The sequence below is a fragment of the Bacillus sp. 3a genome, from assembly GCF_017161885.1.
In the GTDB taxonomy this organism is placed as follows: Bacteria; Bacillota; Bacilli; order Bacillales; family Bacillaceae; genus Bacillus; species Bacillus safensis.
Map to the genome: position 1 here is coordinate 3,452,896 of NZ_CP067376.1, position 115,343 is coordinate 3,568,238.

General features: G+C 41.6%; 82 protein-coding genes, 2 pseudogenes, 2 riboswitches and 1 other annotated feature (2 of these 87 only partly in view). Of the genes and pseudogenes, 20 read left to right on the forward strand and 64 right to left on the reverse strand.

What is annotated here, in order from left to right; all coding sequences use genetic code 11:
- The 5 genes from JJ692_RS17620 to JJ692_RS17640 all read right to left on the reverse strand — a co-directional run.
- A protein-coding gene (locus tag JJ692_RS17620) for a DNA-processing protein DprA (protein WP_206534012.1) crosses the window boundary here: on the reverse strand, positions 1-945 show its 5' portion. It extends 81 nt beyond the left edge of the window; only the first 945 of its 1,026 coding nucleotides appear in the window; it begins with the start codon at positions 943-945; its stop codon lies beyond the left edge, outside the window.
- A gap of 15 nt (positions 946-960) precedes the next feature.
- Positions 961-2,049: a ComF family protein gene (locus JJ692_RS17625; protein ID WP_206534013.1), complete on the reverse strand. Its 1,089-nt coding sequence runs from the start codon at positions 2,047-2,049 to the stop codon at positions 961-963.
- Positions 2,050-2,259: 210 nt separating this feature from the next.
- Complete coding sequence (locus JJ692_RS17630) at positions 2,260-2,691, reverse strand: HAD family hydrolase (protein WP_206534014.1); 432 nt, start codon at positions 2,689-2,691, stop codon at positions 2,260-2,262.
- Positions 2,692-3,393: 702 nt separating this feature from the next.
- On the reverse strand, positions 3,394-4,809 hold the full coding sequence (gene rlmD / locus JJ692_RS17635; RefSeq protein ID WP_206534015.1) for a 23S rRNA (uracil(1939)-C(5))-methyltransferase RlmD: 1,416 nt from the start codon (positions 4,807-4,809) through the stop codon (positions 3,394-3,396).
- A gap of 61 nt (positions 4,810-4,870) precedes the next feature.
- The gene (locus JJ692_RS17640) at positions 4,871-5,779 is read right to left on the reverse strand and encodes a diacylglycerol kinase (RefSeq protein WP_024424554.1); all 909 of its coding nucleotides are present in this window, start codon (positions 5,777-5,779) and stop codon (positions 4,871-4,873) included.
- A 182-nt stretch (positions 5,780-5,961) separates the two neighbouring features.
- Between JJ692_RS17640 and JJ692_RS17645 the strand changes: the two genes are divergently transcribed.
- Positions 5,962-6,915 carry a nucleoside hydrolase gene (locus JJ692_RS17645; RefSeq protein ID WP_206534016.1) on the forward strand — a complete coding sequence of 318 codons (954 nt, stop codon included), beginning with the start codon at positions 5,962-5,964 and terminating at the stop codon, positions 6,913-6,915.
- A 31-nt stretch (positions 6,916-6,946) separates the two neighbouring features.
- On the opposite strand, the gene JJ692_RS17650 is transcribed toward JJ692_RS17645, so the two are convergent.
- Positions 6,947-10,144 (reverse strand): efflux RND transporter permease subunit, encoded by a 3,198-nt coding sequence (locus JJ692_RS17650; RefSeq protein ID WP_206534017.1) that lies wholly within the window; start codon positions 10,142-10,144, stop codon positions 6,947-6,949.
- A 131-nt stretch (positions 10,145-10,275) separates the two neighbouring features.
- Between JJ692_RS17650 and JJ692_RS17655 the strand changes: the two genes are divergently transcribed.
- The gene (locus JJ692_RS17655; protein WP_024424552.1) at positions 10,276-11,121 is read left to right on the forward strand and encodes a TetR/AcrR family transcriptional regulator; all 846 of its coding nucleotides are present in this window, start codon (positions 10,276-10,278) and stop codon (positions 11,119-11,121) included.
- Between the two features lie 179 nt (positions 11,122-11,300).
- Here JJ692_RS17655 and gatB read toward each other — a convergent pair whose 3' ends face one another.
- The 3 genes from gatB to gatC are packed head-to-tail and all read right to left on the reverse strand — an operon-like array spanning position 11,301 to position 14,507.
- Complete coding sequence (gene gatB, locus JJ692_RS17660) at positions 11,301-12,731, reverse strand: Asp-tRNA(Asn)/Glu-tRNA(Gln) amidotransferase subunit GatB (RefSeq protein ID WP_024424551.1); 1,431 nt, start codon at positions 12,729-12,731, stop codon at positions 11,301-11,303.
- Positions 12,732-12,744: 13 nt separating this feature from the next.
- Positions 12,745-14,202 (reverse strand): Asp-tRNA(Asn)/Glu-tRNA(Gln) amidotransferase subunit GatA, encoded by a 1,458-nt coding sequence (gene gatA / locus JJ692_RS17665; RefSeq protein WP_073979902.1) that lies wholly within the window; start codon positions 14,200-14,202, stop codon positions 12,745-12,747.
- Positions 14,203-14,216: 14 nt separating this feature from the next.
- The gene (gatC, locus tag JJ692_RS17670; protein WP_024424549.1) at positions 14,217-14,507 is read right to left on the reverse strand and encodes an Asp-tRNA(Asn)/Glu-tRNA(Gln) amidotransferase subunit GatC; all 291 of its coding nucleotides are present in this window, start codon (positions 14,505-14,507) and stop codon (positions 14,217-14,219) included.
- Positions 14,508-14,930: 423 nt separating this feature from the next.
- Here gatC and putP point away from each other — a divergent pair, with 423 nt between their 5' ends.
- The 3 genes from putP to JJ692_RS17685 all read left to right on the forward strand — a co-directional run bounded on the left by putP (position 14,931) and on the right by JJ692_RS17685 (position 18,791).
- On the forward strand, positions 14,931-16,412 hold the full coding sequence (gene putP / locus JJ692_RS17675) for a sodium/proline symporter PutP (protein ID WP_206534018.1): 1,482 nt from the start codon (positions 14,931-14,933) through the stop codon (positions 16,410-16,412).
- Positions 16,413-16,579: 167 nt separating this feature from the next.
- Positions 16,580-17,272, forward strand: a complete 693-nt coding sequence (locus JJ692_RS17680) for an MgtC/SapB family protein (RefSeq protein WP_024424547.1) — start codon at positions 16,580-16,582, stop codon at positions 17,270-17,272.
- A gap of 112 nt (positions 17,273-17,384) precedes the next feature.
- Positions 17,385-18,791, forward strand: a complete 1,407-nt coding sequence (locus tag JJ692_RS17685) for an alkaline phosphatase (protein ID WP_024424546.1) — start codon at positions 17,385-17,387, stop codon at positions 18,789-18,791.
- 40 nt (positions 18,792-18,831) lie between these two features.
- On the opposite strand, the gene JJ692_RS17690 is transcribed toward JJ692_RS17685, so the two are convergent.
- The 19 genes from JJ692_RS17690 to pcrB all read right to left on the reverse strand — a co-directional run bounded on the left by JJ692_RS17690 (position 18,832) and on the right by pcrB (position 68,439).
- Positions 18,832-19,839: a phosphotransferase enzyme family protein gene (locus JJ692_RS17690; protein ID WP_024424545.1), complete on the reverse strand. Its 1,008-nt coding sequence runs from the start codon at positions 19,837-19,839 to the stop codon at positions 18,832-18,834.
- Positions 19,832-26,242 (reverse strand): type I polyketide synthase, encoded by a 6,411-nt coding sequence (locus tag JJ692_RS17695; protein WP_206534019.1) that lies wholly within the window; start codon positions 26,240-26,242, stop codon positions 19,832-19,834. Before JJ692_RS17695 ends, JJ692_RS17690 begins: the two co-directional genes overlap by 8 nt.
- A complete protein-coding gene (locus JJ692_RS17700; protein WP_206534020.1) occupies positions 26,235-33,467 on the reverse strand; it encodes a type I polyketide synthase in 7,233 nt (2,410 codons plus the stop codon). Before JJ692_RS17700 ends, JJ692_RS17695 begins: the two co-directional genes overlap by 8 nt.
- Before the next feature lie 18 nt (positions 33,468-33,485).
- A complete protein-coding gene (locus JJ692_RS17705) occupies positions 33,486-37,988 on the reverse strand; it encodes a type I polyketide synthase (RefSeq protein WP_206534021.1) in 4,503 nt (1,500 codons plus the stop codon).
- The gene (locus JJ692_RS17710; protein WP_206534022.1) at positions 37,981-40,650 is read right to left on the reverse strand and encodes a non-ribosomal peptide synthetase; all 2,670 of its coding nucleotides are present in this window, start codon (positions 40,648-40,650) and stop codon (positions 37,981-37,983) included. The genes JJ692_RS17705 and JJ692_RS17710 overlap by 8 nt, the downstream gene beginning before the upstream one ends.
- Before the next feature lie 20 nt (positions 40,651-40,670).
- Positions 40,671-49,760: a non-ribosomal peptide synthetase/type I polyketide synthase gene (locus tag JJ692_RS17715; protein ID WP_206534023.1), complete on the reverse strand. Its 9,090-nt coding sequence runs from the start codon at positions 49,758-49,760 to the stop codon at positions 40,671-40,673.
- A gap of 19 nt (positions 49,761-49,779) precedes the next feature.
- A complete protein-coding gene (locus tag JJ692_RS17720; RefSeq protein WP_206534024.1) occupies positions 49,780-50,922 on the reverse strand; it encodes an acyl-CoA dehydrogenase family protein in 1,143 nt (380 codons plus the stop codon).
- A complete protein-coding gene (locus JJ692_RS17725) occupies positions 50,909-51,178 on the reverse strand; it encodes an acyl carrier protein (RefSeq protein WP_024424539.1) in 270 nt (89 codons plus the stop codon). The genes JJ692_RS17720 and JJ692_RS17725 overlap by 14 nt, the downstream gene beginning before the upstream one ends.
- A 27-nt stretch (positions 51,179-51,205) precedes the next feature.
- Entirely contained in the window at positions 51,206-52,258 is a 1,053-nt protein-coding gene (locus JJ692_RS17730) for an HAD-IIIC family phosphatase (RefSeq protein ID WP_206534025.1), read from the reverse strand.
- A 14-nt stretch (positions 52,259-52,272) separates the two neighbouring features.
- Positions 52,273-53,130: a 3-hydroxyacyl-CoA dehydrogenase family protein gene (locus JJ692_RS17735; RefSeq protein WP_024424537.1), complete on the reverse strand. Its 858-nt coding sequence runs from the start codon at positions 53,128-53,130 to the stop codon at positions 52,273-52,275.
- Positions 53,127-53,837: a thioesterase II family protein gene (locus tag JJ692_RS17740; RefSeq protein WP_206534026.1), complete on the reverse strand. Its 711-nt coding sequence runs from the start codon at positions 53,835-53,837 to the stop codon at positions 53,127-53,129. The genes JJ692_RS17735 and JJ692_RS17740 overlap by 4 nt, the downstream gene beginning before the upstream one ends.
- A complete protein-coding gene (locus JJ692_RS17745) occupies positions 53,834-54,814 on the reverse strand; it encodes a C39 family peptidase (RefSeq protein WP_206534027.1) in 981 nt (326 codons plus the stop codon). The genes JJ692_RS17740 and JJ692_RS17745 overlap by 4 nt, the downstream gene beginning before the upstream one ends.
- A complete protein-coding gene (locus JJ692_RS17750) occupies positions 54,777-56,318 on the reverse strand; it encodes a serine hydrolase domain-containing protein (protein WP_206534028.1) in 1,542 nt (513 codons plus the stop codon). Before JJ692_RS17750 ends, JJ692_RS17745 begins: the two co-directional genes overlap by 38 nt.
- Positions 56,315-60,784, reverse strand: a complete 4,470-nt coding sequence (locus JJ692_RS17755; RefSeq protein ID WP_206534029.1) for a non-ribosomal peptide synthetase — start codon at positions 60,782-60,784, stop codon at positions 56,315-56,317. The genes JJ692_RS17750 and JJ692_RS17755 overlap by 4 nt, the downstream gene beginning before the upstream one ends.
- A 91-nt stretch (positions 60,785-60,875) precedes the next feature.
- Positions 60,876-62,063: an MFS transporter gene (locus tag JJ692_RS17760; protein ID WP_346986674.1), complete on the reverse strand. Its 1,188-nt coding sequence runs from the start codon at positions 62,061-62,063 to the stop codon at positions 60,876-60,878.
- Positions 62,064-62,207: 144 nt separating this feature from the next.
- On the reverse strand, positions 62,208-63,404 hold the full coding sequence (locus JJ692_RS17765) for a CamS family sex pheromone protein (RefSeq protein ID WP_024424532.1): 1,197 nt from the start codon (positions 63,402-63,404) through the stop codon (positions 62,208-62,210).
- Positions 63,405-63,419: 15 nt separating this feature from the next.
- Positions 63,420-65,426, reverse strand: a complete 2,007-nt coding sequence (ligA, locus tag JJ692_RS17770; protein ID WP_206534030.1) for an NAD-dependent DNA ligase LigA — start codon at positions 65,424-65,426, stop codon at positions 63,420-63,422.
- A gap of 40 nt (positions 65,427-65,466) precedes the next feature.
- Positions 65,467-67,689: a DNA helicase PcrA gene (gene pcrA, locus JJ692_RS17775; RefSeq protein ID WP_206534031.1), complete on the reverse strand. Its 2,223-nt coding sequence runs from the start codon at positions 67,687-67,689 to the stop codon at positions 65,467-65,469.
- Between the two features lie 57 nt (positions 67,690-67,746).
- Positions 67,747-68,439 (reverse strand): heptaprenylglyceryl phosphate synthase, encoded by a 693-nt coding sequence (pcrB, locus tag JJ692_RS17780; RefSeq protein ID WP_056767551.1) that lies wholly within the window; start codon positions 68,437-68,439, stop codon positions 67,747-67,749.
- 273 nt (positions 68,440-68,712) lie between these two features.
- Here pcrB and JJ692_RS17785 point away from each other — a divergent pair, with 273 nt between their 5' ends.
- Positions 68,713-69,078, forward strand: a complete 366-nt coding sequence (locus JJ692_RS17785) for a DUF2283 domain-containing protein (RefSeq protein ID WP_206534032.1) — start codon at positions 68,713-68,715, stop codon at positions 69,076-69,078.
- Between the two features lie 23 nt (positions 69,079-69,101).
- Here JJ692_RS17785 and JJ692_RS17790 read toward each other — a convergent pair whose 3' ends face one another.
- Positions 69,102-69,332, reverse strand: coding sequence for a hypothetical protein (locus tag JJ692_RS17790; RefSeq protein ID WP_003214314.1), 231 nt, complete (start codon positions 69,330-69,332; stop codon positions 69,102-69,104).
- A 139-nt stretch (positions 69,333-69,471) separates the two neighbouring features.
- On the opposite strand from JJ692_RS17790, the gene JJ692_RS17795 reads away from it, so the two are divergent.
- On the forward strand, positions 69,472-71,052 hold the full coding sequence (locus tag JJ692_RS17795) for an FMN-binding glutamate synthase family protein (RefSeq protein ID WP_206534033.1): 1,581 nt from the start codon (positions 69,472-69,474) through the stop codon (positions 71,050-71,052).
- 240 nt (positions 71,053-71,292) lie between these two features.
- On the opposite strand, the gene JJ692_RS17800 is transcribed toward JJ692_RS17795, so the two are convergent.
- Both JJ692_RS17800 and JJ692_RS17805 read right to left on the reverse strand, forming a co-directional pair.
- The gene (locus JJ692_RS17800) at positions 71,293-71,607 is read right to left on the reverse strand and encodes a YerC/YecD family TrpR-related protein (protein ID WP_024424524.1); all 315 of its coding nucleotides are present in this window, start codon (positions 71,605-71,607) and stop codon (positions 71,293-71,295) included.
- Positions 71,608-72,168: 561 nt separating this feature from the next.
- On the reverse strand, positions 72,169-73,911 hold the full coding sequence (locus JJ692_RS17805) for an adenine deaminase C-terminal domain-containing protein (protein ID WP_025092632.1): 1,743 nt from the start codon (positions 73,909-73,911) through the stop codon (positions 72,169-72,171).
- A 125-nt stretch (positions 73,912-74,036) separates the two neighbouring features.
- On the opposite strand from JJ692_RS17805, the gene JJ692_RS17810 reads away from it, so the two are divergent.
- Positions 74,037-74,258: a YgaP family membrane protein gene (locus tag JJ692_RS17810; RefSeq protein ID WP_103132275.1), complete on the forward strand. Its 222-nt coding sequence runs from the start codon at positions 74,037-74,039 to the stop codon at positions 74,256-74,258.
- 32 nt (positions 74,259-74,290) lie between these two features.
- On the opposite strand, the gene JJ692_RS17815 is transcribed toward JJ692_RS17810, so the two are convergent.
- Genes JJ692_RS17815 through JJ692_RS17830 form a run of 4 tightly spaced genes read right to left on the reverse strand, consistent with a single transcriptional unit; the run spans position 74,291 to position 78,275 of the window.
- Positions 74,291-75,556, reverse strand: coding sequence for a peptidase (locus JJ692_RS17815; protein ID WP_044335243.1), 1,266 nt, complete (start codon positions 75,554-75,556; stop codon positions 74,291-74,293).
- A 14-nt stretch (positions 75,557-75,570) separates the two neighbouring features.
- The gene (locus JJ692_RS17820; RefSeq protein WP_095407899.1) at positions 75,571-76,236 is read right to left on the reverse strand and encodes a 3-oxoacid CoA-transferase subunit B; all 666 of its coding nucleotides are present in this window, start codon (positions 76,234-76,236) and stop codon (positions 75,571-75,573) included.
- A complete protein-coding gene (locus JJ692_RS17825) occupies positions 76,212-76,898 on the reverse strand; it encodes a CoA transferase subunit A (RefSeq protein ID WP_080708064.1) in 687 nt (228 codons plus the stop codon). The genes JJ692_RS17820 and JJ692_RS17825 overlap by 25 nt, the downstream gene beginning before the upstream one ends.
- A gap of 12 nt (positions 76,899-76,910) precedes the next feature.
- Positions 76,911-78,275: an aspartate aminotransferase family protein gene (locus JJ692_RS17830; RefSeq protein WP_025092628.1), complete on the reverse strand. Its 1,365-nt coding sequence runs from the start codon at positions 78,273-78,275 to the stop codon at positions 76,911-76,913.
- 191 nt (positions 78,276-78,466) lie between these two features.
- Here JJ692_RS17830 and JJ692_RS19025 point away from each other — a divergent pair, with 191 nt between their 5' ends.
- Both JJ692_RS19025 and JJ692_RS19030 read left to right on the forward strand, forming a co-directional pair.
- The gene (locus JJ692_RS19025) at positions 78,467-79,165 is read left to right on the forward strand and encodes a PucR family transcriptional regulator ligand-binding domain-containing protein (protein WP_241257977.1); all 699 of its coding nucleotides are present in this window, start codon (positions 78,467-78,469) and stop codon (positions 79,163-79,165) included.
- Positions 79,166-79,170: 5 nt separating this feature from the next.
- Positions 79,171-80,124: a PucR family transcriptional regulator gene (locus JJ692_RS19030; protein WP_241257978.1), complete on the forward strand. Its 954-nt coding sequence runs from the start codon at positions 79,171-79,173 to the stop codon at positions 80,122-80,124.
- Here JJ692_RS19030 and ablB read toward each other — a convergent pair.
- The 25 genes from ablB to JJ692_RS17960 all read right to left on the reverse strand — a co-directional run bounded on the left by ablB (position 80,119) and on the right by JJ692_RS17960 (position 103,356).
- Positions 80,119-80,964, reverse strand: a complete 846-nt coding sequence (gene ablB, locus JJ692_RS17840; protein ID WP_206534034.1) for a putative beta-lysine N-acetyltransferase — start codon at positions 80,962-80,964, stop codon at positions 80,119-80,121. The genes JJ692_RS19030 and ablB overlap by 6 nt on opposite strands.
- A 14-nt stretch (positions 80,965-80,978) precedes the next feature.
- Positions 80,979-81,176, reverse strand: a complete 198-nt coding sequence (locus JJ692_RS17845) for a hypothetical protein (RefSeq protein ID WP_206534035.1) — start codon at positions 81,174-81,176, stop codon at positions 80,979-80,981.
- Positions 81,177-81,763: 587 nt separating this feature from the next.
- Entirely contained in the window at positions 81,764-82,846 is a 1,083-nt protein-coding gene (locus JJ692_RS17850) for a hypothetical protein (protein WP_206534036.1), read from the reverse strand.
- Between the two features lie 430 nt (positions 82,847-83,276).
- The gene (locus tag JJ692_RS17855) at positions 83,277-84,245 is read right to left on the reverse strand and encodes a DEAD/DEAH box helicase (protein WP_206534037.1); all 969 of its coding nucleotides are present in this window, start codon (positions 84,243-84,245) and stop codon (positions 83,277-83,279) included.
- A 26-nt stretch (positions 84,246-84,271) separates the two neighbouring features.
- The gene (locus tag JJ692_RS19190) at positions 84,272-84,553 is read right to left on the reverse strand and encodes a DEAD/DEAH box helicase family protein (protein ID WP_206534038.1); all 282 of its coding nucleotides are present in this window, start codon (positions 84,551-84,553) and stop codon (positions 84,272-84,274) included.
- Complete coding sequence (locus JJ692_RS19195) at positions 84,529-84,810, reverse strand: DEAD/DEAH box helicase family protein (protein WP_206534039.1); 282 nt, start codon at positions 84,808-84,810, stop codon at positions 84,529-84,531. The genes JJ692_RS19190 and JJ692_RS19195 overlap by 25 nt, the downstream gene beginning before the upstream one ends.
- Before the next feature lie 278 nt (positions 84,811-85,088).
- Positions 85,089-86,363 (reverse strand): phosphoribosylamine--glycine ligase, encoded by a 1,275-nt coding sequence (gene purD / locus JJ692_RS17870; protein WP_151040308.1) that lies wholly within the window; start codon positions 86,361-86,363, stop codon positions 85,089-85,091.
- A gap of 12 nt (positions 86,364-86,375) precedes the next feature.
- The gene (purH, locus tag JJ692_RS17875) at positions 86,376-87,914 is read right to left on the reverse strand and encodes a bifunctional phosphoribosylaminoimidazolecarboxamide formyltransferase/IMP cyclohydrolase (RefSeq protein ID WP_025092624.1); all 1,539 of its coding nucleotides are present in this window, start codon (positions 87,912-87,914) and stop codon (positions 86,376-86,378) included.
- A gap of 15 nt (positions 87,915-87,929) precedes the next feature.
- Complete coding sequence (gene purN / locus JJ692_RS17880) at positions 87,930-88,499, reverse strand: phosphoribosylglycinamide formyltransferase (protein WP_044335230.1); 570 nt, start codon at positions 88,497-88,499, stop codon at positions 87,930-87,932.
- Entirely contained in the window at positions 88,496-89,536 is a 1,041-nt protein-coding gene (purM, locus tag JJ692_RS17885; protein WP_206534040.1) for a phosphoribosylformylglycinamidine cyclo-ligase, read from the reverse strand. The genes purN and purM overlap by 4 nt, the downstream gene beginning before the upstream one ends.
- A gap of 96 nt (positions 89,537-89,632) precedes the next feature.
- On the reverse strand, positions 89,633-91,063 hold the full coding sequence (gene purF / locus JJ692_RS17890; RefSeq protein ID WP_024424615.1) for an amidophosphoribosyltransferase: 1,431 nt from the start codon (positions 91,061-91,063) through the stop codon (positions 89,633-89,635).
- Positions 91,039-93,270, reverse strand: coding sequence for a phosphoribosylformylglycinamidine synthase subunit PurL (gene purL, locus JJ692_RS17895; RefSeq protein WP_044335226.1), 2,232 nt, complete (start codon positions 93,268-93,270; stop codon positions 91,039-91,041). Before purL ends, purF begins: the two co-directional genes overlap by 25 nt.
- Entirely contained in the window at positions 93,254-93,937 is a 684-nt protein-coding gene (gene purQ, locus JJ692_RS17900) for a phosphoribosylformylglycinamidine synthase subunit PurQ (protein ID WP_024424510.1), read from the reverse strand. The genes purL and purQ overlap by 17 nt, the downstream gene beginning before the upstream one ends.
- The gene (gene purS, locus JJ692_RS17905; protein WP_003214349.1) at positions 93,934-94,188 is read right to left on the reverse strand and encodes a phosphoribosylformylglycinamidine synthase subunit PurS; all 255 of its coding nucleotides are present in this window, start codon (positions 94,186-94,188) and stop codon (positions 93,934-93,936) included. Before purS ends, purQ begins: the two co-directional genes overlap by 4 nt.
- Complete coding sequence (purC, locus tag JJ692_RS17910; protein WP_135032954.1) at positions 94,181-94,903, reverse strand: phosphoribosylaminoimidazolesuccinocarboxamide synthase; 723 nt, start codon at positions 94,901-94,903, stop codon at positions 94,181-94,183. The genes purS and purC overlap by 8 nt, the downstream gene beginning before the upstream one ends.
- Before the next feature lie 72 nt (positions 94,904-94,975).
- Entirely contained in the window at positions 94,976-96,271 is a 1,296-nt protein-coding gene (gene purB, locus JJ692_RS17915) for an adenylosuccinate lyase (RefSeq protein ID WP_206534041.1), read from the reverse strand.
- On the reverse strand, positions 96,268-97,410 hold the full coding sequence (purK, locus tag JJ692_RS17920; RefSeq protein ID WP_034623019.1) for a 5-(carboxyamino)imidazole ribonucleotide synthase: 1,143 nt from the start codon (positions 97,408-97,410) through the stop codon (positions 96,268-96,270). The genes purB and purK overlap by 4 nt, the downstream gene beginning before the upstream one ends.
- Entirely contained in the window at positions 97,403-97,891 is a 489-nt protein-coding gene (gene purE, locus JJ692_RS17925) for a 5-(carboxyamino)imidazole ribonucleotide mutase (protein WP_039183007.1), read from the reverse strand. The genes purK and purE overlap by 8 nt, the downstream gene beginning before the upstream one ends.
- A 169-nt stretch (positions 97,892-98,060) precedes the next feature.
- Positions 98,061-98,162: riboswitch (purine riboswitch) on the reverse strand.
- 79 nt (positions 98,163-98,241) lie between these two features.
- Positions 98,242-98,442: an NETI motif-containing protein gene (locus JJ692_RS17930; protein WP_012009137.1), complete on the reverse strand. Its 201-nt coding sequence runs from the start codon at positions 98,440-98,442 to the stop codon at positions 98,242-98,244.
- Positions 98,439-98,993, reverse strand: coding sequence for a DUF2179 domain-containing protein (locus JJ692_RS17935; protein WP_024424505.1), 555 nt, complete (start codon positions 98,991-98,993; stop codon positions 98,439-98,441). Before JJ692_RS17935 ends, JJ692_RS17930 begins: the two co-directional genes overlap by 4 nt.
- 204 nt (positions 98,994-99,197) lie before the next feature.
- Positions 99,198-99,989, reverse strand: coding sequence for a hypothetical protein (locus JJ692_RS17940; RefSeq protein WP_172881459.1), 792 nt, complete (start codon positions 99,987-99,989; stop codon positions 99,198-99,200).
- Positions 99,990-100,211: 222 nt separating this feature from the next.
- Complete coding sequence (locus JJ692_RS17945; protein ID WP_024424503.1) at positions 100,212-100,391, reverse strand: YezD family protein; 180 nt, start codon at positions 100,389-100,391, stop codon at positions 100,212-100,214.
- Positions 100,392-100,402: 11 nt separating this feature from the next.
- Positions 100,403-100,564, reverse strand: a complete 162-nt coding sequence (locus tag JJ692_RS17950; RefSeq protein ID WP_162860200.1) for a hypothetical protein — start codon at positions 100,562-100,564, stop codon at positions 100,403-100,405.
- 208 nt (positions 100,565-100,772) lie between these two features.
- Positions 100,773-102,098: an NCS2 family permease gene (locus JJ692_RS17955; RefSeq protein ID WP_048240016.1), complete on the reverse strand. Its 1,326-nt coding sequence runs from the start codon at positions 102,096-102,098 to the stop codon at positions 100,773-100,775.
- Between the two features lie 144 nt (positions 102,099-102,242).
- Positions 102,243-102,344, reverse strand: a riboswitch (purine riboswitch).
- A 115-nt stretch (positions 102,345-102,459) separates the two neighbouring features.
- Positions 102,460-103,356, reverse strand: coding sequence for a LysR family transcriptional regulator (locus tag JJ692_RS17960; protein ID WP_151863242.1), 897 nt, complete (start codon positions 103,354-103,356; stop codon positions 102,460-102,462).
- Positions 103,357-103,456: 100 nt separating this feature from the next.
- Between JJ692_RS17960 and JJ692_RS17965 the strand changes: the two genes are divergently transcribed.
- Positions 103,457-104,644: an MFS transporter gene (locus JJ692_RS17965; protein WP_025092617.1), complete on the forward strand. Its 1,188-nt coding sequence runs from the start codon at positions 103,457-103,459 to the stop codon at positions 104,642-104,644.
- An 18-nt stretch (positions 104,645-104,662) separates the two neighbouring features.
- Here JJ692_RS17965 and JJ692_RS17970 read toward each other — a convergent pair whose 3' ends face one another.
- Both JJ692_RS17970 and JJ692_RS17975 read right to left on the reverse strand, forming a co-directional pair.
- A complete protein-coding gene (locus JJ692_RS17970) occupies positions 104,663-106,108 on the reverse strand; it encodes a DUF4179 domain-containing protein (protein ID WP_206534042.1) in 1,446 nt (481 codons plus the stop codon).
- Positions 106,077-106,622 (reverse strand): sigma-70 family RNA polymerase sigma factor, encoded by a 546-nt coding sequence (locus JJ692_RS17975; RefSeq protein WP_056767506.1) that lies wholly within the window; start codon positions 106,620-106,622, stop codon positions 106,077-106,079. Before JJ692_RS17975 ends, JJ692_RS17970 begins: the two co-directional genes overlap by 32 nt.
- Before the next feature lie 179 nt (positions 106,623-106,801).
- On the opposite strand from JJ692_RS17975, the gene JJ692_RS19040 reads away from it, so the two are divergent.
- Positions 106,802-106,975 carry a hypothetical protein gene (locus JJ692_RS19040; protein WP_041116052.1) on the forward strand — a complete coding sequence of 58 codons (174 nt, stop codon included), beginning with the start codon at positions 106,802-106,804 and terminating at the stop codon, positions 106,973-106,975.
- 45 nt (positions 106,976-107,020) lie between these two features.
- Here JJ692_RS19040 and JJ692_RS17980 read toward each other — a convergent pair whose 3' ends face one another.
- A complete protein-coding gene (locus tag JJ692_RS17980; RefSeq protein ID WP_024426710.1) occupies positions 107,021-107,590 on the reverse strand; it encodes a hypothetical protein in 570 nt (189 codons plus the stop codon).
- Between the two features lie 141 nt (positions 107,591-107,731).
- Here JJ692_RS17980 and JJ692_RS17985 point away from each other — a divergent pair, with 141 nt between their 5' ends.
- From JJ692_RS17985 to JJ692_RS18005, 6 genes and pseudogenes are all read left to right on the forward strand, one after another.
- Positions 107,732-108,298, forward strand: a complete 567-nt coding sequence (locus JJ692_RS17985; RefSeq protein WP_029707591.1) for a GNAT family N-acetyltransferase — start codon at positions 107,732-107,734, stop codon at positions 108,296-108,298.
- A 747-nt stretch (positions 108,299-109,045) separates the two neighbouring features.
- Positions 109,046-109,918 (forward strand): S8 family serine peptidase, encoded by an 873-nt coding sequence (locus JJ692_RS17990; RefSeq protein ID WP_241257980.1) that lies wholly within the window; start codon positions 109,046-109,048, stop codon positions 109,916-109,918.
- Between the two features lie 57 nt (positions 109,919-109,975).
- Positions 109,976-110,826: pseudogene (locus JJ692_RS17995) on the forward strand (SAR2788 family putative toxin).
- Complete coding sequence (locus JJ692_RS19045) at positions 110,802-111,083, forward strand: DUF7878 domain-containing protein (protein WP_241257982.1); 282 nt, start codon at positions 110,802-110,804, stop codon at positions 111,081-111,083. Before JJ692_RS17995 ends, JJ692_RS19045 begins: the two are co-directional and overlap by 25 nt.
- Complete coding sequence (locus JJ692_RS19345) at positions 111,047-111,328, forward strand: DUF7878 domain-containing protein (RefSeq protein ID WP_481747502.1); 282 nt, start codon at positions 111,047-111,049, stop codon at positions 111,326-111,328. The genes JJ692_RS19045 and JJ692_RS19345 overlap by 37 nt, the downstream gene beginning before the upstream one ends.
- A 13-nt stretch (positions 111,329-111,341) precedes the next feature.
- Positions 111,342-111,551 carry a hypothetical protein gene (locus tag JJ692_RS18005; protein ID WP_024424492.1) on the forward strand — a complete coding sequence of 70 codons (210 nt, stop codon included), beginning with the start codon at positions 111,342-111,344 and terminating at the stop codon, positions 111,549-111,551.
- 808 nt (positions 111,552-112,359) lie between these two features.
- Here JJ692_RS18005 and JJ692_RS19050 read toward each other — a convergent pair.
- A pseudogene (locus tag JJ692_RS19050) lies at positions 112,360-112,548 on the reverse strand (glutamine-hydrolyzing GMP synthase); the annotation flags it as partial.
- 104 nt (positions 112,549-112,652) lie between these two features.
- Here JJ692_RS19050 and JJ692_RS18010 point away from each other — a divergent pair.
- The gene (locus tag JJ692_RS18010) at positions 112,653-113,540 is read left to right on the forward strand and encodes a helix-turn-helix domain-containing protein (protein ID WP_163115526.1); all 888 of its coding nucleotides are present in this window, start codon (positions 112,653-112,655) and stop codon (positions 113,538-113,540) included.
- 219 nt (positions 113,541-113,759) lie between these two features.
- Positions 113,760-114,023 (forward strand) — a binding site (T-box leader).
- Positions 114,024-114,080: 57 nt separating this feature from the next.
- Positions 114,081-115,343, forward strand: partial view of a 2-isopropylmalate synthase gene (locus JJ692_RS18015; protein ID WP_206534043.1) — the 5' portion only. The gene runs 399 nt beyond the window's last position; the window shows 1,263 of its 1,662 coding nt (coding positions 1-1,263); it begins with the start codon at positions 114,081-114,083; the stop codon falls past the right edge of the window.

Consider the following 115,343-nt stretch of genomic DNA (forward strand, 5'->3'; position numbering starts at 1 on the left):
TTTTTTTTCTCCAAAAACATTCTTATTAATTAATATTTCTAAAGTATTTGCTAAGTTTTTAATTATCTTCTCATAATCATTTTCATTTTCTATCTTGCTAGCTAGATGATTTTCCAACAGATGATAGATACCTTGTGTCGCTTCTACTTCACGTTTTTCTAAAGGCTTAGGGCAAAATAGCATTCTTCCCTGTTTTTGGGCAAAATTTATAGTATGTTGTGTACCACCTTTTAAAGGTGTCTGAACAGGACATACACCTAAAGATAGGCCGCTTTGTATCCTATCTCGCAGAACAAAAGAGTTTCTATATGTCTTACCACCTAGCGGAGTCTCTGAAATCAACAATCCGTTTCTTTTTACAATTTCATTTGCGAACTCTGTATTTTCTTTTGGATATATTTTATCCAAACTTCCTGCTAATACCGCAATCGTTTTCCCGTTTACATTTATTGCTCCTTTATGACCAGCGGTATCAATACCAACAGCTAAGCCACTAACAACGACAAAATTCCTTTTGCAGAATTGTGCAGAAACCTTCATTGCTGCCTTATATCCCAGTTCAGTCGGAGCCCTTGTACCTACTATCGCTATTTTCCGATCATCTTTAAGTAGTTCAATATCCCCTTTACAATATAAGACAACTGGAGGATCTTCAATAAACCTTAGCAGCTTTGGATAATACTGTGAAGCAATATCAATTACTTGAATTCCTTTACTTTCATGAAGTCTTATTTGTCTTTCAGCCTCTTCAATTTTTTTCAGAAGGTAGACCTCATCTAACATTTTTTGAAGTATTTTTAAATTCTTTAAAGTATCACTTATTTTCTTTTTATTTACAGGTAAATTCTCCAATGTTAGGTTTGGAAAATAAGTATACAGTTTTTTTATTGTCTTTACTCCCATTCCTTCTATATTACTCAAAGCAATCCAGAACGCTGATGACATAATTTTACCTCCAGTTTATGATAAAAAAGGGATTGCATCAAATTGATAATCTTCATAACTGTTTTGTTCCAAATACCGCTCTTTCCCTTTATTATATTCTAAGTAATCACCAGCAGATGCAACCCAAAAGGCTTTTCCATCCTTTTTATTAAAGTTAAGTTTATACTCTTCATCTGACTGATTTTTAATTTTACCATGTGAAGGAGCATTTGAGTTAGACTGCATTATTGCTAAAGGTAGGATAGTTACTTTTTCTGCTCCATAATTATATAATACTTTAGCACACTCCATAGCAGTAGAGCCACTTGTGAGAATATCATCTATTAAAAGTACATGACCACTAATATTCTTTTTTGAATCAAAGACATCCTGAACATTTTTAGCTCTTTCTGTAAATGAGCCCGCTTGCTTTTGTTTACCGTAAGTTCGAACAGAAAATAGAAGTTTGGTTTCAATTATACTCCTGAACTTCTCCATTTTTTTGTGGTTAAGTAATGAATCTAAATGGTTTTCTTGATTTGGTTTTGAGGGGACTACGGTTATCAAATTTATGTCTTCAAAATATTCAAGAGTTAATTTAATATCTGTATGCAAGCAACTTGCCAATGCCTCTACAGCATATTCTTTACCATTTTTTAACCTAAGAATCATAGTTGAAAGGCAATGAATATATGACCTAGGATCGTCATATACAAAATACCTTCCCGCATACATTAAATTTGCCTTAAAATCACTAAGTAATGGGTGATTTATTTCCCCTAAAGGAAATACAAAGCCTATACCTTTAGTTTGTTGTATAGATAATTCATTAAAGTTCCCATAAAGAACATTATCCAGAAATAGTTTTCTTACAGTTTTAATTTCCAACATAACATCCGGTAAATGCTTGTGGTCTATTTTATTAAAGTTGTTAATATCAGCTGTTTGAGAAATAAGAATTGTCGATAAATTCAGCTTATGTGCTTCTTCAATACTTTTCATTGAATTTGTAAGTATAATTGAATGCATTGGAATTATTTTTAAATTACTCAATATAACAGAGAACTCTGAAATATCAGATTGGGCTATTTCCAAGTCTGCGTATCTATCTTTTTTGAGTACCAAATAAATGAAGATCATACTTCTCTTTAAGTTGATAGATTAGTTGTGAAAATTCTTGATTTTCTAAATAGCTATCATCAAACGAGTCCATATCTATAATTATATTATCTACTCTTGTACATAACGAAAACATAGTTTGCACCCCTTATAGTCCCCTGATTATTTTTATAAGTTCCATAGGATTATTAATTATAAAATTAGAACCTGCGTTAATTAATTCAAACTCTGTTGATTCTCCCAAGTTACTCCAACAGAAATCATCCCCGCTCTTTTCGATGCTATAATATCATTTATATTGTCCCCAATTGAAATAGTATTCTTAGGTGACACCCCTAAATTTAAGGAGCATTTTAAAAGCGGATCAGGATAGGGTTTCCTCTTTTCACTATCATGAAAACAAATTAAATCATCGTAACGAATATTATGATGTGACAGTACTCTAGTAGCATATGGTCTAGGGGAATTAGTCACTATTCCTAACTTAAAGTTCTTATCTCGTATAATAGATGAGAGCTCTTCACCAAAAAGAGGAAAGGTTTTAGTAGAAATATATCTATAACATTCACTCCAAGGCTTTCTTCGTAGTTGTTTTATTTGTGCAGTATCTATAAGTGTGTCGTCAAGATCAAAAAATAATTGCTTCAAATTTTGACATTAAACCCCCTCCTTATCATCAGGGTAATTTTACCACACATTACACTACAAAAGTATGATTAACTAAATAAACCACAATAATCTCCCATCTAGGATTAACAGAAAATATTATTTATGGATATTAACACATATAGAAAGGTCTATAATATTGGATTGAAAAGGTTATTATGTTAAATAGCAATTTGAATTTCTCAACTACAATGAATTTCCGAAAAAATAATGCGATATAATACCTTATTAAACTTTTTTCATATATAACTAATTATAGCTCTATAAAAATTTTCGCTAACAATTCAAATAATAGAATATTTGCTTCTAAAAATAATGATATGTCTTAGTCTTAAATGATTTATTGATTGATTGCTCTAAATTCGTTACCCATTTTTACAATATAATTATTTTTAATAAACATACTAGCTTTCTGAAATATATTTTAAATCCTACCACGCTCCTCGAGGCTAATATGTACATTAATTAAGACGATTTAAATTAAATATTATATAATTAACACTACTCAACCACTAATACAGTACTTTCCTCGAAATAGCCTTGATCGCCTCATACACTGAAAATCCATAGCAAAAAACAACTATAATCACATTGGTTTCGTTTTTTCATTGTTTGGAGCATAAAGATGAATTCCAAATAAACACTAGACTATGTTCGAGCACCTATACAAAAAAGCTTGCAGACTTAATCTACAAGCTTAGAGTTTTTAATCGTAAATGATTTATCTTTTCTAACTAACAGTGAACAGCACTCCACATGGTTGGTATGCGGAAACATATCCACCGGCTGCACTTCCTCCGTCACATACCCGCCATCTTCAAGAATACGCAAATCACGAGCAAGCGTTCCTGGATTACAGGAAACATAAACAACTCGGTTTGGTTTCATCTTTAAAATGGTGTCAAGCAGTGCTTCGTCACAGCCTTTTCTTGGCGGATCGACGATGAGGGTGTCTGCTTTGATGCCTTCTTTGTACCAGTTTGGGATGACGGTTTCTGCTTCGCCGACTGCGAATTCAACATTATTGATTCCGTTTAAGGCAGCGTTGCGTTTTGCGTCTTCAATCGCTTCTGGGACAATTTCTACGCCATATACTCTGCCTGCTTTTTGTGCGAGAAATAAGGAAATCGTACCGATTCCGCAATAGGCATCGATGACGGTTTCTTCGCCTTGCAGCTCTGCATATTCAAGCGCTTTGTCGTAAAGTACCTTTGTTTGGGCTGGGTTCACTTGATAAAACGAGCGGGCTGAAATGGCAAATTTGATGTCGCCAATCGTGTCATAAATGTATTCTTCGCCCCATAAAACGGTTGTTTCGTCTCCGAAAATGACATTTGTTTTCTTTGAATTCACGTTTTGCACAATTGACCGAACATGTGGGAAGCGTGCTATAATCTGCTCAATCACCTTCTGCTTTTGCGGAAAGTCAGCCGTTCTAGTAACAAACACAACCATCATTTCACCTGTTGCCATACCGTAGCGAACCATCACATGACGCAGCCATCCTTTGTGCCGCTCTTCGTTATATGCTTTGATGCCAAACGCATTGCATATGTCTTTTACTGCCTGTACCACTTCGTCGTTTTCTGACTGCTGAATCAAACATTTTTCCATGTCAATGATTTCATGGGTACGCTGCTGATAAAACCCTGCAACAAGTCCGCCTTCCCGTTCGCCAACTGGAACTTGTGCTTTGTTTCGGTAATTCCAAGGGTCTTCCATGCCGAGTACAGGATGAACTTTTACACGGCTCATATCAAGCTTGCCGATCCGCTCTAAAACGTCCTTTACTTGTTTCTGTTTAAATAGCAGCTGGCCTTCATAGCTCATATGCTGAATTTGGCAGCCGCCGCACTGTTTGTAAATGGGACATGGCGCATCTTGCCTGTGCGGACTTTCCTTTGTCAGCTCCATGAGTCGTCCAAAAGCAAATCCTTTTTTGACTCGTGTGACTTTGATTTTCCCTTGTTCGTCAGGAAGTGCATTCGGTACAAAGACAGGGAATCCTTCAATTTTTGCTACACCTGCACCTTCATGCGTTAAGTCTTCGAAGGTTACATTGTAGTATTCATTCTTTTCAACAGGCGGTTTCATTTTCACCAACTTTATCACCTCATTTGCAAAGAAAAACTTGGCCGCCATAAGGAACCAAGTTCAATCTTCACCCTATTTTTTCAGCTGTTGCTTTTGGCACAATAAATTCAATATGGCGATACAGGTTTTCAAATTCACCTGGCAGCATGCCGCCGTATTCACCATCTAAATTTAATTGCATTTTATCTTTTACATCTACCTTCACGCGATTCGCTTTTGCGTAGATGACATTGTTATCATGAATATGCTCGCCTCTGAGTGCAAGGCTGACCACTCGAATGGCTTCTGCTAGATTGACCTTCTTTAGAATAATCAGGTCAAACATCCCATCATCTAAAATGGAATCTGGCGCTAGTTTTTCAAACCCGCCTACTGAGTTTGTGAGTGAAACAAGAAACAGCATGATTTCTCCATGAAACAATTTGCCGTCATATTCAATTTCGACTTCTGTCGGGCGGATAGAAGGAAGCATCTCCATGCCTTTTAAATAATAAGCAAGCTGTCCAAGCATGGTCTTCAGCTTACTAGGCACCTCATAGGTGAGCTCTGTTAACCGGCCGCCGCCAGCAATATTAATAAAATAATGGCCATTGACTTTACCGATATCAAGCGGCTTCGCTACACCCTCAATAATGGCATCTGTCGCTTTTAAAACACCTTCTCGTGGAATGCCAAGTGCTCTTGCGAAGTCATTTGTCGTTCCAACTGGAATAATTCCTAGTTTCGGTCTTTTTTCAAGCGGTGCTAGTCCGTTGACGACTTCATTGATCGTGCCGTCTCCACCTGCTGCTACAATTAAATCAAAATCTCTCTGTGCGGCTTTTTCTGCTGCTTGCGTGGCATCTCCTGCACATGTCGTCGCATGACAAGAAGTTTCATAGCCAGCTTGTTCAAATTTTTGCAAAACCTGCGGTAAATTCTTCTTGAAGAGTTCACGCCCAGATGTCGGATTGTATATAATTCGAGCACGTTTCATTCATCATCATCCTATATTCATTATGCAATCTATTTTCACCACTAACAACCTTTAATTATACTATGAGATTTGAAAATGGCAACAAAACAACCACCTAATTATGTGAAATCTCCTAGCCAATCTCCCTCAGCAAGAAAGCATTCTGATAAGATAAAAGAAAACGCTGTAAAGGATGATATGCGATGAAAAAGCCTGTCTATTTTAATCATGACGGCGGTGTTGATGACCTCGTCTCTTTATTTCTTCTCCTTCAAATGGAACATGTGAAAGTGATCGGAATGTCTGTGATTCCTGCTGATTGTTATTTAGAGCCTGCTCTCAGTGCATCTCAAAAAATCATTGATCGCTTTAGTCCTTATGAAATTGAAGTTGCTGCTTCAACTTCTAGAGGCGTCAATCCATTTCCAAAGGAGTGGCGTATGCATGCTTTTTATGTAGATGCTCTGCCAATTTTAAATGAAAAAGGCACTGTTGATACAAAAGTGTCCAAGCTGCCAGCACACCTTCACCTGATTGAAACGGTTAAGAAGGCAAAAGAACCTGTCACCCTGCTCTTTACTGGTCCGCTCACAGATCTTGCACGCGCTTTAGAAGAAGATCCTTCGATCTCTAATAAAATTGAGAAATTGGTGTGGATGGGTGGCACGTTCCTTGAAAAAGGCAATGTTGAAGAACCCGAGCATGATGGGACAGCAGAATGGAATGCCTTTTGGGACCCTTATGCTGTCAGCACTGTCTTTCAGGAACCGTTTCCTATTGAAATGGTCGCGCTTGAAAGTACAAATCAAGTCCCGCTTACACTTGATGTACGTCAGCGCTGGGCTTCTCTTCGTTCTCATATTGGAATAGATTTTATCGGACAGTGCTACGCCTTTTGTCCGCCGCTCATTCATCATGAAACGAACTCGACTTACTACTTATGGGACGTGCTGACAACGATCACTCTTGCTTCCTCTTCATTTACTCGCTCAAAAGAAGTGAACGCAATCGTTTATACCGGAACGCCTAGACAAGGTCGCACTGAAGAGCATCCAGATGGAAAATCAATTCAAGTGATTGACCATGTCGATCGTGATGCCTTTTTCCACGCTTTTGAAGAGCTTATGAGAAAAGCTGTTTGTCAGATTTCAAAATAAAAAAAGCCCCGCTCATTGGCGGGGCTTCCTCTTACTCTTCTTCTGCGTACTTTTTCTTACGTCTAAACTTGCTTAACATTTCATACACGATTGGAACGATAACCAATGTGAGAAGTGTAGAACTTGTTAAACCGCCAATTACGGTAACACCAAGTCCTTTTGATACGATTTGGCTTCCGCCTTCAAATCCTAATGCGAGTGGCAGCAGTGCACCAATTGTCGCAAGTGCCGTCATTAAGATTGGACGTAATCTTGTTGTACCTGCTTCAAGTAACGCTTCTCTTGTTGAGAGACCTTCTTGTTCTTTATGAATCACTCGGTCAATCAAGACAATGGCATTAGTTACAACGATACCGATCAGCATGAGCAATCCAATCATGGCATTTAAGCTGATGGTTTCTTTTGCTATAAACAATCCAAGCAGTGCGCCAATAATCGTAAATGGCAGTGAGAAGAGAATCGCAAATGGTGCAAGACCTCCGCCAAATGTGATGACGAGAACGAGATACACAATGGCAATCGCTGCTAGCATTGCAAGGCCAAGCTGTGTAAAGGATTCCTCAATATCCGCACTTACGCCGCCTGTGTCGATCGTTACGCCAGATTTTAGATCAAGCTTGTCGACTTTCTTCTGAACATCCTGCGTTACACTTGAGACGTCGTCTGTTGTCATGTCACCAGACACTTCTGCGTAGATCTTTCCATCACGTTTTGTCACCGTATTTGCTGTCGTACCATCTTTTACTTTGACGACATCACCAATTCGGACTTCTTGCCCTGTTGGTGTGGTGATCTTTTTATTTTCTAAATCTTTTTTACTCTTATATTCATCTTTTTCCGTTTGAAGCTTCACATCAAGTTCTTTGCCGTCCTCTGTGACTTTCGTCAGTGTTGTTTCACTATTTTGAGGTGCAATCGCTTGAGCGATTTGTGAAGCAGTTAGACCTAGTTTCGCCAGTTTTTCTTGATCTGCATTAAACGTATATTCGTCGTATTTCTCAGATAAGCTTGTGCTGACATTTTTCAGGTTTTTCTCATCTTTTAAGATGTTCTCAACATCTTTTACTGTGCCTTCAATATCACTTGCTTTGTCCCCGTACACATAGTATGTCACGGTATTATTTGCACCAGCAGATGAGAAGTTTTGTGATTTCCATTCCCCTTTAGACGCTTTGTCTTGAAGGGCTTTGACCACGCGGTCTTTTTCTTTATCAAAGTTTGGCGTGTCATCATCATATTGTACAAAGAATAACGCACCGTTAGAGTTACCGCCAACACTTGCGGTCATAGCATTTGAAGAGCCTAGTGAATACTGAACTGTATTGACATGGTCACGTTTCATCAAATATTCTTCAGCTTTTTTCGTTTCATCAATTGCTTGCTCTCTCGTTTGTCCAGGTTCAGGTGTATATGTCACCATGGCCGTTTTCTCTGCTTCCTGTGGTAAGAAGCTGACACCGACAAGTGGTGCTAAGAATAAGCTTCCGACAAGCATAAGAATGGCAATCCCTGATGTGATCCATTTATGGTTGAGTGTCCAATTAAGCACACGTCTATAACCGCCAGCAAGCTTGCTTGGTTTATGTTCTTTTACCTTTTTCGCTGTGCCGTACAAGTTCTTTTTAAATAGAGTGTGTGCCATCATTGGAACAATTGTAATAGCGACAAGCAGTGAAGCAAGTAACGCAAACACAATCGTTAAGGCAAACGGGATGAATAGTTCACCAATCATTCCACCTACTAATGCTAACGGTAAGAATACCGCAATGGTCACAATCGTCGAAGACATGATTGGGATAAACATTTCTTTTGTGGCTTCTCTGACGAGTGCCTTGCCTTTTAACGGTTCATCCTTTAACGCCATTCGTCGATAGATGTTTTCTATGACCACTATCGAGTCATCAACAACACGCCCGATGGCGACGGTCATGGCACCAAGTGTCATAATATTTAACGTGATATCCAGCTGATTTAATAGTAAAACAGCAATCAACAGAGATAACGGTATGGAAATGACCGAGATTAATGTTGATTTAATATCTCTCAGGAACAATAGAATGATAATGATCGCAAAGATCGCTCCGATGATCGCCTTGTTCAGCATTGTGCTGACAGACTCTTTAATCGGCTCTGCTTGATCATATGTGGTGCTTACATTAATACCTTTGTTGTCTTTTTTGAATTTCTCAAGCTCTTTTGTCACTTCTTCTGCTACACTCACTGTGTTGGCATCAGAGCCTTTAACAATTTGCAGACCGATACTGTCTTTTCCATTCGTTCTAGAGATCGATTCAGCATTTTTTACGACTTTAATATCTGCTATCTCAGAAAGCTTGATCGTCGGCAGTTCTACAGATTGACTGCTTGCTGCACCTCCACCTGCTTGCTGCTGACTTGCACTTCCAGCCTGCTGCTCCGCACCTTGGTTTTCTGAACCGTTAGAAGGTGCTCCAGCTCCAGCGCTTCCCGCACCGCCGCCTGCACTTGGTGTGACTGGAATACGCATGTTTTTCAAATCTTTGACGCTTAAAATATTGCCGTCCACGACAACTGATTTTTGTTTGTTGCCAAATGTATATAGACCTAATGGTACATTCACATCAGAGCCTTTGATCATGTTTTGGACGGTATCTTCATCTAGACCGTATTCTTTCAATTTCTTTTGTTTAAACGAAAATTCTACTTCTTTGATTTGCTGTCCTGAAGTTTCGACAGAAGAGACACCGTCTAATCCTTGAAGTGAAGGAACGAGATCATTTTCTACTTTTTGTGTAAGGTCTTGTAATGATTCTTTATCACCAGAGACACTAAGGGCTAGGATTGGAATCGCATTAATACTAAAGCGTGCGATTTTAGGTTTTTCTGCATTTTCAGGGAAATCGATATTGCTAATCGCATCTTCAATTTCCTTTTTTGCTTCATCCATGTCTTTGTTGTAATCGTACTCGATTTGAATGGATGATGCATTTTCAAATGAATTAGAAGTGACCACGCTGACCCCATTGAGGTTTTGAATCGATTTTTCAATTGGATCTGTCACCTTATCTGATACTTCGTCCGGCGTTGCGCCAGGGTACGTTGTAGAAACCGTAATGACTGGCGTGTTGATATTCGGGATTGATTCTTGTTTCATATTCAATCCAGCATATAGACCAGCAACTGTTACGATAATCGTCATGAGCCATACAGCGAACTTATTCTTTAATACAAAATTGATGATCGAATTCATTATATCCTCCATTTTCCTTTATGTATTGACTGACTGGTCATTCTATATCATAATAAACGGTGATATACAATGCCGTCAACCATTTCACTTGCGTTTGACGTAACATTCTAAAGCTGAAGGGGCCTTATTTCATGAACGAAAAAAAAGAAAAAATCATTAAAGCAAGCATCCAATTGTTTGCGAAAAAGGGTTTTTCTTCTACGACCATTCAGGAAATTGCAGATGAATGCGGAATATCAAAAGGCGCATTTTATTTACATTTCAAATCAAAAGAACAGCTTTTCAACCGAGCGTTTGAATATTATATCGACACTTCGATGCAAACTATCGAAATGATTCGAAAAGAGAATCAGCATCTCGCGCCGAGAGAGATCTTTCAGAAACAAATCGCTGAACAGTTCCAGCATTTTGCTGAGAACAAGGATTTTATCATTCTGATCCTCAGCGAGAACATTATTCCGGAAAACCAGCAGATTAAAAAGTATTCAAAAACTGTGAAAAAGCAAATGAACGATGAAATTCAAATTTCCATCTTGACCACTTATGGACAGGAGATCGAACCATATGTAACTGACCTGTCAGTCATGATCCAAGGAATTATCCAATCATATGTGCAGGTTCTGCTTTTACAGGATCAAATGCAATTATCATTTGATGAGCTCTCATCCTTTATACTCGAACGGTTTGATGATCTGGTCCACGGCTTGCTTCGTTCTCAGTCGAAGCCGATTTTGAAGCAAACCATTTGGGATGATGAAGCGCCGAGTGCTGCTTCCCTTCAAGAGGAGCTTCGTTCGTTAAAGCTTGAGCATCTGCTTTCAGATGATACTGTTGTATCCATTGAAGTGATTGAAGAAGAGCTGGCAAAAGCTGAACCTCGTAAGCCAGTCATCAAAGGGATGCTGACGAATTTAGAAAAGTGTGAGGACCCTGCTGTTCTTAGAGCAGTTGAGCAATTGAAGCTGTTTCTTCAGTAACATGACGTGCTGTTTTCGATTTAGCTCACCTTTTCCCCTTCGAATGTGCACTTTCGCTTATGCTTCATTATAAGAAAAGATTCTCTAAATTGATATACGGCGGTGGTCTGAATCTATGATAAGACCCTGTCATTTCAAGCAAAAAAAACCGCCTATTACATAAGGCGGTTTTTTGCGATTTAGCGCTTTTTGATTTCTTCAAGGAGAATCTTGTTCACCATCGGCGGGTTAGCTTGGCCCTTCGATGCTTTCATGATTTGTCCGACTAAGAAGCCAATCGCGCGGTCTTTACCATTTTTAAAGTCTTCAATGGATTGCGGGTTGTTATCAAGTGCTTCTGTGACAAGTTTGAGCAGCGCACCTTCGTCAGAAATTTGAACAAGTCCTTTTTCTTTGACGATTGTTTCTGCATCTCCCCCATTTTCAATGAGCTCTTTGAATACCTTTTTCGCAATCTTAGAGGAAATTGTTCCTTTTTCAATGAGCTTGATCATGCCAGCAAGTCCTTGCGGTGTTAGCTTTGTATCGTCCAGCTCTTTTTGAGCAGAGTTTAAGTAAGCAGACACTTCACCCATGAGCCAGTTCGATGCTTGCTTCGCTTCTGCACCTTCTGAAATGGTCGCTTCAAAGAAATCAGACATTTCTTTCGTCAGCGTGAGTACCATTGCATCGTATGCAGGAAGTCCAAGCTCATCGATATAGCGTTTGCGGCGCTCGTCAGGAAGCTCTGGAATGGATGCTCTTACGCGTTCTTTCCACTCGTCATCAATGTACAGCTCCACCAAATCCGGTTCTGGGAAGTAGCGGTAATCATCAGATCCCTCTTTGACACGCATCAGGATCGTCTTTTTAGACGCTTCGTCATAACGGCGGGTTTCCTGTTCGATCAAGCCGCCAGAAAGCAATACTTGCTCTTGACGCTTCTCTTCGAATTCAAGGCCTTTTTGTACGAAAGCGAATGAGTTCAAGTTTTTGAGCTCTGTCTTTGTACCAAACTCTTCACGGCCGATTGGGCGAAGAGAAATATTGGCATCACAGCGAAGTGAGCCTTCTTCCATCTTACAGTCAGAAACGCCTGTATATTGAATAATAGATTTTAATTTTTCTAAGTAAGCATACGCTTCTTCTGGCGTGCGAATGTCTGGCTCAGATACGATTTCAACTAGCGGTGTTCCTTGACGGTTGAAATCGACGAGTGAGTAACCGTCGCCTGTGTGCGTCAGTTTCCCAGCATCCTCTTCCAAATGAAGACGCGTAATACCGATTCGTTTTGTTTTGCCTTCTACTTCAATTTCAATCCAGCCGTTTTCACCGATCGGTTTATCAAATTGAGAAATTTGATACGCCTTTGGGTTATCAGGATAGAAGTAGTTTTTACGGTCAAATTTTGTATCTGTTGCGATTTCACAGTTCAGCGCCATGGCCGCTTTCATCGCAAAGTTCACCGCTTCTTTGTTCAGTACAGGCAATACGCCAGGATATCCAAGGTCGATGACACTTGTTTGCGTGTTGGCAGCTGCACCAAAAGGTGTCGGCGAGCTTGAGAAAATTTTCGATTGTGTTTTTAGCTCTACGTGGACTTCAAGTCCAATTACCGTTTCAAAGTTCATTCTGATTCACCCCTTACAGTTCAGGTTTTGCTTTATGATGATCTGTTGCTTGCTCAAAAGCGTGAGCCACGCGGTACACTGTTCCTTCGTCAAAGTGCTTGCCGATGATTTGCAGTCCTAACGGAAGGCCATTTGCAAATCCACAAGGCACACTGATTCCTGGAACGCCTGCAAGGTTAACAGGGATGGTTAAAATATCGTTTGCATACATGGTTAGCGGGTCGCTTGTCTTTTCACCAATCTTAAATGCAGGAGTCGGTGTTGTTGGTCCTACAATGACATCATACTTTTCGAAAACATCTTCAAAGTCTTTTTTGATCAATGTACGGACTTTTTGTGCTTTTTTATAGTACGCATCGTAATATCCTGAGCTTAGCGCGAATGTACCAAGCATGATGCGGCGCTTCACTTCGTCTCCAAAGCCTTCAGAACGAGTATTTTTGTATAAATCAATCAGGTTGTCTGCATTATCTGTACGGTAGCCATAGCGGATGCCGTCAAAACGAGCAAGGTTTGCAGATGCTTCTGAAGAAGACAGTAAGTAGTAAGTCGCAAGCGCATATTTAGAATGCGGAAGAGACACTTCTTCCCACGAAGCACCAAGTCCTTCTAATACTTTTAACGCTTGAAGAACAGATTCTTTTGCTTCCTCGCCAACGCCTTCGCCAAGGTATTCTTTCGGCACAGCAATTTTCAAGCCTTTGATGTCGCCAGTTAATGAAGAAAGAAAATCTGGGACATCGACATTTGCACTTGTTGCGTCCATTTGATCGACACCTGCAATCGCTTGAAGAACATATGCGTTGTCTTCTACATTACGTGTAATCGGACCAATTTGGTCTAATGATGAAGCAAATGCGATTAATCCGTATCTGGATACACGGCCATATGTCGGCTTAAGACCGACAACCCCGCAGAATGATGCTGGCTGACGAATTGAACCGCCTGTATCTGAACCAAGTGAGAACGGTACTTCACCTGCTGCAACAGAAGCTGCTGATCCACCACTTGATCCGCCTGGAACGGTGTTTAAATTCCACGGGTTTTTCGTCGCTTTGAAGCCTGAGTTCTCCGTAGAAGATCCCATTGCGAATTCGTCCATATTTAATTTACCGATTGTGACTGCTTCAGCGTCTCTTAGGCGGTTCACAACGGTTGCATCATAAATTGGATCAAAGTTTTGCAGGATTTTACTTGAAGCTGTAGTACGCAAATCCTTTGTAACAATGTTATCTTTCACACCGATCGGCATACCGAACAATAGGCCAAGCTCGTCCTTTTCACCTACTGCCTCGTCCAATTCCTTTGCATACGCACGTGCTTTCTCTTCGTCCAGTGCAAGGAATGCTTGTACTTTTCCGTCTACTTCATTGATTCGTTTATAAGACTCGTCCACTAAATCAGAAACAGACAGTTCCTTTTTATGTAAAAGCTCTTTTAATTCAGAAATTTTGTGATCAAACAGTGACATGTCTCGGGCCTCCTTTAGTCCAAAATTGATGGCACACGAATATAGCCGTCTTTATGATCAGGCGCGTTTTTGACGACTGCCTCAATGGAAAGACCTTTATTCGGAACATCTTCTCTCATGACGTTTTTCATTTTTAATACGTGTGTAGTAGGTTCAACGTTTTCCGTATCTACCTCGTTTAACTGCTCTGCAAATGAAATGATGCTATCAAGCTGTTCTGTAAACATCTCAGCTTCTTCTTCTGTAATCGCAAGCCTTGCTAAATGCGCAACGTGCTTGACTTCTTCTATTGAAATTCTTGACATGCAGGTTCACCTCCAAAAATGATGCGTACTCGTGGTCATGATCATAAGTCATATACACTTTATCATATCAAATTTTACTGTTCTAAAGCAACTTTACGCAGGTGCCGTGAAAGGTTCGTTCTCTTGAAAACGTCTTTTTATCAAACCGATAAAGGAAATATTCATCAGGTGACTTTTTATTTTTCAGAAAATTTTTACTTTTGTTTATTTTTGTAATCGCTTACATATCGATTCTTATCACCGATATGTCTATTTTTCCTTCAAAATGAAGAGGTTTAGGCAGGTTGATCACTTGGGAATACTCTGTTAGGTTAAGTAACCATAGCAGTGAGCGGGGCAGTCAAGCAAAAAAGCTGTCTTCGCACTTCTGTATATTTTGATTGAGGTGATGTCAAATTAATACGAAAAAGGTGAGAACACAAAATGAGTATTGAAGTTACAATTTCCTTATCTATTTATTTTATCGGGATGCTTGCCATTGGTTGGTATGCATTCAGGAAAACACATGATTTAAATGATTATATGCTTGGTGGACGCGGGCTTGGTCCATTCGTTACAGCCCTTTCAGCAGGTGCTGCGGATATGAGCGGATGGATGCTGATGGGTGTGCCAGGTGAAATGTATAAAACAGGTTTATCGACAGCCTGGCTTGCAATTGGTTTAATCGCTGGTGCTTACTTGAACTACCTCATTCTTGCACCTCGTTTACGTTCTTATACAGAGATTGCGGATGATGCGATTACGATTCCTGATTTCTTTGATAAACGATTCAAAGGATCATCTGCTTTATTAAAAGCTGTGTCAGCCGTCATCATTTTAATTTTCTTTACGCTGTATACATCATCTGGAATGGTATCAGGCGGACGTTTATTTGAGTCAGCATTCGGTGCTAACTACACGTTTGGACTGATTTTGACGTCAAGTATTGTTATTTTGTATACATTGTTCGGCGGATTTTTGGCAGTGAGCTTAACGGACTTTGTCCAAGGAGCTATCATGTTTTTAGCATTAGTGCTCGTGCCGATCGTTGCCTTTACACAATTAGGCGGACCTGTTGCTACAATCCAAGATATTCAACAGATTGACCCTAAATTGCTTGATATTTTTAGAGGAACGAGCGTCATTGGCATTATTTCCTTCCTTGCTTGGGGACTAGGTTACTTTGGACAGCCGCATATTATCGTGCGCTTTATGGCCATTACGTCCGTTAAAGATTTAAAACCAGCACGCCGAATCGGAATGAGCTGGATGATTATTTCAGTGATTGGATCACTGTCTGTCGGTTTAGTGGGAGTTGCCTATGTTCATGAAACGGGTATGAACCTTGCTGACCCTGAAACCATCTTTATCGTCTTTTCTAAAGTCTTGTTCCATCCATATATCACTGGATTTTTACTTTCTGCCATTTTAGCTGCGATTATGAGTTCAATTTCGTCTCAGTTGCTTGTCACAGCAAGTGCGATGACAGAGGATTTATACAGAACGTTCTTTAGAAAAACAGCATCAGACAAAGAGCTCGTCATGATTGGCCGGATGTCTGTACTCGTTGTCGCTGTGATTGCTCTCTGCCTTTCACTTAACCCAAGTGACACCATTCTTGACCTTGTCGGTTATGCGTGGGCGGGATTTGGTTCTTCATTTGGTCCAGTCATCTTGCTTTGCCTATACTGGAAACGAATGAATCATCACGGTGCCCTAGTTGGAATGATCGTTGGTGCGGTTGTGGTTCTGACATGGATTACGACAGGCCTCAACCATGCCACAGGTATTTATGAAATGATTCCAGGCTTTACGCTTAGTGGATTAGCTGCCATTATTGTGAGCTTATTGACAAGTAAGCCGTCAAAAGCATCAAAACAGCTTTTCAACAAAATGGAAGATCATCTTGAAGAAGAAACAAAATAAAGAATTGAAGAGTCATCTGCCCTATGCGGATGACTCTCTTTTTAAATAAAATAAAAAGCTTTTCTTTCTTCAGAAACTGAATAAAATAAGAGTTGTGCAGCCATATGGGCTGTGAGAAGATCATATACATGTTGTGAAACGTACATGAAGTGAAAGGAGCGATACGCATGTTTTGGACAATTGAATGGGATACAGTCTTAAAATTAGCCGTGGCCACCTTAATCGGTCTGATTATCGGGCTTGAACGAGAGCTGAAGAAAAAGCCCCTCGGCTTAAAAACGTGTATTGTCATTGCTGTCAGCTCCTGCGTCTTAACCATCATCAGCATTGATGCAGCCTACAATTTCCCTCGAGTCTCTAAGCTTCAAATGGACCCACTCAGGTTACCGGCGCAAATTATATCTGGTGTTGGTTTTATTGGAGCAGGTGTAATTCTTCGAAAAAGCAATGATGTCATCTCAGGACTCACGACTTCTGCGATGATCTGGGGAGCAGCAGGACTTGGGGTTGCAACAGGTGCAGGGTTTTATAAAGAAGCCTTCCTGAGTCTTTTCTTTATTCTCATTAGTGTCGAATTTCTACCATGGCTCTTCCAGCGGATCGGACCGATTCGCCTGCAGGAAAAAGAAATCCGCATCAGAATGTCTCTTTCTGACCGAAACCGCATGACCGATATTTTAAAAGAAATGAAAGCCCTCAATATCCGCATTCATTCTGTACGAATTGATGATTTAAAAGAAAAGGACTATCCGATCATGGAAGTACGCGTACGTGTGCATAAAGACCGCTATACAACCGATGTGTACTTTGATATTAAAGATCTAGAAGGCGTCGTTGGCGTGAAGTGTGATACGGTATAAAAGGTGATGAGACAAAAGGCTCATCACCTTTTTTATGGGATAAGGGGTTGAACCATTTTGAACATTCAAATAAAATACAAATTATGAAATAAATGATAAAAGGAGATTTTTCATGGGCTCTATGGATCGTAAAAAACGTATATTTTTTTTCAGCGGAATTCTAGCAGTACTCTTATTAGCTGTCCTTTTCACCTCACATTATGTCACTCCCGTATCAACGAATGCAGCAGACAAGAAACAAACGAAAACACCAAAAAATATTATTTTTATCGTTGGTGATGGAATGGGGATGCCCATGATCAAAGCCTACCGTACATTCAAGCAGGAAAAGCATGCTTCTGTAAAAGGAAAAACCGTCTGGGACCCTTATTTAGTCGGGATGCAGACCACACATCCAGATGATCCTCGAGATAATATTACTGACTCAGCTGCCGCAGCAACAGCCATGGCGACTGGAAAAAAGACATACAATGATGCCATCGCCGTCAATCATGAAAAACAACCTCTTAGAAGTGTCGTTGAAGCAGCGAAGGAAGCAAAAATGAAAACAGCCTTTGTTGTCTCATCTGACATCACCGATGCAACACCTGCCGCTTTTGGTACACATAACGTCTCCCGAAAAAATAAAGAACAAATTGCAGACCACTTTTTTGATGAGAAAATAGGAGGAGAGCACAAAGTTGATATCCTTCTAGGTGGCGGAATGCAATATTTTGACCGAAAAGACCGTAATCTTGTTCAAGAATTTAAGAAGAGCGGGTATTCCATTCTGCGATCAAAAGATGATCTAACCTCTCAATCATCTTCGAAAATGCTCGGCTTATTCCAGGAGGACGAGCTGGATCGAGCCATCGACCGTCCGAAGCATGTGCCTAAGTTAAAAGACATGACGCAGGCAGCACTCACCCAATTGAATCAAGATAATCAGCATGGTTTTTTCATGCTACTTGAAGGCAGTACCATTGATTCTGCAGGACATGAAAATGATGTGGTTGGCGCAATGAGTGAGATGGAGGATTTTGAGAAAGCAGTTCAAACAGCCCTCCAGTTCGCGAAAAAAGATCAAGAAACACTTGTCGTCATCACGGCAGACCATGCGACTGGCGGTTTTTCGTTTGGCACAGATGGGATGACAAGTGAGACTGGCTACAAATGGGACCCAGTGCCCATCTTAGCTGCTAAGAAAACACCTGTTTATATGGCTAAGAAAATCGCAGACGGACAATCTGTACGTGATGTCCTTCAGACCTATATTGAAGTTTCTCTCACAGAAGGTGAAATATCACAGGTAGAAAAAGCAGCACAGTCAGGAAAGGCCAGTACGATCCAACTCAGCATTCAACATATTTTCGATCAGCGTTCTTTCTCAGGCTGGACAACCTTTGCCCATACAGGTGAGGATGTCCCTGTCTATGCATACGGACCTGGAAAAACAGCCTTCCAGGGCTGGATCGATAATACAAAGCAAGGAAAAAACCTGTTTCAAATCATTGAATCACCATCCACCTATCGTCCATAAAAACAATCCCCGCCTCATCATATAGGCGGGGATGTTCATTTTAAGATTGACTTAGCTTTGTAAAGTCAAACGTCGTTATAGGTGCTGCTTCTTCAATGTCGGAACGGAAGCCGGCGAGCATCGCCTTTTCTTCTTCTCCGATGTCAGCCAAATCAAATGCTTGATGCAGCAAGCCATAGATCAGCATGTGACGTAAACGAAGGAAATCAGGAATATAGGCAAGCCACTCATCTCCAAGTTCATTCTCTTCACGATAGCCTTTTAGGAACTGTTTCATAAAGTTTCCTGCAAAAGCAGCTTTGTCTTCGTATGGAATTACTGGGTACCACAAGACATTGTATAGCAAAATACTAATGTCATTCATAAACCAGTTGTACCCAATATCATCGAAATCGAAGGTCGTAATTTTCCCTTGATCCCAGTGGAAGTTTCCGTGATGAAGATCCGCATGAACCAATCCGTACGTATCTTGATTTTTCGGAAGCTTTGCCAGCTTTGCCATCAACCGATCCGCTTGTTCGAAAACAAGGGTCTGATCTGCCGGTACATATTTACGCAGTTTCAGCTGCTCCTCTTCATCCCACTCTTGTCTTTTATAACGCGGGTCTGACAAATGATAGCTTTTTGTCAGTTTGTGCATGCGACCTGTGTACTGTCCAAGGGCATAAAATAATTCATCGTTCCAGTCCGCCTCTTCGACTTTACGACCTGGTGCTTTTTCATAGACTCGAAGCAGAAATGCGCCGCCCTGCCCATCGTCTACTTGCTCGATATCACGGCCATTTAATGAAGCAATTGGTTTCGCAACGGAAAGTCCGCCCTTCGCTAAGTGATGCAGCCATTCCATTTCACCTAAAATATAATCAGGTGATCTGCGGATGGTATGAGTAATTTTTAAAATGAAAGACTCTCCATCTTTTTTTAGTTCATACACATAGTTTTCTGCATCTGCGATAAAGTGGATATCACTTCGCTTGACCCCGTATAAATGAGTAGCCTCATCTAAAATTTTTGATTCTTCATATATGGCTTTTACATCTTTATGCATGCTGATTCTCCCTCTTCATATATTTTGCTAATTCGCGAATGGTGTGTTTTTCAGCAAAATTCAAATCATCAACATACCAACCCTTCTTTTCAATCTCTACTTCCATTTTGACAGCAAGTAAAGAATTTCCTCCTAAATCGAAAAAGTCGTTGTCAATTCCTACTTTTTCCACATGAAGAATGTCACACCAAATGTCTAAAAGTAATGCCTCACGTTCATTGGTTGGCTGTGCATAAAGTCCTTGATCCTGTGTAACTTCTGTCGTTAATAATGAACGTAGACTATCTTCATCATGTACCTCAAGGGCTTTTACATAACCGCTATGCAGCGTTTGATCTGTTTGAACCGTTTCCCATGTAAAACCTTTAGAAGCGAGATGACTTGCTGCCTCCATCTTGTGACCCTCTTTTTCTTCAGTCGAGTGCTGAGGAGGTGACAGGTGACCGGCGATTTGAATGTGATCACTCAATGAACCGATTTCCGCCACTTGTATACGATACGTTTGCTGCCCCTCGATCTTCTGGATCTGTTGCTCTTCCATAAATGACTTGAATAGTTCATTACGTCCGGTCGATACAAACGTAAATTCAATGGAAGAAAGCTGGTGCTGACGGCTGTATTCGGCGAGCCATGTCAGACATTTTTGCTCAATCCCTTTCCCTAGAGCACGGCAGCTTAGCATCCATGCATCAATTTTCAAGGTGTCGTCTGCATGATGAGCCAAGATCGCTCCTACAATCCCTTCATGACTGAAGCGGTCTGCTGCCTCAATGAGCCAGCCCTGAACATGCGCATTTTCCATCCGCTCTTTCAGCTGCTGTTCATCAAAGTGCTGATCATTTAAGCGGAATTGGTTAATGCGGCTGCTCATTTGTGCCACACGCGCAAGGTGCTGCTCTCCCCACTCTGTTATATTCAAGTGCAAGTTCAAATCTTGTAAAAATTGTTCCATTGACGGCGACTCTGCTTTCTCTTTTTGACGAGCTTTTTCAGCCTTGTAGCTCATGGTTCGCCCTCTATCCTCATCCGTCACATCATAACGGTCAAAAGCCCAAGCATGCTCAACAAATAATGGAATGGCTTTTTCATTGGCAGGTAAGAGCAATGTCATCACTTCTGGCAGCTCTTCATTCATTCGCAAGCACTGAGCTGGATCATCATCTAAGAAAATAAACTGAGATAATGAAAGGTTCAGTGAATCTGCCATTTCTTTTAGATGTCCCGGTTTACTTTCCCAATTGATCCGCCAGTCGACAATATCGTCTTTTTGTAAGACCATATCTGGGTGGTTTTCAAACACACGCCACACATCTTCTTCATTATTTCTGCTGCTTAGCACAAGCAGCATTCCCTCTTGTTGTTTTTGCTTTAAGAAGCGCTGAAGCATTTGATGTTCTGGCGTAATGTCGATGCCTTCCACACCGTCTTCTGAAACAATACCTCTCCACAGCGTATGATCACAATCAATGGCCACTACTTTAAATGGTGCACCTTTCCATGCCACAATCTCTCGCGCGACTTTTGTACCGATGGCACCGCAAAAGACTTCAGTGAATGGGAGATGTGCGGCTTGCTCTGTTTTTTCATCAAAAATGTCATCGAGCTGATATTGCTGAGCAAGCTGACGACAGTCGATCAACTGAACACCGCCTATCTCAGATAACTGAGCAATCCACTCTTTTTCCACGTCTTGCAACGTGTCCCTAAGAGCCGCACTTATCGGGAGAATACCAACAAAATATAGGTTATGTTTTGTTTTTGATTTCAGAACGTTTACAAGTTCTTCTGCATGCTCTGAAGCCAGTTTTTTCTTTTCATCCAGTGAGAGATGGGCTGGACCAGCGATATCCTCTAGACGAATGAGGAGAAGATTTGCACCGTTTTTCTTCTGTGAGATAAGGCTGCGCTCATTTAACAGCTCCTGATACACCTGCCCATACGGTGCAAACTGAATATCGAACTGCACATCAAACTGCTTGGTCCAATACTGAATGTAAGGAGCAACTGGATCTGCTGTAAATGTCGAGCTGATAGTGAGCACAAGTGGTTCTTTTTTCTCTGCACGATCTCTTTTCTCTTTTGCTGCTTGTTCTTCTTCCTGTGAAAGCACAGCGAAATCCTTGAGCAGTTGATCTGGTGTTTGAACAGCTTGTTCGATCAAGTGCTGGAAGTGCTTGACGAAAGCTTGCATCGTCTCATGTTTAAACAGAGCAAGGTTGTATTGAAGGACGCACTTTAACTCACCCGTTACCTCTCTGACAACATCCATTTTCATATCGAGTTTGGAAATTCCCTTTGCAAACTCATGCGTTTCAAAGGTCAGTCCATCAGCTTCAATTTTAATATTCGGATCGTATTCATTGTGATAGATAAGCATCGTATCAAAAAATGGATTGCGATGCGGCCTTGTTTTTGGATTCAAATGCTCGACCATTTGGTCAAACGGGTATTCTTGATGGTCGTACGCATCGAGTAGAACTTGTTTTGTCTGTACCAATTGTTCTATAAAGGATGCTTCTTGTGCCATGTCTAGTTTGATTGGCAGGAAGTTCGTAAACATCCCAATCGTATGCTCAATATCTGCATGACGTCTTCCAGCCACAAGAGAACCGACAATCAGTTCTTGCTGATCGGCATAACGTGAGAGCAGCAGGCCATAAAGCTGGAACAAGATGACGTTATTGGTCAGCTGATATCGTTCAGCGAGCTGTTCAATTTTCTCAACGATGTGCGGTTCAATATTAAATTTGATCGCTCTTCCCAAAAAGGATTGTTCCTTTCGTTCAAAATCATATGGCATTGTCAAAGTCGGAACATTTGAGCCCATTTGCTCCTTCCAATAATCCTGCTGCTTTTGAAACATCTCGCTGCGGAAATATTTGTCTTGCCACACTGCATAATCTTTATATTGCACAGTAAGTTCCGGCAAGGTTTCCCCGCGATAGAGCTCAGTAAATTCTTTAATAAAGATGTTCATGCTCGCTCCATCAGCGACAATATTATGCATATCAACTAATAAAAGATGATCATCTTCTACAATTTTCACAAAACGCACACGAATCAATGGTGCAGCCTTTAAGTCAAATGGACGAATGAATTCATCGATTTGTGCTTCTAATTCTTGTTCATCAGCCTCAGTCATTTCAACAGCAAATTGAAAATCATCATGGACCCGCTGAACAGGTTCTCCATCCTTTAACTCAAAGGTCGTTCGCAAGGTTTCATGACGATCAATTAATTGCTTAAAGGTCTGTTCAAAGCGCTCGACGTCGATCTCACCTTTACATCTCAGAGCCATTGGCATGTTATATGAAGTCACTTGACCAATACGCTGATGAATGAGGAATGTTCGTCTTTGAGCAGCGGATAATGGGTACGTGTCTTTCTGTTCCACCTGTTCAATTTTGAAATATTGATGCTTCTCTGCCTTTTCAATGAATGCTTGGAGCTTCTCGATCGTCGGATGGTTGAACATATCTGTGAGCGTTAGTTCTACACCAAACTCTTTGTGAATTTGAGAAATAAGACCAGTCGCATTTAACGAATGTCCTCCAAGCTCAAAGAAGTGATCGTCTCTTCCCACCTTTTCAATTCCTAAAATATCTTTCCACATCCGCTGTAATGTTGCTTCTATACCATTCGCCTCGGTGGATTGATATTGATTACTTTCTTCTATTTCCTGCCCTTTGTTTTCCTTCGGCACGACCATTTGCACACCTGAAGACGAGGATAAGGCGGCTGTATCTACCTTTTCAATCCAATATCTTTGTCGTTCAAACGGATAAGTTGGCAGGGATACTTTTTGATTCGATTTCTGATTTCGTAATTTTGTCCAGTCCACAGGCACTCCTTGAAGCCAGATGTCACCCAATCTTCCCAGCAGGTAGCGGTCATCTGCTGCCTCTTCTTTCGGGTGACGAATCAATGGAATCGGCTGCTGATGGTGATCCTTTGAGACTTGACGAATAAAGGCGCTTAACGTATTCCCTGGTCCAACTTCAATAAAAATGGGATCAAGCTCCATTAATAATGTCTCTGCTCCATCACGGAAACGAACTGCTTGCCGCAAGTGATCAGCCCAGTATGCTGGATCTTGCACTGCTTCATGTTCAATCCACGTACCTGTGACGTTAGAAATATACGGGATAGATGGCGCATTCAATTGATACTCAGCTACCTTTTCTTTGAATGATGGCAGGATATCATCCATCATTTTAGAGTGGAAGGCATGAGAGGTGTGAAGCTTTCTGCACCCATGTCCAGCTGCCTCCAGCTTCTCAGCGAGTGCATCAATAGATGCCGTCTCACCAGACACCACACATAACTCAGGTCCATTTACTGCCGCAAGTGAAAGGTCATCCGTCAAATATGACAGCACTTTCTGTTCACTCAAAGGTACGCTCAGCATAGAGCCTTTTGGAAGCTGGCTAATCAGCTGTCCGCGATAACAGACGAGATCTACGGCATCTTCAACAGACAGTAAACCAGATACGGCAGCAGCAGTGTATTCTCCAATACTGTGACCGATCATCGCCTGCGGTTTGATGCCAAAATGCATCAGCAATTCAGCCAAAGCGTATTCCATACTAAACAGAAGCGGCTGTGTGTATTCGGTTTGGTTGATCAATTGAGGATCATCGCTTGCTTCTGTTGAGAATAAAATGCTGAACGGGTCAACTGAGAAATGCTGTTTGAATTGATTCAAGCATTGATCCAGCGCTTTCTTAAAAACTGAATACTTGTCATAAAGCTGACGCCCCATGTCCACATACTGAGATCCTTGGCCTGGGAAAAGAAAGACGATTGGCCGGCTCGATGTTTGAGAGCTGGCCGTCTTGACCACCTCTTTTGACCTTTGATTCAGCGCCTGTAACATGTCAGCTGTATCACTTCCAAGAATGACACGTTTATGCGGGAAATGATGGCGCCCTGTTTGCAGCGTATAGGCGACATCGCTTAAACGGATATGCTGCTGATGCTGAAGTAAATAGTCAGCAAGGCGATCCGTCATTTTTTCAAGGGCTGCCGGTGTTTTCGCAGATAATAAAAGAAGTTCACTATCTTCTGTGCGATCTGCTGGGACACGTGCAGCAGGTGCTTCTTCTAAAATGACATGAGCGTTTGTTCCACCAATCCCAAATGAGCTTACACCTGCCCTGCGAGGAGATGCCTGCTCGCTCCATGGCGTCAAATCCGTATTTACAACGAATGGAGAATCAGCAAATTCAATTTTTTCATTCGGTGTTTCAAAATGAATCGTTGGCGGAATCACTTGATGCTTTAAGCTTAATACGGTTTTAATAAAGCCGGCGACACCTGATGCATCATTCAAATGACCAACATTTGATTTGACAGAACCAATGCGGCAAAAGCCTTTTTTTTCTGTATCAAACGCTTGCTTGAGTGCTTCAATTTCAATCGGATCTCCGAGTGTTGTTCCGGTTCCATGTGCTTCAATATAAGAAATGGATTCAGGTTCAACCTCGGCCATTCGAAGTGCTGTCTTAATAGCTGATACTTGGCCTTTCGTACTCGGTGCCGTATACCCTACTTTTCTATTTCCATCATTATTAATAGAAGATCCTTTAATGACAGCATAAATGTGATCGCCGTCTTCAATTGCATCCTCTAAATTTTTTAAAATAACAGCTCCTGCACCATCTCCAAAAACGGTTCCATCTGCTTTATTATCAAAGACGCGGCAGTGACCGTCGGAAGAATGGATCATTCCTTCTTGATATAGATAACCCGATTTTTGCGGCAGGCGAATGGACACACCGCCTGCAACAGCCATATGACAGTCTCCGCTTAATAAAGCCTGAACAGCTAAATGAATCGACACCATCGAGGTCGAGCAGGCGGTTTGCACCACCATACTCGGTCCTTTTAGATTTAATTTATACGAAATCATCGTCGCCAAATAGTCACGCATATTTAGAACAGCAGCTTCCAGCGTTTTTGAATCCTCACCTTGAGCTGCCCCTTGAAGTGCTCTCATGACCCATTCTGTATTGATTCCTGCACCTGTATAAAGACCGATTTGCCCTTTATATTCAAACGGATCATACCCAGCATCTTCAAGTGCCGTCCAAACACATTCATGAAACAGTCTGAACTGCGGATCCATCATAGCCGCTTCCTTTGGAGTATAGTCAAAGAAATCCGCATCAAATAAATCGACATCGTCAAGCATCCCTTTTGCTTTGACAAAACGAGGGTTTTTCAATAAGGATTCATCTGTACCTTCACTTCGTAATTCTTCCTCTGTAAAAAAGGAGATTGTTTCTTTTCCTTTTTTCAGATTCTCCCAGTATTCATCTACGTTTTTGGCACCTGGAAAACGACCTGCAAGACCGATAACAGCAATTTCTGCGCCATGATAGTGATTCGTTGTATCATTCATTCTCGATTCCGCCTCTCAATCTTTTATTCCGTTGCTGTTTAAAACGAGCTCTTCGATCACCTGATGTGACGACGGCTAGTTCTTCTTCCATCGTATTTTCCTTTGATTCCTCAGAAGGCTGAATATATTTTGCAAGCTCTGCGACAGATGGGTACGTAAACAAGGTCACCACTGCTTCATTTGTTTGAAGTGCTTGATTTAACCGATTGGTCACTTGAACAATATCCAGCGAGCTTGCACCTAAATCAAAGAAGTTGTCGTGAATGCCCACTTGCTCCATGCCCATAAAATCCTGCCACACTTGACAGATCACTTTTTCAGTTTCATTTCGAGGAGCCACATACGGATTGCCCAGCTCTGGTCTTTCGTGCTTAGACACTTCATATGAATCCGCACTCGCTGCATCCTTCGATTCTAATGACAGCCATTGATCTATCCGTTCTTCAAGATTTCCTGTGGACACGAGCATGTGACGATTCTGCCGGTTAGACAGAACATATTGGAACAGCTCAGCACCCTCTTCTGGTAAAATCGCAAGCTCATTAATCGATTCACCAATTGTGGATTCTAGCTCACCCCAGAAATTCCACGCATCCCAGTTCACACACATCCATGGGGTTTGACTATTTTGATTGAGTCTAGCTGCAAATGCGTCCATATATAAGTTAGCTGCTGAGTAAGCAGAGAATCCTAAGCCTCCGAGCAGTGCACTTATGGATGAAAAGAGGAGACAAAAATCCGCTTGTTCTTGCTCCAGCAGCTGCTCTAGCACATCGAGCCCTTTCACTTTTGATTGGAATTGATCCTCTCCCTGCGCCAGTGTAGATGGGATATCTTTAATGGCTCGGAAGGATGTACTTCCTGGTAATCCTGCCGCATGGAACACACCATCAACGCCGCCATGCTTTTTGCGAATGATTTCAAAAACATGTTTCATCTGCTTAAGATCTCCTGCATTCGCCTGCACCGCTTCTACTGTTGCACCTAATCGTTCAAGCTCGAGTACCTTCTTAATTCTCGTACGCTGCGCTTCATCGGCATTCTCTTGTTGAACAAATGACGCCCATTCATCTCTTGGCGGCAATGCCGTTCTTCCTGTTAAATAAAGATGAACATTTCCTTCTTTCGCCAGCATCTTTGATAGAACAAATCCAATGCCGCCTAAACCACCCGTGATGAGATACACACCATTTGGCCTGATCAGTTTCGGAAGTCCATCTTCTTTTTGCAGCGGCAAACGTTTGTAGCTCTGCACCCAGCGTTGACGATTGCGATACGCTACAAGCTGGTCTTTTCCAGGCTGCATAATTTCCTGCCCAATAAGATCGACAAGCTCCTGTTCCTTCCAAGTCATAACATCCGGTACATCTTCCACATCGATATTCCAGCATTTAATGTGATGGTATTCCTGTGAAATGACTTTAACCGGACCAAGCATTGCGCTTTTCTCTGCACATATCATCTCATTCCCTGTAACTGGCTGAATTCCGCTAGTGACAGTAAACAAACGGCATTCTCGAATATTTTTTTGTGCAGCAATCGCTTGAGATAAGAAAATTAAGCTGTAATAGCCCTTTTCAATGTGCGTCTGAAAGGCCGCTTGGCGATTCAAGCCGTCCTCTTCTTTCGCAGATTCCCATAAATGCAGAATCCGATTGATATTGATACCTTTATTAGACAATGAATCTAGCATGTTTCTGTAGTGCTTACCTTCTGCCGGATTGATCGTAAACGCCTGATCCAGCTCTTGATAGACCTCACCCTTTGTGACAAAAATGACCTTCATTCCTTGTTCTTTGAATGATTGTGCAAACAGTTCATGAAAGGCATCCTGTTCCTTGAAAATGAGCCACGTTTGCTCTTCTGGTTCTTTTTCGAAAACTGGTTTTAGCGGCTGCTGCTCCCATGAAGGCAGATAGAACCATTCTTCCATCTCTTTTTTCTTCGTTTCCTTAGGAATGGACAGCTGCTGAGAAGCGGGCTTTCCTGCTTCAATCCAATATCGTTTTCGTTCGAATGGATATGTGGGAAGCGATACAAGCTGTCGTTCCTCTTGAGTTGGACGCGGCTGCGTTTTGACCTCATAACCGCCTGCCCATAGCTCTCCTATACGTTTTAAGAAATACGCATGGTCATCCGCTTGTTCCCTTGCATGCCTCACCATATTTAGGACATCATGATGAGACTCTTTGTTTTCATGACGTTTCGCTAATGCCGTCAAGCTGTTTCCAGGTCCGACCTCAATGAGAGCTCGTACTTCATCGGTTAACAGCTGTGATAAACCTTCATGAAAACGAACGGTTCCACGCAGATGGTTAGTCCAATAAGATGCTGTCATCACCTCTTCATTTGTCGCCCAAGTGCCTGTCACATTTGATATGAACGGGATCGTCGGCTCATGCAGTTCTACTTTCTCTACGAATTGTTGAAACGCCTCAAGCATCGGCTCCATCATATAGGAATGAAAAGCATGAGAAGTATGGAGCTGTCTTGTCACAATTCCTTTGTCCTGTAATTTCTTTTCAAAAGCGGTGATATGCTCTTCTTTACCAGAAACGACACAAAGGTCTTTTGCATTGACTGCAGCAATCGAAAGCGATTCATCGATGATCGAATTCAGCTCCGCCTCGGGTAGTTGCACACTAAGCATGGCGCCTTTTTCCATTCCTTGCATCAATCTGCCTCTTGCCATTACGAGTGTTAATGCTGACTCCAGAGAAAAGACCCCTGACAAGCAAGCGGCAACATATTCGCCGATACTGTGCCCAATCATTGACTCTGGCTCAACACCGCTATGCTGAAGTAATTTTGCTAATGCGTACTCAAATATAAAGAGAAGCGGCTGAGCATTTGACGTTTTTGTGATGTCTTCATTCGTTTCATTCTCTGGAAAAACAATGCCTTTTAAATCAACTTGCTCCGTCTCCATTACATATTTGAAGCATCTATCCACTTCCCATTTGAACACTGGTTCTGCATCGTATAATTCGCGCATCATGCCAGCATATTGAGCACCTTGACCTGAAAACATAAAGGTAGCTTTACGCCATTTTTTGCTTCGGAACACACTGGTTTCAAGATGTTTCTGCTGCAGCCATTCATCAGCAGACGCAAGCACGATCGCTTTTCGATATGGAAATTGCTTTCTGCCATAACGCAATGTATAAGCAATATCTTCAAGCGGAACTTCAGGATGCTGTATCACATACTGCTTTAATTGATCTGTCATTTTCGCTAAAGCGGTATCCGTTTTTGCAGATAAAACGAGCAGCTGCTTTTGCTTAGAAGCTGACTTTTGTTTCACACGTATGCCTTCTTCTATGATCATATGGGCATTTGTCCCGCCGATACCGAAAGAACTAACCCCTGCTCTTCTCGGCTTATCTGATTCCTTCCAATACAGCGCCTTTTGATTCACATAAAACGGTGTATCTTTAAAAGGAATCTCCTGATTGGGTGATTCATAATGAATGGTTGGCGGGATCGTTTTGTGCTGAATAGCCAAAATGGCTTTAAACAGACCTGCAATCCCTGCCGCACTATTTAAATGTCCGACATTACTTTTAACTGAACCGATTGGGATTGTCAGCGGCTCTGTTCCTTTGAACACTTGGCTAAGGGCGGATACTTCAATTGGATCTCCCATTTTTGTCCCCGTACCATGCGCTTCTAAATAACCGATAGACGCGGGATCTATACCTGATTTTTCATACGTTTCTTTTAATACCTCTGCCTGCCCTTCCACACTCGGAGCGGTAAAACCAGCTTTTCGGCTGCCATCATTGTTTACGCCAACCCCTTTGATGACCGCATGAATCGGGTTGCCATCTCTTATCGCATCTTCATAACGTTTTAACAGAACGATCCCCGCTCCATCTCCGAAAATGGTTCCGCTCGCCTCTTGGTCGAACGGACGGCAATGGCCATCTTTTGATTGAATCATTCCATCTTGATAAATATAGCCGATATTTTCTGGAGAACTAACCGTCACACCTCCAGCCAGTGCTGCATCACATTCTTGATTCAATAATGCTTGACAGGCCATGCCAATGTTGACAAGTGAGGTCGAACAAGCTGTCTGCATCGTCACACTAGGCCCGTGTAGATTCAATTTATAAGAAAGTTGCGTACTAAAGAACTCACGATCATTTAACAGCATTGCGCTGAATTGCTCGGTTGCTTCCATTTGATGTGCAAAGCGTGTCAGCCATTCATGATTTGGGCTTGTTCCTGTATAAACTCCAATTTTCCCTGCCATTCTATCAGGGTCACAGCCAGCATCCTCCAGCGCTTCCCAAGCACATTCATGCAAGAGCCTGAATTGTGGATCCATTAGCTCTGCCTCTCTAGCAGAATAGTTGAAGAAATCTGCATCAAAACCTTCAATTTCTTGTAAACGTCCTTTTGCTCCAATGAAATTCGGATGCTGATAGACTGACGCATCCAGCCCTGCTTTCTTGAGTTCTTCTTCTGTGAAAAAGTGAATCATTTCCTCGCCATTCACAAGACGCTGCCAAAAGTCTTCTAGCGATGAAGCCCCTGGGAATCTTCCTGCCATTCCGACAATCGCAATATCTGAATTTTCCTGTGATGTATTTCTTTTTGGGAAAGAAGCTGGTGTTTGCTCACGTTCCGTTTGTTCTTTAAATAAGTATTCAGAAAGACTTGCAACTGTAGCAAATCGATACAATTGAACAGTGTCAATTTGTTGATCCAATCGCTCAGAGATTTTTGCTGCAAGCTGAGATATATCAAGTGATGTCGCACCAAATTCAAAAAATGGCGAGTCATCATCCATTTGATCAAATCCAAAATGAGTTTGAACAATGGTGTGAATATCTTTTTGTAAAGAGGCGAGTGAAGGAAAGTCACGCTTCACAGCCTTCGGCTTTTGTGGTTCAATAGCTGCCATCGTTTTTGTTTGTACAGAGAAATCTGTTTTATGAAATGGATAGCCTGGAAGCGGAATGCGCTGCCTATTCTTCTCCTCTGTTAAAGGAAAAGCTAAGTCGACCCCCATTTCCCAAAGAACACCTGCGACTTGCATCAGGTCTCCATCAAGTGGTTCGGTTGTTTTTTCTGCTCCCTTTTCAACCACAATTCCTTGTTTCTTTGAAAGATCAATCATCAAGGCTGGTGATTCTTGCTTGAACAAAGGCGATTTTACAGGCTGTTCTATATCAAGGAAACGCATTGCAGACGATGGATCGAAAGCAGTTAGTTCCTCCCCTGTCTGCGCAATGTAAACAGGCTGTTGGAGTGTCTTCTGAGGCAATGCAGCCAGCTTTTGATTGATCATCTGGTTGTCATGAAGGCGGTATACAATAGATGCCGCCTCTGTTAGCTCAAGCCCATCTGCTGCACATAAAGCTGTCCACACCCCGCTGCCCTCTCCAATCCATACGTCTGGTTCAATTCCAAGTGATCTTAGCTGGCTGGCAAAAGCCAATGTCATGATCAGCATAGCCACTTCTGCGTGACCGTTTTGTTTGAAATGGAACAGATCGTCTTTTTTAATAGGTATCACGGATTGGACGAGGCTCATTAAACGATCCACTTCTGTTTTAAATGAAAGATCTTTCTCATACAGCTTGATGTAATCACGTAATCCTGCTTCATGAAAACCAGTCAGCCTCATGTTTATCCGCTTATAAAGAAGACTTTCTCTGCCTGGCGTCTCTTCGTTTAGCACATGCAGCTGTTCTAATAATTCATCACGTGTGGAACAGACAAGCGTTTTTCGATATTTGAAGGCTTTTCTTCCCCTTTGTAAGGTATAAGCTGCTTGACCAAGTGAGAGTTCATGATGTGAGGAGACATATTCCTTCAAGTTTTTTGTCATGTTCTTCAAATCATGCGTTGATCTGGCTGACAGCACGATTAATTCTTTGGAGAAGGTCGTGCTGTTTGCTTCTCTCGGCTTTGCCTCTTCTAAGATGACATGGGCATTTGCTCCCCCTATACCAAAGGCACTGACTCCAGCTCTCCTTGGCAAATGAGACGTCTTCCACTCCTCTTTATCTGTTCCAACATAAAATGGCGTTTGATCAAATGGAATACGGTGATTCGGCTTCTCAAAGTGCGGCATTGGAGCAAATTGTCGATGATGCAGCATCATGACTGTTTTGATAAAACCAGCTACACCGCTGGCGGCATCTAAATGCCCAATATTGGCTTTGACTGACCCAAGTCGGCAAAAGCCTTTTTGCTCTGTTTGAAAAGCACGAGTAAGTGCCTCAATCTCAATCGGATCTCCAACAGGCGTACCTGTTCCATGTGCTTCGATATATGAAATTGCCTCTGGCTCTGTTTCGGCCATTTCTAAAGCAGATTCAATGACACTTGCCTGTCCACTGACACTAGGGGCTGTATAGCCGACTTTGTTGCTTCCATCATTGTTCGTTGCAGATCCTTTTACAACGGCATAAATAAAATCTCCGTCTTCTATCGCATCTTTTAACCGTTTTAGTGCAACAACGCCTGCACCTTCACCAAAAATGGTCCCTTTTGCTTTTTCATCAAACGGACGGCAATGTCCATCAGGGGAATAAATCATTCCTTCTTGGTATTGATATCCTGTGATCTGTGGCTGATGGAGTGTGACGCCCCCCGCTAGTGCAAGGTCACATTCGCCGCCGATTAATCCTTGGCAGGCCATATGGATAGCAACAAGCGACGTGGAGCAAGCCGTTTGCACTGATACACTTGGTCCTTTTAGATTTAATTTATAGGCAACCCGGGAAGCGAAGGACGGGTCATTGAGATGCATGATTTGAAACACATCTTCATTCTTTTCAAGAGACGATATATGCTGCCCCATCCACGATAAATTGCTAGATGCCCCGGCATAAAGGCCAATTAACCCTTCGTATTGCTCAGGCTCATAGCCAGCGTCCTCTAGCGCATGCCATGTGCATTCGTGCATCAATCGAATTTGCGGGTCCATAATGGATGCCTCTCGCGGAGAGTAGCCAAAAAAGTCTGCATCAAAAGAAGATGCATTCTCTAAATATGGCTTCGCCTTCACATAATCAGACCGTTTTAACAGCGTCTCATCTACACCCGCTGCCTTTAATTCTTCATCAGTGAAAAACGTAACGGATTCTTTCCCTTGCGATATATTTTCCCAAAACGATTGGACATTCGGTGCTCCGGGAAACGTACCTGCTAATCCTACGACTGCAATTTCAAGTCCAGATTCGATCCATTGCTCTTGATCAGACATACGCTGCATTTCTCCCATCTATTTTCGTTTTAATCTCTGTTTACGTCGATTTTTTCCTTCTGCCATCGCCTGTTTTCGAAGATTAGTTGATTCAGTAACAGCTTGCTTTTCTTGCTTTACTCCATGAATCTTCTTTAGTTCTGCTGCCAATGCCGCGATGGTCGGATGGCTGTACATCATGACCACCGGAACCTCTATGCCATAAATTGATTTGATTTGACCGCTCATCTGCAGTAAATCAAGGGATGTCGCACCCATTTCAAAGAAATTTTCATTCACATCCGGCTCATGAGGAAAAAAGGAGCTGAGTACATCACTTAAGGATGCTTCTAGACGATCATCTATGATCTGAGATATCTCTTGAGACGGCTCTTCTTCTTGCTGCAGAGAGATTAAGCGTTGTTTCATTCTCTCGCCCATATCTTGAACGGATACAAGAATTTGCGGATAATCTAGACACAGCACTTCCTGGATGGCCCTTATTCCTTGTTCTGGTGAAATTCCATCCTGTTCCTCGAGCGCCATCATGTCATTGACTTTGGCCGCTAATGCCGAGTCGTGTGCCATGCCGACTTTCTCCCACCGATCCCAATTTAAGGAGATAACCGGCTGCCCTTTCTGCCTTTTGGCATGAGCAAAGCTGTCCAGAAAAGCATTTGAAGCTGCATAAGCCACTTGTCCAGCCGCTCCAAGAAAGGAAACAAGAGAGGAACAAAGTAAAAAGAAGTCGAGCGTTTCATCCTTGAGGGCTTCATTCAGCACATAGGTTCCATTGATTTTCGCCTGACACATGCGAATTTCATCGTCTGCTGTTCTTGCTTGAATGATTTTCCCATCTGCCTCTCCTGCCGCGTGAATGACACCATGCAAATGACCAAATGCCGTATGAGCCAGCTGAACCGCTTTCTGTACAGCATCTTTATCTGACACATCACCTTGTACAGCTTGTACATCAGCTCCTAACTCTTCAAGAGTCATCAGCTTTTTCACGATCTCAGCTTCTTTCCCATTCGCATCACGCAGCTCATGCCAGGCAGCGCGTTCACGTATTTGCGAACGGCTCATGATCACAAGTTTTGCTTGATACGTTTCTGCTAAATGTTGAGCTAGTGTGAAGCCAATACCGCCCATACCGCCAGTAATGAGGTAAACGCCATTAGACCTGAAAGGCTGCTTGGACGATCCCTCTTTTCTTAAAGGTGTTCTCGAAGCTTTTCGAATCCATCTGCTGTTCACGCGATACGCAACGACTGCTTCTTGATCGTGCATTGCAATCTCGTATGAAAGGAATAGCGGCCAATTCGCCTTTGTATCCTCACATACATCAATATGCTGACACTCAATATGCTGATATTCTTGAGGAATGGTCAAAGCTAGCCCTGTAAATGTTGCTTGAAGTGGATTGACCTTCTCCATGCCGATCACATCATGTGCTTGGCTTGTCACGAGGTGAAGACGTATGCTTGTGTTATGATACTGACTGATTAGTCTGACGAGATCGAGCACAGATAAGTAGTTTGGCTGATCATCGGTATCTTTCGTCAGTTCATCATGCATCCAGATGATCTCTTCAGGTATAAATCCAGATTGCTGCAATTCAGCCATAACCCACTCTAAGTGTGACAGCATATAAACGTCAGCCTTCAGCAAATGGTCATTTTCTTTCATCGTATGATCACTTTGACATACGCTGATCACTTCTGCATGCCGTTCTTTCAAATAGGCGCCAATATGACCATTTTTTTCAAATACCAAGATGCGTTTTCCTTGATGATGTTGCTCCTTTAGTACAGGTGAAGAGCGCTCCCATACCGGAATGTAAAACCAGTCTTGAAAATCAGCTGATCGTTTCTCCATCTTTTCTGGCGTTAAAGCAGTCATCAGCTGATCTGCTTTAAACTGCGGTGAAGGGAATATTTGATGCTCAAATGGATACGTTGGCAGTGAAACTCGATATGGGGCCTTTACTTTTCTGACAGCGCTCCAGTTTAGCTCCACTCCGTAACTCCACAGTTTCCCTATGGCCTTTTCCATATATTCATCATCAGCTGCTTGTTCTTTTGGATGTCTCACCAATGAAACAGCTGCTGCTTTGTTCACATCATAGTGATCATGGCGTCTCACGAATTGAGTTAACGTATGACCTGGCCCCACTTCAATGAAAACCATCTCTCCAAGTCCAAGTAATGTCTCTAATCCTTGACTAAATAAAACAGGCTGCCTGATATGAGATGCCCAGTAATCAGGTGATGCGGCTTGTTCATTCGTTAACCAGCTCCCTGTCACATTCGAAAGGATCGGTACCTCTCCCTGCTGATAGGTGATCTCTGAGAGAACGTTCTTCAACTGTTCGGACGCTTCAGCCATCATACTCGTATGAAAGGCGTGAGAGGTTTTCAATATTTGGACAGAAGCTCCTCTTTTTTCAGCTTGTTCAATATATCCCTGTAACCGATCTGACGGACCGGAAACAACGGATAATTGTGAGCTATTCACAGCAGAAAGCTCGACACCTTCTGGAAGATCATGTTTAATCTCTTCGGCAGGGAGTGACACACCGGCCATTTCACCTGGAGGCATTTTTTGCATCAAACTGCCTCTTTTTAAAACGATACGGATTGCATCTTCAAGATGGATCATACCAGCCACACAGGCAGCCGTGATTTCTCCAATACTATGACCAATGAAATAATGCGGACGTATGCCTAGTCCCATCAGCTTCGACGCAAGGGCATACTCAAAACTAAACAAGATGATTTGTGTATATGACGTTTGCTGCATGAGTTGTTCAGCTTCTATAAACTCTTCTTCGGTTGTTGGATATAACACGTTCTCGATCTCAACACCTGATAAGGATAAAATGATGGCAAAACATTTCTGAAGCGTTTGTTTAAATACAGGGTCTTTCTCATATAAATCCTTGCCCATATTCACATACTGAGCGCCTTGTCCAGAGAACATCCAAACGACAGCAGGCTGTTGAAAGGCCTTTTGCGGCTGGCCGGCTGACTGGAATGTGCGGTCAGGACCTGCAAGAAAAGCTTGGCGATAAGGAAAATGTTTTCGTCCCTCTTGCAGCGTAAATGCTGCATCGGATAGCGAGACGCTCGTTTGTTCTGTTAAATAAGATGTGATTTGTTCAGCAGACTTTTCTACCGCTTGCTTCGATCTTGCCGAAATCACCATTAGTTCATGATCTCTGTCTGCTGACGGCTTATCGGCAGCGGGTGCCTCTTCCATGATCAAGTGTACATTCGTTCCACCAACTCCAAATGAGCTGACACCGGCACGCAGTGGGGTCTCTGATTTCTTCCATGGTACAGGTGTTGTATTCACATAAAATGGGCTTGATTCAAAATCAATTTTCGGATTAGGTTTTTTATAATGAAGGCTTGGCGGTAGCATCTGATGGTACAGACTAAGTGTTGTTTTGATAAAACCTGCAATCCCAGCGGCTGAGTCAAGATGACCAATATTGGTTTTCACAGACCCAATCGCACAAAACTGTTTTTTATCTGTTTGAAAGGCTTGCTTCAGCGACTCAATTTCAACCGGATCTCCAAGAGTCGTCCCTGTGCCATGTGCTTCAATATAAGAAATACTCTCAGCTTCTACACGACTGATGTTGAGCGCCTTTTTAATCACTTCGCTTTGTCCTTCTATGCTTGGCGCTGTGTAGCCAACCTTCCGCCCGCCGTCATTGTTATAGGCTGACCCTTTAATCACGCCATAGATATGGTCCTTATCTTTTAGTGCCTGCTTTAAGGATTTGAGCACAACAACTCCACAGCCCTCACCGCCAACGGTTCCTTCCGCCTGTTCATCAAAAGCCCGGCAGTGCCCATCCGGCGACATGATCATGCCCTCTTGATACATGTATCCTTTTTTGTGAGGGGTCGTAATGGTGACGCCGCCTGCGAGTGCCATTTTACATTCTCCAGTAATCAGGGCACGCGCCGCCATATGAATTGCAGTCAAAGAGGAAGAACAAGCTGTATCAATAGCTACGCTCGGTCCCTTCAAATTCAATTTGTAGGATACCTTTGTGTTCATGAAATCTTTATCCGTTAATTGAACAGCCGCAAATTGTTCAGATGAGTGATTGGATCTCATCAGCATGGAAGCAGCTTGCCAGTATAAATTAGCAGAAGCAGCTCCAAATAAACCGATCGGCTCCTGATACGTTTCAGGGTTATAACCTGCATCTTCTAGGGATTCCCAGGCGACCTCATGAAACATGCGGATTTGCGGGTCCATTACTTCTGCTTCACGCTGTGAATAACCAAAGAAATCTGCATCAAAGTGATCATGCTGATCGACTGCTCCTTTGGCACGTACATATTGATCATGATCTAATGCTTCTTGTTCAACTCCTGCCTCAAGCAGCTCTTCTTTAGAAAAGAACGTAATGGACTCTCTCCCATTTGCAAGGTTGTCCCAGAAGTGATGAATATTTTTCGCTCCCGGAAAACGGCATGCCATCCCAACCACTGCAACCTCTAATCCTGTGAACTTACTCATCTATCATCCCGCCTAACAGTTGTGCGGCACTTTCTAAGTCATCCGCTTCATTTTCTCCATCATCCTCTGTTTGTTGCTCTTGCCCTGATGCTTTGTGTTTTAATTGAGCAGCTATTTGTGAAACCGTTGTATATTGGAACAGCTCCATCACAGTCAGCTCCTCCTGAAATTCCTCTTTCACTCTATTGGACAGCTCAACGATATTAAAAGAGTTCCCGCCTAAATCAAAAAACGGTTCATCTATACGAATCTGCGAAGCAGGGACTTGTAATATAGACGCGAAAATACGAACAAGCTTCTGCTCTGTTTCATTGTGAACTTGAATGATTACCGGCTCTGATTTGCCTTCTAACTGATCTTCTGGATTCGGCAGTGCTTGAATATCCAATTTCCCTGATAGATTCAGAGGAAATTGCTCTACTTGAATGACATGCCTCGGTACCATATAACCTGGTAATCTTTCACTTAAAGATTGTCGAAGTGCGCGCTGATCTATCACTTGTTTTGCCATGATATATGCGCAAATATATTGGTCCTGATCCTTCGTTTCCTTAGGAATGACAATGACATCTTGGACCAGTCCTTGTATGTTTGGATCATCAAGAAGGGCTCTGCGGATTTCCTCAAGCTCAATTCGATATCCTCTGATTTTCACTTGGCCGTCGTTTCTTTTAGCAAATTCTAATAAACCATCAAACCGCCATCTTGCAAGGTCTCCCGTACCGTATAACATCCCGCTGCTCAGCTCTGTTTTTTTGATAAACTTCTCCTTGTTGAGATCAGGATGATTGATGTACCCACGGCCTACACCAGCACCTGCTATATACAATTCGCCAAAAACACCAATCGGCACCGGCTCACCTTGCTTGTCACATATGAAAATATGCTCATTTGGCATCGGCTGCCCAATAGGGATGACTTGCTCATCCCAGTCATGAGGAATCAAAAAGGATGACGACTGAACCGTACATTCAGTAGGCCCATATGCATTAATCATCATGAGTTTTTCACCTGATACATGCTGTAAAAATTGATCCATCAGCTCTTTTGTGAACACTTCTCCGCCCACAAGCAGCATGTTCAAAGCAGGCAAGTCTTGTTTCGATTGCGCTGCTGCCTTGTTCATCAGCTTTAAATGAGAGGGGGTCACATCTGACAGTTGAATGTGGTTGTCTCGATAAAATGACCATAACGCATGCCCATCCATACGGACTTCATCTTTGGCAATATGCAGCGTATGCCCTAGCAGCAATGCCGGGAACAAGGTTTGAACAGATGCATCAAAAATATGAGAAGCGAGCATCCCTACTTGCAAATCATCAGGGAGTAGATCAAAAAAGCGTGTTTTCATTCCGTATACCAAATTAATGACATGACGATGTTCAATAACGACCCCTTTTGGATGCCCAGTCGTACCCGATGTATACAAGACATACGCCATATCCGAAGGCGAAATAGACCAAGTGAGATTCTCTCTAATTGGGGATTCTTGAAGCATGTCTTGAATAACATGAACTTCGACTTCCAAACCTTCGTGTCCGTCTTCGTCCGATACTATGGCTGTAGCGCCGCTGTTTTTGAGCATATACCGAATTCTTTCAATCGGCAGATGGACATCAATCGGTAAGTAAGCATAGCCAGCCTTTAAAATGCCAAGAATGGCAATGACCAGTTCAGCAGACCGATTCATTCTGAGACCAACTGGAGTCTCACGTGTCATCTGACTTTGAGACAGTCTAAGCGCAATGCGATCCGATAAATCATCAACCTCTTCATATGTATAGGAGGTGGTGCCAAACACAACGGCCGTTCGTGCTGAATGCAATTGGACTTGCTGTTGAAATAATGACACAATATCACGATCCACTGGATAAGCGAGCGACTCACCTTGAAACGAATCAAACAGCTGACTTTTCTCGATATCAGATAAAAATGAGTGTGTGCTCATCGCTTGTTCAGGCGTTTTAAGAAATTGCTCTGTCAGTGTCATGAAATGTCTAGAGAACTGCTCCATCATTCGATCGTCATAAATGGAAGCATCCCAGTGAACTTCAGCATGAAGGTGATCTTGTTCTTTCTTCCAAACAATGAGCACATCCGCGTGCAGCTGCTCTCGGTCCGTATGCCCATGCAATGTCTCAAACGCACATGCCAGATTGACACGCTTCTTGTCATCTCCTACTGAATGCCAAAGCTCATCCATTAAAATATGAACAGGATAGTTTTGATGACGCACTGCCTCCTGAAACGATTGTTTCACTGCGTCTAACCCTGCGCTAAAGCTCATATGAGGATCAATCTCTGCCTTAAGCGGCAACATATGATTAATAGTGGATTGATTGGCGGACTGTTCCATTGTAGGAACAGTCACCATCAACTCAGTTTTTCCGCTATAACGCTGAAGCAAGCCAAAAGCGGCTGTGGTCAGCACGATAAACAAGCGCAAATCAGAATCTCCACATAATTGCTTTAACGAATGGTTTACAGCCATCGGGAAGGACGAATGAAGCGATCGGTTCATAGCAGCAGGCTTGGCATGTGAAACCGTATGAGGAATGCGGCCATCCAGCTGAACATCTGATAAAATAGATGTCCAGTAGGCTCTTTCCCTCACTCTTTCCTTCGCCGCTGCTTTCAGTTGAAAATCATCATATTCAATCACTCTTCCATTCACCTCTTTGCTTATATTTTTAAGTCATCTAATTCGAAAAGAGATACGTCGTCTAATTGCTTGAATGAAGAAGTCAGTTCAATTTCCTCTATTCTCACCGCATCTACTGAAACAGCCCGCATGATGTCTTTCAGCAGACCTGCAATCCGCTCTATGGTTTCCTCTGTGAAAAGCTCAGTATTATATTCAATCGTTGAAGAAAGACCGTCTTCCTGTTCATACGCAATCCAGAGTAAATCAAATCGCGACGTTCCTGTCTCGTATGGATAATCACTAAAGGTTAAACCGCCAACTTTCAGTTCTGGCTGATTCATATTTTGCAAGGCGAACACAGCATCAAACAATAGATTCCGGCTGACACTCCGGCTCAGCTGGAGGTCTTGCACCATTTGTTCATATTGATATTCTTGATGACCGAAATCATCGATCACATGCGCCTTTACATCCTGAAGGAATTGCTGATAAGTCAGCTCTGCTTTAGGATATAAACGAAGTGGCAGCATATTGACAAAGATACCAATGACTTGCTGCAGCTCCTCTTGTTTTCTACCTGCTACCGGAACCCCGACGGTGATATCTGATTGTCCGCTTAATTTATGAAGCAAAATCTGATACAGACTTAACAGACCCATAAACAATGTTGCGTCTTCCTTTAAAATCACCTGCTTAAACGCGTTCAGCTCCGCTTCTTCTATACGGAACGTATAATGTCCGCCGCGGAATTGTCTCACCTCTGGCCGATCGAAATCTGTTGGCAGATCAAGCAGCGGGGCACCTTCTAACCGGTTTTTCCAGTAATCACTCGATTCTTTCAATGCTTCAGACGCAAGTATGTCATTTTGCCATTCTGAAAAATCTTTATATTGCAAAGCCAGAGGCTCAAGCGTCCTGCCGTCGTATAACTGCATAAAGTCGTTGACCAAAATATCTTGAGAAAGACCATCCGAGATAATGTGATGCATGTCCAGCATGAGCACGAATTCCTCTTCTGCCAGCTTCATCACACCAACTCTCATCAGTGGAGCCTCACTTAACGTAAAGGCAGTCAAAAATTGTTCAATCACTTGTTTTTGATCTTCCTCAGATCCTTGTGTCGATCCCTCTGTGAGGTCAAACAATGTGACTGCAAATGGTACCTCTTCTTCAATCTTTTGATAAGGGACGCCATTCTCTAGTACAAACGCTGTCCGCAAACTTTCGTGTCTCTTTATAAGCTGCTGAAATGCCCATTCCAACCTGCTGATATCGAGTCTTCCTTTAATTCGTCCTGCTTTAAATTCGTTGTATCCTGTGCTGCTTACATCCATTTGCTGCATGAGATACAACCGTTTTTGCGCAGACGACAGAGGATAATGCTCCTTCATTTCGGCTTTTTCAATCGCATGATAAGCAGCAGTGTCTGCTTGGTCGATATATTCTGCCATTAATCGGATCGTTGGTATTTGGAAGAATTGTGGCAGCGTCAGCTCTACACTGAATGCGCGATGAATGATGCCAATGAAAGTAATCGCCTTTAGAGAATCTCCACCCATTTCAAAGAAATGATCATCTATGCCAATTTCATCAATTTTAAAGAAAGCTTGCCAATGCTGACTTAGTTCCTTCTCTAGCTCCGTTTCAGGTGCAACATAATTCGTTGACAGCGCTGGCCGAGAATATAAGTTTCCATCTTGTGCATGCTCTTCGGCACTCTCTTCCTCAAGGGATAAACGGTCTACATATCGGTGAATCCGATCATGTAAAGACGTTGTTGAAATAACCATTTGTTCCACTTGATCCAGTGAAAGCAATCGTTCAAAGATTCTTTTTCCTTCTTTTTCTGTAATTAACGTTTCGGTGACATCATCTCCGATTGGAAGATCGAGCTGCTTTCCTTGCTCAAATTCCCAGCCGTCAAAGCTAATGACAGACCACTGCATTTCTGAACGAAGATTTCGTTCATACACGTACGCATCGATGAAATGATTCACAGCTGTATAGGCTGTGAAACCGAGTCCGCCTAAGATCGGTGACAAAGATGACAGCACAAAACAGAAATCAAGTGATCGGTCACCTAAGGCGGCATCAAGATGAAGTACACCATTCATCTTCGCTTCAAAGTGGGGTTCTGAGAATGTGACATCTGTTTGCTCCATCACTCTGAAGGATTGATCACCCGTCACTCCAGCTGCATAGATCACACCGTCAATCTGTCCATAGGCCGCATCCACCGTGTTAATCAATTGCTGGATATCTTCCCTGTGGCGAACATCTACTTTCTTTATGAGAACTTCTGCACCAGCCTCTTCAAGTGCCATTACCTTTTGTATTTTTTTCTTAGTTGGATCCTGTTCATCGTGCGTAGCAAGCCACTCTTGCCACTTGCTTCTATCAGGCAGTCCAGACCTGCTCGTTAAGATCAACGTTCCCTTCGTTTGCTCGGTCAAAGACTGTGCAATATTCAATCCAATAAACCCAAGACCGCCAATTAAAATGTATACACCATCTTTTTTAGCCAACTGAGTATGTCCTGTTTCGGGAACTAGAGCTTTGGCATACTTTTTCACATATCGCTTATTTCGTCGATAGACCGTGAGAAGCTGTCCAGATGTTCGATCTAACTCATCGCTAATTTGTTTCAGCAACCTCTTTTCCTGCACCCCATTTGCCACCGGGCGATCGACATCAAGAATGCGGTAACGCAAGTTCGGTGTTTCTTGTGAAATAACCATGGCAGGTCCAAGATGGATTGCTTTTTCAGGATAAAGGATAGTCTCACCGCCAACGGCATACGTCAATGAGGAAAGAACTGTAATGGATACTTTTTGGTCCAAAACAGATTTTTTCAAAGCCTGTCCGATATAAAGCAAGGAGTAATAAGCATCTTGCTGCGTTTGTTTCACCCATTCTTCTTCGGATTGAGACGGCTGTCGTTCTGAAAGCCCCCATAGATGACAAACTTCTGACACGTTGATTTGGTCATCTGCCAGATTTGATATGAGTTTTTCATAATCAGAAGGCTTATGTGACCGAATGGTGTAGCTTTTTTCATCATGCTTCGTAAATTCATTTCCTTTCTGAACCACTACGAACTCGTTCCGTTTCGTCAGAAGCTCGGCTGCAACCTTCTCTCCGAAGGCAGATGAATCCGCAAACAAAAGCAAGGCTCCAACAGAGGAATCATCTGATGACACATAAGGGGAAAGGTCCGCCTCCCAATAAGGGGTATAGAACCATTCATCCATTTGCTCCTTTCGTGCAGACTGCTTAGGTTTATCGCGTTTTACACGGTCTGATGCATCATACCAATAGGAGGTTTGATCAAACGCATACGTTGGCAGCGGCATTTTCTGAGGCTGACGGTTTAGATGGAACCTGTTCCAGTCGATGGTTATTCCGTGTGTCCAAAGACGTCCAATCTGCCCAAGTAAAAATTCAGTATCCGTCACATCTTGTTTTGCATGTCTGAGCACATGACATACATGCTGATTCATGCCGTTCAGTGACCGGTTGACCATCACGCTTAAATCTTGACCTGGTCCAATCTCAATTAATTGAATATTGTCCTGCTGTAAAATATTTGTGATGCCTTCAGCAAAACGAACCGTATCGGTCATATGCCTTTTCCAATAGGACATATCCTGAGCACTCGCACTTGTCATCCAGTCTCCTGTCAAATTCGAAATAAATGGAATACGTAGCTGCTTGGCTTTAATATCCTTTAATTTTTCACCAAATTGCTCCGCTGCTTCCTTCATGACATGTGAGTGAGCAGCAATGGTTCCACCTAATCGCATACACATCAATCTGTTATTCTTCAGCTCTTGTTCAAATTCACTTATCGCTGCTTCAAGACCTGACACGATACATGAGGAGTCATTGACAACAGCGAGAGAAATATCTTTTGGAAGCATCGGTTTTAACTCTGCTTCAGGTAATGGAACACTCATCATGATGCCAGCTGGCGACGACTGCATCGCATTCGCCCGGCAGGCGACCATCGACATCGCTTCCTTTAAGCTGAAAAGGCCTGATATAGCGGCTGCCGTTAATTCGCCAAAGCTATAGCCGATCATTGCATCAGGACGAATCCCCCATTCAATGAAGAGCATGGAAAGGGCATATTCAATGGCAAAAATGGCTGGCTGTGCATATTGAGTGCTTGCCAATTTTTCGCGTGCCTTTTCTGTTTCAGCCGCTAATGGATAAAGAATGCGGGCAAGACTTTGCCCTGTTGCTTCTTCATATGCTTGAAAACAAGCATCCATTTGCTTCTTAAAGTAAGGCTCCTCCCGGTACAAATCTAATCCCATATTGAGGTATTGATTGCCTTGTCCAGAAAACATAAAAATAATCTTTTGTTTCTCCACATGTGAATGCATGAGCTTCCCAATACCCTTGCCTTGCTTTTCTGTTAATACACGCAATGCATCTTCTCTGCTGGCCGCCACAAAGGCTTGACGGAATCCAAAGGACTGCCTGCCTGTTTGCAAGGTATAAGCTGCGTCTGCCAAATTGAGAGAAGGCGTGTTTTCCAACTGATTCACAAGGTTGTCTTTCATTCGTTCCAAACTCGTTTTGCTCTTTGCTGAAAGGACAAGCAGCTCAGCCGAACGAGGCATTTGCTGACGATCTCTTTGCGGCGCTTCTTCTAATATGACATGCGCATTGGTTCCGCCCATTCCAAATGAGCTCACACCAGCCCTCCGCAAATGTGATACTGGCTGCTTCCAGTCGGTCAGCTCAGTGTTTACAAAGAAAGGACTATGCTCAAATGCAATGTTTTCATTGGCTTTTTTGAAGTGAAGACTAGGTACAAATGTGTGATGCTGAAGAGAAAGCACAGCTTTAATCAAGCCAGCTGCTCCTGCCGCTGCATCCAAATGTCCAATATTTGATTTCACAGACCCAATGCGGCAAAATTGTTTTTTCTCTGTGTCGAAAGCTTTTATGAGCGCCTCTATTTCAATCGGATCTCCAAGTGACGTTCCAGTTCCGTGTGTTTCTATATATTCAATCGTATCTGGTGAAACATCTGCTTGATGTAAGGCATCCTGGATGACCCTTGTCTGACCTTCAACACTTGGAGCATTGAAGCCAACCTTTTGATCACCATCATTGTTGATGGCAGAGCCCTTAATGACCGCATAAATATGGTCACCATCTTCTATGGCTTCACTAAGTGCTTTTAAAGCAACAAGACCCACACCATCTCCGCCAACAGTTCCATCTGCTTGATCGTCAAAGGCACGACAATGACCATCGCTTGATTTCACCATGTTCTGCTGATAAATGTAGCCTGATTTCACTGGGTGTAAAATCGACACGCCTCCCGCAAGCGCTACATCTGAATCACCATTTGCAATGGATTGACAGGCCAAATGCAAGGCGACCAAAGAAGTCGAACAAGCGGTTTGCAATGTGAGCGCTGGTCCTTTCAAATTCAATTTATGGGCAATTCTTGTACTCACGGTATACGTATCATTGAGCGAGCCCACTTCAAACAGCTCTGACATGCTGCTATCAAGCGAAGATGCAAAACGCTGAATCCATTGAAAGTTGGATGTGGACCCAGTAAACAAACCGACCTTACCTTGATAATCTTCCTGCACATACCCCGCATCTTCCAGCGCCTTATAGGCGTACTCATGCAGCAGCCGTATTTGAGGATCCATCATTTCTGCCTGACCTGGTGAATAGCCGAAGAAGGATGCATCAAATAAATCAGGTCCATCAATCACACCTTTTGCTCTTACATAATCGGAACGCTCAAAGGTTTGGCGGTCAATTCCAGCCTCTAGCAATTCTTCATCGGAAAAGAATGAAATCGATTCTTCTCCATTCTTCAAATTTCGCCAAAATGTCTCAACATTTTCTGCACCAGGGAATTTACCTGCCATTCCAATAATCGCAATCGGCTCGTTGGCTTTTCTTTTCTTTTGGTTCGCAGGCTGTGTGCCAGATCCCTTCTGCTCTGTTGCACCGCTTAAATATGCAGCTAGCTCTCTAATCGTTGGACGGCGGAACATTTCGACCATTGGAATGCTTTGATTCAATTGCTTAGCGAGCTGTTGATTGACATGAATCAGGTTTAGAGAATGCCCGCCAATGTCAAAGAATTTGTCATGAACACTTACCTCATCTAAGCCGAGGACTTTTTTCCAGATGTCTTGAATAACTTTCTCAGTATCAGAAAGATTGTCAGAGCCCGCCTGCTTTTTCATTTGTTGCCCCTGTTTCAAAGCAGGTAAAGCCCGTTTATCTAATTTGCCGTTGGCAGTCAGCGGCATATCATCCAATTGAACAAAGTGAGTTGGAATCATATAATCTGGCAGCTGATCGGCTAGTGCTTGTTTCATTGCAGCTTGATCGAGTATAGCTGTCGTAACAACATATGCGGCTAAACATGGTGTACCAGAAACATCTGGCTTTACAGCAACAGCTGCTGCTTTGACCCCTGGCTGTTCATTCAGCCAAAATTCAATCTCACCTGTTTCAATACGATAGCCTCTCAGCTTCACTTGATCATCGTTTCGGCCTAAAAACTGAATGAGCCCATTAGGCAGAATGCGGGCTGCATCACCTGTTTTATAAATTTTTTCACCTGGCTGGAAAGGATGATCGACAAACCGCTCTTCGGTTAGCTCTGGGCGATTCAAATACCCTTTTGCAACACCTTTCCCCCCAATATATAATTCACCGATGGTTCCTTCCGGCATAAGATTCATATGTCTGTCAAAAAGAAGAATATCTGTATGCTGTGCAGGTTTTCCGATCGGCACATACACGTCTTGATCAAGGTCCTGGTCATATCGATGAATCATGCAGCCAACCACTGTTTCAGTTGGTCCATATTCATTCACAATTTCTATAGGCTGCGGGAATGACTGCTGAATGGATTTCGCTAAAGATGTTTCCAGCTGTTCTCCGCCTAAAATAAAACATTTCATTTGGCTTTCCGGGAAAGACAGGTGCTTAATAAACTGTAAATGAGATGGTGTCAGTTTCATCACATGTACGCGATTATCTTTTATGATATCTTCGACAAGCAGCTGCCGGTTTTCATGGTGATAAATCATGATGGTATTTCCTGAAATGAGCGGTGTGAAAATTGAAGTAACTGTCAGGTCAAATGACAACGATGTGTACAAAGCAAAATGCCTTGTTTCTCCTCGAACATATACTTGTTTCGCCCAATCAATATAGTTGGCTAAACCAAGATGATGAATGAGTACACCTTTAGGTCTTCCTGTCGTTCCTGATGTATAAATGCAGTAGGCTGTTTGGTCTGAGGTGATGGCTTCTGCCAAGTTATCTGATAATCCGGTATATAGATCCGGCTGTGTGATATCAATTTTTTCTCCGTTATAGGCATAGGTGAGTCCTTTAATCGGATGAGTTAGGAGCCATTCTACTCCGCTGTCTTCTAGTAGATACTCTATTCGTTCCTGCGGGTATTCAGGATCAATTGGCACGTAAGCCCCGCCAGCTTTTAAAATAGCTAAGCATGCTATCACCATTTCGATGGAATGCTCTGCTAAAATGCCGACACGCTGCTCCTGTTTGACCCCTTTATTTTGTAAATAGCGTGCGAGCTGATTCACTCTCTTGTTGAGTTGTTCATATGTAACCGTCGTACCGCCAAACTCAACTGCGGCTGCCGTTGGCGTTCGCTCCACTTGCTCTTCAAATAGGTCAATCACCGTTGGTTCATTGATAGACGTTGCCCCGCCATATTGCTGAAAAACTGTTAACTGCTTTTCTATCTCTTCTTCTGATAGCAGCTGTAACTGAGCAGCAGATTTTTGTGGGTGAGCACAAGCATCAGACAGGAGATGAAGAAAATGCTGACACCACTTTTCAATTTGTTCAGCAGAAAAGCTGACGGGGTTATACACCAATGAAAAATGCAGCTGTTCATCAAACGCCTGTACACTAAGCGTGAGATCGAATTCCGTCTGTTCTTTCATCTCAAATCTGCGAATACGCACAGGCTGATCGCTTTTCGTGAGCATTCGATCTAGTGGATAGTTTTCAATGACGACGATTGAATCAAATAATGATTGCTCTGCCGTCATTCCTGCATATTTCTTTAAGTCGGATAGCGGAGTATGTTCATATTCATTTCTCACTGCGATTTCCCGACTCACTTCCTGCATCTGTTCAACAATCGGCCGATCCTGTTCGAATGAGACACGCAGCGGTAATGTGTTAATAAACAAACCTGTCATCTTTTCAATTTGAGGAACATCCGCATTTCTTCCTGATACTGTTGTTCCAAAGACAATATCATCTTGGTTGGCGTACTTAGATAGCAAAACTCCCCACAGCGTATACATGACAGATGCCAATGTCACATCATGTTGATTCGTGAATTTGCTCAGCCTCTCCGCAATGGAAGCATCCACTTGATGTTCATATTGATGAAAAGCACCTGAATCTTCATATGCGCCGCCTGACTTTGGAAGCAGTTCTGCATAACTCCAGCCATTGAGAACATTTTTCCAGTAGACAGCTTGCGCTTCTGTCTGTTGAAGATTTTGCTGCTGCCATTTAACAAATGATTGATAGGACGGTCTTTTTTCAAGAAGAGGTTTGTCTTCATTTGATAAGCGCTCATATGCACTCATCCAATCACTTAATACAATCCCAAGACTCCACCCGTCCAATAAAATGTGATGAAAGCTAATGAGAACCCAGTTGACTTCTTCATTTACTTCACATAATGTCAAGCGAAATGGAACTTCCTGTAGATCAAATCGTTCCTCTCGATCCTTTGCTATTATTTCCTCTTTCAGCAAATGAAGAGGCTCCTCAGCTTGGGTCAAATCACGGTATCGAATGTCAGGCTGATGCTGCTTCAGCACAATTTGTACTGGCCTTGCGAGTTCCTGCCATCTAAACAATGTTCTAAGCATTTCATGCTGTTTGGTGACATGCATCCATGAATGTGCAAAGAGATCTCGCTCAACCGGCCCGTCTATTTGGATCAGCAGTTGTTCAAAATAAGCCGTTCCGTCCGGTTGCATTAAATGATGAAAAAGCAGTCCTTCTTGGATCGTAGTGATACCTAACATATTTTCAATGTTCTGTTTATCCAGCTTCTTCGGCTGTAATGCCATGGGATCATCTCCTTTCTCTCTAAGAATGTTTCACGAAATAATGGCGTAAACCATAGTTAGCAATGACCTGCTGCTGAATTTGCGAAGTCCCTTCAATAATTTCAAGTACCTTCGCTTCACGATATAATCTTGAAGCTGAGTTTTCCCGGCTAAATCCACTCCCACCATGGATTTGGACATTTGTATTTGTAATGTCGACAGCAATTTTGGAGGTGAAATATTTTGCAATGGATGTTTCTGTGATCGCATCAGGATGATTCGCTTCTCGCATTTCTCCAGCCTTTAGGCATAAAGCTCTCGCTGCATGGAGCTGAGTGACTGCATCTCCGATCATTCCTTTGATCATTTGATGCTTGTATAGTTTTTCATTAAACTGAGTTCTTTTGCGTGAATACGTAACGAGAGAATCAACGGCTTCTTGTGCAATGGCAAGCCCTGCCCAGGCAACACTGTATCGTCCATGGTCTAAAGCCAGAGACACTACGTGGTTAAAACCGCCCCCAACTGGCCCTAAGACACAGTCTTCGTGTACCTGCACATGATCAAGAGTGATTTCTGCTAAATAAGATGCTCGATTTGCCATCATTCCAGTAATTCTCTCAATCTCTACACCCGTCTGATCTCGATCGACAAGGAATGCCGTGACTTGTTCGCCGTCTCGTGCAATCACAATAAAGAAATCTGCAATCGCTCCGAAGGAAATCCACTTTTTCTTCCCATTTAATACATAGGACTGTCCTTTTTTTTGATAGCTAGTTTCAACATGATTGGCATCTGAGCCAATATTCGGCTCTGACAAAGCAAATGCACCGATTTTTTCCCCTTTAGCTAATTCAACGAGCCAGCCTTGTTTTTGGTCTTCTGTTCCATAACGAAGAATGGCTTCCCCTACGAGTGAATTCACTGTTAATAATGTCCGTACGTTACAGCAAGCTTTCCCCACTTGTTCCGTGAACTGTCCATATGCAATCGGATCAAGCCCCAAACCTTGATAGGAGGGTGGGATACCTGCCGCCAAATAGCCTCTTTTCGCCATATCTCGAATCAGCGACTCCGGCAAATGTTCTGTCTCATCGAATTCATTGGCAAATGGACGGATATGTTCATTGCAATATTGTCGTATTTCTTCAATGGCATCGATTGTTTGTTCAGCTGTTTTCATGAAGAGCCGCCCCCTGCTGTTTTTTCTCAATTAAGGCGACAATACGATTGACCGTACTAAAATTAGCAATGTCGAGGTCTTCATTGTCTAATTGGAAGTGAAAGTCATGTTCAATATAGTTCACTAGTTTCATCGCAAATAGTGAATTGACAAAGCCTTGTTCAAAAATATGATCATCATTTCCAAGCTCCATTTCCTCATCAAATACCACTAGGTTTTGCTCGATATATGCTCTTACTTGTTCGTGTAGGTTCATCATTCAATCTCCTCGCTTTTCGCTTTTTTATTTGGCAGGGTCCTTCTGCTTTATCTCAATGTTGACATCTACGTATTCTGGGAAAGGCTGAATCATGCTTAAATCGTTTTCGAACAAAATATAGCCATCTTCCCCATTCTCGATCTCTTTGAAATTCGCAAACTTATAAGTGATATACATCATGCGGTTTCGATCGGTTTGTTTAAAATCAGCTACAAGCCGTTTTCCTCTCTTTTTCGCCTCTTGCAAAATCGTTGTCAGTAAAATGGTCCCGACTCCACGTGACATAACACGGCAAGACATAAGCAGTAGTTTGACATGCCATGTATCACCTGTTTCTTCTATTAAAGAGAGTCCTATTTTTCCATATGAACCGAATTTATCTTCAAGTTCACAGACGAGAAGCAAGTGATTGTCTGATTGACGGAAATAATCAAGCTCTGCATAATCGTAGGTTTTCCCGCTTGCATTTAATTGATTGGTTCGAACGGTAAGTTCTTCGGCTCGCTGGAGATCTTGTTCTCCTGCTTCTGATATAACGAATTTCATATTTAAAGAGGCCAAAAATTTTTCAGGCGGCCCTTCATATTTCTCTTCTTCCTGCTTCCTTTGATCTGCTTCCATGTACATTTCTCTGCGCCGTTTTGCATCCTCTGTGATAAAAGCTGGTCGCAGTCGATCATCTGTGAGCAATGTCCTATAATCCACCGCATCCCAGCAAGTAATCTCTGGATGAACTGCCTTCACTTCTTCTCGTTCAAATGGCTGATCATCGATAAAGAGAATGGTATCTTTATGAATATTTAAGCGCTCGCTGATTCTCTCTAATGAACTAGATTTGGCATTCCAATGAATCTCTGGATAGAGAAAGAAATGTTCGATCCCAAAGGCGGAGAGCTTTTCCCTCACAGCAGCTTCATCATTCCGGCTTGCAATGGATAAAAGGATACCGCGCTCATCTAGCTCTGTTAGCACTTCCTTCATCGATGGCTTTAACGTCACTTCATCTGATTCAAGTAAAATTCCATCCCATAATGTATGATCTAAATCCCAGACAACACACTTGATTTGTTTAGCCATTTGTTTTTCTCCTCTCACATGTCATATTGGAAAAAGCCTTTACCTGATTTTTTGCCATACTCACCAGCATCGACCATTTTGACAAGCAGAGGACATGGGCGGAACTTCGGATCTTTGTAGCTCTCGTATAAGACAAGCAATGAATTCAAAATCGTATCAAGCCCAATTAAGTCTCCTGTCGCAAGCGGCCCCATTTTATGGCCGAAGCCCCCGCGGAAAATTTTATCGACATCAGCTGGTGTCGCGACTTGATCTTGCACCGCCCAAATCGCTTCATTGATTGTCAGCATGAGCACACGGTTGGAAACAAACCCTGGAAGATCATGCACCACAACAGGTGTTTTATCAAAGGATTTCAAGAAACCTTTTGCCGTTTCAACTGTTTCATCGGAAGTTGCTTTTCCTCTAATCACCTCAACTAACGCTTTAAGAGGAACAGGGTTCATAAAATGTGCACCAATAACTTTTTCAGGATGATGCATAAGGGACCCTACCTTTGTAATGGAAATGCAGCTCGTGTTTACAAAATAGATGGTTTCTTTCGAACAAATATCTCGCAGCTCTTCATAAATGGGTTTTTTTATCTCCCAATCTTCCGTCACATTTTCAATGACGATATGTGCGTCATGTAAGCCTTCAAATGAAGTCGATAGCTGAATTTGAGACAATACGTCTTCTAAGGACAATGAGATTTTCTTTTTTCTCACAAATTGCACCAATTGATAGGTTTTCTTGATCTTTTCTAGTGCTTCGTTTAGTTTTTCTTCTGTGACATCAACCAATGTGACTTGATAGCCATTTGCTGAAAGGTCTAATGCCATATCAGCCCCCATCACACCTGCTCCAATCACGCCTACGTGCTTCGTGTTCATTTCTCCAACACTCCAATTCGCTTTAAAATGACATTGATTTTTTCTACGACTTCATTTGTTAATGAATGAATAAAAAAGTGATCTCCATCGAATTCAAAAAACGCACAATCTTTGCTTGTATATTGATCCCAATCGTCTAAATCAAACAGCACAGAAGGCAGATCACGTGTACCATAAAAAATAGAAATTGGGCAAGCAGCTGGAACGACTTCATCACACTGATAAGTCTCCAAAAGCTGAAAATCTGCTCTTAAAATCGGCAGAAAGAAATCAAGCACTGCATGGTTATCGGCAAGTTCCTCAGGAACGCCCCCCATCGCAATGATCGCCTCTTTTAATTTGGCATCTGACAGCTGATGATAGACTTTCTTCTCTGGAATATGTGGTGGAAAGCGTCCAGAATAAAAAACATGGACAGGCTCTTTGTTTAATCTTGTTTTCATTCTTTTTTGTAATTCGTATGCAAGTACAGCTCCCATGCTATGACCGAAAATGGCATAGGGTTCTCCTTCTTTTAAGGAAGAGGACGCCTGTAGATAAAGATCATCTGCGACTTGCTGTAAATTTGTCAGCACAGGCTCTGTCATTCTTGTCCCGTGCCCAGGGAGTTCAAGGGCATGAATTTCTATAGACCGGTCTATATACGATTTCCACTTACTGAATACGGTACTTGCTCCACCTGCGTACGGTAAGCAAAATAACTTCACGACACGCCACACTCCCTTTTGCATTTGATTTTCAACATTTCCAGCCATTTTTTTTCATCTTGGATGATTTGTTGTAAGGAAGTTTTCATGTTGGCTTGGTACCGACTAGACATTTCCCCTGAAAAAAAGAGTTTTGCTGCCTGATGCCTCGCTTTCTCCCATTCTGCTAAAATACTTTCCATCCATTGAAACAGCTCAGGTAGATCGCCTTTTATGAGTCTCAGTCGATACATCTCTACTTTCTTCGTATTGATGATCTGATTGAAAGATGCTACGAGCTTCTCGATATCATCCCATTGAGGAAACTGTTCATAAAATGTTTCAAGAGCTGTAATTCCTTTTTCGATTGCGTCAATCTGACCATGCATATTTCTCAGGAAATAAGCCGTTTTTTGATCAAATAATTCAGTCGAGACCTTGACCGGATCAAAGTGGAAGGCCGCATAGGAATGGAATTGATCATTCGGCTGAAAATGATCATGAAAGGTATCATACCCTTTCTGCACATCTCCATATGACAGCACTTGATGCTCATACGACAAATTATCTAAATGACGATTCTCTAATACCTGAAAGGTTTGCTGATTTTCATGAAAACCCGTGATTAAAATCGAATGACGGCTATGTGTTGTCAAATACTCTTTTCTACCTCGCTGAACGTAAGGGTCTACCCATACAATCGCCGGGCGGTCACGCCTCACATCTTGTTTGACCTTTTCAATGAGATGGGTACAATGCGTCATTTTTTCAACTTGAATGCCCTGTAAATTCATAATCTTTTCTGGATCGTGTGCCGACATCCAGTCAATCTGCAGCAAACCGTCTTCTGTAAGTCGATATGCAAATTGATCATTTAATAAATATGGAGCGACTTCTTGACCATGCAGCTTCACAATTGGAAAAAAGCAATTGAAGAAACAGCTGCGATAAAACAAATCATTATAAGGATGAATGCCTGAAATCTGTTTGACGGTCATCTTCTTGTCCTCTCTTTCCAGCAGTAGATGTCACCATAAATCCTTTGATGAAACCAATCGTACAAAACCAAATGAAAAACAAATAATAAGAAATCGCTAATTCAATGAGAGAAAAAGGTCCCCATACAAAAGTCATTTTCCAAGGCAGTCCCTTAAAGGCTAGTTGCGAAAGAATCATTGGCAGAAGCAATATCCCAATTAGGAGCAGTACCCAGCCGATACTTTTCAGCCATACGCCAAGTGAAATGTGCCTGCGAACCAGAACGCCATTTCTTACACGTTTCCTCCATTTGATAAAACGGACGACTGACACTATTTGCAGCAAAATAAAAAGACATGTGGCTGCCACACTCAATTGATCAATGAGCTGAAATGGATCCATGGATGACTCTGTTTCTTCATTTGTACCCGTCATCGTTTTGGCAATAAGACGTGCCGTTTTCTCTGTGTAGCTGCTATTCATGTTTGCTAACACTCCGATAGCAACGTCTTCTTTTGGCTGGATCAGAAAAAATGATGAATAATTCGGATTAGATCCAGCATGAAATAGTGATTCCACCTGCCCATGCGTTTTTTCTATATACCAGCCGGCATTGTAATAGACATGCTCCCCTTCTTCTGGGACTTTCACAGTTAACTGATCAGGATTTTTTACAAAACGAGACCAAGTTGAATCGGTCAATTGATATTGCAGCCAAGTCCCCACATCTTGATTATTCATCACAATATAGCCTGCAGGGGTGTTGCCTCGATATTCTGGTGCTTCATAAGCATGTGGAATAAGGAAATGCAGTTTAAATCCTTCTGAAACAACACCAGATTTCATGCGTTTTAGCCCAGCTTCTGTTTGGTTAAGATGATGCGTTTTAAACAGTCCTTTCATATATGCCTCATATGACGTCCCTGTCACATTTTCAATGATGAGACCAAGAACATCATAGTTGATGGTGGCATATTCAAAGGAGCTGCCAGGCTTGTGATGGAGCTCAATTGATTTCAGTTGATGGACTGTTTTCTTTAGCGCATCTTTTGCTTGATCTGGCTGGATAAGCGCAATGGATTGAAAGGGGATGCCGCTTGTGTGATGCATTAATTGCTCCACCGTCAAACGCTGAGGCTTTCCATGGTATGTTGGAAAAAAACCTGGAATATAGCTGCTCACCGGTTCTTTCAAATGAAGTTTCCCTTGCTTTTCTAACTCCACAATAGCAAGAGCGGTAAACGCCTTTGATGTAGAACCAATTTCAAAGAAAGTACTGGCTGTCACTTTCTTCATTTTCTTTCGATCCGCATAGCCAAACCCTTTTTGGTACACCACTTCGTCTTTTTTCACAACCACAACGGACATGCCGGGAATGCGCCCAAGCTCCATCTGTTTCTCTATCACTTGATCAATGGCTTTAGATGAAATCACTGCTTTTGCATGTGTCCCCCCGGCAAAGCCGCTTATCCATAAGACAGCTAACAAAAATGAAATGTAGATAACATGCTGATTTTTCCTCATGTAAATAATGAATCCATTTCTTCAAGAGACATATCAACTGTTTCAAAATCAGACGGTGTAAATTCGATCCCTTCTTTTTCTAAGCAATGCTGTACCATACGCTCAATTTGCTGTTCTATCTCTTGCAATAGCTGCATCATATCTGTTTCACACAGCTGTTTTTCGCTGAAAGAAAGATGGAAAATCAGTTGACCGCCCTTGATGGTAGCGACCATATCGATGACGGTTGTTAGCGGATTATCCAATGACGAATCAATCCCCGATGTAAAGTAAGACATCTCATAATCAGATGATTGTTTAAGCACCTGATCGATTTCACCTAAATAATTAAACCGTAATTGCGGCGCTGAATGATCAGGAAGCTGCCTATTGATGAGTGACAACAGCCCATATTCTGCACCTTTATTCGGCACCTCACGTATCGTTTCTTTGACAGCCCGTATGTGATCTGAGAGAGATTCAGAAACATGAACATTCACAGGATACATGGTGGTGAACCAGCCGCACGTTCTAGATACATCAATATTTTCCTCCACAGCATCTCTGCCATGACCTTCTAATTCCAGAGAAATCCGTTTTTGATTCGTTTGCTGATAACAGGCTTGCGTTAAGGCTGAAATTAACAGTTCGTGAGGCTGCGTTTGGTACGCTTTATTCGCTTGATTGGTCAATTGATCCGTCAGTTCCACTGATAAAGCCTTCGTTAATTTGACTTCGTCTTTGACATATCCCTCATTAGATGAAACTTGATACAGAGGCTGAATACCCTGCACCGCATTTTTCCAATAGTTGAACGCCTCTTTTACATCTTCTGATACTGCATACTCGTTAACCCGCTCTGTAAATGTTTGATATGAATGAGTTTTTGGCGGAAGCACTTCTGCTGAACCCTTCTCTGCATGAAATAATTGAATCAAATCCTCCACAAGAATTTGCCAAGACATACCATCAACTAAAAGATGATGGGCGGCAAAAATGAGATGTGATTGAGAAGCAGTTTGACAAAGCGCTGCCTGAATTAATGGTCCTTGATAAAGATGAGTCCTTTGCTTGATCTGACATCCTACTTCTTGCAGCGCTTCTTCCACATTCTCTTCTGACAATGCCGTAAAATCGTGTATCGTCAGCGGGATATCCTGAATGTTTTCATCATAATAGAGTGTGTTTGTCGCCTCATGTACTTTTAACCTTAATCCGTCGTGATGAATGACCAGCTCTTTTAAAGCACTCTGCACGATTCTTTCATCCATCTTTTTCTTTGAATGAACAATGATAGATTGATGCCAGAAATGTTTATCTTTTAACCGCTGGGACCAAAACCATTCGATGATTGGGATCGATTTCACATCGCCCACAGCCTGTTCTTGTGAGATATGTAAGACTGGTTCCTGCTGAACGACTTGTGCCATTTCTCTAAAAATGGGATAAGTAAATAGATCTTTGGTTTTTAAATAGAGTCCTTTGTCTTTTAACTTCGCAATAAATTGAATCGCCTTTATGGAATCGCCGCCAAGCTGATAAAAATGATCAGCCGGTTCGACCTTTTCATGCCCTAAGATGGCTTTTGCTGTGTCTACTATGATCCCTTCAATGTCCGCTGTTTCCTTCGACCATTCAACGGCTGTTTCCACTTGAGACAACAATGGATCAGGCAGTGCTGCCCGATTGATTTTTCCATTTTGGGTGAGCGGGAGTTCTTTTAATACAACAAAATAGGCAGGTACCATATAAGCTGGCAGCTGATCTGATAATTTCTTCCTTAGTAAAAAGGAGGTTAGCTCTTCATCTTTCAATTCAATATAAGCAGCCAGCTGTTTTTCTCCAGATTCATCAGTTAGATCAATGACAGCTGCTTTATCCACTTCATCGATTGCCATAAGCGCAAGTTCGATTTCACCCAGCTCTATCCGGTAGCCCCGAAGCTTGATTTGATGGTCAATCCGGCCAATGTATTCAATCTTTCCATCACTTGCACGTTTCGCAATGTCACCGGTTCGGTACATGCGGCGATGACTTACAAATGGATTGGGCAGAAAGCGTGATTTCTGCAAATCAGGTCTTTGCCAGTATCCTCTTCCAACACCCGCGCCTGAAATATATATTTCTCCTATTGTCCCTGGCAGCACCACTTGCTGATTTTCATCTAAAAGGTAAATCTCTGTATTCGGCATCGGCACTCCAATTGACACCGATGTCCCGCCATCATCTTGATGGAACTGATGGATCATACAGCCAACGGTTGCTTCAGTTGGTCCATATTCATTAAAGATGGATATCCTTCCATCACTTGCCTCAGTAATTCTTTTAGCCAAAGAAGTCGATAATTGTTCTCCTCCTACTATCATCCGTTTAACCACTGACTGAGACAGTGCAGCATCTGTTAACAGTGCCATATGAGCTGGTGTCAGCTTGATCACCTTTGCTTTTTGATCAAACAAAATATGTTCTAATAAAAAGCCTGGCTGATCCTCTTGACGATAGATGACTACTGTACTGCCAATAACCAATGGCGTATAAATGGAGGTAATGGTTAGATCAAATGCAATGGACGAATACAGAGCAAAATGGTCATCTTCTGAATCTGTATAGTTTGTTTTGGCAGACATGATATAGTTCACTAAGCTTTGATGCTCAATCATCACTCCCTTTGGCTGTCCTGTAGAACCAGACGTATAAATCATGTATGCGACGTCTTCATCATCTCCAATGAATGTATGTTCCACATCATACGGATCCAACTGATCCCACACGTTGTAGATATTGTACGTATCACCATTAAAATGGTACGCAGATGCATGATCTGTAAAAAACAGCTTTGCCTGACTGTCATCCAAAATAAACTGAATGCGTTCCTGCGGATATTCAGGATCAATCGGTACATATGCACCTCCAGCCTTTAAAATCCCCAGCAATAGTACAATCAGTTCTGGTGAATGATTCATACATATTGCAACAAAGTCATGTCTCTGTAAGCCATGTGTTTGCAGGAAATGCGCCATTTGGTTGGTCTTTCTCTCAAGTTCACCGTATGTCATGATATGAGAGCCATCCTGAATCGCGATTCGATCAGGAGAAGTCTTTGACATGTCTGTGATTAATTCATGAATTTTTTGCTTTTGTGGGAATAGCACGCCTGTGTCGTTCCATTGATATAGCTCTCGATGTTCCTCTTCCTCTGTCATAAGCAGTACGTCTTTTAAGAGCTGCTTGGGCTGGGTAAGTATGTTCTCGACAAAGAGAAGCATCCTTTCATGCAGAAAGTTGATGTCTTCATTGCTGTAATCTGAGATTTTGTAGTCATATTGCAGCTCGATTTGCCCTTTTTCATCCCATTCTTTCACAGCTACTTGCAAGCCATATGGCTGGAATCCATTGTAAAGCTCCATGTATTCCACTTTGTATCCTTCCATCTCCTGCACCATATTTGTGCTGTAGGAGTTGATATAGATTTGAAAAAGCTGATCATATCCTGCCTTTGCAAGCTCTAAATCCTTGACGAGTGCGTCATAGGGATAACGCTGATGCAGGAAGTAAGTCTTATAGCTTTTTTGAACATCTGACAAACTTTCTAATAGAGATAAATGAGGGTTCATCTTCATTCGGTATGGCATTGTGCTAACGGTCATACCGGACGTGGCTTTTTCCTTTTGCCCGGAACGATTGAGAACTGGCGTCCCAATAATAAAATCTTTTTGCTGGTATCTTTTATGCAAGTAAACGAAGAGTCCTAAAGTAAATAAAGAGTTGATTGAACAATGATGGGTATCTATAAATTCATAGATTCGTTCTGAGAGTTGTCGATCAAGGTAATGGCTCTGCCGATGGCCTTTGATTTGGTCAGTTCCCTGTACCAAATAACTGTCAGACACATCAGATAATGTTTCTTTCCAAAATTGCTGATCTTTTTTAAATCTTGGGGAGTTCATATATTTTGATTCTTTATCAATAAAAACAGAATGATTGTCTGCTTCTTGTTCAATAGAGGAGCTTTGTGTAAGAGCAGTGTAAAGCTGGCTAATTTTATCGATGATTACTTTCATCGACCATCCATCTGCTACTGTATGATGGCATTTGATGAAATAACCGGATTGTTGTTCACCGATTTTTAATACAGCAAATTCGGCGAGAGAGGTTTCTAGTAATTGAAATGGTGTTTTGAAGACTTTTTCAGCCCATTCCAGCATGTCTTTATGTGTGGAAAACTCATAGGCAGGAATATGATGATCGGCGTTTGGATCAACGTATTGAAGCATCTCATCATCTTTCTCTACTAGCTTGAGACGAAGAGATTCTGTCGTCATGATACATGTTGCAATGGCCTGCTTCAGTTTATCGAGCTGCAACGGCCCATTGACGAAAATAATACCGCCAATATGATTAATTGGTGTTTCTGGATAAAATGTTTCCATGTTCATCACGCGCCGCTGCGGATGTGTTAATGGCCAATATACTAAACTACTAGTCAATTACGCCACCTCTACTTTTCATATAGTTAACATTTCTACGAACTTATTAAATCACATAATGGTATTTTTGTAAATAATTGAGATAAACTGTCTAAATTTGTTCATTTTTTAATCTAGACGCTAGGAAAGCCGACACAGTAAACAGGACAACGTTGATAAAAAAGACGACTCTTGCCCCAAAGAGATCGGTCATGGTGCTCATAACGAGGATGGACATTCCATATATAAAAGTCGATAGTGTATGTTGAGCTGATAGTATTTTAGGCAATTCAATTTGACTCAGTGTATCTTGTACATAGGTACGAATAGAAATACTGCGAAGCTGAAAAGCCGGCCCTAATAAAAAGACAAACAATAAACTCATCCATGCTGAATGATTCAACCCTAAGCAAAGGGTTAGCAGAGCTACGATCACCGAGCTGTAAAAAATGTGATCAAACAAACGCTGTTCCACATGCTTTGCGAACCGCAGCACGAGCAGACCGCCTAGAATGGTTCCGCCAAAATAGCTTGCGTTAATAAAGCCCCACCATGTTTCAGGCTGGTGTAAGACTTCAGTGACATACACAAGAATAATTGCACCAGTCCAGATACTTCTGCCGCTCATGGACAGCATTTCTAAAATCGTTAATGTTCGAATGGTCGGCTTTTCATACATGATCTTCCAGCCTGAAAAGATTCGTGTACCAAATGATTCAGACTGTTGCTCTTGTTTAGCTGCAGCCCCAGTATCAATGATAAAGAGCATAGATATGAGCGACAAACTATATAAAACAAGTGTCGTAATGAGGAGAAACTGCGGTCCAAGAATGCCAATAAACAGCCCTCCTAAAAGCCATCCTAGTAAAAGGACAATTTGGTCAGAAGTTAAGATATAGCTATTGGCTTTTAGTAAAAAGTTCTTTTCTACTAAACGCGGGATCATCGAATTTCGAACAGGAATGGTTCCCCCATCTATCAAAGAAAGGAAAAATACAATGATAAAAAAGAGAGGAATAGTAAATGTTGATAGTTGTAAAATATAAATGAAAATCAAGCAACCGAAGAAAGCAATTTGACACATTTGCAAATAGATAATGAGTCTTTTCAGCTTAAATTGATACATAAAGAAAGGAATGAGTACCGCTCCAAGTGCTTGTCCAACAAACTGGGAGACAGCCACCATTGAAGCAATTAGTGTAGAATTTGTTAATTGGTATGTCAGGATGGTCAGAACGAGGACATATAGTGAATCCCCGAAATTAGCTAGGGATTGTCCCCTAATAAAAAGTAAAATGATTTGTTTTTCATATTTATCTCCATTTTCTCTTCATTATCACCCATAATAATACATTATTTTCTACACTTCTACTTTTTATAACAATATTTTCATAATTTGATACATTTTTACTAATTTAAAAAACCGCCAAAAGGCGGTTTTTATTTAGTCATATATATGAACAGTCGGTTCTTTGTCTTCAGCATTTTTCGTAATCAAGGCTTCTTGTTGATCAGACGATGTAATGTTGATTTCGATATTGGTACTCTTGTAGTAATCCATGACTTCACCGGTTAAATATTGTGTGAAGGCTACGACTTCCGTTTTTCCATAGAACTGCATTGGAATTTCGATTTTCATTTTTTGCAGGTTGCCGTTTTTGTAAAAGCCTTTTCCTACAACACCAGTGTAATTCGGGAAGTAGTCTTCGACCTTTGTCTTAAAGCGGTCAAATCGCTCTGAATCATCTTTGTAGCTGCTTTTCGCATTATCTGAAGGGAAGAATACATTCTCCTCATCGATCGTATCCCAATTTCCGATATCAGCAGAGCCTGCTTTCACATCCGTTTTGGCGATAAAGTTACCTGGAACGATAGATGATTTTGGTGCTTGCTTATAAAGGGCAATCATGACAGGCACTTTTTGCAGTCCGTCCATTTGACGAATGCGCTTGATCACTTGTTCAGCGATTTTTTCACCCTCTGCCAAAAGTTTCTTTGAATTTTTCGATGAATCGATGGTCACTTCTTGCTGCGGGTCACCGATCTTTTCACGGTAATAATAAACAGAGTTCAGTGCAAGACCAATGACAACTCCGCCAAGCTGTAAGCTGTTTTTGTCTTTTCTAATTAAGTAATTATGCTCTAGCATCGAAGCTAAGTAGATGGGACTATTTTCATTTTTAGACTTTGTTGAACCTGAGTTTGGAAGAGCAGGATTTAAGCCTAGATTCTTAAAGTCTTTATCTTCTTTTTCTGCCTTTTTCAGATCACTGCCTGTTTTTTTGCGTGCCAGCCAGCTGAGAACGGTGTCCTCATCTAAATGCTGTCCTTCTTGGAAAAGATAGTCGTTTGTATTAAATGACTCTGTTGCGAGGCGCATGAGTCCTGTTTCAAATTCATCAATGTCCAAGCGTGTGTTGAGACGCTCCGCTGTTAAACCTCTCGCAGCTCCTTGTTTAAACGGCAGCACCATTTTGTAATAGGAGTCTGAGATATTATACATCGGGATGATGGCTGTTTCCTTTGTTTCCTTCGTTTCATCCGTTTTTTGTGTGACCTCTTCCTCTTCCTTTCCCCCAAAAGGTGCACACGCTGACAATACCAGTGTGAGCATTGTCAGCAGCAATAACAACTTTTTCAATAGAAAACACTCCTCTTATTTCTTTAGCTCCTCGAGCATTTTAGCTTCGTCCCAAATTTCAATATTGAGTTCTTCTGCCTTTGTCAGCTTACTCCCCGCTGCTTCTCCGGCAATGACTAGATCTGTTTTTTTACTCACACTACCTGCCAGCTTGCCGCCTAACGCTTCGATCGCTGCTTTTGCATCGTTTCGCGCCATTTCTTCTAACTTTCCTGTTAGCACAATGGTTTTTCCTGCAAAGTAGGAATCACTTTCTTCTGCTTTTACCGGCTTCGGTCCTGTATAGGTCATATTGACTCCAAGCTCTTTTAATTCTTTCAGCAGATCGAGTATTTCTTCTTTCTCAAAGTACGTGACGACGGCATCAGCCATTTTTTCACCAATTTCGTCGACTTCAAGTAATTGTTCTTTCGTTGCTTGCTTTAATTGATCGATGTTTTCGAAATGCATCGCCAAGGTCTTTGCCGCCTTTGAACCAATAAATCGAATGCCGAGTCCAAATAGTAAACGCTCAAGAGAGTTTTCTTTTGACTGCTCAATCGAACGCAGTAAATTGTCGACAGATTTTTCGCCCATTCGTTCAAGCTGAATCAGCTCTTCTTTCGTTAAACGGTAAAGGTCGGACACACGAGAGACTAGCTGTTCCTTGAAGAGCTGTGTAATGACCCGCTCGCCAAGCCCATCAATATTCATTGCATTACGGGAAACGAAGTGAATGAGCCCCTCACGTATTTGGGCAGGACATTCTGGATTGATGCATCGTAAGGCTACTTCGCCTTCGATTCGCACCAGCTCACTATGACACTCTGGACATTCAGTTGGCATGTGAAACGGCTTTTCTTCGCCTGTACGCTGATCGACAAGGACACCTGCGACTTCAGGAATAATATCGCCGGCTTTTTTCACAATCACTTGATCAAACAAGCGAATATCCTTTTCTTTGATCAAATCTTCATTATGAAGAGATGCACGCTGCACTGTCGTCCCTGCTACTTTGACAGGCTCAAGAATCGCTGTTGGTGTAATCACGCCTGTTCGCCCGACGCTTAGTTCAATATCAAGCAGCTTCGTTACGACCTCTTCAGCCGGAAACTTGTACGCAACCGCCCAGCGCGGGCTTTTTGCTGTAAAGCCGAGTTCTTCCTGCTGAGCCAGTGAATCGACTTTAATGACAATTCCATCGATTTCATATGAAAAATCGGCACGCTTTACTTTTAATGTTTCAATAAGGTCGATGACTTCTTCGATCGTTTGGCACATCCGTCTTTCTTTGTTTGTTTTAAAGCCAAGTTCGTCGAGAAGATCAAGTCCTGCGCTTTGCGTTTCAACACCAATTTCATCAAGCTCCGCTATACTGTAGACGAATATATCAAGGTTTCGTTTCGCTGCAATTTTCGTATCAAGCTGACGAAGTGAACCTGCAGCCGCATTACGCGGGTTTGCAAACGGCTCTTCTTCGTTTTGTATTCTTTTTTCATTTAATGCTTCAAAAGAAGGTTTTGGCATAAATGCCTCGCCTCTCACTTCAATCGACAGAGGGCGTTTGATTTTAAGCGGGATGGAACGAATCGTTTTGAGGTTTTCAGTAATATCCTCCCCCGTTGTTCCATCTCCGCGTGTCGCTCCTCGGACAAACACGCCATTTTCATAACGGAGAGAAACAGCGAGTCCATCAATTTTCAGCTCGACATTGTATGCGATATCGTCACCGACTGCTTGACGAACCCGGCGGTCAAAATCAAGAAGGTCCTGTTCATTAAACGCATTCCCAAGGCTGAGCATCGGTGTGCCGTGACGCACTTTTTGGAAGGCGTCTAAAACAGCGCCGCCTACTCTTTGTGAAGGAGAATCCGCTGCTTTTAAGTCAGGGTGTTCTTCCTCCAGAGAGATCAGCTCACGCATCCGCGCATCATATTCAGCGTCAGGAACACTTGGACGATCAAGTGTATGATATTCGTAGTTGTATTGATTCAAAATCTGGTGCAGTTCCTCGATCCGGCGTTTCGCTGCTTCTTTATCCATCTGCTTCTTCCTTTCAATTCATCCGTTTTGTCCTATCAGTTTATTGCTTCTCAATTGGTGCAAATGCTGCGAGAAGACGCTTAATGCCTGTAGGGCTTGGGAACGCAATGTCAAGCTCTGTGCTGTCTCCGCTGCCTTTCACACTGACAACCGTACCAACGCCCCATTTTTTATGGGCCGCTTTATCGCCCACAGCCCAGCCAATACTGCCGCCGCCTGTGTTTTGAATCGTTTGTGTTTGCGGACGTGAGACAGGTCCCCGTCTTTGCGGTCTTTCTCTTGTTTGGCCAAACGGTGTTTTTGTTTCTTTTTTCTCATTTAGGTTGTCCAATAAATCGGCTGGTATTTCTCGAATGAATCTAGATTCAAGGTTCATGTTTGTCCGGCCGAAAAGTGTTCTCATTTTTGCACTTGATAAATAAAGCTCTTCTTCAGCCCGTGTGATGCCTACGTAAGCGAGGCGGCGCTCTTCTTCCATCTCTGCATCTTCCATTAATGAACGGCTGTGCGGGAAGACACCTTCCTCCATTCCCATTAAGAAAACAACAGGGAATTCTAGACCTTTTGCGGCGTGAAGTGTCATTAAGATGACAGCATCCTGATCTTCTTCTTCATTCTCATCCAGCTTATCAATGTCTGCGACGAGGGCGAGATCTGTTAGGAAGGTCACAAGTGACTTGTCTTCATTTTGTTCTTCAAAGTTCTTAGTGACGGATAAAAACTCGTCAATATTTTCTAAGCGGCTTTGTGCTTCAATCGTTTTTTCGAGCTTCAGCGCTTCACGATAGCCTGTTTTCTCTAGAATTTCTTCTGTTAATTCAGTGACAGATAAATAGTCCTGCATGTTCGTCATTTGATCAATGAGCTGTTTGAATTCATCAAGCGCATTGGCTGCCCGTGCACTCAGTCCAATGAAATCCACCTGACAAAGTGCTTCAAACATAGACAGGTCATTCATCTCCGCATATGCTGCAATTTTATCAACAGATGTCGCACCGATTCCGCGCTTTGGTACGTTGACAATTCGCGCAAAACTAATATCGTCATCTGGGTTTGCCACTAGGCGTAAGTATGCCAAAATGTCCTTGATCTCTTTTCTGTCATAGAACTTCGTGCCGCCGACAATGTTGTATTGAATGTTGGCTTTCATTAACGTTTCCTCTATGACACGAGACTGGGCATTTGTCCGGTAAAGGATCGCAAAATCGGATAATTTGCGCTTTCCGCTCTGATGAAGCTGACGAATCTTTCCTGCGACAAATTGACCCTCACCAAATTCATTATCTGCACGATAATAGGCAATCTTCGCTCCTTCATCATTTTCTGTCCAAAGATTTTTCGGCTTCCGGTTTGCATTGTTTTGAATGACCGTATTTGCGGCATGCAAAATGCGTTTCGTCGATCTGTAATTTTGCTCAAGCAGAATCACTTCACTGGATGGATAATCTTTTTCAAAGGAGAGAATGTTTGTAATATCCGCTCCGCGCCAGCGATAAATAGACTGATCCGAGTCACCGACAACACATATATTTTGAAAGCGCTGCGCGAGCAGTTTCACAAGCATGTACTGTGCTCTGTTCGTATCCTGATACTCATCCACATGAATGTATTGGAATTTCCGCTGATAGTGCTCTAACACTTCAGGAATGCGCTCAAACAGACGAATTGTCATCATAATTAAATCATCAAAGTCGAGTGATTGGTTTTTGAGTAAACGCTTTTGATAATCTGTATAGACATCGCTGACCACTTGATCATAGAAATCACCAGCTGTTTTGGCGTATTCCTCTGCGTCAATGAGTTCATTTTTTGCACTGCTGATTGATCCTAAAATACTGCGCGGGTCGAACTTTTTAGGATCGATATTCCGTTCTTTTAAAATGTTTTTGATGACTGAAAGCTGGTCAGATGTGTCTAAAATAGAGAAGTTGCGATTTACACCAATGCGGTCAATATCACGTCTTAAAATGCGGACACACATGCTGTGGAACGTAGAGATCCAGATGTCATCAGCGCCAGGCCCTAAAATAGCTTGGACACGTTCACGCATTTCACGTGCTGCTTTATTTGTAAATGTAATCGCTAAAATGTTCCACGGAGCCACATGCTTTTCTGCCATTAAGTAGGCAATTCGATGTGTGAGCACCCGTGTCTTCCCGCTTCCTGCTCCTGCCATCAACAATAAAGGACCGTCTGTTGCTTTGACTGCTTCTTTCTGTGCGTCATTCAGCCCTTCTAATAGATGATTCGATATTTCATTCATTCCATTCACCGCCAATTCGAACTTATGTTCTATTTTAACCCGTTTCGTCTTATTTGACTATGATGACTTTTTGACTGCATCCACTGTTTTTAATGCTTCTTTGAAATTGTCATAAATGACATTTCCTACAACCACGACGTCTGCATGCTGGGAGAAGTCTTTTGCCTGCTTAGCGTTCTCGATGCCGCCGCCATAAAAAAGAACTGTTTCATCAAGCACTGCTTTTGTTTCTTTGACAAGCTCTATGTCTCCAAGCGTTCCGCTGTATTCCAGATAAAAAATGGGCAGCTTCATCAAATGCTCTGCCACTCTTGCATATGCCCTGACGTCATCGATATCCAGCGCTGTATTTGCCTCTGTGAGCTTGGCCGCTTTACAATCTTCATTTAAGATGACATAACCTTCAGGCACAATCTCTTCCATTGACATCAAATCACCGAATTCCTTCATCGCGTCCTTATGGAGCCCAACAATCCAGTCAGGGTGAGAGCTGTTTAAAACGGTCGGGATGAAATACAGATCAAAGCCAGGCACAATCATCTCATGTGTGGAGATCTCGAGCACACATGGCACTAGAAACCGGCGAACCTTTGACATCAATTGAAGCACGTTGTCCTCTGTCACATGATCACTTCCGCCAATCAATATGGCATCCGTCCCAGATTCGCAAATCGCTTCTAGCTGTTCATCGGAAATTTCTTTATTTGGATCGAGTTTAAAGACATGCTTCCACTCGGTAACATCATACATGAAAAACGTTCCTCCATTCGTTTCATTCCATTTAAATATTATAACAAAATCAGTGACCGCAAAAAATGGGTAACCTCCTTTAGCTAAAAGTTTCATTCTTTTGAAAATGGGTGATTGTGACTTTACATAAAATTGCTGGAGAATAGATAAAAAATCCACTAGAAGAGGAGCTGAAAGAGGTTGATATTTTGGCACTTTGTCACATGCTATTATACAATAAAGGAATATTTTACTATAGATTTAAAAACCATCTATTGAGCAGAGGTGATTCAGTTGAAAAGAACGATTACATATGAACAAAATATAGACATCGGATACATCTATATCACCCCGCAAGCGGAGCATATAAAAATCAAAGAAACCATTGAATTAGATGTCAATGAATGTGTCAATGTAGATATCGATCAAGAGGGCCGAGTGGCTGGCTTGGAGTTATTTGCAGAAGAATCCAAGGTCCTGCGGAACGTACCGGTTTATGAGGATGAGCTTTCTTTACGTTTGACGAATCAGGAAATTCTCTCAACCTATCAATTGTCAGGCGTTGAATTCCAATTCTCGACACCTGATCACAAAAGGCTGATCGGTTTTACTATTGTCGATCCTCTTTTCTATAACATCACAAGAAAAAAACCGTTTTGATCTTTCAAAACGGTTTTTTCAAACTATTGTCTCACTTCATTAAAATAATGAACGGATGTCATGGCCCCTTCGTCGACCATCTTGTTGTCTTGGATATCTAATGGATCTGGGTGGCCGGCTTTTTCAGGAATCTTTTCATCTGACCGGAACATGCTTGCCCATTTTTTCAGATGCTGTTTATTTTTTACCGCTAATAACACAGCTCCTCCAACCCCTAATCCTGCAAGTACATACGCATTTGGACGCTTATTCATGTATGTTCCCTCCCCTTATGATCTTATTTGTAAGTTACCCCGCCTTTTCATTTCTAAACGTCACAATATGCTGGTGTGGTTTCTCTTTCATTAAAAAGTGGAATAACAACAGCAATGAAAGAGAAAAGAGGGGATCTTCGTGACAACAACTTTAATTGTCATCGGCGCATTGCTAGTCATTTGTTTGATCATCCCAATCATTCTATTGATCTGGATTTGGATGAGGGATGAAAAACAAGAGGAACATTCAGTTCTGCGAAATTATCCGGTCATTGGAAAGCTGCGGTTTATCTTTGAAAAAATAGGACCTGAGCTTCGCCAATATCTGTTTCTGAATGACCGAGAGGAGCTGCCCTTCTCAAGAAGAGAATACGAGCAGGCGGTCATGTCTGGGAAGTACAAAAGCCGGACGATGGGCTTTGGATCAAAACGTGATTTTGACAAGCCAGGCTATTACATTCGAAACGTCCTGTTTCCAAAGCAGCGAGATGAACTACGAATCGATCAATCAGAAAAAATCAAAACAAAAGTGTATCAGATTGATCAAGACAATTTACTGCGAAGAAGTGAACATTTCAAAGAAGTCGAAGCAAATCCTTACTTTCTCCATCAAGAGGATGTACAAGTCATTGGCGAACACACATGTCAAAAGCCTTTTCATGTGAAAGGACTGATCGGTCAATCTGCCATGAGCTACGGCTCCTTAGGCGACAGGGCGATTACAGCTCTATCCTCAGGATTAAAAATGGCCGGCGGGACGTGGATGAACACAGGTGAAGGCGGGCTTTCTCCTTATCACCTCAAAGGCGGCGCAGATATCATTTGCCAGATTGGGCCCGGTTTATTTGGTGTTAGAACAGAGGATGGCGCATTTTCCTTTGAAGAATTCAAGAAAAAAAGCGAACACGAAGAAGTCAAAGCCTTTGAACTCAAGCTGGCACAAGGAGCAAAAACACGCGGCGGTCATATTGACGGCGAAAAGGTGACGGAAGAAATAGCGAATATCCGTAAATTACCGCCTCACCAATCCATTGACAGCCCAAACCGCTTTGAGATGTTCCACTCCATTCCTGACATGTTTGATTTCATTGAACAGCTGCGGAGTATAGGCGGAAAGCCAGTAGGAATCAAACTTGTTGTCGGACATAAAGAAAATATTGAAGAGCTTGCCAGCTATATGAAAAAAAGCGGGAAACACCCTGATTTCATTACAGTGGATGGCGGAGAAGGCGGTACAGGGGCGTCCTTTCATGAATTGGCAGATTCCGCAGGGCTGCCGATTTTCACGGCACTCCCCATGGTTCATCAAATATTGAAAGATTACGGTGTCAGAGATCAGGTGAAGCTCTTTGCTTCTGGCAAGCTTCTCTCGCCTGATAAAATTGCGATTGCCCTTTCAATGGGAGCTGACTTTGTGAATATTGCCAGAGGTCTCATGTTTTCAGTCGGATGCATTCGCGCCCAAGTCTGCCACACGAATAAATGCCCAGTCGGGGTCGCCACGACTGATCCAAAGCTGCAAAAGGGTTTATCGATTGAAGAAAAAAAATACCGAGTATGCAATTATATCCTGTCTCTTAGAGAAGGTTTGTTTAACTTATCCGCAGCTGCGGGAATAGAATCGCCTATTCATTTTAATGAAAAACATATTATTTTTAGACAAGAGAATGGTGAAACAAGCGAAGTTCCGATGTTCTCAGGCACACAGCCATCTGTCTAGCTCGAAAAGGTGCGGAAACGCACCTTTTTTATTGACATTTTCGTATAAAGTTTGCAAACAGTAGAGTTTAAGGAAATCATCTCAAGCGAAGATGGCATCTCCTATGAGGGAGAAAGATGGTTTATCGGCGAGCTAAAGTAAAAAACAGGGACACTTTATCAGCCCCTGCCCGCCTTTTCATAAAAAAACTGCAAACAAGTCCATTTTTCGTAAAAAGGATTGTTTACAGTGAAAGCTGCTTTATTTTGTTTCGTTATTTTCCTGCTGTTCTGCTACGCGGTCAAGAGCCATCGTATAGGCATCGTTTCCGTAGTTCAAGCAGCGTTTGACACGTGAGATAGTTGCAGTGCTTGCACCTGTTTCCGTCTCAATTTTATGATACGTGTTTCCCTCGCGAAGCATACGCGCTACTTCAAGACGCTGTGATAAAGATTGGATTTCATTGATGGTACATAAATCATCAAAGAATCGATAACATTCTTCCAGGTCTTTAAGGGATAAGATGGAGTTGAATAACTGATCTAAGCTTTTGCCCCTTAATTTATCAATTTGCATCTTAATACATCTTCTCCTTTACTATTGCCACACCGCTTCGCACGATCTTCTTCTAAGAAAGCGGTATCTTTCCTGACTAATTTTTTTAAAACCTTAGCAATGAGCTTTGAACAGATCTTGACAGGTTTGGTTCTACGCTGAAAATGCCGTCAGGTTCTTTCGTAAGCCGAAGCTTCTTTATCGTAAACAAATTCGACAAGTTCTGTCATTTTCCTTGTATGACAATCTGACAAACTTGTTTGCTTCCAGTATAAAGATGACTTCTGCTTGGTTAGGTCTTCTGCCCTCATATACAGGCTTTGCAGAAAGCTCGGCGAGACCACAAATATGCGCCCCGCCTTGCTCGGGTTATTCAAAATATGTTGGCCGGTCAGCGTAACCGGCAAATTCATTTTACAATTAGAGTACTTCATTCGTCATGTCAAAGCCCTCTGCTTTGTCAACAGCTCCACATAAGATCATGATCACTTACATGGCAGTGAAGAGAACCATGGCTCACTTCTGCCCTATAACAGCAGTCAGAAATGCGGCAAAGATGATACAGCTCCACTCTGTTATATTTTAACGCATTATAGACGGAAAGAGTACAGTTTTTTTCATGACATCAAATATTCCTCTTGGTGTCACTCGAATATACGGCAAATGTGTACTTTGGAAAAAGACAAGTGTATCAATTGGGCAGTCAAATGGATAGCCGCGCTCAATGAGCAGCTCGCGTAATGTTTGTTCCTGCTGAAGAACAGTCTCAAACGGTTCAGCCGATGCACAGCCTGATAATTGCAGCGGGATTTCGTGCAAAATTTTCCCGTTCTCTGTGAGGACGATTCCTCCGCCAATTTCTTTCATCCGCTTATGTGCCAGCATCATATCTTCTTTATTTTTCCCGATCACTAAAATGTCACCAGTGAGCGAAAATGAGCTAACAAAGCCCTGCACTTTATTTGCGAACCCTTTTAGCATCGTATTCACACGCCACTCGCCTTTTCGGTCAATCAGGCTAAAGAAGCTTTGATCATGGTCACATGAGAGCTGGTTGATTGAGTTATCAATTTCCACTGTATAAGGCTCCATGATGACGGCATTTCTCATCTTGACACCTAGCGGCATAGAGAATTGCAAATCACTCATCGTGAGGTCGTAGCTTAAATCTAATGGAAGAAGCCCGCCATTTTCCCATTTTGTTTCTTGGAATTGATGCTGGTTCTCGCCATCTAATTTGAGAATAACCCCTTTAGATATCACCGTTTCAGGATTTGGGTTCATTGGATCATCTAAAATATTTATAGAAGCCAGCCGGCCTGGGCCAACAACGCCTAATAAATCATCGATTTGATGGTATTTTGCAATGTTAAATGTCGCCATATTATACGCATCAATGATCGGCACGCCTTCTTCAAGAGCAATCGAAATCAAACGGTTAATCATGCCTTCCTCATAAAAGTGAGGAGCAGCACCATCTGTTGTATAGAAAAAGTGGTCATAGTGTCTAAAATCACGCTCATGCAGTTCTCTTAAAATGTTCACTAAATCTGGGCGGATGGAAGAATGCCGCAATGAAACATGATAGCCAAGGGACAATCGTTTTAACACATCGTCCGCATTCATCGCTTCATGATCACTGTCCGCGCCAAACAGCTTCATTTTTGTTAGCGTTTTCTCAGAAGCTCCTGGGAAATGCCCTTCAATTCGTTTTCTCTGCTTCTTCGTTTCTTGCATGCAATATAAAATGAGATCATCACCGTCCATCAATCTTGGCCAGCTTGTTAATTCGCCGCCTTGGAGGACGTCAGGATGATCAATCCATTCCTTCCGGTAGTTGACTGGCAGCATCTCATCTTCATATCTGACTTCCGTTTGAAGATCGTATCTGGACCACCAGAAATACTGAAATGGCTGCTTTTTTAATTCACATAGAGTGGAAAGCGCTTTCTTTTCATTGCTTTGCAAAAGAAGAAATAAGTTATCGCTGACCATCGTTGTTGTGCCAAATTGAGACACATATTCTGCAAGTGATTGGGGATTATAAATATGGAACGGATGCGCGTGAGGCTCTATATACCCAGGCACAATGTATTTCCCTTCACAATCAATCACACGTTTAGCTGATTTATTTTGAGGAAGCTCTGCTCCGACATAAACAATTCGATCATCATGTATCCAAATATTTGCCTTCACCCATTGCTTTAAAAACGGGTTAAGCACGAGTCCATTCGTTAAAAGGAGTGTTGGAACTATTTTTGAGTCGACTACATCGATTTGTGTGCGGATGTCATTGTTTCTCCAATTAAAAGTACGTTCGGACATTCACATACTCTCCTTCATTTGTATTAGCCCTATCGTAACATAACGAACTACGTTACGCATTAATGAAACGTTACAATTTCTTGAAATCACACTTAAAATAATTTAAAAAAGGAGATTCACCTTCAATGAAACCTAATCTCGGCTTAATGGAAGCGCTCATTAGGATTGCCTGCGGAATGACAATATGTACTGTGGCTGGATGCTTATATGCTAGAAAACCATGGAGTAAAATGCTGCTTTTGGGCATCATGTTTGGCGGTATGAAACTGGGATCCGGCATTCTTCGTTTTTGTCCAGTGACATACATGTGTGAGCAGCAGGACACACATAAAGAGAAGGCTGAGTAAGGCAGCCTTCTTTTTTTGTGATCATTTTCATCTCATTCCGCTGCTTCACACCATTCTACTATTGTCCCTGCAATAATTTCTGCTGCTTCTATCACATGCTCAATGTCGATAGATTCATTCGGAAAATGGGCAAGCTCCGTTGTTCCAGGTCCAAACACGATGATCGGAATACCAGCCGCCTGTGACAGTAATCCGCCGTCCGTTCCCCAAGGGGCGGCTTCGATCTTCGGCGGCTGCTTCATGACCGCTTCATATTGTTCCTTCAATAAACCTAAAAGCGGATGATCCGTATCGATTGAACCCGGAAGCCATCTTGCACCAAACCATTCGACCTCAACAGGATGCTCTTGAAACCATTCATCTTTTTCTCCGAGTCCTGCCATCCAATTTTCTAATTCCTTCTCTGCCTGTTCTACCGTTTCACCCGGCATCACCCCGAGCCTGCCTTCCATTGTGACAAGGTCTGCTACGGAGGATGGCCAATCACCCCCTTGAATTTTCCCGATATTGATTGGGATCGGGATTGGGATATGCTGAAACAGCGGCTCAGTGATTCGCTGATTTCTTTCTTCTTCAAGTGCCGCTATATGTGAAAGGACTATCGTGCTCTTTTCAATAGCAGAAACGCCGTGATATCTTGTTCCGCCATGAGCAGCCCTTCCTTTAATATGCAGTCTGAACCATTTAGATCCTTGCTGAATCGGAAAGATTTTCATATGACTTGGCTCTGGAATGATGGCTGCATCTGCTGTATATCCTCTCAGTATGGCTGCAAGGGTGCCTGCGCCGCCGCTCTCTTCTTCGACAACACTATGAAACACGACATCTCCCTTCAGCGGAATCTGAAGGGCATGCAGTGCTTCAAGTGCAAAGAGTAAAGAAACGTTTCCACCTTTCATATCTGTTGCCCCGCGTCCATAAAGTCTCCCGTTTATGATATGCCCGCTGTAGGGCGGATATGTCCATTGTTTGTGATCACCTGCCGGGACAACATCCACATGCCCATTTAATAAAATAGATTTGCCTCCGCCTTTACCTTTCAATCGTCCGGCGACATTGGGACTCCCTTTAAAGGAACGCCTCGGGGAATAAAAATACGGGTGGTTCAGCAAGTCATCCCCGCCAATGTCCCATACGTCAACATCAAAGCCAATGGCAGAAAGTTTATTTGCTACGATTTGCTGTACTTCTTGCTCATTTCCTTGTATGCTGTCACATTGCACCATTTGCTGAAGAAGCGTCACGGCTTCCTCCTTATGCTCTTTCATCCAGTTTCTGATACGTGTGGTTGGCTGCAAGTCGGTCATCCTTTCTACACAACAGATTTGACATCAGGCGCTAAAATGAGCGGCGCCTCTGTCGCCCTCATGACATCTTCCGGCTGAAACGGCGGCATGACTTCACGCAAAATGAGCAGCTGTGATTTGACCTCAATGACTGCCATATCCGTAATAATCAGATCTACACAAGACTTAGCAGTTAAGGGCAGCGTACAGGCTGCTTTTATCTTAGATTGTCCATGTTTATCAAGGTGGCTCATCACAACCACCACCTTTTTCGCTTTTTGCGCAAGTTCAATGGCTCCACCCATACCCGGCACTCGTTTCCCTGGCACAATCCAATTGGCAAGATCCCCATGACTGCTGACTTCAAGTGCACCTAAAATGGTCATATCCAGCATCCCTTTTCGAATGATGCCAAAAGCGGTTGTGCTGTCCATATATGATCCGCCTTTTGTTAACGTAATAGGAAAACCCCCGGCATTGCACAAATTCGGGTCTTCTTCCCCTCGTGCTGGTGAAGCGCCTGCCCCCATAATGCCGTTTTCTGCATGCAGCCACACCTCGTAATGTGCTGGGATGTACTCAGCTGCAAGGGTCGGGATGCCGATCCCAAGATTCACAATCATGCCATCTTCAATTTCCTGTGCCGCGCGTTTGGCTATGCGGTGTCTTAAATCGATGTCTCCCATGCCCATGTCCAGTTCACTCCTTTTGATTGCACGATCTGGTTCACAAATACGCCTGGCGTGACGATTTCCTCTGGATGAAGCCCGCCCACAGGCACAATCTCTTCTACTTCCGCAATGGTCCAGTCTCCTGCCATCGCCACAATCGGGTTTGTATTCCGTGCACTTTTATCAAAAATCAGGTTGCCTGCTTCATCTGCTTTGAGGGCATTCACAATCGCGATATCCGCAGTCAGTGCAGGTTCAAGGATATACTTCTTTCCATCCAGCTGAACCAATTGTTTCTCATCAAGATTGAGACTATCCATGCCGACATCTGTCACAATGCCCGCTAAACCCATTCCGCCTGCCCTGATCTTTTCCGCTAGGATGCCTTGCGGGTAAAAAAGAACGTCTAGTGTCCCTGCCTGCATTTTCTGCCCGGCAATGGGATTAGAGCCAATATGTGAAGCAATGATTTTCTTCACTCTTCCTTCTGTGATCAGCCTGCCAACACCGATTTGCGGGAAGCCTGCATCGTTTCCGATCAATGTCAGGTCTTTAATATTGGCTTCTAGGATGGCATCGATCAATGATGGCGGGGACCCTACACCACCAAAGCCGCCAAACATAATGGTCATTCCGTCTCTAAAATGCGTGATGACTTGATCTAAGTTCGCTGTTTTGTTCATCCTCTTTCCTCCCTACATGGCAGATGGGAAAAACCCTCGATTGATGACTTCTTGCTCGACCTGCGTCATTGTCTGCCCGAATAAATGAATCAGTTCATCCATCTCCTGCTGCGTAATAGAAAGCGGCGGTGCGATCATGACCGCTGCACCTCCTACGCCATCCTCTCCTGCGCTTGCTGGGTAAACAAGCAAACCATTTTGTTTGGCCGTCTCCACAACTAAATGTGTCATTTGAGCATGGGCAGGAAATGGTGTTTTCGATAATCGGTCTGCGACAAATTCAATGCCAATGAGCAGACCCTTTCCTCTCACATCTCCTATGATGGAATGTTTTGTTTGCAAATCCTTTAAAGCATTCATTAAATATCGGCCAGACAAATCAGCCCGTTCTGAAAGCTGGTGTTTTTTCATATATCGAATGACAGCCAGTGAGACGGCTGCTGAAAGCGGATTGCCGCTATAAGTGTGGCCTGCCATCACAGAGCCCGAACCGCTGAGAATCGGTGCAATCACATGATCTGCTGAGACAGCTGCCGCAATCGGTGCATAGCCGGCGCTCATGCCTTTTCCGAGTACCATGATATCTGGTACGACGCCCCAATGTTCCATGGCAAACATTTTCCCAGTTCGTCCAAAGCCTGTCATGACTTCATCTGCAATCATTAAAATATCGTTTTCCTCACAAACTCGCTTCATCGCCGCAAAATATCCGTCTGGCGGAACAAGCGCCGCACCCGCTGCTCCAACAATCGGCTCTGCAATAAAAGCCGCAATCCTCTCTTTTCCTATACGCTGAATGACAGTTTTAAATTCCTGTACATACCATTCGACCTGCTTGCTTTCTTCCTTTGGCAGCCACGAACGGTAGCTGTATGGCGGAGACAGCACCGGGTGTTTTTCGAGCAGTGGCTCAAAGCGCTCTCTCCTTGCAATATGACCTGACATCGACAGCGCACCGAGTGTGATGCCGTGATAACTCATCCATCTTGAAATGATGTGATTCTTCTCAGCCTTCCCCTGCTCCTGCCAATGCTGAATAGCTATTTTCATGGCGGTCTCTGTTGCCTCTGATCCGCTTCCGACAAAAAAAGACCAGTTCAAGTTCCCTGGGCAGAGCGTACTCAATTCATAGGCAAGTTCTTCTGCTGGTTCATTTGTGAATTGTGACCTGTACGTAAAGCTCACCTTTTCCGCTTGCTCTGTCATGGCATCAATGATGTCTCGTATGCCATGTCCAATACTTGCCGTGACAGCACCCGATGAGCCGTCTAAATATTTTTTCCCGTCCCGATCATATAAATAAATCCCCTCTCCTTTCACAGCCACAGGATAATGCTGATTCAACATCGGTTTGATTAAGTAATCCCGGGTCTCCACTTTGTCATTCCTCCCTCTCTCGTCAGCAGCTGCATCTTTCTTTTTTCATGAATCGCAAGAAAATTTTGTATACTTGTTATAAGATTAGCTTAATCAAGAGGGCAGTCATCCTCCATTCGCCACATGCCCGAATTTCACACGCATTTTTTATACATCGTGTATAAGAGTGTTCAAAAGGAGGTCATGAGTCTATGGCGATTCTCGTCAAAGATGCACTCTCGCTCGATATTATGAAGGAAACAAAGCTGCTTGCTGGGGAAAATGGACTGGACCGCCTCATTCAGTGGGTGACCATCGTGGAAATTATCGAAGATACTTCAAGGCTTTCAGAAGGGGAACTGCTCGTCACAACCGGTTTTGGGCTTGCAGACAATCAGGAAAGGCGCACCCGGCTTGAGGAGCTGATTCAATCTCAACGTCTATCGGCCATTGCGATTTATAAAGGCGTATACTTAACGGAAATTCCGGCATCACTGATCGAAGCTGCCAAAAGCAGCGGCATTCCACTCATCGAGATTCCTTCACATGTCAACTTCTCAGACATTACAAAAGCCGTCCTAGAGCAAATCGTCAGCAGCCAGCTCCATCAGCTTAAATATTCTTCAGCCATTCACCAAAGACTAACCCATTTAAATGTCAGCAATAAAAATGTCACACAAATTACAGATGAGCTGGCACATCTCACTTCGGCGAACATCGTCGTTCTTGATGTTTTTTTACATCAAACCGCAGCTCATCTCATCAAAGATGCAGTGACGTACTCTCCTGCTTTTGGCTTTTTGACAGATCATGAACCAATCGAAACGACGCCTCTTCTCAAGCAGGCTGAGGAGAAAGGAAGGCTCGTTTATGACACGTGCGGTGCGTTTGTCCTTGCTCATGTCCGGTGATTGCGATGGGTGATATTTTCGGGTTTATTGTGTCTTTGAAGAAAAAGGAAGCGTGGCATCATCTCGATGCGATTGCCATCGAGCATGCCGGGGCGGTGTATGCGATTGAATGGCTGAAGCAAAAAGCCATTCAAGATACAGAAAACCAAATGCAAGGTCATTTGTTAGATGATATTTTGCAGCAGCAATACACAGAAGAAAGCTATGTGGTCGAACAGGCAACAAAGCTGCAATACGATATGAGCGATGAGCAGGTGGTCATCTACTTTCAATTTCAGCATCAGCACACACAGCTCGATCACCAAATGATGCAGCGCCTATCTCAATTGCTCACGTCGATTTTTGAACGCAGACATATTCCTTATTTACTAAAGACAAGGCTCGATTCTATTTTTGTTCTTACACCAGCAGAAAAAAAAGCGTTTCAAGAAGCGGAGTGGTATCGTGCAGCAGAAGAGTGCCGGAGCACTTGGTCTTATTTTTTTCCCGTCCACCCGATTGTGATTGGCATTGGGAGAGCCTATGACCAGATCGGTCTCTTTTCAAAAAGCGCAAAGGAAGCGCAGTATGCAGCAAGGCTTCTTCCGCTTTTAAAGACAGACGAATGCATCATTCATTATCAGAAGCTCGGCTTATACGGGATGCTGCTTGAAATGAATGAAGCGGGTATGAATTTGCATGACTTTTACGTGGAGCTGTTAAGTCCCTTGCTTTATACGAAAAAACAGGGCGCTGACCTGATCCATACACTCGAAGTGTATTTGGCACACAATGAAAATATTCAAAAATCTGCGGGAGAATTGTTTATTCACAGGCATACATTAAGCTACCGGCTGAAACAAATTGAAACGAGAACAGGCTGCAGCCTCAAATCAACAGATGATCGGATGAAGCTGCAGCTCAGTATCATGGCGTACCGCCTATCTGGTCTGCTTGATCAGATGAGAACCATTTCATGATTCATTCGGCGTTTTCACCCATAGATTCATATCTTCAATTTTGTCAAAAATATAGCAGTTGTTTTGGAAACGCCCGGTATACGTATAGCCGAGCTGATAAAACACTTGGTTCATTCCATAGGACAGTGCACGTGCGAGAGAATAAAAGACATAGATGTGCATGGATTGAAGTTCTTTTTCGAGTGCTAGAATCAAATGATGCATGAATCCTAGTTTTCTGTATGATGGAAGGGTCGCACAATCTGTTAATTCCGCATGACCATACGGCTCATTGATTTCAGCGGATGCTGCACTCACAATGTGACCGTCATGTTCAACGGCATAAAAGACGGTCCCTTCCTCCATCACCTTTTGGATGTAATCTGGCTCATTCATTGGCGTAGGATACGTTTCAAAAACGGCATCATAGAGCTTTGCCAGCTTGTGAATATCCTGCGTATCCGCTTTCCGCATCACATACTCATCCTGCCACGTACCTTGGTCTTTTTTGAGAGGCTTTTCCTGAATAGACGCAACAATTTCATCTTCCTTCAGCCAATACGGGCTGTTCATTCGATCCTCCGTCAGAAAGAGCGACATGCCGTACGCATCACTTCCAAGAAAATAATGAGAAAACACGCCTTCAAGCCGAAAGCCTTTTTCTAAAAAAAGAGGCATATGCTCACGCCTGACTTTCACAATGACCTTAGAAGCCTTGCAGGCTGCCGCTTCCTTAAGAACCGACTGAATCACATCCCGCACCCTGCCGCTGTAGTCATCCAAACGGATTCGCTCATTAAATGAATCAATACAGATCGAGGCAGAAAAACGCTCGTTCGCAAATTCCTTCAATTGCACCATATACTCATCCTCTCTTATAAATCAGCTAATAAATTCAAAATTGGAAATGAAGAAATAGCAATACCAGAAAGAATCGAAATGATCATATAACTAATGGCTAAACCTTTTTTCATTTTATTGTGCTTAATTGCAAACAACATGATGTTATTGATGGTTAAGAGAGATAAAATAAGTATGACGATTGCAAAGATCATAAATGCTTTGTTTTCCATGTTTCCTCCCTATTCATTTGTAATTCCATACTACTTCTTCATATTCCGCCGGCATCCCTTCTCATGAGTAAAAGAAGAACTGGCAACGGCAAAATGACAAGGGATATTGAACGAGAATATGATATACACCGTAGGACTATTACCAGATAGCTCCGAGATTTCATAGAAAACGGACCTTTTGATAACAATGTATTATCACCAAAAGCAAATCTAAAGCTTGAACAGTTAAAGGAAAAAAGTTAGGAAAAGAGAAGTTGAGTTTAGGTATAGGAGAGGAGAATATGTAACTGCCATACAAAAAATTCTTAATGAGATATCAGGAAGCTTTAAAATAAAGTTTGAACAAAAACACCTCGTACATCCTTACACTAAGAATAATAAGGCACATCCATTTTGAAAAAGATTAATCAAAATGGATGCTTCTTTAGCATTTTATAGTTTGCTTATTTAACAATAATTTCATTTTCTCCAGTATTACTTCATAAAGGCACCCGATTGTGGAATAAACAATATGTTTTCGTTAATGAATTGAAATTTTTTAATAAAATTGATATTGATTTTAAGTACACTATTTAATCCTTCATAACTCAGGCTTTTTTATCAAAAAATAATATAAATTTTGCACCTATTGATTGTACAGCTGCCCAAGTATACATAAGGAGATAGTCTATTTGTATTATTTCTGGGACTTGGTCTCGACTTTTTTGTTTTTGTTGATTGTATGCTTCCAAAGAAAACATTTTTCCTGTGAGCGCCCATATATAAGTTACTGATTCTGGATCTCTTTGGTATTGTTTAATTAAATCCCAAACCTCATTAGCTGCCTTGTCTCCTTTAATTATTCTTTTTCTTGTTACTTCTTTAAAATTCCAATCTCCATCCCAATTGTCAACATCTTTAGGTTTGCGATTACTAAGTGGATGTGAGTAATCAAGGCTTTTTATAATTTGTGAAACAATATCTTGAAATGCTGAAGCAGACCGAGAGGCTTTTTTTGCTTTACAATGAATAAAATATATTTTTTTATCTTTGATATTCAAGCCAATAAAATCAGCTATCTCAGAACCAAGATCAGTACAAATAAGATAATCCATCTCGATCAATGATTCTTTTATTTCATTTTTTTCATCCAAATCCTTACCTAAAGAAGATACTAAATAGAAAAAAGAGTCTTCAGTCCATTCCTCTCTTTGAACAGATAGGTCCCCTTTTTCACTATTTATTTTTTTATTATCTAACAGCTCGTATTCCCTGAAAACCCCATTCATTTTCGTATCATCGTAGGAGATATCACATTTTATAAATTCTTTTTTGTAATATATATGTGTAGCATCGCTAGTAACAATTTGAAAATCTTGATATCGATTTAAATAGCTAATCAATGTTTCGTTCTTACTTACACTATATTCATTAGTTGTTATATCTTCATTAAAACGGTAGTTATTGTTTAAAGAGGTATCTTCAAAGGCTAAATGATATCTTTTATTTTCATATCTAATCATTAAACAAGCATTTTCCCCATTAACTTTTAACTGTGTTTTAGAATCATCTATTCTGTAATTTAATTCTTCAATACTAACCTTCTCCCCATTTTCATTAACTAAATGATCTGCAAAATCATTAAAGTTAAAAGTGATTAATATAGGATTAGTATTTTCAGGAATGCCCACAATGGGTGAGTATCGTTGAAAGAAACTATTGGCTGCACCAGCCCCATTAAGAATTTTACTAGCTATTTTTTTATCCAGTCTAAATAATCTGCTAATTTAACATAATTTGAATCATCAGATACTCTACTGTTTGAAAAGCCAATATATCTTCTACCTTTATTACCTGCCTCATTTACAGTACCCGTAATGGTTGTACAAAAATTATATTTGTCAGTCATATTAGGTGCGATGTTTTCTATATTTTCACTGTTAATTACCTGCCTATGAATATTATTTTTACTTACAATACCATTCCTCAATGTTACTTTGAGTAAATTCAGTATCCTCATTGAAAAGCAATTGTAGCTTATTGGTATCAATTGGATCTGATAAATCAGGATTATACTTGGTATGTAATTGTTAGTATCATAATAATATAAATAATTTTCATTTATCCATAAAAAAAAAATAATCCTAGTTTCACTTCTATAAATGATTCATTACTTAATATTGAAGAATTCCCGAACTTAGTATAGATAACCACATACATACTTTCACTTTCATCTATGTTTTTATTAACAACAAACTCGTTTGAAAGTTCTTTCTGACTTATAATTTTATCTATCAATGTGTTAAATTCAAAATCACTTGTCATCCTGTCTTTTAATGAAAAAATATTTACTTTTAAAGGTAAACTATAACGATAGAGCGTATCTTTAAATTCTAATGGCATTTGATCATCGAATTTTTTTAAGAATTTTTGAGAACCGTAAATATAATCAGGCTGATTTGATAAATAGCTTTTGAAAAAGCCCTTGTAATTATTGATAGGAAGTTTTCCTCTTTGGGATTTATCAGATTCATAGTCTAAATAATTAGACCAAATATCTTCAAGATAACGATCAGTTGAATTTATTATCACCCAACTTGTATCTAGTTTACTATCAGAACTTTCTTTCCTTAAAGTTCTTCCTATCTGCTGTATTAAAGATCTAGCATTGTCAAGTCCATCATAAATAGCTAATATAGCAAATTTGCTGTCATCTATTCCTTCAACTAATTTATTTTGAGCTAACCAATAGATTGCATCATTTTCATTTGGTACATCTTTAAATTTATAACTGCTATTTTTCGTGTTTTTAAATCTTTCGTGTATAGCAATTGCTTTTTCTTTTTCCCCTTCTAAGTAATCAATTGCAATCTCTAAATCAATAAAAGATGAAAACCTAATTATAACTTTTGGCTCATAATTCTTCTCCTGTTCAAATCTCCTTTTGAATTCAATGGTCTTCTCAATAAAATCTTTTATTTTCATTTCTGAACTAGATAAATTCTGCTCAATAGATTTAAATTCTGGTGTTCTTATGATTTTGTCATCAAAAAGCTTGTCGTATTGAATAATTGAAGAAAAATTTTTCATCAATATTAAAGATTTGATAATCGTTTCTAATTGGAGTTGCTGTAAAAGAATTGTTTTTGTTTAAAACTTCTAATTGCCTCACTCCATGTATTTGCTGGTTCTTTATGTCCCTCATCAAATAAAATTAAGTCAACCTGATCTTTTAGAATATTGAACTTATTCTCATCATCAAGTTTTATTTGAGTTAAAGCTTGTATGGTTGTAATGAATACCTTATTCCCTTGTTTCTCCAATAATTCAGAAACATTTTTAGGAAATAAACGTTCTATTGACTTTTTGATTTCTAAGTCAATATCCACTTTTCCCACATTATTCTGATCTCCTTATAAAGTTGCTCTCTAATAGCAGAAGAAGGAGAAACTATTAAAACATTATTGCATCCTTTTATAAGCAATGCTAAAACGCCTATCACAAAAGTCTTACCCGTACCAGTTGGCATCTTAATTAAAGCTTGTTTGTCCGAAGAACTTTTTATATAACTTAAAGATGTTTCTATTGCTTTTATCTGATAAGGTCGTAATTTAGAAGATATTCTTGATCGTTGTTCCCAAATAATTGAACTCATATTTATTCACCCTATGTTCTATAAGAATACAAATATGTTTATCATTATTCGACAAACCTTTTTATTCTCCTTCTCAGATAGAAAATTCATTCATTGTAAGCTAATAAAATCCTTTAACATTATGGTTTTAATCTTTATTAAAAGATCACAATAAAAAATACATCCATTATTTCTATAAAGATTTAATGGATGTATATTTTTATAACGAATAAAAGTTTGATTATAAGGTCTGGTCTGGTTTTGTTATACTATTTTTCCTATATTTCGATAAGAAAGGATTAAACGTTTTTCCCCGCAGCTTTCAGCGCACGGGCACCGATGTCACGGCGATAAAATAGACCTGGCTGTATGATTTCATTAACCGCTTCATACACTCTTGATCTTGCCGCTTCAAATGTGTCGTCAAATGCGGTCACATTCGCTACACGTCCGCCATTTGTGACGAATTGATCGTTTTCTTTTTTTGTTCCTGCATGGAAGGTCACGACATCAGAGACAGTCGTTTGCAAGGCACCGATCGGTGTGCCTTTTGCATAGTCTTCTGGGTATCCTTCTGATGCAAGAACCACACTGACAGCCGCAGTGTCTTTCCACTGTAAGTCCACATCTTTTCCATCAAGAATATCGAGGAATACTTGGACTAAATCTGATTCAAGACGAGGGAGAACCACCTGCGTTTCAGGGTCGCCAAAGCGTGCATTGAATTCAATCACCTTTGAGCCTTCTGGTGTCAGCATTAAACCTGCATATAAAATGCCTGTAAATGGACGCCCTTCCTGCACCATCGCGCGAGCTGCCGGTTTCACAACATCTTCCACGGCTTTCTGAACCACTTCATCTGAAATTTGCGGAACTGGTGAATAAGCGCCCATTCCGCCAGTGTTCGGCCCTTTGTCATCTTCAAAGGCCCGTTTGTGATCCTGCGCAATCACCATCGGGTACACCTTTTCTCCGTTGACAAAGGCCATGAGTGAAAATTCTTCGCCTGTTAAAAATTCTTCGATGACAACAGATGCACTTGCATCGCCAAACTTTTCATCCTCTAAGAAATCATGCAGACAATCGACCGCCTCTTCCAGCGTCATGGCCACTGTGACGCCTTTTCCTGCGGCAAGTCCGTCTGCTTTAATGACAATCGGCGCACCCTTTTCTTCTACATATGCTTTTGCTTCTTCAAACGATGTAAAGGCAGCGTAAGCGGCTGTTGGGATATCGTAGTTCTTCATTAAGTCTTTTGCAAATTCCTTTGAGCCTTCAATGACCGCAGCTTTTGCATTCGGTCCAAATACTTTTAGACCTGCTTCTTCAAATGCATCAACGATACCTGCGATTAAAGGAACCTCTGGACCGACAATGGTTAAGCCGACTTCGTTTTCTTTTGCAAAACGAATTAATGACTCATGATCGCCTTCGTCGATTGGTACAAGCTTCGCAGCATCTGTCATTCCATCATTGCCGGGTGCGACAAATACTTGGCTGACAAGTTCACTTTGATTCACTTTCCATGCGATGGTATGCTCTCTTCCGCCTCTGCCGATAATTAATACGTTCACACTGTCATCCCCTTAATGTTTGAAATGTCTAACGCCAGTGAAGACCATGGCGATGCCGTATTCATCTGCTTTTTGAATCGATTCTTCATCACGAATAGATCCGCCTGGCTGAATGATCGCTGTGACGCCTGCCTTTGCAGCAGCTTCCACTGTATCGCCCATTGGGAAGAATGCATCAGAGCCTAGTGCGCTTCCTTTTGCCTTTTCACCAGCTTGCTCAATTGCAATGTTAGCTGAGCCCACGCGGTTCATTTGACCAGCACCGATTCCTGCTGTCATTTGATCTTTCGCAAGGACAATAGCATTTGATTTCACATGCTTGACTACTTTCCAAGCAAGTTTTAAGTCTTTCCATTCGTCTTCTGTTGGTTCTCTTTTCGTTGGAATAGAAATCGTTGCTTCCTCTAAGCCGTACGTGTCAATATCCTGAACAAGCAGTCCGCCATGAACACTTGTCAGCTGTTTTTCTTTTTTCCCAAGATCTGCTTCTACATCTAATGTTAATAGACGAAGATTCTTTTTCGCTGTTAACACGTCAAGTGCTTCTTGGCTGAACGATGGGGCGATGACAATTTCTAAGAAAATCGTATGCAGCACCTCAGCCGTTTGTTTGTCTACTTCACGGTTAAGTGCCACAATGCCGCCAAAAATAGACGTCTCATCTGCTTTGAATGCTCTGTCAAATGCTTCTGCAATCGTTTCTCCTGTACCAACGCCGCACGGGTTCATATGCTTCACAGCAACAGCTGCTGGCTCCGTGAATTCACGTACAATTTGAAGAGCGGCATCTGCATCTTTGATATTGTTGTAGGAAAGTTCTTTTCCATGTAATTGCTTTGCAGTAGCCAAAGAACCTTTGGCTGGAAGAGCATTTTCATAGAAAGTCGCCGCTTGGTGCGGGTTTTCTCCATAACGAAGGGATTGTTTTTTCTCAAACGTGACAGTGAACTGTTCTGGCTCTGTTTCGCCCACAAAGTTTGTTAAGTAATCCGCAATCAGAGCATCGTAAGCAGCCGTATGACGGAATACCTTTGCAGCGAGCTCACGTTTTTTCTCGAGTGACACGCCGCCTTCTTTGATTTGCTGGATGACTGTATCATAGTCACGAGGATCGACAATCACTGTGACGTCTTGGTGGTTTTTTGATGCTGCACGAAGCATTCCCGGTCCGCCAATATCAATGTTTTCAATCGCTTCTTCATACGTCACATCGTCTTTTGAGATCGTCTCTTTGAATGGATAGAGATTCACGACAACAAGATCAATCGGCTGAATGCCATGCTTCTCAATCTGTGCCATATGCTCATCGTTTTCTCTCACTGCTAAAAGCCCGCCATGAATGTTCGGGTGAAGTGTTTTGAGTCGTCCGTCCATGATTTCAGGGAATCCAGTGACTTCTGAAATTCCAATGACATCAATGCCGTTCTCTTGAAGAAGCTTATGTGTACCTCCAGTTGAAATCACTTCAACACCAAGTTCTGTTAATTCTTTCACAAAAGGTACAAGATTCGTTTTATCGGAAACACTGATTAATGCGCGTTTGATCGTCATGCCTTCGTCACCTCATTAAGATAATTCTAAAAGTGATTTGATCACTTTTGGATATAGTGTGTGTTCTAGTTCATGCATTCTTTTTTCAATCGATTCAAGCTCTTCCCCTTGTTCGATATAAATCGCGGCTTGGTCAATAATCGGGCCGGTATCCATACCTTCATCGACAAAATGGACGGTGATGCCCGCCACTTTGACGCCTGCTTGATAGGCTTGTCCAATGGCATCCAGCCCTGGGAAGGCTGGCAGCAAGGACGGGTGGATATTGACAATTTTCCCTCTGAATGCTTCAAGTAATGTCGGACCAATCAGTCTCATATACCCAGCAAGGAAAATCCATTCCACTTCATGCAGCCTAAGCTGTTCAATGATCGTTTGTTCAAAAGCGGCTTTATTCGGAAAAGCCTTCGGGGTAAAGGCAAAGGAGGGAATGCCCTCTTTCTCAGCACGCTCCAGCACCTTTGCACCCGGTTTATCACAAATCACAATGGCGGCCTCTGCCTGCCACTGTTCTTTTTTTAATGTATCAATAATGGCTTGAAAATTCGTCCCGCTTCCAGAGGCGAAGATCGCAAACTTCTTCATGAGAGGCTTCCACCGCCGAATGTGACACCTTCTCCTTTTTGAACACGGCCGATGAGAAATGCTTTCTCTCCGTCTTCTTCAAGTCCTCTGATCACTTCGACAAGGTCATCTTCTTTTACCGCTAAGACAAAACCAATGCCCATATTAAACACATTGAACATTTCTTCTGCCTTTAACTGTCCTTTTTCTTGAATAAAGGAGAAAATTGGCGGTACTGGCCATGAGCCGTTATCAATCTCAACGCCAAGCCCTTCAGGTAGCATACGTGGTAAATTTTCAATAAAACCGCCGCCTGTCACATGTGCCATACCGTCAACCTTACCGGCTTTCACTTGTTTAAGAACAGGCTTTACATAAATTTTAGTCGGTTCAAGAAGCTCTTCTCCAAGCGGTCTTGTAAAAGGTTCATACGTCTGATGAAGGTCAAGACCAGCGTCTTCAAGCAATACTTTACGAACGAGAGAGTACCCATTGCTATGAATTCCGCTTGAGCTGAGTCCAATAAGCAAGTGCCCCTCTTTGATGCTCTCTCCTGTCACGATTTCATCCTTTTCAACGACGCCTACTGAAAAACCAGCAATATCATATTCATCTTCTGTGTAAAGACCCGGCATTTCTGCTGTTTCTCCGCCGACAAGCGCTGAACCAGACTGCTCACAGCCGTCAGCCACACCTTTGACGATTGATTCAATTTTTATCGGATCTGCTTTACCAACTGCTAGGTAATCTAAGAAAAAGAGCGGCTCTGCCCCTTGTGCCAGCACATCGTTCACACACATTGCCACGGCATCAACACCGATCGTATCGTGTTGATCCATTAAAAAGGCAAGCTTTAATTTTGTTCCGACACCATCTGTTCCTGAGACAAGAACGGGCTTTTTGTATGGCAGCTCAGATAAATCAAACATACCGCCAAATCCGCCTAGAGCACCCATGACACCTGCTCTTTTTGTACGTTCTACGTGTGTTTTCATTCGTTTAACGGCTTCGTATCCTGCTTCGATGTCGACACCGGCGTTTTTATATGCTTCTGACATCCCATTCACTCCTTTTAGCTGCTTCTCTTCCATTTATTTTCAGCAGAATGAAAGAGCAGCATATCAAATCATCTTGACTGCTGCTCCTTTATTCGATTATTTCGTCAGTGCTGTTTCCTTCACATGCGGAAGAACAGTATCTTCATAAATTTCAGTCGGGTATTTCCCAGTAAAGCATGCTAAACATTGACCGCGCTGCGGATCATCATACTTCCTGCCAATCCCGTCCATTAAACCGTCTACAGATAAAAATGCAATGGAGTCTGCACCGATTTCCTGTCTAATTTCTTCCACTGAATGAGAAGAAGCAATCAGCTCTTCATGTGTGGACGTATCAATTCCATAAAAACAAGGATGTGCGATGGGCGGTGAACTAATGCGTACATGGACTTCCGTCGCACCCGCTTCTCTTAGCATCGTCACAATGCGGCGGCTCGTAGTTCCGCGTACGATGGAATCATCCACCATCACGACACGTTTTCCTTCGACGACCCCGCGCACAGCTGACAGCTTCATGCGCACGCCCTGCTCACGCAATGCTTGAGACGGCTGGATAAAGGTCCGTCCGACATAACGGTTTTTAATTAAACCGAGCTCATATGGAATACCTGTTGCTTCGGCATATCCAATCGCTGCAGAAATACTCGAATCTGGTACACCTGTCACGACATCTGCTTCGACATGCGCTTCCTCGGCAAGCTTTTTGCCAAGATTCTTTCTCGCACTATGCACGTTGATGCCGTTGATATTGCTGTCAGGTCTTGAGAAATAAATGTATTCCATGCTGCACATGCTGCGGTTAATGTTCATGGAGAAGCGTTCAGATTTCAGGCCTTCATCATTAATGATCAGCATTTCTCCAGGCTCAACATCTCGTAAATACGTGGCACCGACAACATCAAATGCACATGTTTCAGAAGCAACAACATATGCGTCCCCAAGCATACCAAGTGAAAGCGGACGTAAGCCGTTCGGATCAAGAGCCACAATCATTTCTGTTTCCGTCATAATTAAGAAAGCATATGCGCCTTTAAGCATGGACAGGGCATTTTTGATCTGCTCTTTCAATTCAACATAGCCGCTGCGCTTAATTAAATGAGCAAGCACTTCAGTGTCAGAAGATGTTTGGAATATACTCCCTTGGTTCTCTAGCTGCTGCTTTAATTGCGTTGCATTCACTAAGTTCCCATTATGAGCAAGGGCAAGACTGCCGTTGTTTTGCGAGCGGAAGAAGAGGGGCTGCACATTTTCAAAGCCGCCTCCGCCTGCTGTCGCATACCGAACGTGTCCGATCGCACCTTTTCCTTTCAAATCCTTTAGCTCACCGTTTTGAAAGACTTCCGTAATCAGTCCAAGGCCTTTATGTGCCGTCAGGTTTTCACCATCTGTTGCAATGATTCCCGCACCCTCTTGTCCTCGGTGCTGAAGGCTATGCAATCCGTAATATGTGATTTGCGGGGCTTCTTCGTGTCCCCAAACCCCAAAGACGCCACACTCTTCGTTTAAGCCTCTGATTTCAGCAAGCATGGGATCGCTCCTTTCCATGCGCGTTCAAGCTCGTTGACCGCTGCATGAATCCATTGTTGTCCTTCTTGATTTTTGACAGTGAATACCCCATCATTTGTGACCGTTCCAACTTCTTTCGCATCTTTGACAGCCGCAGCAAACGCTTCGCGGTGCTCTGGTTTCACTGTGACGACAAAACGTGACTGTGTTTCACTGAATAATGAAGCTTCGCTGTTTAGATCAATTTGGATATGAGCGCCAAGACCGTCTGTTCCAAATGTACTTTCAGCAAGTGCAACACCAAGACCGCCTTCAGACACATCGTGAGCTGATTGAACAAGTCCGTTTTGAATCGCAGCAAGAAGGGCTTCCTGACGAGTGAGCTCTACATCCAAATCAATTTCTGGTGCTTTTCCGTAAATACGGCCTTCTGTCATCTTTTGAAGCTCACTGCCTGCGAATTCTTCCTTCGTCTCACCAATGACGAAAATCACATCGCCAGCCTGCTGGAACGACTGCGTCGTAATATGAGCTGTATCTTCCACCAAACCAACCATCCCAATGACTGGTGTTGGGTAAATCGCTGTTCCATTTGATTCGTTATATAAAGAGACGTTACCACCGATAACCGGTGTGCTTAGCTTGCGGCACGCTTCGCTAATACCGTCAGCAGATTTTTCAATTTGCCAGAAAATTTCTGGTTTTTCTGGGTTACCGAAGTTCAGGTTATCTGTTACTGCAAGCGGACGAGCGCCTGAGCACACAATGTTACGTGCTGCTTCTGCGACTGCGATTTTCCCGCCGACCTCTGGATCAAGGTACAGATAACGTGCGTTGCAATCGGTTGTCATCGCAAGGGCTTTTTTCGTTCCGCGGATTCTTAAAACGCCCGCATCAGAGCCTGGTGCAACGACTGTATTTGTCCGAACCATGTAGTCATATTGGTCATAAACCCATTCTTTACTTGCAATTGTCGGCTGCTGGAGAAGCTGCTTTAACGTGTCAGCTGCATCTGTGATAGCAGGTGCTTCAACTTTTGTTTCTAAAAACTCACGATAGTATGCAGGCTCACTTGACGGCTTGTGATAAACCGGCGCTTCTTCTGCAAGGGCATCAACAGGAAGCTCACATACTACTTCACCTTGATGAAGTAAACGAAGCATTTTATCGTCTGTCACATGACCGACTGATACCGCTTCAAGATCGTATTTTTCAAAAATATCAATGATTTCTTGTTCACGGCCTTTTTCAATGACCAGAAGCATTCTCTCTTGAGATTCAGACAGCATCATTTCGTATGCTGACATGCCTGTTTCACGCTGCGGGATAAGGTCTAGATTCATCTCGATACCAGAACCTGCTTTACTCGCCATTTCCGCACTTGAGCTTGTTAAGCCAGCCGCTCCCATATCCTGAATTCCAACGAGTGCATCGTTTTTGATGACTTCAAGGCACGCTTCAAGCAGCAGTTTTTCCATGAATGGATCACCGACTTGAACTGCTGAGCGTTTTTCTTCTGATTCATCAGAAAATTCCTCAGATGCAAATGTTGCACCGTGAATTCCGTCACGTCCCGTTTTGGCACCAACGTACATGACCGTGTTGCCGACACCTTTTGCCTGCCCTTTTTTGATGTCTTCATGGTTGATTAATCCAACACACATTGCATTTACGAGCGGGTTGCCTTCATAGCTTTGATCGAAATGAACCTCTCCGCCGACTGTTGGAATTCCGATACAGTTTCCATAGCCTGCGATCCCTGCCACTACTTCTTCAAACAAGTACTTCACGCGCGGTGAAGTCAGTTCACCAAAACGAAGAGAGTTTAATACAGCAATTGGACGCGCACCCATGGAGAATACATCACGGATAATTCCGCCGACACCTGTCGCCGCTCCTTGATACGGTTCAATCGCAGATGGATGGTTATGTGATTCGATTTTAAATACAACCGCTTGGTTGTCTCCAATATCAACGATTCCAGCGCCTTCCCCAGGACCTTGAAGGACGTGCTCTCCTTTTGTCGGGAATTTGCTTAAAACAGGCTTTGAGTTTTTATAACTGCAATGCTCTGACCACATGACAGAAAAAATACCCGTTTCTGTGTAGTTTGGCAGCCTGCCAATAATGGATTCGATTAAAGCGAATTCTTCATCACTCAATCCCATTTGCTGATACAATTTCTCTTCTTTAATTTGCTTGTGACTTGGTTCAAGCAGTAGTGACATGAGTGTCCCTCCAATTTTTCACGATAGATTGAAACAATTTAAGTCCGTCTGCGCTGCCTAGTAATGAATCAACCGCGCGCTCAGGGTGCGGCATCATGCCGAGTACATTGCCCTCTTCATTCGTTACACCTGCAATACGATTCACACTGCCGTTAATATCGTCTCCGTAAGTGAAAGCGATTTGGCCGCGTTCAATGAGCTTCGCTAAAGTGTCTTCGTCACAGTAGAAGTTGCCTTCACCGTGCGCTACAGGAATCGTAATGGATTCGCCTTTTTGATAACCGCTTGTAAATTGCGTTTCGTTGTTTTCTACAATGAGCTCAACTGGACGACAGATAAATTTCAAGTCTTTATTTCGTCTCATCGCACCCGGAAGAATGCCAAGCTCCTGAAGAATTTGGAACCCGTTACAAACACCAAGAACAGGTTTTCCTTCCTCAGCTGCTTTTTTCACCGCCGGCATGATGTTTGAGAAGCGGGCGATCGCACCACATCTTAAGTAATCCCCATAAGAGAAACCGCCTGGTACGAGTACACCGTCAAACCCGTCAAGACTCGTTTCGTCGTGCCATACATATTCAACTTGTTCACCTAGCTCATCTTGAATCGCATGGTACATATCGATATCACAGTTAGAGCCAGGCAAGACGATCACTGCAAACTTCACTGTGCGACAACCTCCTCCACCTCATAGCGGTAATCTTCAATCACCGTGTTGGCAAGTAATTTTTCGCACATTTCTTTGACGACTGTGTCTAAATCACGATCTGATTTTTCAATGACAAGCTCCATGTATTTCCCGATACGGACATCCTTTACTTCCTGATAAGACATGCTGTGCAAAGCGTGCTGCACGGCACTTCCTTGTGGATCAAGAACGCTCTCTTTTAAGCTGACAAAAATTTTCACTTTATACATGTTTATGGCCTCCAAGTCTTTTGAAAATTTCTTCGTATGCATTCGTTAAGCCGCCCAGGTTTCGTCTGAACACGTCTTTATCAAGCTTTTCGTTTGTATCTTTGTCCCAAAGCCTGCACGTATCAGGTGAAATCTCATCAGCTAGCAAAATACGATTCTCGTGATCTATTCCGAATTCAAGCTTGAAATCAATTAAATTCACATGACAGTCTGAGAAGATTTGTTTTAACTCTTCATTCACTTGTCTTGTGATTTGTTTCATTTCCTCGACCTGCTCTGGTGTCGCTGCATCTAAAATGCGGATATGATCTTCTGTAATGAGCGGATCGCCGAGCGCATCATCTTTGTAGTAAAACTCAATCAAAGGTGTGTCCAGTTTCGTTCCCTCTGGAATGCCGAGACGTTTTGACATACTGCCTGCCACCACATTACGTACAACCACTTCAAGCGGAACAATCTGCACCTTTTGAATGAGCTGCTCTGTTTCAGAAAGGCGTTTCACAAAGTGATTGTTGATCCCCTTATCATGCAGCATTTGAAAGATTAAGCTCGAAATTTCGTTGTTCAGTCTGCCTTTGCCTTCAATTTCGGCTTTCTTTTCTCCGTTAAATGCTGTAGCTGAGTCTTTATATTCGACATATAAAATATGCTCGTCATCGGTCTGATAGATTCTTTTCGCTTTGCCTTCGTAGAGAAGTTCTTGTTTCACAGTCATTCAGGTTGGCCTCCTAATTTGAATGTTGGCAATTTTCAGGATTGGGTGCCTGGCGAGCAGGCGGCCCATTTCTTACGCAAGACCTAGACGTTCGAAAATCATATCGACATTTTTCAAATGATAGTTGTAATCGAAGCAGTCAGCGATTTGTTCAGGTGTTAAGCGTGACGTGATTTTTTCTTCTGCTTCTACTAATGAACGGAACGGCACTTGTTTCTCCCACGCTTCCATTGCCTTTGGCTGAACTGTGTCATATGCCTCTTCACGTGCCATGCCTGTATCGATTAATGCAAGAAGAACGCGCTGTGAGTAAATTAAGCCAAGTGTGCGGTCCATGTTGCGTTTCATATTTTCAGGGAAAACCGTTAAGTTTTTCACGATGTTTGAGAAACGGTTGAGCATATAGTTCAGTGCAATCGTTGCATCTGGTAAAATGATGCGCTCAGCAGATGAATGAGAAATATCACGCTCATGCCAAAGCGGTACATTTTCATAAGCTGTCAGCATATATCCACGGATCACGCGGGCAATTCCCGTCATATTTTCAGAGCCGATTGGGTTACGCTTATGCGGCATCGCTGATGACCCTTTTTGTCCTTTGGCAAAGAACTCTTCTACTTCACGTGTTTCACTCTTTTGAAGACCACGAATTTCAACAGCAAATTTCTCAATGCTCGTTGCGACTAAAGCAAGAGTAGCCATGTAATCTGCATGGCGGTCACGCTGCAAGGTTTGGGTTGAAATTGGTGCAGCTTTGATGCCAAGCTTCTCACATACATATTGCTCAACAAACGGGTCGATGTTCGCATATGTGCCAACAGCTCCAGAGATTTTGCCATATTCAATTCCAGCTTTTGCTTGTTTAAAACGTTCTAGGTTACGCTTCATTTCTTCGTACCAAAGAGCAAGCTTCAGGCCAAATGTTGTCGGTTCAGCGTGTACACCGTGTGTACGGCCCATCATGACGGTATATTTGTGCTCTTTTGCTTTTTCTTTTAGTATGTCAACAAATCTCTCAATGTCCTTGAGCAGGATATCGTTCGCCTGTTTTAATAGATATGAAAGCGCCGTATCCACTACGTCTGTCGATGTTAATCCGTAATGAACCCACTTTCTTTCTTCTCCTAGAGATTCAGAGACAGCACGCGTAAAGGCAACCACGTCGTGGCGCGTGTCTAGTTCAATCTCTAAAATACGTCCAATATCAAAGCTTGCATTTTTGCGCATTGTCACAACGTCTTCTTTCGGAATGACGCCAAGCTCTGCCCAAGCTTCACAAGCGAGAATTTCTACTTCAAGCCATGCATTAAATTTGTTTTCCTCTGTCCAGATTGCTGACATTTCTGGTCGTGCGTAACGTTCGATCATTTCCCGTTTCCTCCATCTCTTTCAGTCCATATCTTTGTGATGTTTGTCATCCACTCATCATCGAGCTGTTTCATAAACGTCATATGCCCCATTTTGCGGCCGGCTTTTACTTCATGCTTTCCATATAGATAAAGCTTCGCTTCTTTGAGAAGCTCAGGATGCTCTTTTGGAATGTCCACTTCATCGCCTAATAAATTCACCATCATTCCCTCTGATAAAAGGGCTGTACCGCCAAGCGGCAAACCACATATAGCGCGGACGTGCTGTTCAAACTGACTTGTCTCACATAAATCGAGTGTATAATGACCAGAATTATGCGGGCGTGGTGCCAGTTCATTGACGAGCAGCTTTCCGTCATTTGTCAGGAACAGTTCTACAGCAAGAGTACCAACCAGCCCCAGCTTTTCAGCCAGTGTTGTTGCCAGTTCTTTCGCCTTCTCCTGAATGCGGTTCTCTACCCTTGCAGGCACAATGCTTTGGAACAAAATATTATGCTTATGAATGTTCTCAGCGACTGGGAATACTGCAATCTCTCCATGAACAGAACGAGTGACGATCACCGAGAGCTCCATTTGGAATGGAACCCAGCTTTCTAAAATACAAGTTCCATGTGTGAGCAGTGCAGCTGCTTCTTGAAGCTGTCCTTTTTCTTTGATGACGTACTGTCCTTTTCCGTCGTAGCCGCCTCTGCATGTTTTCAGCACAGCTGGCAATCCGAGCACGTCCACTGCGTCTTCCAGCTCTTTTTCATCATGAATGATGCGGTAAGGCGCTACTTCACAGCCTGCGTCTACAATCCCTTTTTTCTCGGTCTCACGATTTTGAGTTAAAAGAAGAAGGTCGCTTCCTTGTGGTAAATAGGCTTCTTCCTTCAGCTGATTGAGTGCATCATAATCAATATTTTCAAACTCATAAGTCACCACATCGCTGATGTCTGCCAGCTTTCGAATCGCTTCAAGGTCACTATATGCGGCTGTGATTTCTTTATCGGCAACCTGTCCGCAAGGAGATTGTGCGACTGGGTCTAGAACTGCTGCCCGGTACCCCATTTGCTTTGCGCTGACAGCCATATATCTGCCAAGCTGTCCGCCGCCAATGATCCCGATGGTTGCGTTTGGAAAAATGGTCTGCTTAGCCAAGCTGATCACTGCTTTCTAGTACAGTCTGTTTTGTCTGCTCTCTTCTTTCTTCAAGGCGAGCTGCGATCGTTTCATCAAATGCTGAAATCATTTGTGCGGCAAGAAGGCCCGCATTTGTTGCACCGGCTTTGCCAATTGCTACTGTAGCAACTGGTACACCGCCTGGCATTTGAACGATGGATAATAAGGAATCCAGCCCGTTTAGTGCCTTTGATTGTACAGGCACACCAATGACCGGCAGTGTCGTTTTTGCTGCGACCATCCCCGGTAAATGTGCTGCGCCTCCAGCACCGGCAATGATGACCTTTAGTCCTTTACCTCTTGCTTCAGTCGCATATTCAAACATCAAGTCAGGTGTCCGGTGTGCGGATACTACCTGTTTTTCATACGGAATGTTTAATTCCTCTAAGATGTCGCACGCATTTTTCATTGTTTCCCAATCAGATGTACTTCCCATGATGACACCTACAAGCGGCTTCATTTTGTCCCCACCTTTAAGCTGTTATTCGATTTTGTATCGTTTGACACGCTTCCCAAACCTAAGCAGCTTGTCAAACGCCGAACAAAAAGACCCGGTCTGTATTGCAATGTTAGGAAGCAACACAAACCGGGCCATGGTAAGCGCTGTTCGCTTTTGAAACGCCATGTCAGTTTTGTTCACTATCCTGCATAGTCCAGTCATTTACGGTAACTGGGTAGAAACTTATGGGCCATATTCCCAAGATTATATGAGGCTCGTGTTTTGATTTCATGTTTATCTTAACAACGGATGTTCATGATGTCAACGGATTTATCGAACAATCTATGAAGTCGTCGTTTTAATGTTCGGATTTAGACTATTTTTCCTTCAAATACGATTTTTTTCCCAATCGGAATGATCTGAATCGACCCATTTTCCTTCTTTTCTTGAAAAATCGGTTCCTCCATTCGACGGACAGGCGAGTAGCCTTCCGCTGCCATCTGGGACAACACTTGATCAATCGTCATGTTGTCTTCCACATAGAATTTTTTCTTCTTTGGTTTTGCGGTCATTCTTTAATTCTCCTTTTCTTCACAGCCTTCACCCAGAAGCCGCCGTGAATCGATTTGGGCTCATATGAAATGATAAACGCCTTTGAATCCAGCGTCTTAATCGTTTCATATAATTGCAGTTCATATTTTCTCGGTGTTAAAATTTGCAATGCTGTCCGGTCTCCTTCAAGACCGCCTGCTACCCAGCTGGTGACACCATATCCTTTTTCTCTCAATTGTCTTGGGAGATCGACATCCAATTCTTTTGTGATCACGTTAACAGTTGTGTAGCCAAGTGCCAGCTTCTCTTCAATTTTCATCCCGACAATGATCCCCATCCCATAACCTAGCGCATACGCAATGACATTTTGTATTTGATCTAAGTTATCTAAAACGATACTTAACCCAATGACATAAATGAGCATTTCGATCGTACCCGCAAAAGCAGCTGCGTACCGTCTGCCTTTCATCGTTAAAATTAAACGCATGGTGGAAAAAGAAACATAAACAATATTAATCACTAAAATGATTAAAACCATGGTGAACGCATTGGATAAAAGTTGTTGAAGCACGATTCGAACCCCCTGCACTAAAAAATCAAATAAAGCACCCCATATTCTACTAGAGAACATACCTTGATACAATCAAATTTACGCGATAAAAACACATATATCTTTCGACAACAAGGATGGTGTTTGTTACCAAGAGTTTACCCGTTTTTTTCTCATCTCAACATGAAAACCTCCTTTTTCAAAAAAGGAGGTTTTCAGTGTGTTTTATCCGAATCGAACAGGAACAAGTGATGGAATCAAATACTCCCCGACTATGCCCCAGAGCAGCGCAATGATAACAAGCTCAACCAATAAAAAGACCCAGCCTGCATACATCAAATCTCCACGTACGGCATCATGCTCCGACTGAATCGAGCGAAAGAGCACGACCGCAATCAACTGAAGACCGACAAACATCATCACGGATAATATGACGGTCACATATGGAATATTCAGCATGGCAAATACAAGCCAAAGGATGGATAAAACCAACACCGGCACAAGCGCAGCGCCAAACTTCATGATCACTTCTTTCAGTGATATGTTTCCTTTTAGCATGTACTTTCCGAGCAGCCAGACGGTAAGCATCATCAATGTCAACAAAATGAGTGTAAAGACCGCAATCCTCAAAAAGGCGTCACCAAAAGAATAATGAATGCCAAAGCCTAATAAACGGGTCTTTGACGCCTTTAATTGAACATAGTTGCCTAAAGCAAAAAACACGCTGAATAACACAATCGAGATCCAGGCGTACTTCATACGCAATGTTTCCGCTTGATTAATGGCCCGGCTCGGTGATTTTAACATCGCCAGTCCATATGAACCATAACGCTTAAACGCGCCTCCTACACCTTGCAGTATACGCTGTATAGCTGAGCGCTCATCATCCGCTGTTTTTGAGGTTCTTCCTCGTTTTGCAGCGCTGCGGCTGAGGCGGGATTGCCTTGTTTCTTGATCTATTGATGACTCTTCGTTTTTCTTTTCAGATGTCCCCTGATCTTGATCTTTCTCTAACATCTCATATCAACTCCTATCCAATCCTTACAGTGCTAAAAGAGCATGAACTGTTCGGATGACTCCTCTTAAAGTAGCGAAGTCTCTCTATTCAGTCAAGATTCCTTGACGTTCATACGAATAGACGGATAAAAGGCAGCAGAGGTTTTAAAATGGAGAGAAAATAAGACAAAACAAAAAAGCTGACGGCCTCCATCAGCTTTTTATCAATGTTGAAATTCATGGTTAACGATATTGACTCCGCTTTCCTTGCTGGACCCGGAGATTCTCCTGATGAGCGGGGAACCGAGTCTTCTTGGTCGTATCAACCTGTGTAATATGTCCATTATGAATGGTGATGACCACTGATCCATAGTCGATCCCTTTTAAGGCAGATAAAATATAATTCAGCTTTTGTTCATCCATCGCTCATCCCCCTATTTTTGTTTTCGCTCTTTTAAATAGAGAACCTCATTTTCCAGCTCATGAATTGTATAATGCATGAGCGCTTCCTGCCCTTCTTCATGCCCCCATAAAAGGAGCTTTTGAATCAGCACCTGCTTTTTTCGTTCAATCACCTGTCGAAGCCAGCGTGACAAAAGACATTTCCTCCCCTTTTGAATGTCTGCAAGAAAAAAAGGCACCCTGAAACCTTCTATTAAAAAAGGAAATCAAAGCGCCTTTGGTGATCCAATCAGCGAATTATGTCTTTTTATCATAAACACATAATTCCTATAAGTCAACTATGTTTTGATTTTTTTAACAAAAAAACAGCAGCTTCCATGAGCTGCTGTTTCAGATGTTCAATTAATGATTTAAGAAAGCAAAATATAGAATAAAGATGACAAACAATCCGTACATAATTGGGTGCACTTCTTTGGCTTTCCCTTTAAAGATCATCGTAATCGGGTAGAAAATAAAGCCAACCGCAATCCCTGTTGCAATACTGTAAGTCAGTGGCATCATAATCATCGTTAAGAAAGCTGGTACCGCAATTTCAAAACGATCCCATGCAATCTTCGCCAGCGGAGCAACCATCAGCGCACCGACAATGATTAAAGCAGGTGCTGTCACATTCGATGTAACGATGGATAAAAGTGGTGAGAAGAACATCGCAAGCAAGAAGAAAATGCCTGTGACGACAGCTGCAAAACCAGAACGCGCACCAGCAGCAACACCTGAGCTAGATTCAACATAAGATGTCGTTGTAGATGTACCAAGAATAGAACCTACAACAATAGAAGAAGAATCCGCCAGAAGCGCTCTTCCTGCACGAGGCAGCTCATTATTTTTCATTAAACCAGCCTGTGTTGCCACAGCCACAAGTGTACCAGCTGTATCAAAGAACCCAACGAATAAGAACGTTAAAATCACGACAAGCATTTGAATGGAGAAAATTTCTGGCAAGTGAATCAAGGCTTGACCAAAGGTTGGAGACAAGCTTGGAATACTTCCCACAATTTGAGATGGTACTGGTACAAGACCAAAAATCATCCCTGCAATAGCTGTCACAAGCATCCCAATGAAGACACCTGCATTCACTCGAAGTACCATTAAAATGACCGTCACAACGATACCAAATACCGTTAACAGAACCGGACCACTATGAATATTTCCAATCGAAACGAGCGTATTATCATTATTGGCGATAATGCCAGAGCCTTGAAGGCCGACAAACGTAATGAACAAACCAATACCGGCACCAACTGCCAGCTTCAGCTCAGCCGGAATGGCATTGATGATTTTTTCACGGAAACCTGTTAAAGAAAGGGCAACGAAAATCAATCCTGAAACAAATACACCTGAAAGTGCTGCTTCCCATTTAATGCCCATGCCAAGCACAACCGAAAAGGCGAAGAACGCATTCAGACCCATACCGGGTGCAATCGCAATCGGATACCTGGCGATCAATCCCATCAGGATACACCCTGCAGCAGAAGCTAACGCCGTTGCTGTAAAGACAGCGCCCTGATCAATTCGTAATTTATCTGGAAAATCCGGCACAGACACTAATGCAAGTGTGATCGGATTAACAAACAGAATGTAAGCCATCGACAAAAATGTGGTTAAACCACCGATGATTTCTCTGCGGTAATTCGTTCCTAACTCATCAAACTGAAAAAACTGTTTCAAGCCAACTGACTCCCTTCATGTCCTTTTGCTTTAGCCTGCCCCATTCACTAGTCAAATAAAAAACGCCCCAACAATTTTGGGACGCTTGACTACATATGTGAATTCAGACTGTGACATAAAACAAGAACAATGCATGATTTATATCAAACGAGTGTGAATTGACGTAGTCAAGCCATTTACGGTAGCTTGGTAGAAACTTGCGGGCCATATCCCCGCGATTATACGACTTCTATCTATTTGATTTCTGTGTCTATTGTACCAACTTCATTTTTAAAACACAATACGAAAAACGAACATTTTTCAAAGAAATGTCCGCTTCATTCGTCTTATTACACGAATTTGGAAATTCACATCTAGTTCTTTATACACCCTTCCCCAAATCCTTCTCTTTTGCAAAAACCGCTTCGGCTACATGGAAAAACTCTTTCACTGCCGGAGAAGCTTGAGAGAGCGACGGACAGGCAAGCGCAACCTCACGATGATGAGAGACATTCAGGTGACGAATATGCACAAGCTGCTGCGTTTTTAAAAACAACTCCGGACCAATCGTGACGCCAAGTCCTTCTCCGACCATACGGGCAATCGTCGTACAATCATGAACTTCAAATAAAACAGCTGGCTTCATTTGCGCCTCCGAAAAAATATCCTCTACATGTGATTGATACATGCCAGTCGGCATAATAAATGGTTCACCTGCCAAATCTGTTATATCTACAATGGGCTGCTGCTCATATCGATGATTTGGGTGATAGGCGACGACCATCTCATCTTTCATAAGCGGCAGTAAATCAAAGGCTTCATCCGCATGGCCTTTTACAACAAATCCAACATCAATGATGCCAGAATCCAGCCACTCCAATATTTCTTCATACGTTCCCTCATAAAATTTAAATTCGATTTTCGGATGTTTTTTCTGATAGCTCACAAGCAGTTTAGGCAGTAAACAAGCCGAGGCACTGGCAAATGTGCCGATACGAATCAAGCCTGTTTCAATATTTTTCGTTAACGCAATTTCTTGCTGAATTTTCTCCACTCTATTTAACACTTCTCTAATATGCGGGAGAAGCGTTTGACCAATGTCCGTCAGCATAATGCCCTTTTTTCGGTCGCGAATGAATAAAGACACACCCCACTCTGACTCTAAATTCGCCACTGCATGACTCACAGCTGACTGCGTCATATTTAATGCTTCAGCTGCTGCTGTAAAACTGCCAAGCTCCACAACTTTTGCGATAATATCAAAGCGAACAAAGCTCATGAGTATTTACTCATCTCCTTCATGAAAAACATCAATTTTACTTATGTTAGCACGGAATTTAAACTAAAGACAACGTATCAACATGAAGGAAGGGTTCAAAATGAAAAACACATCTCATCAGCTATTGATCATTCTTTTAGCTGTCGGTTCATTTGTCACAGGCACGTCAGAATTCGTTGTGTCAGGCATTCTAGATATCATTGCTGTTGATTTACACATCTCTATTCCTGCTGCCGGACAGCTCATCACCGTCTATTCTCTTTTTTATGCAGTGGGCGCTCTCTTTTTAGTCATGGCAACGTCGAAGCTGAACCGAAAAAAGGTTTTGTTATCAGCTATTTTTGTGTTTATTTTAGGCAATATGCTCGCCTTTTTCAGCCATCATTTTGTGCTGCTCCTGCTATCTCGTGTCATCATGGCCATGAGCGGCGGTTTATATATTGTCGTCGCCACGAATTATGCAGCGCAGATCGCCCCGCCAGAAAAAAAGGGAAGTGCAATGGCAACTGTCATCACTGGATTCACCGTTTCACTCGTACTTGGTGTGCCTATTGGGACATTTCTATCAGGTCATGTGGATTGGCACTATATTTTTCTCATCATTGCACTAGGTACTGCTTGTCTCTTCTTGCTTCTTTATCAATTGCTGCCACGCATAGAGGGACATTCACATCTGCCATTAAAGCAGCAATTACACATTCTTCAAGACCGCAGAGTGATCAGCGGCTTAGCCACGACGGTCTTTTGGATCTTAGGCTACACGATGGTCTTTGCTTATATCTCTCCTTTATTACGACAGACCGCCGGCTTTTCAATTGAAATGACAAGCATGGCCTTGCTCGTCTTAGGCATTTCTGCTTTTATTGGCTCACGCTTTGGCGGCTTCGCCGTTGATCAATGGGGACCAAACCGAACCATCTCGATCAGCATCATGATCCAGATGTTCGCTCTCTTTGCCTTATTCTTTACGCAATTCTCTACAATTAGCGTCTTGATCACACTCGCCATTTGGGGCATCGCCACATGGACAACAACCCCAGCAAAGCAATTTTATCTGATCTCCCTTAAACCCCAAGCATCAGAAACCGTGCTGAGCTTTAATACAGCGATTATGAACATCGGCATGATGCTCGGATCGTCCATGGGCGGCGTGATTATTCAGTATACAAATGTGACTAATTTAAGTTGGATTGGCGGGTTAGCTAGTTTTGTGGCGTTGATGTTGATTAGGTATTCGTTTAATCGTCATCGACTGGTGGAACAACAGACAAAAAGCGAACATGTATAACCATGTTCGCTCTCTTATTTATTGACTAGCGTTTGATGTTTCTTTTTTGACTGGAATGGTTACCTTTATCGCTTTCTGTGGTGCCAACATATTCAGTTTTGACAAATCAAGGTAAAGTCCATAATCTTTAAAAGAAAAATGGTTTAATGATAAAGTCTCTAACTCCTTATTATCAAATTCAAAGGTGGATTGCATCGAAGCTGACTTCAAATTGGTTACCTTCGCATTGTTCCCCTTCAAGTAATATCCGCTTTCATAGTCTGCTTGTGGATCGGGCCATGACTTCAGCTTTTTAACATCGCCTAATCCAATGAATTCACCGATATTCTTCATCACATCCTCATCTAATTCTTTCTGGTCTACTCCAGTAAATTGATAATCAACAATCACAGAACGTCCTTTTTGCTCTATTTTATTGATTTTGATCCCAATTCCATGATGCTTTGTTTTGAACTGAACAGGCAGCTTTGTCTTGAGAGGAATGATGTGGCTGTATTCTCGTTCGATATCCACAGATGTGTCAAATGTCAATTCGGTCGCCTTTGGATTGATCGGCTGATTCAAAATCGTCAAATGTTCTTTTCTATTTTTATCAGAAGCCAGTTGTTTTTTCCTTAAAACAGTTCCAATCTCAAGCTCATACTCATTTCCTAAATTATCTTTCATCCCATGTATACTAACTTTATCATCTTTGGCAAAACCATTGTAATCAATGGCATATTGAATAGCAGAGCCATTCACTCCATTTTCTACCTTTACATTTCTTATTTGATAACGTCCATTTAAAATAGACACGTCTTTTTGTCCCGCTAGTAAGGTGGTTTTTTGCTTGACCACAGGTAATTCAAAACGCCAATTCCCTACAATATCTCCAATTTTTGAAATGACGAGTGGCACTTGCTGACCTTGTTTGATCGTTTGTCCATTTGTATAGACTTCCGTCTGCCCAACATAGCGGCCATCTTTTAATTTTTTCAACTCTGTTTTATCATAATTAAGTTGGAAGTTTCCATCGATTTTTTCTGCATTCACTCTGAACGATACAGAATCTTCTTTTGTATGGAGATTCTCCACCGTGAACGTATAAACAAGCCGCCCGGCATCATAGTACACACTGTTTACTTTCACAGTCACCCCTCTTGATTCAGCCCCCTCATTGACATGCTTCACCAAATCACTCTGAAAAAGAGCCATTCCAACTTTATCGTGAAACATCATATAAAACTGCCCAATAATCGGTACACGTGCCATTGCTGTATTAAGAGAAGGAAAAAGGAAACCTGATGAAAAGTAAAGGACGATGAGAACAATGGCAGAGTATATTGGCGTTCTCCAGTTCCATTTAAACCAATGTCTTTTCTGTTCCGCTTTCACATCCCCAATAGCTTGGCGAATCGCAGAGGTCACTTCCACCGTTGGTACATCAATCTCATCATAAAGCTTTTTCATTTCTTGTCGTTCCATCGACACTCTCCTCCTTCTCCAATGTTTGCTTTAATAACTTTCTTGCTCGATACAAATGAGTTTTGACCGTTCCTTCAGGCACACCCATCTGTTCAGACATCATCGAAATCGAATAATCTTGAAAATAAAACAACTGAATGACCACCTGGTATTGCTCATCTAACACTTCAAGTGCATTTTTTAAATCGAGCTTGTCTTCCAAAAAATCATGACGCTCCACGCTTTCGTGTTGCTGTTCAAACGGAACAACATCTTGCTGTTTTTTCTTCATCGCAAAAATTGTATGAATCAAAATTCTCGTCAGCCAGCTAGAAAAATAAGCCGGTTCTTTCAAACCAGATAGATGCTTAAACGCTTTAAATACCGTCTCTTGAACAGCATCTAACGAATCCTCTTTATTTCTTGTGTAGAGAAAAGCCGTTTTATATAAACGCTCCTGATACATCAGCATTAATTTCTCAAATGCCGGGACATTCCCTTTTTGTGCTTTTTTAATTAGACGCACTTGCTTCATCTCATCCACACCTCCTACACCTGTTAGAGCAAGGTTTCTCTCAAACGGTTTCAACAAATGGAAATTTCTTTTCCTTAGCATATGTCGGACAAAAATAGAAAAAGTGAATAACGGGCCGCAAAGAACATGTCGAACATTTGATATAATGGAAGAAATATGTACAAAAAGGAGTAAGTCGATTGTTTCTATTTGAAGAACCCACGTGTGCTAGCTGTCAGAAAAAGATAGAAGGAAACGAAGAAGTGTACGTCAAGCTGGTCTATCCAAAGAGACGAGGAATGACAGAGGTAAAGGCTTGGCTCAGGAATGAAGGGGTTTTTTATTGTAAGACATGTTATGGAAAAGAAACATAAAAACAAGCATTTCAATTGAAATGCTTGTTTTTACTTTCTACTTTTTTATTTCCGCTTACTACGAAGTTCAATGAGTGCTAGTTTATTGTCATTGAAAAAGAACTCCAGAATGATACCGTTTGATTGATCTTGATATTGTATACCTTTGCTATACCCTTCGACAAACCAGAGCTTCTTGAATTGATCTCCATATGTTTGTAGCACAGATGAATAATCGTCTCCAATAGTGATTCCCTTAGATGTTTTGAGTTTTTTCTGTTTTGACTGATTGTAAATAGATGTAACTCGATGATGTTGATCAACTGATACTACAAAATCTTGATTTTCTTTTTCCATATAGACCCTCTGTTTAGGATGGGAGAATTGAGTATTCTCCACAAAAGTATGATCTCTCTCAAATTTTTCACCAATCTTAAAATGACCTAGCGATTCATTTGTTAAAGATACAGAGTGAAAATTAAAAAACATAGCCACCCAAACAAATAGTGCGGTTCCTCCTAAAACAGAACCTACAATCACTAACACTTTAGAATGGATGATTCCCTTTTTAAACAAATAGATCGCTAAAGATACGATGATCATCACGATGACGATCATAATTAGAAAAATACCCATTTCAATTATCCTCTTTTGCTTTTAATCGAATTCTGTTTGTGAATTATCCCCGCAATCACATTCTCACATATTATACCAAAGCATTACACAAAATCGACCAGTACAGGTATAATTTAAATAAAATTGCACGAGGAGAAAAATATGTATAGACATAAACTGATATTCCCGCAATCATTTCCAACCATACATACCGAAAGACTAATCTTAAAACAAGCAACAATCGAAGACGCTGAGGATATGCACATCTACTTATCCAATGAAACCGTGTGCCGCTACATGGGCATTGATGCTCATGAAACGATTGAAGACACAAAAGGAGAAATCAAGTGGTATCACGACATCTTCAAAGAACAAACAGGCATCCGCTGGGGCATTTCTCTAAAAGATGATCCTGCGATCATCGGCAGCTGCGGCTTTCTCAATCTAGAAAAACAGCACTGCCGCACGGAAATCGGCTATGAATTACACCACGATCATTGGAGAAAAGGCATCATGAGCGAAGCAATTGCTGCGGTGTTACGATATGGGTTTCAGGAAATGTATCTGAATCGGATTGAAGCGATTATTGATCCAGCAAATACGTCCTCTGTTCAATTATTGGAGAATGTTGATTTTGTTCGAGAGGGTTTATTAAGGGAGTATGATCTTGGTCAGAATGGGTTTGATGATGTGTTTATTTATTCGATTTTGAAGAGGGATTTCAAATAAACTGAATGATTTTTAAACAGAAGCGTTAAAGTGAATGAATTAAAATTGCACAATTACCCAGTAAGAAACCTCTAGTCAAGTTTATGACTAGAGTTTCTTTGCATGGTAACCCTTCTAATTTACTTACAATTCCAGCAATATTCAACACCCTTTCTATAATTATAGTATCAGTAATAGTAAAAATTTTTGAACAAAATGCAGATCCACACTTAAGTAATTACACTATTTCACTTACTTTTCTTTTCTAAGTACAAGATTCAAATAAAAATAGCCTATTCTTTAATCTGTTTTAGTTGGAATAATTCATATTCCAAAAAAAGAGCTTTTGTCCATTTGCAATTTCACTGATTAATTTAGATTTTTCATTTTCAAAATCTATTTTAGTGACATTATTTTTACGTTTACTTGTTTCGCTTTCAATTTTGGAGAACGTTGGACATGTGGAGTTGGAGTGAGGTTACAACAAGTAATGAATAAACTCATTGTGTTATCAGGTCATAGTTGGCAGTGGCAAAACATTTTTAATCAAAAATCATAGATAATTATTAAGTAAACGAGTCAAGAAGAAGAACTGGCATATTTACAGTAGTACACGCATGGGAAATTTTAAATATATAAGGATATATTACCTTAAATAACATTTACATCAAAATAAATATAGGTTAATATATTCTTGTATTTCATAAAAAGGGAAGGGAGGTATATTCTGTATTAATTCTAAATACTGCATGTGAGAAGGAAGCTTGAATGAAAAAGTCAAAAGCCTTATTACTATTTGTTTCGTGCCTAGTGATTCTTGCAATTGTATTATGTTGGGGACTATCTGGCGATGTTTCTGAGGATAATAGTAAATCATACAAGACAGAGAAGGAAAAAGACCTGCTATGGGGATATAAAGTTATAGGTCATGAAAAACCTAATAATCATAAGAATTATGTCAAAATTGCTATCCTTGATAGCGGTATTAATAAGTCACATAAAGAGTTTAAAGATTTAACTTTTTATGAGTACAATGCTATTAAACCAAAAAAATCTATCGAAGATGATTATGGTCATGGTACAGCAATTGCCGGAATAATCGCTGCAACTGGTGAAGAAATAAAAGGTATTTCACAGAATCCCATTATTTATGATGTCAAGGTACTAAATAAAAATGGCAAAGGAAAAGTTGAAGATGTTGTCAAAGGGATTAAATGGTGTATTGAGCAAAAGGTAGACATAATTAATATAAGTTTCGGATTTGGAAAAGACTACGATGAATTACGAAATGTTATAAAAATTGCTTTAGATAACAATATAACAATTACAGCTGCTTCTGGAAATACATTAGGTCTAACTGTTGAATACCCTGCAAAATATGAAGGCGTCTTATCGATATCCTCACTTAACGAAAAACTAAAAATTGATCCAATTTCAGCAAAAGGAAAAATTGACTTTTCTGCGCCTGGAGTAAATATTAAAACAACTGATATACACGGAGGATATACAAAGGTAAAAGGTACATCCTTTGCAACTGCGTTTGCAACAGGTGCTATAGGCTGTTTGTATTCTAAAAAATACAAATCTAAAGAGAATGTTCATCAAACACTCAAGAAAATACAGTTGATCTTGGAAAGCTAGGTTATGACAGAGAGTATGGCAATGGGATGATTATTTGTAACAAGGGAGAGAATTAGATTGAAAAAGGTTTTAATAAAAATTCTTGTGTTAACATTGTTTTTGTGTGGAGTTGTTCCTGAATTTGCAAGTGCAAAATCAGGCGAAATTGATTCTGATGCTTTAAGAATAGAAGAGAATGCTAGTAAAGAATATGAAGTGAATGTTGAAAAAGAATTGGGGATAGAGCTAGAACAAGATATGTTAATGGAAGTTAAGGAAAGCCTAGATGAAGTTAATATATCTACTCAGCTTGAAGCTGAGAGTATGAATGTCCAAACTGACATGAAAATTAATCATGAGACAGGTGAAATCACAGTTGATGGTATTACAGAGTTAGAAAATGGGGAAAAAGAAACTAACAAATTCAACGTGTTAATTGAAGAGATTGAAGGAAATGATTTTACAGCAACCTTTGTGGATGATGAAACAGGAAAAGAGTATAAAGTTAGCACCATAGAAGCTCAGTCATCAATTGTTCCAGCAATAATAGTTGGAATTGTTTCTAGGTTTGGTATTCAATATGCTATTAAAAAATACGGAAAGAAGCTAATAATAAAAACTTTTTTAAAAACAGGTAATTAAACAAGGTATAAAAAAAAGTTTCTAAGTTTTCTGTTAGCAACAAACATCTTAGTAATGCAAAAGGTAGATACAGAAAATTTGATACCAAAAGCAAGAGCACAGTAAATAAATGGATAAAAGAAGCTTTACAATCTAAAAATGTTTCGTTTACTATAAACAATAATAAAAAACTATCCTTTGTCATCACTGCAAATCTGAAAAAGAAAATCGGAACAAAAGGTGAGACAAAAATAAAAATAGTTATAGGTTGGGATGGTAAAATATGGACAGCTTATCCAATCAAGTAGAATTTGATTATATGTTCACATCTGATGAGAAAGATATTCCAAAGAACATGAAGAAAGATCCATCAACAGCTCTAAGAGTAGAGGGAGAGTTTAAAATAGTTATAAATGGCGAAGTATATTTTGAAGAAAATATCGCCTTATTAGAATTTTATGCATCTTTGCACGACTGGATTAAAAAGATAAAGAAAAAAACAAAGTTACAGAGTATAGATATTACACAATGGAGTATGAGGAAGACGACCCCATTATTTCAGTAATACCATTTGATAATAAGGCTCGACTCACCACTATTTGGGAAACTCAACAGTTATATAATGTATTCGATCTTAATTATATAATTGAACAAATGAAGGTATTACATGAAAACCTTGGACGTGACATTGAACAACATTATAAAATTTCACTAAAAACTTTATTGAAATATCCCATTAAGAAAATATTGAATAGAGAAAGGAACTCCTGGTTAGGGGTTCTTTTCAATGTTTTAGTAGGATGTTTTTAGAGGAGGTGTATTTTTGATTTTATATTTCTTAGCTGGTTTTATAGGAATCATAATAGCCACAATTATGCTAGGTATTGAAATCGAAGGATATACATTTTTGACAAGTTTTATTTTAAAGATGTTTGGGATGTCTATATTTGTAGGATCGATATGGCTAATAAATCAAAACAGAGAAGAATGCCCAAAAATAGCAATAAAAATGAAGAATGAAAGCTCATTGTAAAATTCGTCGTTACAAATATCTTTATACCTATATCTCGAATTGCAAGCGGTCTTCCATCATTAATTACAAAAACCTTTATTTGATTTATTTTAGATAACTCATTAAAAGCATCATCTCTTGAACTGAAATTATGATAAAAATATCTCTTCCTTATTACTATTATCTATAAAAAAGATTGTTCTATTAATCTTACATGGTAAATATCCCAAACTGTATTTAAAATGGGCTCAACAGTTTTTTAGAGTACCTCTCCAAATATTCTTATCAACACCACTTATATCGGACATTGAGCGTTCCATTAATGCAGTAGTAATATTATAATTGAATTGATTATTTTTAAAAAAATTTAGATAATCGAGAAATTCATTCTTCTGAATATTTTGTCTATAATCATTTAATAACCTGTTTAAATACGTCAAAATATTCAAATCAAAATGTACAACTTTACCAACTTTTATTTTCGGTAATCCTCCAATATAATTACTATCAAGAATCCACATTTTTGTATAGTCAGGAGAAATATTTTTATAACCGTTAATTTCCTATTTTTAAAACTTTCATTAATATTTGAATATTTTTATATGATCTGATTTATTAAAAAATTTTTCGAATATGATATTCTTTTCAATTGTATTATCTGCTTTAATTATGAGATCAATAATAATTTTAAGTTGTTCATTCATTGTATCCCCTTCACATCTGATTTTCCTTCAATATCCCTCAACCTACATTTATCTAATTAAATATTTTTTGCAGTTCTGCTGAAACTGTAATTAATCAAAGTGATAGCACCGATACCAATTGTTTAGTCGTATATTCTGGCGTCATCCATGGCACCTTTGTTGTGGATGTCTGGGAGAACCTCAAAATATTGTCAGATGTCTCACTCAAAGCCTAAGATGGAAATTTCTTCGAGTAGAATTAAATATTATTCCCGGATGATTTCTAGATTTTCTTCAGAAACTCCACCCAGTACACGGATACCCAGTCCTGAACCTAGGACTATAAGGTCCATTCTAAAATTGCAACATAGCACAAAAAGTCAAGTTTCCTAAAAAGCATTTCCGCTATACTAAACTCGTAAGGCAAGGAGGTGCTCGGTTGTCCTATCAAGAACATGAGAAAACGATTCAAGAAACATTAAATTATATTGAACAGCATCTGAAAGATGATTTACCGCTTCAAACTCTAGCGAAACACGCTGGTTATTCTAGGTTTCACTTTCACCGTATGTTCAAAAAAGTGATTAAGAAGTCAGTTGTTGACTATATACGGGAACGTCGAATGACCCAAGCGGCGAAGGATTTAATTCATACGGACCAACGGGCGATTGACATCGCATTGCAGTATCGTTTTGGTTCACAGGAATCCTTCACTAGAGCCTTTAAGAAAATATATGACATGTCACCCGCACGTTATCGGAGATTATTAAGGAATGTGATTAATGAGGAGGAAACAATTATGGCTGATCATCAGAACACACCTACTGGCTGGATTATGACGGGGGACACCCCATCTGACTATGAAACAGGTTTGGATAACAGAATTGTTCACAGTGGTACTAACTCCGCTTATTTAAAATCAAAAGATGAAAAAGCTCGAGGTTTCGCGACATTGATGCAGCAAATTAAGTCTGATCGTTACCGTGGAGAACGCCTTCAATTTTCTGCTTTTGTCAAAAGCGAAGATGTGAAAGGTTCAGCTGGTTTATGGATGAGGATTGACCATTCTTCAGGTGAAGTTCTTGCGTTTGACAACATGATGAACCGCCCCATTACAGGAACAAACGGCTGGAATCATTTTAGTATAGTATTGGATGTTCCAGTCAAAAGTGAAGTCATTGCGTTTGGCATATTACTACATGGTCAAGGTCACATTTGGATGGACGAACTTAGTTTTAAAATTGTAGATGAAAGTGTCCCCGTGACAGAACAAAATACTGTGGATCATTTAGAGGATGAACCAGTGAATTTAAATTTTGAAGGCTAGCAGATCGAATTTAAGAGGAGGTTCATTGTCATGAAAAAAATTGGTGCGATTTTATTGTTCGCTATGAATTCACTCACCTTTATTTGTGGCCTCGGAATTTTATTTGGTGAAGAGGATTAAAGATAAGCACCCATAGAACAAAAAAAATCAATTAAAAAAGATATCCCTATCACTATCTCTTTTTTATAGACTTGGTATAATAGAAAAAATCAGAAAAATGAGAATGCGATGATAAGGAATAGTACTTGCCGAAATGTTTTCAGAAAGTTGCTGGTTGATGAGAAGCAATAACAAAAAAGCAGGGAACTCACCTTAGAGTAGCCTTAGTGAAATGAAAAGTATTGATGTAGTTAAGGTCGGCACCCCACCGTTATATGGGAAGGATACAGATCAAACAATCTGTATCCGAATAAGGGCATGATAATGTTTGTTTATCATGAAACAGGGGTGGTACCGCGTAAGAAGAAGTCTTTCGTCTCCAAGGTAAATATTGGGGATGAAAGGCTTTTTTTATATTCTATTTTCTAGGAGGAATCGATGATGTTTAACCACAAAAAATACGAAAAGAAATACTTTTTGCCACCGAAGCTTACTTATGATTGGGTGAAGAAAGAAACATTAGAAAGTGCTCCGATATGGTGCAGTGTGGACTTACGGGATGGTAATCAAGCATTACCTATTCCTATGAACTTAGAAGAAAAATTAGAAATGTTTCAGTTACTAGTAGAGATAGGTTTTAAAGAAATTGAAATCGCATTTCCAGCTGCTTCTGATACGGAGTTTAGGCTGTTACGGACACTGATTGATCATCATATGATTCCAGACGATGTCACGATTATGGTGATCACACAAGCGAGAGAGCATATTATCCGCCGAACCTTCGAAGCCATTAAGGGAGTACCGAAAGCGATTGTTCATTTATATAATTCGACTTCAGAAGCGCAGCGCAGACAAGTATTTAAGAAAACAAAAGATGAAATTAAACAAATTGCCATTGATGGAGCTATTTTAGTAAAAGAACTTGCCGAAAAAACAAATAGTGATATTTATTTTCAATATAGTCCAGAAAGCTTTCCAGGAACAGAAGTTGATTATGCGTTAGATATTTGTAATAGTGTTTTAGATATTTGGAAACCGACACCAACTCATAAAGCCATCATCAACATTCCGACAACAGTTGAATATTCAATGCCTCATATCTTTGCAAGTCAGATTGAGTATATACACAAAAATCTGTCTTACCGAGACAGTGTGACATTATCTGTTCATCCTCATAATGACCGCGGCTCTGGGGTGAGTGATGCAGAATTTGGTGTTCTGGCTGGCGCAGAAAGAGTCGAAGGTACATTATTTGGTATCGGTGAACGTACAGGGAACGTTGACTTGATTACCTTGGCGATGAATATATATTCACAAGGTTATGATCCAAAATTGAATTTCAATAACCTAGAAGCGATTCGTAAAAAATATGAAAAACTAACAAGAATCACTGTTCCTGAGAGACAGCCCTATTCTGGGGAGATGGTTTTCACCGCATTCTCTGGTTCACATCAAGATGCGATATCTAAAGGTATGAAATATAGAAAAGAAAATAAAGTTGATAAATGGGACGTTCCGTATATCCCAGTAGATCCAGTTGACTTGGGTAGGAATTATCAAACGGATGTGATTCGAATCAACAGCCAGTCTGGAAAAGGCGGCATAGGTTATATACTAGAAACAAATTATGGCATTCAACTTCCATATAAAATGAATGAAGCCATGGGTTATGAAGCGAAGAAAGTATCTGATCAGACAAGTAGG

What these genes read in the sequence shown, in the direction of transcription:
- JJ692_RS17640 (WP_024424554.1), bottom strand. Translation starts at nt 5,779, where the DNA reads ATGAAACGTGCTCGAATTATATACAATCCGACATCTGGGCGTGAACTC.
- JJ692_RS17645 (WP_206534016.1), top strand. Translation starts at nt 5,962, where the DNA reads ATGAAAAAGCCTGTCTATTTTAATCATGACGGCGGTGTTGATGACCTC.
- JJ692_RS17650 (WP_206534017.1), bottom strand. Translation starts at nt 10,144, where the DNA reads ATGAATTCGATCATCAATTTTGTATTAAAGAATAAGTTCGCTGTATGG.
- JJ692_RS17655 (WP_024424552.1), top strand. Translation starts at nt 10,276, where the DNA reads ATGAACGAAAAAAAAGAAAAAATCATTAAAGCAAGCATCCAATTGTTT.
- gatB (WP_024424551.1), bottom strand. Translation starts at nt 12,731, where the DNA reads ATGAACTTTGAAACGGTAATTGGACTTGAAGTCCACGTAGAGCTAAAA.
- gatA (WP_073979902.1), bottom strand. Translation starts at nt 14,202, where the DNA reads ATGTCACTGTTTGATCACAAAATTTCTGAATTAAAAGAGCTTTTACAT.
- gatC (WP_024424549.1), bottom strand. Translation starts at nt 14,507, where the DNA reads ATGTCAAGAATTTCAATAGAAGAAGTCAAGCACGTTGCGCATTTAGCA.
- putP (WP_206534018.1), top strand. Translation starts at nt 14,931, where the DNA reads ATGAGTATTGAAGTTACAATTTCCTTATCTATTTATTTTATCGGGATG.
- JJ692_RS17680 (WP_024424547.1), top strand. Translation starts at nt 16,580, where the DNA reads ATGTTTTGGACAATTGAATGGGATACAGTCTTAAAATTAGCCGTGGCC.
- JJ692_RS17685 (WP_024424546.1), top strand. Translation starts at nt 17,385, where the DNA reads ATGGGCTCTATGGATCGTAAAAAACGTATATTTTTTTTCAGCGGAATT.
- JJ692_RS17690 (WP_024424545.1), bottom strand. Translation starts at nt 19,839, where the DNA reads ATGCATAAAGATGTAAAAGCCATATATGAAGAATCAAAAATTTTAGAT.
- JJ692_RS17695 (WP_206534019.1), bottom strand. Translation starts at nt 26,242, where the DNA reads ATGAATGATACAACGAATCACTATCATGGCGCAGAAATTGCTGTTATC.
- JJ692_RS17700 (WP_206534020.1), bottom strand. Translation starts at nt 33,467, where the DNA reads ATGTCTGATCAAGAGCAATGGATCGAATCTGGACTTGAAATTGCAGTC.
- JJ692_RS17705 (WP_206534021.1), bottom strand. Translation starts at nt 37,988, where the DNA reads ATGAGTAAGTTCACAGGATTAGAGGTTGCAGTGGTTGGGATGGCATGC.
- JJ692_RS17715 (WP_206534023.1), bottom strand. Translation starts at nt 49,760, where the DNA reads ATGGCATTACAGCCGAAGAAGCTGGATAAACAGAACATTGAAAATATG.
- JJ692_RS17720 (WP_206534024.1), bottom strand. Translation starts at nt 50,922, where the DNA reads ATGAAAACAGCTGAACAAACAATCGATGCCATTGAAGAAATACGACAA.
- JJ692_RS17725 (WP_024424539.1), bottom strand. Translation starts at nt 51,178, where the DNA reads ATGAACCTACACGAACAAGTAAGAGCATATATCGAGCAAAACCTAGTG.
- JJ692_RS17730 (WP_206534025.1), bottom strand. Translation starts at nt 52,258, where the DNA reads ATGGCTAAACAAATCAAGTGTGTTGTCTGGGATTTAGATCATACATTA.
- JJ692_RS17735 (WP_024424537.1), bottom strand. Translation starts at nt 53,130, where the DNA reads ATGAACACGAAGCACGTAGGCGTGATTGGAGCAGGTGTGATGGGGGCT.
- JJ692_RS17745 (WP_206534027.1), bottom strand. Translation starts at nt 54,814, where the DNA reads ATGACCGTCAAACAGATTTCAGGCATTCATCCTTATAATGATTTGTTT.
- JJ692_RS17750 (WP_206534028.1), bottom strand. Translation starts at nt 56,318, where the DNA reads ATGAGGAAAAATCAGCATGTTATCTACATTTCATTTTTGTTAGCTGTC.
- ligA (WP_206534030.1), bottom strand. Translation starts at nt 65,426, where the DNA reads ATGGATAAAGAAGCAGCGAAACGCCGGATCGAGGAACTGCACCAGATT.
- pcrA (WP_206534031.1), bottom strand. Translation starts at nt 67,689, where the DNA reads ATGAATGAAATATCGAATCATCTATTAGAAGGGCTGAATGACGCACAG.
- pcrB (WP_056767551.1), bottom strand. Translation starts at nt 68,439, where the DNA reads ATGTATGATGTTACCGAGTGGAAGCATGTCTTTAAACTCGATCCAAAT.
- JJ692_RS17790 (WP_003214314.1), bottom strand. Translation starts at nt 69,332, where the DNA reads ATGAATAAGCGTCCAAATGCGTATGTACTTGCAGGATTAGGGGTTGGA.
- JJ692_RS17800 (WP_024424524.1), bottom strand. Translation starts at nt 71,607, where the DNA reads ATGCAAATTGATAAATTAAGGGGCAAAAGCTTAGATCAGTTATTCAAC.
- JJ692_RS17805 (WP_025092632.1), bottom strand. Translation starts at nt 73,911, where the DNA reads ATGTCCGAACGTACTTTTAATTGGAGAAACAATGACATCCGCACACAA.
- JJ692_RS17810 (WP_103132275.1), top strand. Translation starts at nt 74,037, where the DNA reads ATGAAACCTAATCTCGGCTTAATGGAAGCGCTCATTAGGATTGCCTGC.
- JJ692_RS17820 (WP_095407899.1), bottom strand. Translation starts at nt 76,236, where the DNA reads ATGGGCATGGGAGACATCGATTTAAGACACCGCATAGCCAAACGCGCG.
- JJ692_RS17825 (WP_080708064.1), bottom strand. Translation starts at nt 76,898, where the DNA reads ATGAACAAAACAGCGAACTTAGATCAAGTCATCACGCATTTTAGAGAC.
- JJ692_RS19025 (WP_241257977.1), top strand. Translation starts at nt 78,467, where the DNA reads ATGGCGATTCTCGTCAAAGATGCACTCTCGCTCGATATTATGAAGGAA.
- JJ692_RS19030 (WP_241257978.1), top strand. Translation starts at nt 79,171, where the DNA reads ATGGGTGATATTTTCGGGTTTATTGTGTCTTTGAAGAAAAAGGAAGCG.
- ablB (WP_206534034.1), bottom strand. Translation starts at nt 80,964, where the DNA reads ATGGTGCAATTGAAGGAATTTGCGAACGAGCGTTTTTCTGCCTCGATC.
- JJ692_RS17845 (WP_206534035.1), bottom strand. Translation starts at nt 81,176, where the DNA reads ATGGAAAACAAAGCATTTATGATCTTTGCAATCGTCATACTTATTTTA.
- JJ692_RS17855 (WP_206534037.1), bottom strand. Translation starts at nt 84,245, where the DNA reads ATGAAAAATTTTTCTTCAATTATTCAATACGACAAGCTTTTTGATGAC.
- JJ692_RS19195 (WP_206534039.1), bottom strand. Translation starts at nt 84,810, where the DNA reads ATGAGTTCAATTATTTGGGAACAACGATCAAGAATATCTTCTAAATTA.
- purH (WP_025092624.1), bottom strand. Translation starts at nt 87,914, where the DNA reads ATGACGATCAAACGCGCATTAATCAGTGTTTCCGATAAAACGAATCTT.
- purN (WP_044335230.1), bottom strand. Translation starts at nt 88,499, where the DNA reads ATGAAGAAGTTTGCGATCTTCGCCTCTGGAAGCGGGACGAATTTTCAA.
- purM (WP_206534040.1), bottom strand. Translation starts at nt 89,536, where the DNA reads ATGTCAGAAGCATATAAAAACGCCGGTGTCGACATCGAAGCAGGATAC.
- purF (WP_024424615.1), bottom strand. Translation starts at nt 91,063, where the DNA reads ATGCTTGCTGAAATCAGAGGCTTAAACGAAGAGTGTGGCGTCTTTGGG.
- purL (WP_044335226.1), bottom strand. Translation starts at nt 93,270, where the DNA reads ATGTCACTACTGCTTGAACCAAGTCACAAGCAAATTAAAGAAGAGAAA.
- purS (WP_003214349.1), bottom strand. Translation starts at nt 94,188, where the DNA reads ATGTATAAAGTGAAAATTTTTGTCAGCTTAAAAGAGAGCGTTCTTGAT.
- purC (WP_135032954.1), bottom strand. Translation starts at nt 94,903, where the DNA reads ATGACTGTGAAACAAGAACTTCTCTACGAAGGCAAAGCGAAAAGAATC.
- purB (WP_206534041.1), bottom strand. Translation starts at nt 96,271, where the DNA reads ATGATCGAACGTTACGCACGACCAGAAATGTCAGCAATCTGGACAGAG.
- purE (WP_039183007.1), bottom strand. Translation starts at nt 97,891, where the DNA reads ATGAAGCCGCTTGTAGGTGTCATCATGGGAAGTACATCTGATTGGGAA.
- JJ692_RS17930 (WP_012009137.1), bottom strand. Translation starts at nt 98,442, where the DNA reads ATGACCGCAAAACCAAAGAAGAAAAAATTCTATGTGGAAGACAACATG.
- JJ692_RS17940 (WP_172881459.1), bottom strand. Translation starts at nt 99,989, where the DNA reads ATGTTAGAGAAAGATCAAGATCAGGGGACATCTGAAAAGAAAAACGAA.
- JJ692_RS17945 (WP_024424503.1), bottom strand. Translation starts at nt 100,391, where the DNA reads ATGGATGAACAAAAGCTGAATTATATTTTATCTGCCTTAAAAGGGATC.
- JJ692_RS17960 (WP_151863242.1), bottom strand. Translation starts at nt 103,356, where the DNA reads ATGAGCTTTGTTCGCTTTGATATTATCGCAAAAGTTGTGGAGCTTGGC.
- JJ692_RS17965 (WP_025092617.1), top strand. Translation starts at nt 103,457, where the DNA reads ATGAAAAACACATCTCATCAGCTATTGATCATTCTTTTAGCTGTCGGT.
- JJ692_RS17970 (WP_206534042.1), bottom strand. Translation starts at nt 106,108, where the DNA reads ATGGAACGACAAGAAATGAAAAAGCTTTATGATGAGATTGATGTACCA.
- JJ692_RS17975 (WP_056767506.1), bottom strand. Translation starts at nt 106,622, where the DNA reads ATGAAGCAAGTGCGTCTAATTAAAAAAGCACAAAAAGGGAATGTCCCG.
- JJ692_RS17980 (WP_024426710.1), bottom strand. Translation starts at nt 107,590, where the DNA reads ATGGGTATTTTTCTAATTATGATCGTCATCGTGATGATCATCGTATCT.
- JJ692_RS17985 (WP_029707591.1), top strand. Translation starts at nt 107,732, where the DNA reads ATGTATAGACATAAACTGATATTCCCGCAATCATTTCCAACCATACAT.
- JJ692_RS17990 (WP_241257980.1), top strand. Translation starts at nt 109,046, where the DNA reads ATGAAAAAGTCAAAAGCCTTATTACTATTTGTTTCGTGCCTAGTGATT.
- JJ692_RS19045 (WP_241257982.1), top strand. Translation starts at nt 110,802, where the DNA reads ATGGACAGCTTATCCAATCAAGTAGAATTTGATTATATGTTCACATCT.
- JJ692_RS19345 (WP_481747502.1), top strand. Translation starts at nt 111,047, where the DNA reads ATGGAGTATGAGGAAGACGACCCCATTATTTCAGTAATACCATTTGAT.